This window comes from Williamsia herbipolensis, assembly GCF_000964005.1.
GTDB lineage: Bacteria > Actinomycetota > Actinomycetes > Mycobacteriales > Mycobacteriaceae > Williamsia_A > Williamsia_A herbipolensis.
Genome location: NZ_JXYP01000011.1, coordinates 115,344 through 227,113 on the forward strand (window position 1 = coordinate 115,344; position 111,770 = coordinate 227,113).

Consider the following 111,770-nt stretch of genomic DNA (forward strand, 5'->3'; position numbering starts at 1 on the left):
GGCATCATCGACGACATCAACGAGGTGCGGTGGGACATCCGTCCCTCGCCCCGACTCGGCACCGTCGAGGTCCGGGTGTGCGACGGCGTCTCGACGGTCGCCGAACTCGAGGCGCTCGTGGCACTCATCCACTGCCTCGTGGTCGACATCGACGACCGCCTCACCGCCGGTACGCTGCCGCGGGAGATGGCGCCGTGGCTGGTGCAGGAGAACAAGTGGCGCGCAGCGCGATACGGCCTCGACGCGGTCATCATCCAGGATGCCGACTGCAACGAGAGACTCGTGACCGACGACCTCGCCGACATCCTCACCCGGCTCGAACCCGTCGCGCGACGGCTCGACTGCGTCGCCGAACTCGCTTCGGTCTCGTCGATCATCGACGGCCGGGGCTCGTATCAGCGCCAGCGCGCGGTGTTCGCGCAGACCGGTGACATGCGCGACGTGGTGACCGCGGTGGTCAACGAACTCGGCCGCTGAGCCGAGTCGGTCAGACGGTCGGTCGGGTCGCCTGCTGCTCGAGGTCGCGAGCGAGCAACGCGATGTGTGCCCGCGAGATGCCCTCGGGGAGAGCCAGATCGATACCGGTGGTCTGGGTGATGCGGCGCAGTCGATAATCGACGGTGTTCGGGTGGATGTGCATCCGCCGCCCGGTGCCCTTGCGGTTGAGCCCGGTGTCGAGGTGCACCCGCAGCGTCTCGAGGAGCTCGGGGTGGTTGTCGAGCGGCTCGAGGGTCGAGGCGAGATGATCGCGCGCCGGACCGGGACGGGTGATCTGGTACTCGATGAGCAGGTCCTGCATCTCGTAGAGACCCGGCGGGCGGCGGATGGCGCGCACCAGATCCATGAGCTCATGGCTCTCCGAGGCGAGCTCGGGGATGCGGTCGGTGGTGCCGATCGAGTGCGTCGCGATGATCGGCGCCTCGGCCACGGCCGAGAGGTCCTCGAGCAGCTCACCGGTCAGCACCGGCATGTCGGTGTCGGCGGGGATCAGCACGGTGCCACCGTTGTTGCTCAGCAGCGTCAGCGCCCGGGAGTTGAAGGTGGTCGCCAGCGACGACTGGACGCGACGCAGCTTGCGGCGCGCGGCGATCTTGGTGTTCACCCGCGGGTCGAGCTCGTCGGGATGGGGCGCGATGGTCATCGACACCACCTGGTAGCTCTGCGCCACCGGCAGTCCGGTCTGGCGCGCCACCGACGACGCCGTGTGCCCCGACAGCAGCGCCGACATCAGCGTCTGCGTCGCCGACTGGTGCTGACCGGCGACGAGGCGCTGCTCCTCCACGTACGCGGTGGCGACGGTGACGGTGAACGTGTCGAGCAGCTTCATCACGAGGCGGAAACCGGAGACCAGGTCGGCGAGGTCGTCGCCGCCGGCCTTCGCGGCGATCAGGTCGAAACCGATCTTGATGCCCTCGTGGTAGGTGTGGATGATCGTGTCGAGCGGCACGCCCTCGCGGGCCCACTGCGCGGCGGCCTCGCGGAGCTGTGCGAGCTGCTCCTCGCCGGGCGGACGCTGCTCGTCGAGGATCTCGATGGCCATGCGCAGACAGGTCTGGGTGACGGCGGTGACGTCACCGTGCAGCTGCTCGCCCGGGAGCGTCCCGCACGGCGCCACGTTGTCGGCGAAGTGCCCGACCAGTTGGGTCGCCAATTTGTTGATGTCCGACAGCGACCGCGATGCGGGAAGGCCCGCCACGGTGATGGTCGGACCCGGCGCGCGATCCCCCGACGCGGCCGTGGTGTCCAGATCGGTGCTCGGTGTCGACATGATCAGTGGTACTCCCCGCTCCTTCACACGCACCCCCATAGCCACGTGCGATTCATTTCGTGAGGTGAACAGTAACGCATGTTGAGGGGCCCCGGAAGTGTGCAGCTACACAAGTTACACATCCTCACGATCTGCTACGCAGATCGGGCATTCCGAGGGGTGCGTACCGTCTGAGCACCGACGATGTCCATGCCGATCGGTACGGCCGAACCGGTCAGTCCGACGAGCCGGAGTCCGCGTCGGAACGCCGCATCAGATCGTCGCGCACCCGCTGCTCCTGATACGCGAGTCGCCCGATCCGGTGGGCGACGACCGGTGCGGTGATGAGGGCGAACAACCCCGACAGCACCAGCATCCCGAAGTCGACACTCCCGGCGAGACGGATCATCGCGGCGATCAGGATGAGCAACAGCCCGAACGTCTGCGGCTTCGTCGTCGCGTGCATACGCGTCATCGTGTCGGGGAAGCGGAGCACACCGATCGACGCGGTGAACGCCAACACCGACCCGGTCAACACCAGGATCGCCACCACCACATCCGTGATCACCGTCGGACCTCCGGACTCGTCATCGCCCTCGGACCTCCGGCGCCGCTCACCGTCGGACCTCCGGTCCGGCACTGGGCTCGCCGGTCACCGGATGCACCCGCACGACGTCGTCGCGGACGCGGAACCGAGCGATCGCCACCGACCCCACGAAGCTGAGCAACGACAGCGCGACGATGGCGGGCACCACGGTGGAGTCGAGGCTGTAGGCCGCCCAGCCGGCGAGGCTGCACATGGCCAGCGCGACCACCGTGTCGAGGGCGACGAGCCGGTCGAGGGTGTTGGGGCCCACCAACACCCGGATCATGGTGATCACCGCCGACGCCAGCAGCAGGATCGCCGCGATGATCCAGACGATCGTCATCGCCGGTCTCCCTTCGCCTCGGGCACGGAGCCCCTCGTCTCGTGCGGGTCGCTGCGGACGGGAGCCGCGCCGTGGAACTCGTCGTCGAGACCGTGGTACGGACTCGGATGCCATTCACTGTCCCGCTCGAAGGCCCGGATGAACAACCGTTCGACGGTCTCCATCTGCCGGTAGAACGCGCGCACCTTCTTCTCACTGCTCACGTCGATCAGGTGGACGTAGAGCAGGCGACGGCGATGGTCGATCTCGACGACCATCGTGCCGGGCACCAGGTTGATGTAGTCGACCGCCAGCGTCAGCACCATGTCGGACTTGATCGCCAACCGCGTCCGCAGCACCGCCGACAGCGGTGGGCGACGCGGTCGGACCGCGAGCCACGCGACCTCGGCGCTCGACACGAAGAAGTCGCGGATCAGGTAGGCCACGAGCAACACGACCGTGGCGGGGTGGATACGTCCCTCCACGGGCACCCGCGGCAGAGGTAGCAACACCAGGATCACCACCGCGACCGCGACACCGCCGAGGATGTTCGCCCACGAGATGGTGCCCCACAGGAGCACCCACACGAACGTGAGCCACCCGATGGTCCACAGGCGGACCGCGATCTCACGGCCGTCGCCACCCAGCCACGACAGCAGGTGCACCCGCGACTTCGCCCACACCACCGCCTTCGTGAGATGCCATGCGACGCTGAAGAACGACACCCGCCACGCGTGGTGCAGCCGCCCGTAGACCGGACCCTTCGTCGGGATCGGCCCCATCTCCCGCCGGGGTTCGTCCGTCATCGGGAACCTCCCAGCACGGCGTCGAGATAGAGACTGGAGTCGGTCAGCTCGGCCGCGGCATCGTTGGTGAAGTCGAAGATCGGCCCGGCCCACACGGTCAACGCGACACCGGCGACCACCATCAGCATCGTCGGGACCACCATGCCGATCGGCATGCGTCCCACGTCGGCACGATCACCGAACGCGATGTCACCCTCTTCTTCGACCAGCGCCGAGGGGCCGGTGTCGGCGAGATCGCCCTCGGGGGCGTCGGCCCGCGGACGCCAGAACGCCTTTGTCCACACCCGCGCCATCACGTACAGCGTGAGGAGGCTGGTGACGACCGACCCGGCGACGAGCAGCCACGCCAGCACACTGCCGTCCTGCGTACCCGCCTCGATCAACGCGACCTTGCCGATGAACCCCGAGAACGGCGGGATGCCGCCGAGGTTCAGCGCAGGGATGAGGAACAGCCCGGCCAGCAGCGGACTGGCGGCCAGGCCACCGAGGCGACGCAGCGACGCCGAGCCCGCCTGACGTTCGATGAGACCCACCACAAGGAACAGCGTTGTCTGCACGAGGATGTGGTGCGCGACGTAGTAGATGGCACCGGACAACCCGAAGCGTGACGACAGGGCGATGCCGAAGATCATGTAACCGATGTGGCTGACCAGCGTGAACGACAGCAGTCGTTTGATGTCGGCCTGGGCGATGGCACCGAAGATGCCGACCAGCATCGTCAACAGACCGGCCACCAGCAGCACCGTGTCCATCGAGCCGCCGGGGAACAGCAGGGTGTGCGCCCGGATGATGGCGTACACACCCACCTTCGTGAGCAACCCGGCGAACACCGCGGTCACCGGGGCCGGGGCCGTCGGGTAGGAGTCGGGCAGCCACGTCGACAGCGGGAACACCGCCGCCTTGATCCCGAACGCCACCAACAACACCGCGTACAGCGCGCCCTTCGTCCCGTCGGGGATGTCCTGCAGCCGGACCGCCATCTGCGCGAGGTTGAGCGTGCCGGTCGCCGCGTACGCGAAGCCGATACCCGCCAGGAAGATCAGCGACGACACCATCGACACCAACACGTACGACACACCCGCCCGCACGCGGTCGGCACTCGCGCCGAGGGTGAGCAGCACGAAGCTCGCCGCCAGCAACACCTCGAACGACACGTACAGGTTGAACAGGTCGCCGGCGAGGAACGCGTTGCAGACACCCGCGGTCAGCGCGAGGTAGGTGGGCAGGAAGATCGAGACCGGCTGCTCGGTGGTGCCGTCGCGGATACCCTGCCCGACGGCGTAGAGCACGACGCACAGCAGCACCACCGTCGACACCACCAGCATCAGCGCCGAGAGCTGATCGGCGACGAGCGTGATGCCCAACGGGCCGTTCGTGTAGCCCTTGCCGTCCCAACCGCCGACGTGCAGCGCGTAGGTGCCGTACTTGTCGGTGAGATACAGCAGCAGACACGAGGCGACGAAGGCCGCGCCGATCGCGGTGACGGCCACGGCACGCTGGATCCGGGGACTGCGACCCATCACCAGGGTGAGCGCCGCGCCGGCCAGGGGCAGCAGCGTCGGGATGATGGTCAGCGTCGCGAACCAGCTGGTGTCGATGGTCATCGCCGATCACCCGCTTCGGGCGAGCCGTCATCTGTCACACGCGATTCCGGCGAGCCGTCATCTGTCACACGCGATTCTGGCGAGCCGTCATCTGCCGCATCCGGCGCGATGTCCTCGGCAGCGACACCGGCCAGGTCCGGGTCGTCGGGGATGAGGTCGTCGTTGGAATCGTCGTCGGCCTCGTCCTCGGGCATCAGGTCGGCCTCGATGCGCCGACGCTTGCGCTCACGGATCTCCTCTGCCGACAACGGGGTGCCGTCGTCGTCGAACATGTCGCCGGACCGGGTGTCGACACCGGTGACGGGGTCGTCGCTGCGGTCACGGTCGGGGGCCTCCGACAGTGACTGCTTCTTCACCTTGAGATCCTCGGGGTCGTCGTCGACCTCGTCGTCGGTGTTGATCACGAACGACCGGTAGGCGAGGGCCAGCACGAAGGCGGCGATGCCCATCGTGATGACGATCGCGGTGAGCACCATGCCCTGGGCCAGCGGGTCGGCGTCGGCGGTGCGGCGATCCGACGAGCGCCCGTAGATCGGTGGGTTGCCCTCGCGTCCGGCGATCGTGATGATCAGCAGGTTCAGGCCGTTGCCGACGAGCAATAGCCCCAACAACATCCGGATGAGGCTGCGCTCGAGCAGCAGGTAGACACCGCACGCGGCGAGGAGCCCGGCAACGATGAGCAGTCCGAGGTTGATGGTCACGGGCGTGCCCCCATCCCGGTCGCATCGGCCCCGGCCGACGCGCGCGCCGCGGTGGTCGAGGTCTCCTCGATGTCGAGACGCGCGCCGAGACTGCGCAACACGTCGAGCACCAGTCCGACGACGATGAGATACACGCCGAGATCGAAGAACAGCGCGGTGACGAGCTTGATGTCGCCGAGGACGGGCAATGTGAGCTCGATCGTCGCCGACGACAGCGCCGGCGCACCGGCGAACACCGACGCCAACGCCGTACCCACCGACAGCGCCAGGCCCAGCCCGAGGATGCGACCGGCGTCGACGGGGATGGCCTCGCCGAGCTCGTATCGCCCGCCGGCGAGATAGCGCAGCACCAGCGCCATACCCATGGTGAGGCCGCCCGCGAATCCACCGCCGGGCGCGTTGTGGCCGGCGAAGAAGAAGTAGATCGAGGCGACGACCATGGTCGGGAAGATCAGCCGCGTCGTCGCCTCCAACACCATCGAGCGATGCCGCGGATCGCGGAGCTCGCTGCCTCGCAGCCAGGTGGTGCGGGCGGTGGGCATGTCGTCGACGGCGTCGGGATCGGCGCCGTGGAACCGGGCGGCGTCGGCGACGCGCGGTGCGGCACCGAACCGACGGTGACGGAACACCATCGACGCGACACCGGTCGCCGCGACCAGCAGCACCGACACCTCGCCGAGGGTGTCCCAGGCGCGGATGTCGACCAGCAGCACGTTGACCGCGTTGGCGCCGTTGCCCAACTCGTAGGCGGCCTTCGGCAGATCGTCGGCGACCGGGGTGGTGGTGCGCGCGCCCGCCGCGTAGAGACCGATCACCACCAACAGCGCACCGAACGCGAGACCGATGAGCGCCCGCAGGGGCTTGAACCCGGTGGAGTGCCGCGCCTCGGCCTCGGCGGGCAGCTTGCGCAAGACCAGCACGAAGATCACCAGGGTCAGCGTCTCGACGAGGAACTGGGTGAGCGCGAGGTCGGGGGCGCCGTAGAAGGCGAAGATCATGCCGCATCCGTACCCGGTGACGCCGACGACGAGCGCCGCGGCGAGTCGGTTGCGCAGCACCGTGGTGGCGATCGCCGCGGCGACCATGATCCCGCCGATGACCACCTGGGCGAACGAGTCGAAACCGTTGATGTCGAGGCGGTTTCGCGCGCCGATCAGCAGTGCGACGGTGGGTACCACGATGGTGGTGACCATGATGACGCCCTGGGTCAGCGGCAGCGATCCGCGCTGGGTGACGCGGGTCAGCGCCAACGACACCGTGTCGGCGCCGCGCAGTACCGCGTCGTAGATGCGGTCGGCGTTGCCCAGTGGCGGAGTGTGGAAGCCCAGGCGGCGGCGACGTCGGCGCAGCACCACGAACGTCCCGACACCACCGACGATGACGATCACAGTCAACAGCAACGGCAGCGTGAACCCGTGCCACAGCGCGAGGTGCTCGAGTTCGTGTCCGTTCGCGGGCAGCGTCCGGGCGTAGGGCTCGAACAGCGACCCGAGCGGACCCGCGACGAACCCGGCCGCGACGCCGAGCGCGGCGAGGATGCCCGCGGGAGCGATGAACGCGACCGACGGGTGATGCATGCGGGCCACCGCGGCACTGGGTTCACGGCGGACCTTGCGGCCGAACGCCCCCCAGAGGAATCGGGTGGTGTAGGCCATCGTGAGGATCGACCCGACCACGACCACCGCCGTCGACACCGAACCCTGCCAGCCGTCGAACCCGTCGACGTCCAGCAGTGAGGTGAGTGCGGCCTCCTTACCGACGAACCCGAGGGTGATCGGCAATCCCGCCATGCTCGCCGAGGCGACCGCGGCGATCACCGCCAGTGACGGCGCCGTGCTGCCCAGGCGGGCGAGTTTGCGGACGTCGCGGGTGCCGGTCGAGTGGTCGATGACGCCGACGACCATGAACAGCGACGCCTTGAACAGGGCGTGTGCGACGAGCATCGCGACGCCGGCCAGCGCGACGTTCGCGTCGCCGGTGCCGACGAGCACCATGAGGAAGCCGAGCTGCGACACCGTGCCGAACGCCAGGATCAGCTTCAGGTCGAACTCGCGCAGCGATCGCCATCCGCCCAGCACCATCGTCAGCATCCCCAGGCCGACGACCGAGATCTGCCAGGCCATGAGGTCGCCGAACCCGGGGGCGAGCCGCGCCACGAGGAAGATGCCGGCCTTCACCATCGCCGCTGCGTGCAGGTAGGCGCTGACGGGTGTGGGTGCGGCCATGGCGCCGGGCAGCCAGAAGTGGAACGGGACGATGGCGGATTTGCTGAGCGCGCCGATGAGGACCAAGACGACCGCGACGGTGACCGCCGTGCCGGTCGGGGGGTTCGCGATCACGTCGGAGAGCAGGTAGCTGCCGGCCCGCTCACCGAGGATGACGATGCCCGCGAGCATGGCCAGTCCGCCGGCGGTGGTGACCAGCAGGGCCTGGGTGGCGGCACGGCGCGACGTCGCGCGCTGGGCGTAGAAGCCGACCAGCAGGAACGACAGGACGGTCGTCGCCTCCCAGAAGATGTAGAGCACGATCATGTTGTCGCTGACCACGAGCCCGAACATCGCGCCGGTGAACGCGACCATCTGCGCGCCGAACCCCGCCACACGCCGGCGGATCCGGGGTCCCGATGGGTCGCTGTCGTTGTCGAAGTACTCCGCGCAGTAGCAGAGGACGAGTGCGCCGACGCCGAGTACGAGGATCGACATGATCGCCGAGAGGGTGTCCATCCGCAGATCGATGTCCATCTGCAACGCCGGGACCCAGCGGATCGACTCCAGGCGTGGTGAACCACCGGCGCGCGGCCACTCGACGATGACCCCGACCATCGCCGCCGCGGGGGCTGCTGCGAGCAGGTAGAAGCCACGGCGGCCGAGCCAGGAGATGATCGCGGGCGCGGCGAGAGCCGTGAGGACCAGCGCGATCAGGGTCGCGATCAACAGGCACTCCGTCGTTCGATGGGCGGGGTGTCACGCGACGGCCGATGGTGCTGCTGGGCGGTCGCGTTCTCCCATCTTACCGGCGGCGCGAGCACCGGTGCCGTTCGGGGGATGCGGCCCGCGATAGGGTTCCAGCGGCGAAGAGGACGGCCGACCGACCCGGCGGCACGTGGAGTGAAGGACGTGGTTGCAGGTGACAGGCCCGGATCATCGGAGGCGGCGGCGCGGTACGGCGGCGCGGTGGGTGGCGATGGTGATGATGCTCGTCGCGGCGGTGCTGCTGGCCGGATGCGGGTCGGGCTCGTCGTCGCAGGCGGACAGTTCCACGGCCGGCGCGCTGCAGTTGCCCGCGGACTTCCCGCGTGCCGACGTCCCGCTCATCGAGGGCGCGCTGTTGTCCGCGGGCGGCTCCGCCGGCGAGGGCTGGAACCTCACCGTGCAGGGCTCCTCGACCATCACCGCCGCACTCGACGCCGGCGTGAAGAAGCTGACCGATGCCGGGTACCGCGAGGTCCAGCGCAGCACCGACGGCGGCAACCAGGTAGTGGTGTTGACCTCGACACGGTCGTCGACCACCTACACCGTGGAGGTGGGCAGTGTCGCGGGCGCCGCGGGCGGACCGAACTCGGTGTTCTACCAGGTCTCCCGGAGCTGAGCTCGCGCGCGGCCACAGCGATCTGACAGGGGATGTGAGGTCGCCCAACAGTTCTCGTCGATAGAAACGGTCGTACCCGACGCCGTGTCGGGTATCCGATCGCGAACGCGCCGATGTGCGCGTCGCCCGACGAGAAGGTGATCTCGACGATGACCAGTCCCTCCGTTGCCCCGACCGTGCACGACGTTCCCCCGCCACCGCACCCGGCGATCGCCGCCGAGCGGCCGTCGTTCGGCGCGTCCCTGGGCAGCCGCAGCACCGAGTTCAAGAACGCCCTGATCGCCGGTGGTGTCGGCATCGCCGTGGCGTTCATGGCCGCCGGTTTCGGCCTCGGCTTCTGGGCCGGTGACTCCGGCTCGTCGACGACCGCACCCCAGCAGGGGTTCTCTCAGCAGGGACCGGGCCAGATGGGCTCGACCCAGGGTGGTTCGACCCAAGGGGGTTCGACACAGGGGGGTTCGACCCAAGGGGGTCCGACACAGGGCGGTCCGATGGGCGGCATGACCCCGGGTGGCCAGATGGGTCAGGGCCAGACAGGTTCGGGCCAGACCGGCACCGGCACCGCGGGCACGACGACGAGCTGAGACGGGTCAGCGCCGCTCGGGGCGGCGCAGGCCGAGCCGGGCCTGCGACTTCTGCGGCCGACTGCGGTCGATCGCGCGCATGGCCCGGCGTTCGGCGCGGCGCTCCTTGGGTGCCTGATCCCACGTGTGCGGACGCGACGCGATCCAGCGTTGGGTGCGCCAGGCGAACGGGATGTGGACCAGATACGCCGCGATCACCAGGAACATCAGCAGATACGGGAACGTGACGAGCAGTGCCGCACAGATCGCGACCAGGATGAGCAGGCCCACGACCGCGCGCGGCGGGATCGAGTAGGTCTTCAGCGACGCGGTCGGGATACGGCTCACCGCCAGCGCGGCGGTCAGCATCATCCAGGTCCCCACGGCGGCGAGCGAGGTCCACCAACCGGTGCCGAACTGCTGCTCGGCGGCCACCGGCAGCAGCGCGATGAGTGCGGCGGCCGGTGCGGGCACGCCGACGAAGTAGTTCTTGGTGTACTCGGGGACGTCATCGTCGTCGTCGATGATGTTGAACCGCGCCAACCGGAGCACCACCGCGCACACGAAGATCAGCGCGAGCACCCAGCCGGCGTCCTGCCCACGCAGCAGCAACAGGTACAGCGTGAGTGCCGGGGCCACACCGAAGTTGATGGCGTCGGCGAGCGAGTCGAGTTCGGCGCCGATCTTCGTGGTGGCGCCGAGCAGTCGCGCGATGCGTCCGTCGATGCCGTCGAGAAGGGCTGAGGCCGCGATCATCCCGACCGCGAGATCGACGCGGCCGTCGAGGGCGAACCGTGCCGCCGACAGGCCCGCGCAGATCGCGAGCACGGTCAGCGCCGACGGGACCAGCAGGCGGCCGCCGCCGAGATCGGGGACACGGGAGCGGTTGTGCGCCACGGACTGTCGGAGGGTGCGACGCCGACCCGTGGTGCCCCGTCCCGCCCCCCGGCGTCCGGTGGGGCGGCGCGGGGACCGCACCGACGTCCGCCGGGCGTCGATCACGTCAGGCTCGCGAGAACGGTCTCGGCGCCCACGGCTCGCTGACCGGGCAGCACCAGCGGCGTCACACCCTCGGGGAGGTAGACGTCGACACGCGAGCCGAACCGGATGAGGCCGTAGGTGGCGCCGAGGGTCAGTGTGTCGCCGGGGCGCGCCTCGCAGACGATGCGGCGCGCGATGAGCCCGGCGATCTGCACGACACCCACGTCGACGCCGAAGGCGGTGCGGATGCGCATCGACGTGCGTTCGTTGTCCGTGCTGGCCGCGGGGAGGTCGGCCGACAGGAAACGACCGGGCGTGTGGGTCACCGACACCACCTCGCCGGCGATCGGCACCCGCTGCACGTGGACGTCGAGAACGCTGAGGAAGGTCGAGACACGGGGCAGGGGACGGTCGCCGAGGCCGAGTTCGGCCGGGGGCACCGCGGTGTCGACCAGCGTGATCTCGCCGTCCGCGGGGGCGACGACCGCGCCGGTCGTCGTCGGTGGCACGCGGGCGGGGTGGCGGAAGAAGGTCGCCGACGCCAGGGCGAGCGCGGTGGCGGGGCGGCGGATCCACCGGTGTCGGCGCGCGACGAGCGCCACCGCGGCCGGCCCGGCGACGAAGGGGATGCCTGCCGGGTGCATCGGGGGGACCGTGTGGCGGATGAGTTCGACGACGTGGGCGACGCCGCTGGTGTGCTCGGTGAGAACGCCGTCGACGGGCGGCGCGGCGATGCCGTCGGTCTCGAGGAGATGCGGCTCGGGCCGATAGATCGCGTCGACCGCGTGTGTCCGGCCGGGAGTGCGGGGCCGTCTCGCCACGTCCGCTGCTCCGTCCCTCGACAGTGTGTGATGGTGCGTGCCCGTGTGCGCCGGGCCTGTGTGCCGGCGTGCGCCGGACGCGCTCAGGATAGCCGAGGGCGCCCCGGCGCCCCGCGCCCCACGGGCAGGTGCGCCGCGGGTCAGGAGTCGAGCAGGATCACCTCGACCGTGCTGCCCGCCGCGACGTCGGCGGCGTCGGCCGGGATGTCGATGAGGGCGTTCGCCGAGGCCAGGAAGCGGAGATGGTGCGACGACGGAGGCCCGATGGGCTGCACCGCCGCGGCCCCGTCGGGGTCGACGGAGACCACGCCCCGGCGGAACTGCTCTTTGCCCCGCGGAGATCGCATGTCGTCGGTGAGTCGTGCACGACGGCGGACGCGGGCGGCGGGGAGACCCATCGATGCCCGTAGCGGCGGACGCACGAAGATCTCGAACGACACCTGCGCGCTCACCGGGTTGCCCGGCAGCGTCACGATCGGCACACCCGGGGAGTCGGCGGTGTCGCGGTCCGCACGGTAGGTGCCGCACCCCTGCGGCATCCCGGGCTGCATCGCGACCTTCACGAACTCGACGCCGTGACCGGAGAGTGCGTCCTTCACCACCTCGTACGCGCCGGCGCTGACCCCTCCGGAGGTCAGGATCAGATCGACGCGCCCGGCGGGGCCGTCGCCGCGCACCATCGCGTCGAGACGCGCACGGAACTGCTCGACGTCGTCGGGGACGAAATGTACCGGCGTCGCCCGCCCACCGGCCTCGCGCACCGCCGCGCACAGCATCGCGCCGTTGCTCTCGTAGATCTGGCCGTGCTCGAGATCGACGCCGGGCGCCATCAGTTCCGAGCCCGTGGACAGCACCACGACGTGGAACGGTGCGTGCACCGGAACCTGTCCGACACCGAGGGCCGCGAGCAGTCCGACCTGGGACGCGTGCAGCACGGTCCCGGCGGTGAGAGCGGTGTCGCCGGCGGCGATGTCGGAGCCCGCACGTCGGATGCTGGTGCCCTCGGCGACCGGTGCGGCGATCGCGACCTGCTCGACGCCGCCGTCGGTGGCCTCCACCGCGACCACGGCGTCGGCACCGTCGGGCAGCGGTGCGCCGGTCATGATGCGGTGGGCCGTGTCCGGGTCGAGTCGCAGGCGATCGGTCCGCCCGGCGTAGATGTCCTCGGTCACCACCAGTCGTGTCGGGGTGTCGGCGGAGGACCCGGCGACCTCGGCGGCGCGTACGGCGTAGCCGTCCATCGCCGAGTTGTCGAAGCCGGGCAGGCTGACCGCGGCGCGCACGTCGTCGACGACCGCGCGTCCGAGGGCGTCGGCGATGGCCACCGATTCGATCGGCGTGGGGGAGAACAGGTCGGCGACGATCCGCGCGTGGTCGGCGACCGACCGCAGCGTCGCGGGGTCCTCGAGGTGCTGGTGCCCGTGCCCGTGGTGGTCGCCGGCGCCCGCGGTCACGACGGGTACGCCGCGAGGAACAGCGCCTCCGACAGCGCGGTGCGGCGGATCTCGTCGGGGTCGACGCTCTCGTCGGGAGCGTGGATGCGGCACCGGGGTTCCTCCACCCCGAGCAGCGCGATCTCGGCCTCGGGGCAGATCTCGGCGAGCACCGTGCACAGCGGGATGGAGCCGCCCTGGCCGGAGTGCGCGACCTCGGCGCCGTAGGCCGTCGCCATGGCCGCGGTGAGTGCGCGGTAACCGGGGCCGTCGGTGGAGGCGGCGAACGGCGCCCCGACCGCCTCGGGGTCGATCGTCACTCTCGCGTTCCACGGGATGGCGCGACGCAGATGGGCCTCGAGGGCGTCGCGGGCCGTCGTCGGATCGATGCCCGGTGGCACGCGCAGGTTGAGCACGGCGGATGCGGTGGGCACGATCGCCGCCGCGCAGTTCGCCGTCGACGGTGCGTCGAGGCCGATCACGGTGACCGCCGGGCGCGCCCACACCATGTCGGCCGGCGCGCCCGAGCCGATCACGTCGACGCCGTCGAGAACCGTTGCGTCGGAAGCGAAGACGTCGCGGTCGTACGGCACGCCCGACCAGGTCTGGTCGGCAGTGAGCCCGTCGATGGTGGTGTTGCCGTCGGCGTCGCGCAGGCTCGCCAGTCCGGCGATCAGCGCGGCGAGGGCGTCGGGGGCGGCACCGCCGAACTGGCCGGAGTGCACGTCGGAGGCCAGCGTGGACACGGTGACCTTGAGGTTCGCGACGCCGCGCAGGCTGGTCGTGAGTGTCGGTGCGCCGACGGCGACGTTGCCGGTGTCGGCGATGAGGATCATGTCGGCGGCGAACAGTTCAGGTCGCTCGCGGGCCAGGTGGTCGAGGCCCTCACCCCCGGCCTCCTCCGAACCCTCGATGACGACGCGGATCCCGCAGCCCAGCGCATCGAGGCCGGGGTGTGCTGCGAGTGCCCGCAGCGCGGTGAGGTGGGCGACGACATTTCCCTTGCAGTCGGCCGCGCCGCGACCGAACCATCGGCCGTCGCGGTCGGTGAGCGTGAACGGCGGTGAGTTCCAGAGACCCTCGTCGCCGGCGGGCTGGACGTCGTGGTGGCTGTAGAGCAACACCGTCGGGGACCCGTCCGGGCCGGGCCGGTGCCCGATGACCGCCGAACTGCCGTCGGAGGTCACGATCGATTCGCACGCGACACCCACCTCGGCGAACTCCGCGGTCACCCAGTCCGCGGCCCCGGCGCACGCGTCGCGGTGCGACGGTGAGCCGTGCACCGACGCATACGACACCAATTCGGCGAGATCGGAACGCGCCGCGGCCATCAGCTCATCGGTGACACCGACTGCCTCGACGTCGGCGGGGGGACGGTTCGTGGGGTGGTCGGCCATGTTTTCAGCATGCCATCCCCACGTGCTGCGACCCCCCGCGGTGACGACTAGCTTGAGAACACATGACAATCGGGCTGCTGCTGGACATCGACGGGGTACTGGTCACCTCGTGGCGTCCGCTGCCGGGCGCGGTCGACGCGCTGGCCGCGCTGCGCGAACGCGATGTCCCGCGGATGTTCCTGACCAACACGACGTCGCGATCGCGTGCCGAGATCGCGGAGGCGTTGAGCGACTGCGGGTTCGCCGTCGACCCCGAGGAGATCCTGAGCGCCGCCCGACTGACCGGTGAGTACCTGCGGGCGAACCATGCGGGCAAGCGGGCGTGGGTGCTCAACAAGGGCGCCATCGCCGCCGACCTGACCGGCGTGGAGGTGGTGACCGATCCCGACGCCGCCCCCGAGGTCGTCGTACTCGGCGGCGCGGGACCCGAGTTCACCCACGAGGCGATGTCGCGGGTCCTGGAGTTCATGATCGCCGGGGTGCCGGTGATCGCGATGCACCGCTCGATGACGTGGTCGACCGAGCAGGGTGTCCGCATCGACACCGGTGTCTACCTCGAGGGCCTCGAGAAGGCCGCCGGCACCACCATCCGGGCCATCGGCAAGCCGTCGCCGATCGGGTTCCGTGCCGCGGTGGAGATGATGGGACTCGAGCCGACCTCGGTCGTCATGGTCGGCGACGACATGCACAACGACGTCCTCGGCGCCCAGGCCTCGGCGATGATCGGGGTGCTGGTGCGCACCGGCAAGTTCCGGGCGACGGCCCTCGAGAAGTTGCAGGCCGACGAGTTCGGACCGGTGCCCGACCACGTGATCGATTCCGTCGCCGATCTGCCCGCACTGCTCGACCGGTTGGGTCGCTGACCGCCGGATCGACTCCGCAGCGCTCACGGAGAGCGAAACCCGGCGATCGACGGCGGGCGTCTCCTACGCTGTCGCGGGAACGGTGCCGACTTCCCGGCGCCGACCGCCACGAGAGGGATGGGTCAGATGAGCGGATTCAAGGACAAGTTCGACAAGGCCTTCGAGGACAAGCCGATCGACGAGCTCGCCGACGCGCCGGTGGACGCCCTGCAGGGGGTCAGCCCGCGGCACGCCGAACTCCTCAAGGAGGCGTTCAACATCACGATGGTCAAGGACCTCGGCACCAACAAGTACTTCCTGTGGGCAGGCGGTGTCGAAGCTCGCCGAGTGAGATGAGCTGACGGATCGCCTCGAGGCCGTCGCCGGCACGCGTGGCCCGGACACCGTTTCTCAGCCGCGTTCGGCGGCGGCCTTGATCTTCGCGAGGGTCTCGCGCATGCCCTCGGCGAGTTCGTCGTCGAACGGCTCGGTACCGCCCATGAACTTGCCGATGAGGAACGCCGATGCGGCGGTCGTCTTGCCGTTCTTCGCGACCCGGCGTTCGGTCAGCGTTACCCCGCGGTCGGTGGGGGTGATCTCGAATCCCCACTCGGTGCGGTTCTCGGTGATCCGGTAGGCGATCTGACGATCGGGCTCGAAGCGCGTGACGGTGGCGGTCGTCGGCCACACCAGCAGTCCGCGCTTGTTGACGTTGATGGTCTTCGCGCCGAGTCGGGTCCTCCCGCCACGCACGATCACCTTGCGGCACTGCGGACTCCACTCACCCATGCGGGCGAGGTCGGAGACGATCGACCACACCTTCTCGGGGGTGGCCTCGATGTCGGTCGAGGTCTCGATCAGCGGTGCTGCCATGGGTTGTCTCCTGGTGGTGGACGTGTCGATGCGTGAAGTGGGAGTCTATCGGCCCCGACGTTCACGCCGAGGTCTCGGCCGGGCCCATCGACACGCGGCCGGTGCCGATACCGGCGAGGGTCCCGCCGTCGACGAGCAGGTCGACACCGCTGATGAAACTCGCCTTCGTGGTGTCGAGGAGGAAGTCCGCGGCGGCGGCCACGTCCTCGGCGGTCCCGAACCGGCCGGCCGCGTTGTCGGTCACCATCGACTTGTACGCGTCGTGGGCGAACTCGGCCTCGTACTCGTCCCACCCCATCGGGGTGGCCACCACCCCGGGGCTGATCGAGTTGACCCGCGCGCCGCGATCGCCCCACCGCGGCGCCTGGGCCTGCACGCAGATCTGGTTGGCGCGCTTGGCGTATCCGTAGGTCATCGCCCGCGCGAGGTCGGCGGGGACATCGGGCATCGACAGCAGCCCGACCCCCGCGAGGTCCTCGGCCGGTGCCGTCGCGAACGTCGCGGCGGTCGCGGAGTCCACGGCGTCGCGGAAGATGTGGCCGGCGATGCTGGCGATGTAGACCCCCGCGCCGCCGGGTGCGATGACCTCGCCGAACTCGTCGAGCGAGATGGCCATCCCCACCAGGTCGACGGCCGCGATCCGCTCGGCCGAGGCCTGTGCGGGCGACAGGCCCGCCGTATGTGCGACCGCGGTCACCGGGCCCAGCCCGGCGGCGAACTCCGCGAGATCGCGCACCGACCCGCGGTCGCTGACATCGACCGCGTGGTCGCGCACGTCGTGGCCCTGGCGGCGCATGGCCGAGGCCAACGCCTGCAGACGGGCGTCGTCGTGGTCGGCGAGGACCACCGGACGACCGGACCCCAGACGACGCGCGATGGCCTCGCCCATCCCACCGACGCCGACCACCACCAACACATCACCGATCATCCGGTCAGAATAGACACCTGTCTGGACGATCGTCCGCAAATGCGGCGATCGGTGACGTCAGATCAGCGTGAGCATGTCGTGATCGGCGACAGTCTCCGACAGGGCGCGCAGGTGATCGTCGGACCCACCGAGGGTGTGGGCGATCGCGGTCAGGCGGCTCACCACGTGACCCACGGGGTACTCGGCGGTGAGGCCGATGCCGCCGTGGAGCTGGATGGTCTCCTGGCCGATGAGACGCGCCGAGTGGCAGATCTGCAGCTTCGCGCGTGATGCGGTCGCCGGGTCGACGTCGTCGTCGGCGAGACGCATCGTCGCGTAGGTGCTGATGCTGCGCGCCAGCTCGAGCTCGACGTACATGTTCGACGCGCGATGGGTGAGTGCCTGGAACGTCTTGAGCGGCACGCCGAACTGCTTGCGCGACTTCAGGTATTCGGTGGTCTGGTTCAGGGCCTGCTCCATGGCGCCGACGGCCTCGGCGCACAGGAGGGTCTGGGTGACGACCTCGGTCTTCGTGATCACCGCGGCGGCGTCCTCGACCGGCAGTGCGGTCGCGGCCGCACCGTCGAAGGTGACCCGGGCGGCGCGACGCCGGTCGTGGGTGCGCAGCGCGGTGCGGGTCACGCCTTTGGCGTCGGCGTCGACGAGGAACAGCGCGGGCGCGCCGTCGAGCGTGGCGGTGACGACGAACTTACCGGCGACGTCGCCGGCGAGCACGGGGCTCTTGGTGCCGGTCAGGGTGTAGCTGTCGCCGGAGGCGGTGGCGGTGGTCGCCAGTGCTGCGGTGGGCCACCGGTCGCCGGGCTCGTCATGGGCGTAGGCGAGCACCAGCCCGCCCTCGGCGACCGCGCCGACGATCTCGCCGCGCAGGGCGTCGTCGGTGACCGCGGCGATCGCCACACCCGGCGTCGCCATGCCGGTGATGAACGGCTCCGGGGCCAGCGACCGTCCGAATTCGCCGGCCACGACCGCGGTCTCGGCGAAACCGGCGCCCGCGCCGCCGTCGTCCTCGGTGAACGGGAGGCCGAGGATGCCGATCTCGGCGAGCGAGCTCCAGACCTTCTCGCTCCAGCCGCGGTCGGTCTCGGCGACCTCGCGGAGCTTCTCGACGTCGTAGGCGCGGCCGAGCACCTCACGCGCGGTGTCGCGCAGGAGCGACTGCTCCTCGGTGAGTTCGAAATCCATGGGGGAGTGACCCTTTCGTGGGTACAGAAAAGATGTGTGGGGTGCGGTGGACAGGTCTCTACAGACCCAGGATCCCCGAGGCGATGATGGTGCGCTGCACCTCCGACGATCCGCCGTAGATCGACACCTTGCGGGTGTTGAGGTACGTCGGCATGGCGAGGTGTGCCCACTCGGCGTCGTCGAGGGCGGGGTCGAAGACGGTCAGGGCGTCGGTACCGGCCAGGTCGGTCATGAGCTCGGTGACCTCCTGGGTGAGCTCGCTGCCGCGGAGCTTCAACACCGACGACACCGGGTTCGGCTTGCCGTCGCCGTCGGAGGCGACCACGCGCAGCTGGGTGAGTTCCAGTGCCAGCAGGGCGTTCTCGAGTTCGACGAAGCGGGCGCGGGTGAACGGGTCGTCGAGCAGGGAGCCGTTCGGGGTCGGGATCGACGCCGCGATCTCCTTGGCCCGGGCGAGACGGATCTTGTTGTACGAGACGCGGGCGATGCCACCGCGCTCGTTCGACAGCAGGAACTTCGCGTAGCTCCAGCCGGCGTTCTCCTCGCCGACGAGGTTCTCCACCGGGACGCGGACGTCGGTGAACCAGACCTCGTTGACCTCGTGGCCGCCGTCGATGAGCTGGATCGGACGCCGCTCGATACCCTCGGAGTTCATGTCGATGAGCAGGAAGCTGATGCCGGCCTGCTTCTTCGGTGCATCGGGATCGGTGCGCACCAGGCAGAAGATCCAGTCGGCGTACTGCGCCAACGTGGTCCAGGTCTTCTGGCCGTTGACGATGTAGTGGTCACCGTCGCGGACGGCCTTCGTCTTCAACGACGCGAGGTCCGAGCCGGCCTCGGGCTCGGAGAAGCCCTGGCACCACCAGATGTCGAGGTTCGCCGTCGCGGGCAGGAAGCGGTCCTTGATCTCCTGCGAACCGAACTGCGCGATGACCGGTCCGACCATCGCGGCGTTGAACGCCAACGGTTCGGGCACGGCGGCGAGGTTCATCTGGTCCTGCCAGATGTGGCGCTGCACCGGGGTCCAGTCCTTGCCGCCGTCGGCGACGGGCCAGTTCGGGACCGCGATGCCCTCCTCGTTGAGGATGCGCATCGTGGTGACGATGTCGTCGGGGAAGTTCAGATTTCCCGCAGCCGAGCGTTCGCGGATCTCTTTGGGGATCTTCGTGGTGAAGAGCGTCCGCATCTCATCGCGAAAGTCCGCTTCTTCGGGGGTGAGGGCGAGGTGCATAGCTCCTTATTACTCCCACTTCGGCCCGGGACGTCAACGCAGGTGGCCTCCATGCGGACACCGGGACACGATCGCCGCCGCCGTTATCGCTTCGTGATCTTTCGAGACCTTCTCGTGATGTCGCGGGAGCGGTCGGCGAGATGTCTTCTTGACATCGTCCGTTGTGACGGTGATCCACGACGGATTCCGCAGGACAGAGAGCAGGACCGCCATGAGTGCCGCCACCACGGAGACCTCCCGCCCCACCCGCCGGCGTTCCATCGGGGCCGGATCGGGTGTACTCCTCGTCCTGACCGTCGTGGTCATCGCCGCGCTGGTGACCTTCGTGCTGCAGAACACCGACAAGGTGAGCGTGAAGTTCCTGGCCTGGCAGCTCGATCTCGGGCTGGGGCTGGCGCTGCTCATCGGTGCGGCGGTCGGCGCCGTCCTCGCCTGGCTGATCTCGGGCTCGATCCGTGCGCGCCGAGCGCTGAAGTGATCCCGCTCCTGGCGCGGCGCTACATCTACCGCTACCTGCTGGTGGCGTTCGCGCTGCCGCTCGTCGCCCGGCTCAGCCTGTCAGCGGGCGCCCGACTCGAACGCCGCAAGGGCCGCCGCACCATCGTCTCGCGCATCCTGACCGGCGTCGGTCGCTTCTCGCGCAAGCGGGTGACCAAGGCCGTCGACAAGGGCGTCGTCACGCCCAAGGCCGCCGAGCGCGCCCGCGCCTGACGGTCCGTCGTCGGTCGGGAGTTCGCCGCGGTCGCGCAACACCACAGCGGCGATCGCGGCCGCGGCGATCAGCGACACGATGAAGATCGCGTAGCCCACCGCGGTCGCGCGCAGGCCCACGTGGCCGGTGACGACGCCGGCGATCACCGCGGGAACGCTGAACGCGGTGTAGCAGACGGCGAACACCGCCGCGAACACCTGCGCGCGCTGCGAGGGCGCACTGACGCGCGCCATCTCCGACATGATGCCCAGGAGCGTGGTGCCGAAACCGATTCCGGCGAGGATCGATCCGATCACGTACACCGGTGCCGACTCGGCCAGGACCGCCGACATCGAGATCAGCACCCCGCCGGCGAGAGCGCTGTACCCGACGACGAGCTTCATCGTGGTCGACGCGCGGGAGGCGACGGTCGACGCGAGGGCGGCGCTGCCGAAGAAGGCGCACAGGATCGCGCCACCGGTCGCGTGGTTGGCGACACCGAGGATCTGCGCGGTGATCGACGAGCCCAGCGACAGGTAGAGCCCACCGAGCGACCACGTGGCGAGCATCGCCGGGACCGCCGAGAAGAACACCGGACGCACGTCGGCAGGCACGGCGATACTCGGTGAGATCGTCCCCAGCGCATGTGAACTCGACTCGAAGCCGAGGAGCGGCGAGGTCTCGGGCAGGAACGCGATCGTGGTGAGCAGGACAGCCAGGGCGACGATCAGGACGACGTAGACGATCACCCGCGGCAGCGGCGCGTACTCCACCAGCACGCCGGCGAGCACCACGCCCGTCGCGAGCCCGAGGGGCGGGGTGGCCGTGCTGACCATCGACCCCAGATGTGGTGTCGGGGCGAGGTCGACGAGGGCGGCACTCACGGTGCCGACCAGTGCGCCGGTCGCGAGCCCCTGCAGGACCCGGGCGGCGATCAGCATCGCGACACCGTCGGCGGTCAGGAACACCACCATGCTCACGATCAGCAGGACGATGGCGCCGGCGAGGACGGGACGTCGACCGATGTGGTCGGAGATCGATCCGACGGTGAGCAGCGTTCCCACCAGCGCGAGCACGTACACCGCGAACACGATGGTCAGGGTGAAGGCCGAGAACCCGAACAGCTGCTGATAGACGGGGTAAAGCGGCGACGGCGCGGCCGAGGCCAACAGCACCACCGTCGAGGTCAGGCCGACCAGCCAGAAGGCCACCGACCGCGGGATCTGTCGCTGCATGTCGCTACTCCTCGCTTAAAGCAGTGATTGTTGCTTTTGAGAAGGTAGCACCGTGTTCCGACTTAAAGCCAGTCGATTTGCAATAATGGCAGACATGACTCCCACGCGCACCTCTGCCCGACGGCCCGGCGGCCGCAGCGCACGCGTGCAGGCCGACGTCTACGCGGCGGTCGGCGCGCTGGTCAGCGAGGGTCATCGCGACACGATGACCGTCCCGCAGGTCGCCGAACGCGCCGGGGTGAACCCCACCAGCATCTATCGCCGCTGGGGCGGGGTGGCCACGCTCCTCGAGGAGGTCGCGGTCGCCGCGCTGACCGGCGACGAGCCCATGCCCGACACAGGCGCCATCCGCGGCGATCTCGAGGCGTGGGCGGGCATCATCGTCGCCGACATCACCCGACCCGAGCGCATCGTCTACCTCCGCGCGATGGTCAGTGCCCGCCAGGGCACCCCGGGTGAGTGCCCGTGCTGGGAGACCCGAGACGAGCAGGCCGGACAGATGCTGGCCCGCGCCGCCGAACGCGGCGAGGCCGTGCCGACCGTCGCGCAGGTGCTCAACCACGTCGTGGCGCCGCTGTACCACCACGTCGTGTTCGGGCTCCACGCCGACGAGGCCTTCGCGCACTCCCTCGTCGCCGACGTCCTCGCGATGGCGCCGGCGCGCGTGCTCGCGCACTAGCCTGCGGCTCAGTCGTTCCCGCTGTCCGCGGTGACCTCGGTGATGTCGGACAGGAACCGGAGGACCACCTCGCGTTCGTCGTCGGGGAGGGCGCGGCAGACGTCGTCGATGCGGCTGATCGTCGCACTCCACGCCGCGTGCGTGGCCTGCCGCGCGGCAGGGGTCTCGACCACCGACACCCGGCGTCGGTCGACGGTGTCGCGGACCCGCCGGACGTGTCCGGCGCGTTCGAGTCGGTCCACCAGGACGGTGGCCGAGGCCGACCGGATACCGAGGTGTGCGGCCAGCTCCGCCACTCCCATCGGTCCGCGCTGTGCGAGCGCGGCGATCGCCGCCATGTCGTTGGGGTTCATCCCCATCCGGTCGGCCATGCGCCCGACCAGCTCCCGCGACGCGCCGACCATGTCGCGGACGGCCACGGTCGCGGGGTCGAGGTCCCCGTAGGAGGAGTCCCCGCCGGTCGAGGTGTCGCGGGTGGGCATGGGGGACATCCCACCATCGGGCGAGTGCATAGTCAATATGGTGATTCGACAAACTGATTGCTAGATTGTCTACATATATTCGCACTGCGAGGGAGAACGACATGACCGATCGACGAGCACACGAGGGTGACCGACCGCGAGTCCTGGTGACCGGGGGCAGTGTCGGAGGGCCGGCGCAGGCGTGGGCCCTGCAGCGGGCGGGTTTCGCGGTGACGCTCGTCGAACGGGCGCCGCGTCCCCGCGAGGCCGGACAGAACATCGACATCCGCGACGCCGGTCACGCGGTGCTGCGCGCAATGGGATCCGCGACGATGTGAAAGCGGCCTCCACCGGCGAGGTGGGTATCCGCTACCTCGATCACCGCGGCGAGCCCTACGCCGAGCTGCCCGCCCTCGAGGGAGCCGACGGGCCGACCGCCGAGCTGGAGATCCTGCGCGGGAAGCTCTCCGAGATCCTGATGGGACTCACGGAGGGAACGGTCGAGCACCGGTTCGGGACGCACGTCGTCGCGCTCGACGACCGGCCCGGGGACGGGGTCGACGTCGCGTTCGCCGACGGCACCCGCGAGCACTTCGACCTGGTCGTGGTGGCCGAGGGGCGCAACTCCACGACGCGCGACCTCGTGTTCGGCGACGAGGTGGGCACGATCAGCCGTGGCCTCTACATCGCCTACGGCACGATCGCCCGGACCGCCGCCGACGACGACTGGTGGCGCTGGATGACCGCGCGGGACAGCCGCATGGTCGGCCTCCGCCCGGACAACACGGGCACGATCCGAGCGAACCTCGGTTTCCTGGCGCCGGATCTCGGCCTCGACCGTCTCGGTCACGCCGCGCAGATGACGGTGCTGCGCAACCGTTTCGCCGACGTCGGGTGGGAGACCGACCGCATCCTCGACGGCTTCGAGGCCGCGCCGGAGGAGTTCTACATGGAACGCACCGACAAGGTGGTGATGCCGACCTACTCCCGAGGACGGGTCATCGTCGTCGGCGACGCGGCGTGGGCGGGCGGCCCCACCGGTATGGGGACGACGCTCGCGCTGGTGGGCGCCTACGTCCTCGCCGGCGAACTCGACGCGGCCCGCACCGGCGACGTGATCGACCATCGCCGCGCTTTCACCGCATACGAACGGATCATCCGCCCGTACGCGGAGTCGGTCCAGACCCCGTCGTCGGGCAACTCCCGCATGGTGATGCCGCGGACGACGCGCGGCCTGCGGGTGCTGCGAGCCGTGCACACCCTGCTCGCGCGACCCGCGGTGCGTTCGCGGGTCGAGCACCGTCTGCTCTCGCGGGCGGGCAAGGATTTCGTGTTGCCGAGTTACCCGATCTACGCCGACGCGCCGGTCACTGCCGGACGGGGTGTCGGCTGAGGATCGAGACCCGGTTGAACGCGTTGATGGCGATGGCGACCCAGATGACCGCCGAGACCTGGTCGTCGGTGAGCGTGGCGCGGGCCCGTTCGTAGTGGATCTCCGCCACGTCGTGCAGCGGCAGGGTCGTCACCGTCTCCGCCAGCAGCAGTGCCGCGCGCTCGGTCTCGTCGAACAGCTCGGTCTCGCGCCAGGCGGGCAGTGTCGCGATGCGCCCCACGGTCTCGCCGGCGGCGATCGCGCGGCGCGAGTGCAACTCCAGGCAGAACGCGCATCCGTTGATCTGCGACACCCGCAGGTTGATCAGCTCCACCAGGATGCGCGGGAGATCGGCGCCGTGTGCCGTGTCCGACACCGCGGCGGCGACCCCACCCAGTGCCCGGTACGCCTCGGGGGACTGCTTGTCGATGTAGATGTGCGGGAGGTCCATCGCGACTCCTGTAGGTGGCTCGGTGGGCGTACGCCGCAGGTGGGATCACCGGCGTATCGTTCACTCACGCATCAACATAGACGCGGCGTGAGCGAGCGGATGGGACGGCGATGAGCAATCTCGAAGAGCACCCGGTGTCTCAGGAGTGCGTGGCCGACCCGCGCGGCGGCGTCGAGGTCATCACCGCGCGCGAGGTGCCGTTGGGCGGTCCGCGCGCGATGCGTGTCCGTCGGACGCTGCCGCAGCGACAACGGTCGCTGATCGGGGCGTGGTGCTTCATCGACCACTACGGCCCCGAGGACGTGTCGACATCGGCCGGCATGGACGTGGCGCCGCACCCCCACACCGGTCTGCAGACCGTCAGCTGGTTGTTCACCGGCGAGATCGAGCACCACGACTCCGCGGGCGTCCACGCGATGGTGCGCCCCGGTGAGCTCAACCTCATGTCCGCCGGTCACGGCATCAGCCACTCCGAGGTGTCCACCCCGGACACGACGATCCTCCACGGGGCGCAGCTGTGGCTGGCACTGCCCGATGCCGTGCGCGACGACGACCACGGCTTCGACCACTTCGCCCCCGAACCGGTCACCGCCGGCGACGCGCAGATGCGGGTGTTCCTCGGCGACGTGGGGATGCGGGTCGGCGACGAGCGCGTGCGGGCGGACTCACCGGTGCGGACCGCGACCGCACTGGTCGGCGCGGAGATCGTGCTGCCCGCGCACACCACCGTGACGCTCGAGGTCGCTCCGACGCACGAACACGGCGTGTTGAGCGACCGGGGTGACATCGCCGTCGAGAACGAGTCGCTCGCGGTCGGCGAACTCGGGTTCGTCGGCGTCGGGTCGCCGACCGTCGTCGTCGCCAACCGATCCGACACGTCGGGTCGGGTACTGCTCGTCGGGGGCGAGCCGTTCACCGAGGAGATCATCATGTGGTGGAACTTCGTCGGACGCACCCACGACGAGATCGCCTCCTATCGTGCGCAGTGGGAGGCCGGCGACGTCCGATTCGGGACCGTCGAGGGATACCGTGGGCCGCACCCGCGTATCCCGGCTCCCGAGATGCCGACCACCACGCTGCGCCCGCGCGCCAACCCGGCGCCGCACGCCGGCTCCACGAGAGGCCGATGACCATGCCGACCGACAAGACCGGCGCCCGGGCCGAGATCGCCGACAACCCGGCGATGCAGCGATTCGAGATCTCCGTCGACACCGGCGACGGCACCGGCTCCGTGGTGGGCTTCGCGCTGTACCGCGACCGCACCGACGATTCCGGCCGCGCGCAGCGGGTCTTCTTCCACACCGAGGTCGACGACGCCTTCGGCGGTCGTGGACTGGGGACGTTGCTGGTCCGCGGCGCGCTGGAGGCCATGCGCGACAACGGAACCCGCGTGGTGCCGGGGTGTCCGCTGTTCGCCGCCTACCTGCGCAAGCATGACGACTTCGCCGACATCGTCGACCGCCCCACCCAGCAGATCATGGACGACCTGCGCGAGCAGACCGCCTGAGGACTCAGGCCTCGACCCGGGGCCGCACGTCCGCGAGACCGAGATGGTGTCGCAGGGTGGTGCCGGTGTAGTCCTCACGGTGCACGCCGCGTTCCTGGAGCAGCGGGACCACCTCGTCGGCGAACCGGTCGAGGCCCCCGGGGGTGAGGTGGGGGACGAGGATGAAGCCGTCGCACGCGTCGGCCTCGACGAACTCGATCATGGTGTCCGCGACGGTCTCTGCCGAGCCGATGAACGACTGCCGACCGGTCACCTCCACGATCAGCTCGCGCGTCGTGAGCTTCTTCGCCTCGGCCAACTGCCGCCATTCCGCCGCGACGTCTCGCGGATCGCGGTGGATGCGCACGCTGGCCCGCCCCTTCGCGACGGTGTTCTCGCCCGGGATGGGATCGACGGCCGGCAGCGGGCCGTCGGGATCGTGGTCGGAGAGATCCCGGTTCCACAGTTGCTCGAGGAATTTGATCGCGGTCTGACCGCTGACCTGCGCCAGGCGCACCTCGTGGGCGAGATCGGCGGCGTCGGCGTCGGTGTCACCGATCACGAACGTCGTCGCGGGCAGGATCAGCAGGTCGTCGGGCTCGCGACCGAAGCGCGCGAGCCTGCCCTTCACGTCGGCGTAGAACTGTTGCCCCGCATCGAGGGTCCCGTGCCGGGAGAAGATCGCGTCGGCGGTCTCGGCCGCGAAGTCACGGCCCTCCTCGGAATCGCCCGCCTGGAAGATGACCGGGTGTCCCTGCGGACTGCGCGGCACCGAGAACCGGCCGGTGATGTCGAACTGGCTGCTCGCGTACGAGAACGCGCCCGCGTCGGGTCGTCGGAGGAACCGGCCCGTGGCCTTGTCGGCGACGATGTCGCCGTCGTCCCACGAATCCCACAGTCGCTGTGCGGCATCGAGGAACTCGCGCGCGCGGGTGTAGCGGGCGTCCTTGGCGAGATAACCCCCGCGACGGAAGTTCTGGCCGGTGAACTCGTCCCACGACGTGACCACGTTCCACGCCGCCCGGCCGTTGGTGAGGTGATCGAGGCTCGCGAACTGCCGCGCGACCTCGACCGGCTCGTTGAACGTCGAGTTGATGGTGCCGGTGAGGCCGAGGTGGCTGGTCACCTCGGCGAGTGCGGCGAGAACGGTGAACGTGTCCGGGCGGCCCACGACGTCGAGGTCGTAGATCTGGTCGTTCTGCTCGCGCAGCCGCAACCCCTCGGCGAGGAACAGGAAGTCGAACTTGGCGCGTTCGGCGGTCCGCGCGAAGTGGACGAACGACTCGATGTCGATGTGGCTGCCGGCCGCGGGATCGCTCCACACCGTGGTGTTGTTGACGCCGGGGAAGTGCGCGGCGAGATGTACCTGACGGCGGCGATTCTTCTCGGGGGTGCTCATGCTGTCACCAGTCCTGCGTAGCGGTTGGCGGGGCGGGGGAGTCGGAGATGCCCGCGGAGGGTCTCCTCGGAGTAGTGCGTGCGGAACAGGGTGCGTCGCTGCAGTTCCGGGACCACGCCGGCCACGATCGCCTCGAGGTCCAGGGGCACGGCGCCCGGTCGCAGGCGGACACCGACCACCCCGGTCTCGGGGTCGACGAGCTCGGCGATCCGGTCGGCGACGTCGGCGGGAGTGCCGACGACCACCGCGGCGTCGTCGGTGAACTCGGTGCCGAGCCACTCGTCGAGTCGATCGCGGTGCGCCCGGGCCTGCGCGCGGGTGTCGCCGAGGAACACGGTCAGATCGGCCAGCACGCGCACGGCGTCGTCGCGGCCGGCCTCGACGCGGGCCCGGTCGATCTCGGCGACGATGCCGCGCGCGTCGGCGACGTCGGTGGGGGTCACGAACGCGAGGTCGGCCGAGCTGCCCACGAAGCGGTGCACGTCGCCGGTGTGGCTCAGCGCCGCGATGATCGGTTGGCCCTGCGGCGGTCGCGGCGTGATCGACGGTCCGCGCACCGAGAAGAACGCACCCCGGAAATCGATGTAGTGCAGCTTGTCCCGGTCGATGAAACGGCCGGTCGCGACGTCGCGGATCTCCGCGTCGTCCTCCCAGCTGTCCCACAGGCGGCGCAGGACCTCCGCGTGATCGGCGGCCTCGGCGAGCAGGTCGGGGACGGGTTCGGCGCCGGGGCGGCGTCCGAACAGCGCGGTGTCGCCCGCGTGGTGCGAGATCCGCAGGCGGACTCCCGCCCGACCGTGCGACGCGTGGTCGAGGCTCGCGATGGCCTTCGAGACGTGGAACGGCTCGGTGTGGGTGGTGACCGCCGTCGGGATCAGTCCGACGTGATCGGTCGCGAGGGCGACGCGGGCGGCGACTAGCGTCGAGTCCAGATGTCCGACCGCGAGATCCACGCGCCCGTCGGCGGTGGCGGCCGGACCCGAGGAGGAGTCCGAGAGGGAGAACGAGTCCTCGATGGTCACCAGGTCGAGCAGCCCCTGCTCGGCGAGACGCACCTGATCGATCCAGTACCGCGCGCTCACCAACTCGGTGGGGCGGGCCGAGTCGAGACGCCAGGCGGCCGGGTGTCGTCCCGCGCCACCCAGCGCGACGCCGACATGGATCGATTGCTCGGGGCTCGCGGACACGCGGACCTCACCTCCTGGTAGCGGTTGTCGTCGGGTCAACTCCAGGGTGCTGGTGACGATTCCGTTCGCGCGGAGAACAAATCACGGTGAACGCAACCGTCGCGAGATCGGCCGCGACGGCGCTCACTGGATCCATGTCTGTCTCCATCGGTGTCCTGCGTCCGTCGTGGCTGACGCGGTTGCGAGCGGTCGACCTGCTCTCGGCCGCCGCAGCGCTCAACCCCGACGCACACTCGGTGTGGCCGTCGTCGCGAGCCGCCCTGGCAACGCGGACCGACGGGGTCCCGGGAATCGACGAGCGATGACCGCCATCCCGTTGTCGGTGCTGGACCTGTCGCCGATCTCGCAGGGGGGCACCCCGGCCGACGCGCTGCGGAACTCGGTGCGCCTGGCGCAGCACGCGGAGAGCCTGGGCTACAAGCGTTTCTGGCTCGCCGAACACCACTTCGTCGCCGTGGCCAGCTCGTCGCCGCCGACGGCGATCGCGCTCGTCACCGCGGCGACCGACCGCATCCGCGTGGGGGCCGCGGCCGTTCAGATCGGGTTCCACACGCCGGTGTCGGTGGTGGAGGCGTTCGGCACCATCGACGCCCTGCACCCGGGACGCCTCGACCTCGGAATCGGGCGGTCGGGTCAGCGTCGCGCCGAGGCCACCGCGGGATCAGCGCCACCGCGTCCGCCGACCGTGACCGACGATCGGCTCGTCGACGGGGTGCTGGTGCCCCGGCCCTTCTCCGCGGCGAAACAGCTCGGGTCGCCTCGGATGGCCGCGGCGGCGACCGCTCTGCTGCCGCCACCGGCGCAGCAACCCGATTTCGCCGGGGCCGTCGACGACGTCCTCGCGCTGCTCGCCGGCACCTTCGAGGTCGGGGGCGAGCACTTCTCGGCGGTGCCCGGTGAGCACGCCGAGGTCGAGGTGTGGGTGTTCGGCAGCAGTCGGGGCCAGAGCGCCGAGGTGGCCGGCCGACGCGGTCTGCCGTTCGTCGCGAGCTACCACATCACCCCCTCGACGGCCCTCGACGCGGTCGCGGCCTACCGCGAGGCCTTCGTGCCGTCGGAGACCCTCGCCGAGCCCTACGTCGTGGTGTCGGCCGATGTCGTCGTCGCCGACGACGACGCCACCGCCCGCGAACTCGCCTCGAGCTTCGGGCCGTGGGTCCACAGCATCCGCGCCGGTGGTGGCGCCGTGCCCTATCCCGACCCCGCGGTCACCGAACCGCTCACCGAGGCCCAGCAGGCCGTCGTCGACGACCGCGTGCGCACCCAGTTCGTCGGCGACGCGCCCTCGGTCGCCGACGGTCTCCGCACCCTCGCCGCCGCCACCGGCGCCGATGAACTCGTCGTCACCAGCGTCACCCACGGCTTCGACGACCGCCTCCGCTCCCACGAGCTCCTCGCCAAGGAGTGGGGTCTGGCCTGAACATGACTGATATGTCGCTCTGAGCGGGCAGGCGTCGCATGTGGGGCGATGCCGTGCAGCAGAGAGGAACATCTCAGTCACCGCCGGTGGTCACCGCGTCGTACGAGGGTCAGGATCGCGGCTTCGGTGGCAGACCAGTCGTGGACGATCTGCCGATAACTCAGTCGCAGCGGGAGGTAGCCCAGCTCGATCAGCGTTCGATCTCGTGCCCGGTCGTTCTCGTATCGCTCGATCCCGGTGTGGTACTCGCGGCTGTCGCATTCGACGACCAGGCGATCCCCAACGAGTAGATCCACGAAACCGACGCCCGCGATGCGGGGCTGGGGGGTGACGGAGATGTTCCGCGAACGCAGCCGGAGACGCACCATCGTCTCCGTCCCCGACTGCGCGCCGCCGTCACATCGGTCGACCAGGGCACGGGTGCGTGCAGGGGCGGGTGCCAGGGCGGACGTGATCTCCTTGATGGTGGCGTGTCGGGAGTTCAGCGCCGAGTCGCACACCACGACGAGCCCTTCGGCGTCGAGGCTCCGCGCGGCGTAGGCGAGCGAGCACAGCAGATCGTCGACGGCGGCCGTCGGTGGCGGGATGGATCCGTGCACGCGGCATCCCGACGCGAGCCGGACCTTCCGATGGGCGGGCCGCATGTGCAGCTTCTTCTCGTGCTCAGGAACCCATAGTCCGTGTCGTCGAAGGGCGGAGACACACGTGAGAATCCCGCCCGCCGAGACGGCCTCGACCACCATCGGGTCGGCGTGGGGCGCGGCGAACCATCCGGGGCGTAGGCGACGGATCGTGCCGCGGCGCACGAGTCGCCGGATCTCGGGATCGCCCACATCCAGGTCCGCCAGCTGCTGCCGGGAGACGACGCCGCGCGATGCGCGGACCACCGGGTCGAGATCGGACATGACGAGCAGTGTCGGCGGCCCCGGGCGCCGAACCCCGTTCCGAGCGCGGTGACGGGCCGGTTCTGGGGACTCCCGCCGATCTGTGCACAGGCCGGTGACTGAGATGTGCCTGTTTCGTGCGCGCGATCGCTCACGTGGCGTTGGCGTGCACGAGAGCGGCACATCTCAGTCGATTCCCCGAGGGGCTTGGGCTGCGTGGATGCGGTGATCGGGCCGGATTTCACGTGGCCATGGCGGCTTTGCGGAATCGTTTCTCCCGACGTCGCGTCACCCGTCGCCGCGACCTTGCACTCGCCATGGGCGAGTGCTAAAAAGGCAGTTGGCACTCTCGAACCGGGAGTGCCAGGTCGGAACGGTGAGATCGGGTCTTCACTGACACCCCCGGTCGTCCGTCGCGGGCACCGAGTCCGGCCAACGAACTTCAGTGTCACCCCCTATCGGAGGATCACTTCGCATGGCCAAGCAAATCGCGTTCGACGAAGAGGCCCGTCGCGGCCTCGAGCGGGGTCTCAACAGCCTCGCCGACGCCGTCAAGGTGACGTTGGGACCCAAGGGTCGCAACGTCGTTCTGGAGAAGAAGTGGGGCGCCCCCACCATCACCAATGACGGTGTGTCCATCGCCAAGGAGATCGAGCTCGAGGATCCCTACGAGAAGATCGGTGCCGAGCTCGTCAAGGAGGTCGCCAAGAAGACCGACGACGTCGCAGGCGACGGCACCACCACCGCCACCGTTCTCGCCCAGGCGCTCGTGCGTGAGGGCCTGCGCAACGTCGCGGCCGGCGCCAACCCGCTGGGCCTCAAGCGCGGCATCGAGAAGGCCGTCGAGGCCGTCACCGAGTCGCTGCTGAAGTCCGCCAAGGAGATCGACACCAAGGAGCAGATCGCTGCCACCGCCGGTATCTCCGCGGGCGACCCGTCCATCGGCGAGCTCATCGCCGAGGCCATGGACAAGGTCGGCAAGGAAGGCGTCATCACGGTCGAGGAGTCCAACACCTTCGGCCTGCAGCTCGAGCTCACCGAGGGCATGCGCTTCGACAAGGGCTACATCTCGGGCTACTTCGTGACCGACGCCGATCGTCAGGAAGCGGTCCTCGAGGATCCCTACATCCTGCTGGTCTCGGGCAAGGTCTCGACCGTCAAGGACCTGCTGCCGCTGCTGGAGAAGGTCATCCAGGCCGGCAAGCCGCTGCTGATCATCGCCGAGGACATCGAGGGCGAAGCGCTCTCGACCCTGGTGGTCAACAAGATCCGTGGCACCTTCAAGTCGGTCGCCGTGAAGGCCCCCGGCTTCGGTGACCGTCGCAAGGCCATGCTGGCCGACATCGCCATCCTCACCGGTGGCGAGGTCATCAGCGAAGAGGTCGGCCTCTCGCTCGAGGGCGCGGGCATCGAGCTGCTCGGTACCGCGCGCAAGGTCGTCGTCACCAAGGACGAGACCACCATCGTCGAGGGCGCGGGCGATTCCGACGCCATCGCCGGTCGTGTCTCGCAGATCCGTGGCGAGATCGAGAACAGCGACTCCGACTACGACCGCGAGAAGCTGCAGGAGCGTCTGGCCAAGCTGGCCGGCGGCGTCGCGGTCATCAAGGCCGGCGCTGCGACCGAGGTCGAGCTCAAGGAGCGCAAGCACCGCATCGAAGATGCCGTGCGCAACGCCAAGGCCGCCGTCGAGGAGGGCATCGTCGCCGGTGGTGGCGTGGCCCTGCTGCAGTCGGAGCCGGCCATCGACGGTCTGTCGCTCGAGGGTGACGAGGCCACCGGTGCCAACATCGTGCGCGTCGCGCTCGAGGCCCCGGCCAAGCAGATCGCGTTCAACGCGGGCCTCGAGCCCGGTGTCGTCGCCGACAAGATCCGCAACAGCCCGCTGGGCACCGGCCTCAACGCCGGCACCGGCGTGTACGAGGATCTCCTCGCCGCAGGCATCAACGACCCGGTGAAGGTCACCCGCTCGGCGCTGCAGAACGCAGCCTCGATCGCGGCCCTGTTCCTCACCACCGAGGCCGTTGTCGCCGACAAGCCGGAGAAGAACCCGGCCCCGGCGATGCCGGGTGGCGACGAGATGGGCGGGATGGGATTCTGATCCCCCCCGTCTGACTCGACAGACAGTCTGACTCATCAGACACAACCGAAGGCCGGTCACCGTTCGCGGTGGCCGGCTTTCGGCGTTCCTGCGACCGTTTCGCCCCTACGCGACCGTCGCAACGGTCGCGTCAGGCGGGAACGGTCGCAGGAACGCGCTGAGTCGTCTCTGAACCCACATCACGAGGGCGCGCAGGAGAACCCCGGCGAGCAGCAGCACTGGGGTGGTGATGATGCCGAGGCCGTAGATCAGAAATCCCGACAGGAGCGAGACGAGTGCAGCGGTGACCTTGATCGTCGTCACCGATGTCGACGTCTCGTAGATCCCGAGCAGACCACCGGTCAGCAGCGACGCCGACGATGCCCCGAAACCCCCGAGCCACAGCGTCATCCCGGCCGCGTATGCCAGGTCGGCGGGAGGCCCGAAGCGGATCAGGAAGCCGAAGATCACTCCGATGAAGGCAATCAGGTGCGTCGCGTAGTACCAGCGAACGATGCGCCGCCGCCGTCGCTCGTCGATGATGCGCTCATGCCGAACTGCGTTCATGCACTCGACTACACGCTTGTCGGCGCCGAAACGGAATACGACATCGGTCACATGTGCAGTACGGCACAGAGGCGACGAATCAGCGGCTGAGGTTGTCGCGGGGCGCCGCCACCGAGAGCCCGACGTCGCGCGCCGCGTCGGCCAACCGCCGGTCGTAACAACAGAAGTCCGTCACCACACCGTCGAAGGCGTCGCGGGCCGTCGCCAGGTGGATGGCGTCGAGCGATCGCAGCAGGGGATCGGTGAACGCGGCCGCCGCTCGCCGTACGTCGTTGTCGATCTCGTGACAGGCGACGCGGTCGAGGAGTGCGAAAGCGGAACCGACGAAGGTGGATTCGCCGAACCGTCGCGCAGCTCGCACGAGCTCGATCTCGAGCAATGCCGACGACACCAATCCCTTGTCGGACGCGTTGATCCATTCGGTGAGGCTGCGCGACTCCGGCTCGCGGCGGATCAGCTTCACCGCGGCCGAGGTGTCGAGGTAGATCATCAGTAGCGTTCGTCCTCGCGCATCTCGCGCAGCAGGTCGGAGGAGTCGTCGTGCATGGGTCCGGTGGGCCCGGGCAGGGGTCCGGACTGTGTCGCCGGGACGACTTTGCCCGCGCCGATGAGATCGGTGAGCGGGTGCGGCGATGGGGGCGCGAGCACGGCGACAACGACACCGCGCTCGGTGATCTCGATCTGCTCACCGGACTTCACTCGCGCCAGCACGGCCGCAGTCTGTTGATTCAGCTCGCGCACGGGAACGGTGGTCACGAGATCAATCGTAGTACTTCTTGTACTACGAATCGATGACGCCTCCAGTAGGGCGCTACGCCTTTCGGGTCGATTCAGTGGGCGTGGCGATCGGTTGGGGCGTTCACGGAGTGCGGAGTCGCCGCACTCCCGCTGAAGTGGACGCTGTCGGCGATGCCCGAAGCCCAGATGGTGTCGCTACCAAGCATGCCGACTTCCTCCGCGACTCAGGTTTGTCGTTCATTCGTCCTACATATCCGCCTCATGCCGCGTGTTTGTCGGTGGCAGACGATTGAATGTCTCGCATCGTGTCCGTTTCAGGGGAGATGCCGTGCTGAGTCGACAAGTGTTGTCAGCGTGGGCGAAGTCCGATCGCGACTCCGATGACTGGCTGTCGTTGGTCCGGCATTCTGAGGATGCTGTGGAGGTCGCCGGCTTCCTCTGGGATGACTGGCTTCCGCCAGCAACGCAGCGGACACTGTCCGGCTCCATGTCTTACGAGCAAGGACGGACACTGGCGCAGTTCCTGGCCGGTGTTCACGACGTCGGCAAACTCAGCCCGGCGTTCGCTATGCAGGTCACCAGCCTGTGCGGACCGATGCGAGACGCCGGTCTTGTCGATTTTCCGGCGATGTCTGTTCGGCCCGGAGTGGTTCCGCACGCAGCTGTCAGTCATCTCGCACTGGAATCGTTCCTGAGGGAAGCCGGCGCCAACCGCGCGATTGCACGGTCCTATGCCTGCGTGGTTGGTGGCCACCACGGAGTCGCGCCCACCCTTGCGACAGTGGGCAGATCTGCTGTTGACGAGTACCGCTGTCATCACGGCACCGGCGAATGGGGGCGAGCGCGGGCGGAACTGATCGATCACGTTCTCGATCGGATCGAAGCGCGTGACGCTCTCGCCACAGTCTGGTCGCGCACCCCGTTGACCGTTGAGCAGCAAATCCTGTGGACCGGGTTCGTCATCATGGCCGACTGGATCGCGAGCAACACCGAGCTCTTCCCGCTGTCCGGTGAGGGGAGTGCGCAGGGACGCGGTCACACCGGGTGGGAAGCGCTCGACCTGCCTGCTCCGTGGCAGGCCAGTCCACTTGCGGATCTTGCCGACCTCCTCCGACAGCGATTCGCTCTCCCTGCCGACGCCGTTCCGAACGCCATGCAGTCGGCGGTCGTCCAGGCCGCTCATGACATGACCGAACCCGGCCTCATCGTGGTGGAGGCGACGATGGGCTCAGGCAAGACCGAAGCCGCCCTCGGCGCCGCGGAGCACTTGGCCGCGAAGTTCGGCCTCGGCGGCGTGATGATCGCCTTGCCCACCATGGCCACGTCGAACGCGATGTTCGCGCGAGTACGCACGTGGTTGACGAATCAGGCCCCGGACTCGACGCTCGCCGTCAAACTCGCCCATGGAAAAGCTCACCTGAACGAGGAGTTCCAGGCCCTCTCGTCACGGAGCCGTGTGGCGCACGTCGACATCGACGGTCCCGCGCCGGCTAGAGGTGACTGCCATGCAGAAGTGATTGCACACCAATGGTTTCGGGGTCGCAAACGGTCGATGCTGGCCGGCTTCGTTGTCGGTACCATCGACCAGCTCTTGTTCGCCGGTCTCAAGGCGAAGCACGTCGTCCTGCGCCACCTCGCGCTGGTGAACAAGGTCGTGATCATCGACGAGGTCCACGCCGCAGACGATTACATGCGGACCTACCTCCTCCAGGTTCTCGAATGGCTCGGCGCCTACCGCGTTCCCGTCATCATGCTGTCCGCCACCCTCCCTGGTGACCAGCGCTCTCAACTCGTCGAGGCGTACGAACGCGGCCGCGGCGTCAGATCGTCGGATGAAGTCGAGATCAGCGGCAACATCGGATATCCCGTCGTGACGACCGCGGCGACGCACCGCACGGTGACTCCTGTCCCCACCGAGCGCGCCTCGTCTGTTGCGGTCGAACGTATCGGTGACGAGTACGGCGAACTCATCGGCCTGCTCGAGGAGGCATTAAGTGCCGGCGGGTGCGTGGCCATCGTCCGCAACACTGTTGGCCGAGCACAGGAGTGTGCGCGTGTTCTGCGTGAGCGTTTCGGGACTGACGTCATGCTCGTGCACTCGAGATTCGTGGCGCAGCATCGAGCCGCGCTGGAGCGACACCTCGTTGACCGCCTCGGCCGCGGTGGCGATCGCCCCGAATGCCTCATCGTGGTGGCGACGCAGGTGATCGAACAGTCCCTCGACGTTGACTTCGACCTTTTCGTCACCGACCTCGCGCCCGTCGACCTGGTGTTCCAGCGCATGGGCCGCCTGCATCGACACGAGCGTGAGCGCCCGCCTGCTTTGCGTGAACCACGCGTGGTTCTCACCGGAGTTCTCGACTGGGCTGCAGCGCCCCCCGACATCGGGGCCGGTCACGCCAACATCTACGGCACATCGCTGCTGCTGCGTGCAGCGGCAGTCCTAGAAGGGCGCGCCACCCTGACGATCCCGACTGATATTCCCGTGCTCGTCCAGGCGGCCTACGCGCCGAAATGCGCTGTTCCGCAGAGGTGGGAGGCGGAGGTTGCGTTGGCAGATTCCGCCCACGGACTCCAGGTCAACAAGCAGCGAGAACGAGCGAGAACGTGGACGCTGACGAGACCGTCTTTCGAACCCGTCCTGATCGACTGGCTCGAGGCCAACGTGGCCGACGCCGACACCCCACGCGGGTACGCGCGGGTGCGCGATTCCGATGAGGGAATCGAGGTGCTCATCACTCGTCGCGTCGATGATGAGGTCTTCCTCCTGCCGCAGTGCGGCGGTGAACGCATCGAGGTGTTCACCGAGCCGACCGCAGCCCAAGCCCGTCGGATCCTTAACTCGTCCGTCCCTCTACCGCGGCAGATGTGCAGCCCGGGCCGAGCTGGTGAGCGCGCCGTCATCGACAGGACGATCGAAGAATTGGAGCAGCGGATGTATCCCGGGTGGGAGGGATCCAGCTGGCTGGCAGGCGAACTCGTCGTCGAACTGGACGAGAACAATCGAACGACTGTTGGTGATTTCGACCTGAGGTACGACGACCTCGAAGGTGTCGTCGTGACGAAAAGGGGGTAGAAGATGACGACGTTCAATCTTGTCGACGAACCATGGATCATCGTGTTCGCGCGCGACGGCAGCATCGCCGAGCGCTCCATTCGCGATGTTCTGATCGGCGCCGATGATGTGGCGTCCGTCGGGGGTGACATCCCCACGCAACAGTTCGCGGTCACCCGACTACTACTGGCCATCGTCCGCCGCGCCGTCGACTGGACCGCGGATCCGTTGCAGAGATGGTCGGAACTCTGGTCCGCAGGCGTGTTGCCGCGCAACGAGATCATTGCCTACCTCGACAGCGTGCGAGACCGCTTCGACTTGTGTGATCCCGAGCGACCCTTCTATCAGGTCCCGGACTTTCAGAACGCGAAAGGGGAAATGAAGCCGGTGACGCTCATGATCAGTGACGTGCCGGCGGGCCATTCCTACTTCACCACGCGTGCCGGGTCGGGTGCGACCCACCTGGCGCTGGCGGAGACTGCGCGGTGGGTCGTTCACACCCAGGCCTATGACACGTCGGGAATCAAGACCGGTGATCCCCGTGATCCGCGCTCGAAAGGCGGTAAGGGCTATCCGATCGGTATCGCTTGGTGTGGACAGCTGGGCGGGATCCTGGCCGAGTCAAAAAATCTGGCCCGGACGTTGCTCCTGAATATGCCGCTTCGGACATCGACCACTTCTTTGGTCGTTGACGGTGATCTTCCCTGTTGGGAGCGTGAACATCTCGGAGTATGTGCTCGTGAAGAGGCAGCCCCTTCAGGTCCGATCGACTTGCTCACCTGGCAGAGCCGCCGCATCAAGGTTGCGTTCGACGGCGACCGCGCCACCGGTGTGCTTGTCGGCAACGGCGATCCACTGGAACCGTTCGCCCAGCTACGCGCCGAACACCTCACGGGATGGCGGTTCAGCGAGCAGCAATCCAAGAAGCGTGGCGGCGAAACGTTCTACCCGCGCACTTTCGACGCTGACAGGTCGGTGTGGGAAGGGTTCGAGAACCTTTTGCTGGATGCGAACGGGGATGGCATTCGAGGCCGTACTGCCACTGTCTTCGAGTGGCTTGACCTCCTCGTCGATCAGGAGATCATCGACACGTCGCTTGTCGTGATCCCGCACGTTTTCGGAATGCGCTACGACACGCAATCGAGTGTCATCGGGGCATCGATCGACGATCGAATCGCACTGCGTGTGGCCAACTTCGGGCGTGATGGGTGTCGGCGCGTCGCCGTGGAGGCTGCAAGGGTCGCGGTACGAGTCGCTGGCGTGATCGGAACGCTGTCCCGCGACCTCACTCGGGCGGCCGGTGGCGAGGGCGATTCCGATTCAGCGTCTGCTCGAACGGAGTTCCTGTCACGTCTCGATGTTCCCTTTCGCTCGTGGCTCCTCGAGCTCGGTATCGGCGACATCGAGGAGCACCTGATCCTGTGGCACAGGCTCGTTCATCGAGCGGCCGTCACCAGCGGTACCACTCTCATCGAGAGCGCAGGGCGGCCCGCATTCGTCGGACGAACAGTCGTCGGTCGAGACCGCAAGCCCCTTTGGCTCGATGCCCCCCGCTGTGAGCAGTTCTTTCGTGCCGCCCTCAACCGCGAGGCGCCTGGCGCGTTCAATCACGAGAAAGAGAGTGCAGATGTCGGCTGAAGCGGCGCCACGCGCGCGTAGATACTCAGAGCTCGGGGATGCAGTGCGTGCAGCCGTTGCAAGTCTCCAGCGTGGATACCTTTCCGACGCCAAGGAACCGTGGGCTACCGCCGCATTGGCTCGTCTGCGACAGGCGACGAGCCGACCCCCAGGATCCGCGCCGGACGTGTGGGAGTACACGATCGGCGTCGTCCCGAAACATCTTCAGGGCCGATCTGACGAACCCTCCGCGCATGAGTGGGCAGCGCACATCGCGATGACATTCTTCGCGCTACACCAGCAGGGTCGGGTCGACGGGATGACGCGGCCCGGCGGAACTCTGGGATCGGCTGCCCGACGTCTGGTGACCGGACCGGATCTCGAGGAGTCGATCCGCCGACGCTTTCAAGCGGTGGCGCTGGCCGAGACTCGGCAGGGCGTCGTCCACCATCTGCGTGCGCTGATCGGACTCCTGCGCGCAAAGGGCGTTCCGCTCGACTACGGGCGCCTCGCTGACGATCTCGTCGACATGTTCTCGGGTCGAGGAGACCGTGTTCGCCTTCGGTGGGGGCGTGACTTCCGCCGCATCGACCAGACACCTGTCGTAACCGATCTCGACACCAAGGAGTGAGCCCAATGTTCATCGATATCCACATCCTGCAATCGGTACCGCCCAGCAACATCAATCGTGATGACACCGGGAGCCCGAAGACAGCGATCTACGGAGGCGTACGCCGCGCGCGTGTTTCGAGCCAGTCATGGAAGCGTGCGACTCGCAAGCGTTTCAACGACACGCTCGACAAGTCCGAGATCGGCTTTCGGACCAAGCGTCTGTCCGAGCTGCTGGGTGAGCGCATCCGCGAGCGTGTCGAGGGTCTCGAGCCCGAATCCGCATACGCGCTTGCATCGTCGGTGTTCAAGGCGGCCGGTAAGGGCATCAAGATGGAACCACCCAAAGTGGACAAGAAGGCCCCTGCGAAACCGGACGAGTCGAAGTACCTCGTCTTTCTCAGTGCAGCGCAGCTGGAGTCCTTGGCGGACCTGGCCGCTGCAGCACACCGCGAGGGTGCGGAACTCGACAAGAAGCGCGTGAAAGAGGTCTTCACCGCGGACAACAGCATCGACGTCGCACTATTCGGTCGGATGATCGCTGATGACGCCGAACTCAACGTCGACGCGAGCGTCCAGGTCGCCCACGCCATCAGTGTCCACGCCGTGGAGCAGGAGTTCGACTACTTCACCGCCGTCGACGATTTCGGCGAGGCTAACCAGGAGCCGGGCGCCGGGATGATCGGGACCATCGAGTTCTCGTCGTCGACTCTCTATCGCTTCGCGACCATCAATGTCGCGGGCCTCGAGAAGAATCTCGGTGACCGAGCCGCGACTGCGCGAGCCGCCGCTGCGTTCGTCGACTTCTTCGTTCGATCGATGCCGTCGGGCAAGGCCAACACGTTCGCGAACTTCACCCTCCCCGAGGTCGTCATGATCAATATCCGCGAGGATCAACCGGTCAGTCTGGTTGGTGCATTCGAGGATTCGATTGCGACAGGTGCAGAGCACGGCGGTATCCCGTCGCGCGCAGCAGCCAAGCTGGCACGCCACGATGCGGAGATCGCCGAAGCGTATGGTTCGGCGAGTGCGTGTTTCTTCACGAGCGCGGGTGTCTCCGCTGAGACGTTGGCCGGCCGGGGTGAGGCAATCGCTTTCTCGAATCTGGTTCAGCAGGTGAGCAACACTGTTTCCGCCTGGGATCCGGCCGGATGAGCACCCTGGTGGTCTGTCTCGCCGGACCGATGCAGGCGTGGGGGGCATCGTCGCGTTTCACGAAGAGGGACACGCGGCGCGAACCGACGAAGAGCGGCGTCATCGGGCTGCTGGCGGCAGCTCAGGGGGTCAGGCGAACCGACTCCATTGAGCACCTCCTCGGTCTGCGATTCGGTGTTCGCGTCGACCGGGACGGGGTTTTGATGCGGGATTTTCAGACTGCTCGCTCGCTTGACGAGAAGAAGACGATGCCCTTGTCGATCAGGTATTACCTTGCCGACGCCATCTTCGTCGCGGGTGTCGAGGGGCCTTCCGAGCTGATCGATACCCTGGCCGATGCCCTTCGGCGGCCGGTATTCCCGCTCTTTCTCGGGCGGCGATCGTGTCCGCCGAGCCGGCCGCTGCTGATGGCTGTGGCCGATGACGGCCTTGATGCAGTGCTTGCCTCGACCCCGTGGCAAGCGCCGCCGACCTACAGGCGCCGGCAAGCGCGCGAAGTCCGCCTGCGGACAATTGTCGACGGGGTCCCAGGGGTCGGCCCCACCGTTCGCGACGTACCAATCAGTTTCGATCCGCGTCGGCGCGAGTACGGCTGGCGGACAACCGAGGAATCGTTCGTGACGATGCCAAACCCAGATGGCCATGGCAACAGTATTTCTCATGATCCGATGTCGCTGCTCGGAGGTGCTTGACATGCCCCACCTCACGCGAATGCCGATCAACCGCCGTCGCCGCGGCGGAGCTAAACTGCTTGCCTCACCGCAAGCCATGCACGCCGCGGTGGCCGCCGCGTTCCCACCCGACGCACCTACAGCAGCTGGGTCCGAGCGCTTGTTGTGGCGGGTCGACAGCCCGTCCGCCGACACGCATCACCTGTACGTGGTCAGCCCCATGGAACCCGACCTCAGTCACGTCGTCGAACAGGCCGGGTGGCAGACGGGTGAGATGTGGCAGACGCGTGACTACGCGCCTGTACTCGACGCCATCCAGGCCGGGCAACGGTACCGATTCAGGCTCCGAGCGAATCCGGTGTACAGCGGACGATCGTCGCCGGACGAGCAGACATCCTTGCGTGCGCATCGCTCGGTCAAACACCAGGAATCATGGCTTGAGTCACGGGCACATGGAGGCGGGTTTCGCATCCCGGACGGGAGTCGTGACGATGCGCTTCTTCGCGTCGTCGACCGGGGAGTCATGCGTTTTGGCAAGCGGGGCGGCGCTGTCACCATCGGTCACGCCACCTTCGAGGGCGTGCTGGAGGTGGTGGATCCGGACTCGCTGCGGCACAGCCTCGTTGCGGGAATCGGGCGAGCCAAGGCCTACGGCTGCGGCCTCCTGACCCTCGCTCCGTTGGTAACTCCGCGGTCATGAATGTGCCAGGCCCGCCACCTGTCCGGCCGACCGAGCTGGTCCGTGCGTCAGAGAGAGTGTCGTTCATCTACTTGGAGAGATGCACGGTGCATCGGGATGGCAACGCATTGACGGCGACAGACGAGCACGGGGTAGTTCACATTCCCACGGCGACGATCGGTGCGTTGCTCCTTGGTCCCGGCACGCGAGTGACTCATCAGGCGATGGTCCTCATGGCGGAGTCGGGATCGTCGACAGTGTGGGTGGGCGAACAAGGCGTGCGCTACTACGCGCACGGCCGACCTCTGGGGCGGACCAGTCGCCTTCTCGACGCGCAAGCACGAGCAGTGTCCAATCGCGATCTCAGGATCGGCGTTGCGCGCGCGATGTATTCGATGCGCTTCCCTGATGAGGACACCAGCGGATTCACGATGCAGCAGTTACGCGGGAAGGAAGGTGCCCGCGTGCGGAAGATCTACCGTGAGCATGCGCAGCGCACAGGAGTCGAGTGGACTCGACGCGACTACGACCCGAACGATTTCGCTGCGGGTGACGACGTGAACCGTGCTCTGTCCGCGGCGACGACATGCCTCTACGGAGCCGCACACGCGATGATCGTCGCTCTGGGCTGTTCGCCTGGGCTCGGTTTCGTCCACACAGGGCACGACCGCTCCTTCGTCTACGACATCGCCGACTTGTACAAGGCCGAGATCGCGATCCCCGTTGCCTTCGACGTGGCGTCCGAGGAAGTCGAGGACATTCCCGCGGTTGTCCGCCGCCGAGTGAGGGACGTCATCTATCAGTCCAAGCTGTTGCCGCGGTGCGCTGAAGACATCAAAGCGCTGCTCTTACCAGGGTCGGACGACCTCGACACTTACGAAGCCGACGTCGTGTATCTCTGGGACGACCGCGGTCCTGCAATTGCGAGCGGTCAAAGCCATTCCACCCAAGAGGATTTCGAGGTGCCATGGTAGTTCTCATCGTCACCGCGTGCCCAGCTGGCCTGCGTGGCCACCTGACCCGGTGGCTGCTCGAGATCAGTCCCGGCGTCTTTGTCGGGGTGTTGTCCAGGCGCGTCCGCGATCTGCTGTGGGAGCGGGTGGAAGAGCTCGTCAAAGACGGCCGCGCGATCATGGTGTCGAGCGCGCGCAATGAGCAGCGATTGGATTTTCGAGTACATCGATACGACTGGGAGCCCGTGGATGTCGACGGAGTTCGGGTTGTACGGCGGCCTCACACAGGCGAGGCTCTTGCTTCGGCTGCAAAGCCCCGTGCCGGCCGAAGTAAGGCGAGCCGGTACCGCGCGGCGCGTCGTACCCGGCGAGGTGAGAATTCGAGAGAGTCCGATTGATTTCGGAGATGATGAGCAGCGAAGGGCCAGCTCAACAAGTGTGCTCCCCGCGAACGCGGGGATGAGCCCTACCCTGAACTCGCATGAGGTTGATCAGGATCGTGCTCCCCGCGAACGCGGGGATGAGCCTTGACACACCGCGTCGGCGCATGGTTTTTGATCGTGCTCCCCGCGAACGCGGGGATGAGCCCGAGCCGGCAATTGAGTCCGCAGCTATTCCGCGGTGCTCCCCGCGAACGCGGGGATGAGCCCAGCTCGCACACGCATGGCGTGACGGACCTGACGTGCTCCCCGCGAACGCGGGGATGAGCCCACGATCCGGCAACGGGGTGCGCTGCACGGTACGTGCTCCCCGCGAACGCGGGGATGAGCCCGTCGCGGCCGGAGCACCCGACAAGCGGGCAATGTGCTCCCCGCGAACGCGGGGATGAGCCCCCCTACTACGCGCGATGGGTTCAGGCGCTGAAGTGCTCCCCGCGAACGCGGGGATGAGCCCGGATTCCGGCATCAGACCTCCCGCACATCCGCGTGCTCCCCGCGAACGCGGGGATGAGCCCTTGACGCCCGTAAGCGATCCGTCCTGAATCTTGTGCTCCCCGCGAACGCGGGGATGAGCCCGGGCGTGAGGTCAACCGCTGCTGTCGTCGTCAGTGCTCCCCGCGAACGCGGGGATGAGCCCTGGGTTCTCGATCCTGGTTTCAACGGTGATCCGTGCTCCCCGCGAACGCGGGGATGAGCCCGCATCCAGTCGTACGCCGGCTTCGCACGAGACGTGCTCCCCGCGAACGCGGGGATGAGCCCGGTGAACAGGTATCCGCTATGGGCGTGAATAAGTGCTCCCCGCGAACGCGGGGATGAGCCCCGTTCGTCAACGACGACTGCCCAGGACGACACGTGCTCCCCGCGAACGCGGGGATGAGCCCCACGCCAGGATCGTTCCCTGAAGGAACGGCATGTGCTCCCCGCGAACGCGGGGATGAGCCCCGAAACATCCAAATCGGCCCTCGCGTCGCTGGGTGCTCCCCGCGAACGCGGGGATGAGCCCGGCCAGTGGGGACGCAAGTTCGACCCTGTCGGGTGCTCCCCGCGAACGCGGGGATGAGCCCGACACCAACACCGCGTCGAGCTTCGAGTCAGTGTGCTCCCCGCGAACGCGGGGATGAGCCCAGACGCGAGGCGTCGATGTAGGTGGCGCGGTACGTGCTCCCCGCGAACGCGGGGATGAGCCCGACTCGACAGGAGACTGATCCATGGGACAGACGTGCTCCCCGCGAACGCGGGGATGAGCCCACACGGTGGCGCTCGCAACCGCTCCGGGCCGCGTGCTCCCCGCGAACGCGGGGATGAGCCCAAACATCCCGAAAAGTTGGCGCCCGTGCGGCAGTGCTCCCCGCGAACGCGGGGATGAGCCACTGGCCGTTCGCGAAGAAGCGCCTCACCGAGATCGTGCTCCCCGCGAACGCGGGGATGAGCCCGTCTACACCGTGCGTCTGGCGGACAACAGCGAGTGCTCCCCGCGAACGCGGGGATGAGCCCAACTCGACGTCGACGCCGGACTCGCTGATCGTGTGCTCCCCGCGAACGCGGGGATGAGCCCGGGGAGGGGACGCGCCCGACTTCCCGGAACGGTGCTCCCCGCGAACGCGGGGATGAGCCCAGCCCCCACGCGGACACCACATTGGGTGCCGTGTGCTCCCCGCGAACGCGGGGATGAGCCCGCCGCGGTGTTCAACCACATCGGGAAGCCGAAGTGCTCCCCGCGAACGCGGGGATGAGCCCTCATCACGCAAGGACGGACAGATGCCCGCCGGGTGCTCCCCGCGAACGCGGGGATGAGCCCCCGCCGCCTGGAGGGCTGCACTCCTCCAGGCGGTGCTCCCCGCGAACGCGGGGATGAGCCCTCCCAGCATCTCGGTGGCGTCCTTGAGCTCGTGTGCTCCCCGCGAACGCGGGGATGAGCCCACGGCCCCCTACGACGGTGGAGTGGAGTACTGGTGCTCCCCGCGAACGCGGGGATGAGCCCAGGCTGATCATCGTGTACATCAGTGCCCTACCGTGCTCCCCGCGAACGCGGGGATGAGCCCTCGACCTGGCCCTCCACCTTCCCGGTGCCTGGGTGCTCCCCGCGAACGCGGGGATGAGCCCCAAGTATCAGGAGGCGGAGGACGCCAAGAAGTGTGCTCCCCGCGAACGCGGGGATGAGCCCGCGGACTCCGGGTCGTCGTCGAGGAGCATTTCGTGCTCCCGCGAACGCGGGGATGAGCCCCGCTAGGAGGTCCGTTATGCCCGCTGACGTGGGTGCTCCCCGCGAACGCGGGGATGAGCCCCATACGAAGATTGCCGCTCAGATGCTGAGTGCGTGCTCCCCGCGAACGCGGGGATGAGCCCCGGCACGGCCCACGTGCTGTCGCCACGCAGGAGTGCTCCCCTCGAACGCGGGGATGAGCCCTGCGGGTTGATGCTTTGCAGCATCAAGCGCATGTGCTCCCCGCGAACGCGGGGATGAGCCCGAAATACCACCGATTACTCGCGCATCCGTAAGGTGCTCCCCGCGAACGCGGGGATGAGCCCGGACCAGCGGGACAACCCCGGCGCCGTGCGGCGTGCTCCCCGCGAACGCGGGGATGAGCCCCAATTCCTGTTGGCCTGCAACGGTGATTCGTGGTGCTCCCCGCGAACGCGGGGATGAGCCCCGCTGGTGCGGGCCGTTGTCGCCGAGCACGAAGTGCTCCCCGCGAACGCGGGGATGAGCCCGAATCGGAGGAGTGACCGCATGAGCAAGGTAAGTGCTCCCCGCGAACGCGGGGATGAGCCCCGGACCGAAGCGACGCGTCTGTCTCAGTACGGGTGCTCCCCGCGAACGCGGGGATGAGCCCATAGGTCTGCTCCGGGGTGGAGAGGGCGCGCGGTGGTCCCCGCGAACGCGGGGATGAGCCCGGTCCGCTTGCACTTCATGGCGATCGGGCCGCGTGCTCCCCGCGAACGCGGGGATGAGCCCAAGGGGATCGACCTGATCCTCGAGACGATCATGTGCTCCCCGCGAACGCGGGGATGAGCCCCGGCGCGAAGTAGGAATACAGCAACGGTCCGTGTGCTCCCCGCGAACGCGGGATGAGCCCCCACTCGGCGTGGGCGGCGGGTACAGCCTCAAGTGCTCCCCGCGAACGCGGGGATGAGCCCCACGCCGCGGGCTCGGTGAGGTTGTTTATCAAGGGCTCCCCGCGAACGCGGGGATGAGCCCACGGAGAGGTGAATGCTGGTGAATGCTGCGATGTGCTCCCCGCGAACGCGGGGATGAGCCCCGGCTGTCCCTGTAGGCCCGACCTGCGATGCGGTGCTCCCCGCGAACGCGGGGATGAGCCCCCGGCACACCTCGAGTTGGGCACGCACGCCGAGTGCTCCCCGCGAACGCGGGGATAAGCCCTAGGCCCGGTTGAGGGTAGCGGCGGGGTCAGAGTGCTCCCCGCGAACGCGGGGATGAGCCCAAGTCGAGCATGGCGACGGCGCAGTTGACGATGTGCTCCCAGCGAACGCGGGGATGACCCCCGACCGACGACTGGGGCTGGTCGTCCGACCGCGTGCTCCCCGCGATCGCGGGGGTGAGCCCGGCTCGCAGCACGGGTTCTACGTGCACGGCGCGTGCTCCCCGCGAACGCGGGAATAGGCCCAGGGCGCCGATCCCGAACGACCCGTAGGTGACGTGCTCCCCGCGAACACGGGGATGAGCCCACCCAGGCCGCCTACCGCCAGGACCTATGGGCGTGCTCCCCGCGAACGCGGGGATGAGCCCGCGACCTTCGACAACGCCGAGGCCGCGCAATGGTGATCCCCGCGAACGCGGGGATGAGCCCTCGACGACGGTGGGGAAGGAGTTTCCAACCGAGTGCTCCCCGCGAACGCGGGGGATGAGCCCCATCGACCACACGCTTGAGTCGTCCAGGTTGAGTGCTCCCCGCGAACGCGGGGATGAGCCCCGACTACGGTGCGGTTCATGCGATCAGACGACGTGCTCCCCGCGAACGCGGGGATGAGCCCTACAGCTACACAGTGCAGGCGCTTGATGCTGCGTGCTCCCCGCGAACGCGGGGATGAGCCGGAGGTCAGCGGCCGGTACACCCAGCTGGCCAAGTGCTCCCCGCGAACGCGGGGATGAGCCCTCAAGCTCAAGCACCCCATCGGATCGAAGGTGGTGCTCCCCGCGAACGCGGGGATGAGCCCACGCTGATCGGCACGGCCTTCTCGAGAGATGAGTGCTCCCCGCGAACGCGGGGATGAGCCCGGCGAGTCGCTGACCGACGTCGTGCGTCGTGCGTGATCCCTGCGAACGCGGGGATGCGCCCGAGTTCTTCGGGCAGGCGACCAACGGCGGTGCGTGTTCGCCGCGAACGCGGGGATAAGCGCCCGGTCACGGCGCTGCTGCGATCCTCAACGGGTCCTCCCCGAGCACGCGGGCATGAGCCCGGGGCTGACGGACATCCGCCTGTCCAGCTGACCGTCCCGGGAATTTAGCTGTCAGCCGCGCACTGCGTATGTCTTCGTTTGATCTCGACGACTACTTGGCGGCACGTGCCCCGCTGGGTTCCTCGTCCACCGGAGGCCGCAGGTTCGCCCTGCCCGACCGCGGGCTGCAGGTGATGAGCTCCGACGACACCGTCATCGTTGCCCGCCGACGCGCGTGCCCACGGGCCGCAACGCCACCGTCCGGCTCGGCGACGTCCAGGTGGAGCTGGTGCAGTGGGACGAGACCTGAGGTCTCAGGCCGCGCGTGCAGCCGCCGGCGCGGTGATCCCGCGACGGTCGAGGATCGGGCGGACGCCCTCGGCGAAGTGATAGGCCTCCTCGAGATGCGGATAACCCGAGAGGATGAACTCGGTGAACCCGGCGTCGTGGTACTCGCCGATGAGGTTCGCGACCTCCTCGTGTGACCCGACGAGCGCGGTGCCCGCCCCGCCACGGACGAGGCCGACGCCCGCCCACAGGTTCGGGTAGATCTCGAGGGAATCGGTGCGACCGCCGTGCAGTGCGGCCATCCGGCGCTGACCCTCCGACTGCGACGACGAGTGCAGCTGATGGGCATTGGCGATCTGGTCGGCCGGGAGCTCGTCGAGCAGCTTCTGTGCGACCGCCCAGGCCTCGGCCGAGGTGTCGCGGCTGATGGTGTGCAGCCGGATCCCGTATCGGAGGCGCCGTCCCTCGGCGTCGGCCAGGGCACGCACGCGGTCGATCTTCGCCTTCGCGTCCGCCGGTGGTTCACCCCACGTGAGGTAGGTCTGCACGCGGCGCGCTGCGACGGCCAGGGCCGGATCCGACGATCCGCCGAACCAGAACTCCGGCACCGGGTCCGGTGCCCGCGACACCCTCGCGTCGGCGACGCGGTAGAACTCGCCGGAATGATCGACCGACTCCTGCGTCCAGATGCGGTGTACGAGGTCGAGGAACTCGTCGGTGCGTGCGTAGCGGCGGTCGTGATCGACCCAGTCGCCGAAGCGGCGCTGCTCGGCGTCGTCGCCGCCGGTCACGATGTTCAGCAGCAACCGACCCTCCGACATCCGCTGCAGGGTCGCCGCCTGCTGGGCGGCGAGCGTCGGTGGCGTCAACCCGGGCCGGAACGCGACGAGGAACTTGAGCCGACGGGTCGCCTGCAGCAGGGCCGCGGTGGTCAACCATGCGTCCTCACACCACGTTCCGGTCGGGGTGAGGACACCCTCGTAGTCGAGACGGTCGGCGGCCTGGGCCACCTCGGTGAGGTAGCGCAGGCTCGGCGGCCGGAAACCGGCGGGCTCCACCCGATGCGACGACGCGTGCGACGCACCGACGATCGAGCGTCCGTCGCCGGCGGTGGGCAGGAACCAGAAGACACGTGCGCTCATCGTGTGGCCGCCTTCACGGTGGCGTCGAAACGGGTGTCGACGAAGTCGGAGAACGGCTTGCCGGCCGGGATCTGCTTCGCCGCGACGAAGGCGTCGTACAGCTTCTGCTCGGAATCGATCACCGTCTGATCGAGGGGGATGGCCGGCCGCAGGCTGCGTCGTTGCGCCTGCTCGCCGGCGACGGGGTCGATCTTCACCGCTGCCGAGTACTTCGCCGACCACTCCTCGGGGTTGGCCTGCGCCCACGCGGACGCCTTGGCCAGTCGGGACACGAGATCGGCCAGTGCGGTGTTCTTCGCCGGGTCGTCGAGGGCCTGCTGCGAGGCGATGCCGAAGCCGTAGCCGTTGGCGACACCCTGCGCGGTGGTCAGGGTCCGCGCGCCGGTCTGCTGCTGCGCGAGGGCGGTGAACGGATCCCAGATGGCCCACGCATCGACCTGGCCCGCGGTGAACGCGGTCAGCGCGTCAGCCGGTTGGAGGGGGACGAGCGTGACGTCGGCGGGGGTCAAGCCGGCCTTCGTCAGCTGGAGCAGCAGGTGCCCGTGGGCCGAACTGCCCTTGCCGAAGGCGATCCGCTTGCCGCGCAGATCGGCGACGCTGCGCGCGGTCGAGGTCTTCGGCACCAGGATCTGATCTCCGCTCGCGTCGTTGGTGTACGCGCTCACGACCTTGATGCGGGCGTTCGCGGCGGCGCCGAAGATGGGCGGGGTGTTGCCCGTGACGGCGAAATCGATGCGCCCCGCGGTCGCCGCCTCCACCTGCGGTGGACCGGAGGTGAAGGTGGAGAACGACACCCGGTACGGGGTGCCGGTCAGCTGCCCTGACGCCTCCAGCAGGGCCTGGGTACCGCCCTTCTGATCACCGACGTCCAGGGTGACCGAGGACAGTCGACTCGCGTCGACGGTCGACGGCGCGGCGGCCGACACGGTGTCGGATTCGCGCGAGACGCATCCGGCGAGCGCGGTGGCGCCGACGACGAGGGTCAGCAGCGACGCCGCGACACGGCGCGATCGGGGACGAGAAGCGAACAGCATGAGTGCCTTTCCGGTGGTACAGAACAGATCAGTGCACGCCGAGGGCGTCGAGAAGGTGCGCCCGCAGCGCCGAGAAGCCGGGGGTCCCGCGGTCGCGGGGGCGGGGGAGGTCGACCTCGACGCGATCGGCGATCGCGCCGTCGTCGAGCACGAGAACCCGGTCGGCCAGTGCCACCGCCTCGTCGACGTCGTGCGTGACCAGCAGGACCCCGAGGTCGTGTCGTCGCCACAGGTCGAGGAGCAGCGACTGCATCGACAGCCGGGTGAGGGCGTCGAGGGCGCCGAAAGGTTCGTCGAGCAGCAGGAGTTCGGGTTCGCCCACCAGTGCGCGGGCCAGGGCGGCCCGCTGCGCCTGCCCGCCGGAGAGCGTGGCGGGCCAGGCGTCGAACTTGTCGTCGAGGCCGACCTCGACGAGCGTGGCCTCGGCGGCGCGCAGGGCCGGGGCCCCGGTGACCCGCGAGGGGTTGAGTCCGTAGGAGACGTTGTCGACCACGCTGCGCCACGGGAACAAGCGGGGTTCCTGAAACGCGACAGCCGGGCGACCCGCGACGTGGGTGTCGCCGGTGTGGTCGTCGGACAGGCCGGCGAGGACACGCAGGATGGTGGACTTACCGGATCCCGAACGCCCCACGAGCACAACGATCTCGCCCCGGGCGACGGTGAGATCCACCCCGCGCAGGACCTGATGATCGCCGTACCACTTGTCGACGCCGCGCAGCGATGCGACGGCGGTGTCGGTGGCCGTCACCGGTCGCCCTGGTAACGCAGTGCGCGGGCCTCGAGGATGCGCACGATGCCGTCGGTGATGATGCCGAGCAACGCGTAGACGACGAGTCCGAAGATGATGGTGTCGATCCGCAGGAAATCACGGGCCTGATTGATGATGAAACCGAGCCCTGCGTCGGAGTTGACCTGTTCGGCGACGATCAGCGTCAGCCACGCGATGGCCAGCGACTGTCGGAACCCGACGAGCAGCTGGGGGGCGATGCTGGGCAGGATGACCCGCGAGAAGCGTTGGCGCCATGAGAATCCGAGCACCGTGGCCGTCTCGAGATGGCGGCGGTCGATCTGGCGGATCGCAGACGATGTGTTGAGGTAGAGCGGGAACGCGACACCGAGCGCGACGAGCAGGATCTTCGGGGTCTCGCCGATGCCGAACCAGATGATGAACAGTGGGATCAGGCCCAGGTGGGGCAGTGCCCGCAGCATCTGCAGGGGCGGGTCGACGGTCGCCTCGGCGACCCGGGACAGTCCGACGACGGCGCCGAGCGCGACACCGATCAGGCCGCCCAGCACGAGACCCTCGACCACCCGTGTGCCCGACACCACCAGCGCATCGGCCAGTTCGCCGTTGCGCACGAGTTCGGCTCCGGCGTCGGCGATCAGCGACGGCGCGGGCAGGATCCGTTCGGGGATGATCCGCAGCGCGCTGCCGATCTGCCAGAGGACGAGCAGACGGCGACAGCACACGGATGACGGTCCAGCGGTGTCGTCGCCACCGGGATGACGGCACCCGGCTCGTCTCGGGAGGCGCGACGTGCGCGGCGGTGGTGGGTGCCACCGGCGTCTCGATGCGCGCGTACGAAGTGACCATCGGCGAGGTCCTCTGCTGGAGTCGTGACCGACACCGATCGGTGCCGTGGACCCGACGGTCACAAACATTCGGACATCGAGCGACGGTTCCCGTCAGCCTGGGTCGATCTGCTGCCGAGACTTGCCACCCGTCGGGTCGGGTCGCTAGGGAATGCGTCGCGCCCATGGGCGCCGATCACGACGCCTGTGCTCCCACGGCGCCGACGACCGCGGAATCCCGGCTCGCACGTCGTGGTTGAGACCGGTATGAGCAACCCCATCGCCGTCGAGATCTGGTCGGACATCGCGTGCCCGTGGTGCTACATCGGCAAACGCCGGTTCGAGGCCGGACTCGCCGCGTTCGAGGGGCGGGACGACGTGACGGTGACCTACCGGAGTTACGAGCTCGCGCCCGACACACCGACCGACTTCGACGGCTCCGAGGTCGATTTCCTGGTCGGGCACAAGGGGATGTCGTCCGCGCAGGTCGAGCAGATGCTCGACGAGATGACGCAGCTCGCGGCGGTCGAGGGACTGGCGTACGACTTCGACGCGCTGCACCACACCAACACCCGACTCGCCCATCGCACACTGCATCTCGCACGGACCGTGGGACGCCAACGCGAGTTGGCCGAGCGGTTGTTCGCGGCGTACTTCACCGAGGGGCGCCACCTGGGCCGCCCTGAGGAGCTCGCCGATCTCGCCGCGGAGGTCGGTCTCGACCGCGCGTCGGTGCTCGAGGCGCTGGCCGGCGACGACTTCGTCGACGAGGTCGACGCCGACATCGCGCAGGCGCGCGCCCACGGCATCGCCGGTGTCCCGTTCTTCGTCCTCGACGGCCGCTACGGCATCTCCGGCGCCCAGCCCGCCCCGGCGTTCACCTCCGCGCTCGAGCAGGTCGTCGCCGACCGGCGGGATCAGCCCACGCGCGCCTGACCCCGTCCGAGGGTGAGGTGGTGCGTTCTCCGCGTGTTCATCTCGATGTAGTTGGCGAGGCTAAAGTTCGCGACCATGCGTCTGACCCGCCTCACCCCGCCCCTCGTCCTGGCGCTCGTGACCGCCCTCGCCGCCGCCGCGATCGCCGCGGCCTCGCCTTCCCCGCCCTCGCCCGCCCCGACCTCGACCGGGACGACCATCGGCGCGATCCAGGGACCGGGGTTCACCTCGCCGCTGGTCGGGCAGAAGGTCTCCGGGGTACCCGGGGTGGTGGCGGCGATCCGGACCGGATCCCCCCGCGGCTTCTGGATGCAGTCGGCCACACCCGACCGTGATGATCGTGCTCGTGACCGCTCGACCTCCGACGGCATCTTCGTGTTCACCGGGTCGGCCGCGCCGACCGTGAGGCCGGGCGACGCGGTCACCGCCGCGGCGACCGTGACCGAGTACCGCGCGGCGGCGAACGTCACCGACCTCAGCGTCACCGAGCTGACGTCGCCGACGGTGACGGTGGTGTCATCGGGCAACGCGCTCCCCGCCCCGGTGGTCATCTCGCCGACCGCGGTCCCGTCGCGCTTCGCGCCCCCGGTGTCGGGCGACATCGAGCAGATCCGCCGCGCGGTGCCCACCCGATCGGCCCAGGAGTTCTGGGAATCGCACGAGGGCGAGCGCGTGTCGGTGCCGGCGCCACGGATCATCGCCCCGAGCAACACCTACGGCGACGTCTACATCACCTCGAAGCCGAACGCGGACCGGACGATCCACGGTGGCGCGCTGCTGTCGAGCTATGACCTGCCCACCGGTCGGGTCAAGGTCACCGCCCTCGACGGCGCGAAGCCCCGGATGAACGTGGGTGACCGGTTCGCGGGCCCCGTCGTCGGCCCGGTGGACTGGTCGAGCTTCGGCGGTTTCGTGATCGACGTGCCGAGCCTTCCCGCGGTCGTCTCCGGCGGACTGACCCCGACGGTGGCGTCGAAGCCCGACGCCGCCGACCTGTCGGTGGCGACCTACAACGTCGAGAACCTCGCCCCGCGCGACCCGCAGAGCAAGTACTCCGCGCTCGCCCGCGGCATCGTCACCAATCTCGCGAGCCCCGACGTGGTGGCCGTCGAAGAGGTGCAGGACAACTCGGGCGCCACCGACGACGGCACCACCGCCGCGAACACCACGATCTCGACCCTCGTGGACGCGATCGCCGCCGCGGGCGGTCCGCGATACGACCACCGCGACGTCGACCCGACCAACGACGCCGACGGTGGCCAGCCGGGCGGCAACATCCGAACGGTGTTCCTGTTCAACCCGTCTCGCGTAGCGTTCGTCGACCGCGGTACGGCGACGGCCACCACCGCGACGACCCCGCAGCGTAGTGCGAGCGGGGGTGCCGAGCTCGCGGTGTCACCGGGCCGGATTGCTCCGACCGACCCGGCGTGGGCGAACAGTCGCAAACCCCTTGTCGGGCAGTTCGTGTTCCGGGGTCGCACGGTGTTCGTGGTGGGAAACCATTTCGCCTCCAAGGGCGGTGACCAGTCGGCCGACGGCCGGTTCCAGCCGCCCGCACGCAGTTCCGAGACCCAGCGACTCGCCCAGGCGCGCGTCGAGAACGCATGGATCCGGAGCCTCCAGGCGATCGACCGGCGCGCCTCGATCGTGATCGCCGGGGACCTGAACGACTACCAGTTCAGTCCCGCCGTCCGCACCCTCACCGGGGGCGGGACGGGTCTCGTCGACCTGATCGGCACCCTGCCGCGCGAGCAGCAGTACACCTACGTCTACTCCGGGGTGTCGCAGGTGCTCGACCACATCATCGTCAGCGCCGACCTGCGCGCCCGGGCGCGGTACGAGGTCATCCACCTCAACGCGGAGTTCGCCGGCCAGACCTCCGACCACGATCCGCAGGTGGTGCACGTCCGCCCGTAGCGTGCGGAGGGCGGCAGAGCGACACCGTCGCCCGTAGCGTGCGGAGGGCGGCAGAGCGACACCGTCGCCCGTAGCGTGCGGAGGGCGGCCCCGCGACACCGCCGTCCGTAGGATCGGGTGATGGTCACCGCGTTGCTGATAGCCGACGTCCAGAACGATTTCACCGAGGGCGGCGCGCTCGGTGTGACGGGCGGAGCCGCGGTCGCTCGCCGGGTCACCGAGTACCTCGCAGGTGAGGCCGATTACGACTTCGTGGTCGCTTCACGCGACTGGCACGACTCCGACAACGACAACGGTGGCCACTTCGCGACCGCGGAGGCCCCCGACTTCGAGAACACATGGCCGGTGCACTGCGTGGCGGGGACCGAGGGTGCTCAGTACCACCCGGATTTCGTCGCCGACGCCGTCGACATCCACGTCCGCAAGGGCCAGGGGATCCCGGCGTACTCGATGTTCGAGGGATCCACCGACGACGGCTCCGCACTGGTGAACGTGTTGCGGGCGTGGGGCGTCACCGATGTCGACGTGGCGGGTATCGCCACGGACTACTGCGTGCGCGCCTCGGCCCTCGACGCCGTTGCGGCCGGGTTCCGTGTCCGCCTGCTGACCGATCTGATCGCGGGGATCTCGCCGGAGACGTCCGCGGCGGCGATCGACGAGATGGCCGATTTCGGCGTGACCGTGGTCTGAGGCGCGTTCACCGCACCGTCGCGACCACGAAGATCCGTCGGAACGGGAAGAACGTGCTGCCGTCGGCGCGGCGTGGGTACGCCGTCGACAGCTGCGGGGCCAGGTCGGCGCGGAACGCCTCCCAGGCGTCGTCGTCGAGGGCCGACCGGACCGGCGTCAATGCGGTGCCGGTGACCCAGTCGAGCACCGGGTTGTCACCGGTGAGCTGTTGGGCGTAGGTGGTCTCCCAGGCGTCGACGACGCAGCCGGCGTCGGTGAGCAGCGATGCGTAGCCGGTCGGGTCGTCGACGGTGTCGCCGCCGCGGAAGTCGATCTGCGACAGCGCATCCCGCCAGCGCGGTGAGGTCGCGACGGACCGGATGATGCGATGGGACGGGAACTCGAAGTTGCCCGGGACCTGAAAGGCCAGCTGCGCCCCGGGGTGCAGCGCTCGGGCCCAGCTGCGAAGCAGATCGCGGTGTTCGGGAACCCACTGCAGGGTCGCGTTGGAGATGATGACGTCGGTGTCGGGTGCGGGCCGCCAGTCACGGACATCCTGCAGATGCGCGTCGATGCCGCGCTCGCGTGCGGCGGCCACCATCTCCGGTGAGTTGTCGGTCGCCTCGATGACGGCATCCGGCCACCGCGCCGCGAGTCCCGCGGTGAGATTGCCGGGGCCACAACCGAGATCGACGATGCGACGCGGTCGCTCGGCGTCGATGCGCGCCAGGAGTTCTCCGTAGGGACGTCCCCGGTGATCGGCGAAAGCGAGGTAGTGCTCCGGGTTCCACATGTCAGCCTCCCGTCAAAACAGTACGCTCGTACTGTGAGTCAAACAGTACGCCCATACTGTTTGGCTGGGCAAGGGTCTCCCGGTCGGGTCGGTGACGTCCGGGGCGTCGACGCCGCTCTGGGATCTCACCTGTCGCGGGACGAGCGCCGTTGATCAGTGAGGGAGCGCGGTGATCGACGCGTGGGCGCGGGAGTCGCCGCCGACCGAGAGCCAGATGAGGATCCCGCCGGCGGTGGGTGCGGTCGTGATGCGCACGTCCTCGCCGAAGGTGATCGGCTTGTTGTACTCGATCACCAGGCGGTAGGGGTTGCTCAGCAGGTCGGGGTGATCGGGGAACACCTCGCGCAGCGCCTGGAGGTACACCGAGTTGTTCACGTGGTCGAGCCGATCGGTGTCGGCGTGGCGCAGCACGAACCGCTGATCGGACTCGTTCGCCAGCGGGGTGTTCAGCCACGCCTTCCAGCGCAGACGGTGGTTGTCGGTGGTGGTGGCCAGCATGTCGAAGAACGTGTCCTCGAGGCGGCCCGGCGACTGGGTCTCCATGTTCATGTTGATCCAGAAGCCCTCGGTCTCGATGAGGCCGCCGTTGTCGCTCGTGACGCGCACGCGCATGTTGCACCAGCGCGGCGAGATGCCCGAGCACCAGCGCGACAGGTGGACCTCGTCGGGCCAGGTGATCGGGCGGATCACGTCGATGACGGTGCGGCGCACGATCCAGAACTTGTGGGTCTCGAAGGCGCCGGCGTCGACGAGGTGCTGCGCCCCGGCCTCCTGCAGGTATCGGGCGATGCCGTCGACGCTGAGTCCCTCGAACTGGTCGATGTCGGCGCTCGACAGCGGCCACCCGGTATTGAAGACGTACCCCTCGGTGGGGCGATCGGTCAGTGGGGTTGCCACGAGCGGCTCGGTCGTCGACATCAGGCGGCCAGCGCGGTGATCGACGCGTGCGAACGGGATTCACCGTCGACCGACAACCACAGGAGCAGTCCGTCGTCGATGGGCGCGGTCGTCAAATGGACCTCCTGGCCGTACATGATCGGCTTGTTGAACTCGACCACGAGGCGGTGGGGTGCGGTGACGAGTTCGGCGACCTCGGGGGCGACCTCCGCCACGGCCTGCCAGTAGATCGCGTTCGTGACGTGCCCGAAACGGTCGGTGTCGCTGCGGCGGATCTGGAAGGTGCGTGTCGACTCGGTGGGGAGTGGTTCGGTCAGCATGGGTTTCCAGCGTAGGCGGGTGTTGTCGGTGGTCGTCGACAGGCGTGAGATCACGTAGTCGCTCATCCGGCCGATGCCCTCGGTCTCGATGTTGATGTTCAGCCAGAACCCGACGGTCTCGACCCGCCCTCCGTGGTCGCCGACGATCTGCACCCGCATGTCGCACCACCGTGACGACAACCCCGAACACCAGCGCGACACGGTCACCGTGTTCGGCCAGCTGATCGGTTCGATCATGTCGATCACGGTGCGTCGGGCGATCCAGAACTCGTGGTCGCCGAGCGCGTTGCCGTCGGCGAGGTGCAGGGCGCCGGCCTCCTGTAGGTAGCGGGCGGCCGAGTCGTAGCCCAGGATCTCGTTCTCGTTCATGTCGCTGGTGCGCACCGGCCACTGCGTGGTGAACACGTATCCCTCCGACGGGAGGGGGTCGAGGGTCAGGGCGGACAGCGCAGCGCTGGGCGACGACATGGGCGGATACCCCCGGATCGGAAGACGTGTGGACCTCGGGTGCGAACGTACCGCGCGGGCGGTCGCCGCGACGGCGGGAACGCCCCGCAGATCACGCCGTCGGTGCTGGTGGTCGTCGCGACCAGCACGATGGTGTTCCTGTGACGGCTGGGGTGGCGCGGGAGTAGATTCACCAGTCATGTCTGGGTTGGGTGCGGCGGTGCGCGGATGACGCCGGTCTATCGCGCCGCACTGGGCTCGGAGTTCACCAAGCTGCACCCGAACATCCAGTGGCGGTACGGCGTCGATTCGACGTCGGGCGTCGCGCAGGTGACGAGCGGGATCGTCGAGTCGGTGTTCTGCACGTCCAAGCTGACGCCCCCGGTGCTGCGCTTCTTCCGTAAACGCAACGTGATGCCGACGACCACGAGCCGCCTCGTGCCGTTCTTCATGGACAACTACTGCTACGTCGACGAGCGCGGTCGCGAATCGCTCGCCGTCATCCGACGGTTCGCGTACTCCAACGGCGAGCAGCGGTTGCACTCGCTTCTCGTGAACGGGTCCTCGGGCCTGGTCGACTACTTCGGCGACGGGCCCGATCTGTTGATCCCGCTGAACCCCCGCGTCGGTCCGGGTGGGTCGCTGATTCTGGAGAGCGAGCCGATGCGGATGCTCAGCCGCGGACTGCGGATGGGCATGCGCGGGCTGTTCGCGACGTCGATGCGGTACGTCGAGGAGTGGGACGACGACGAGCAGCGATTCCGGCTCGACGCGACGGTCCGCAACGTGACCCTCGGCGAGATCATGCACTTCCGTGGATGGTTCACCGCGAGTGATCGCCCGTGCACGATTCACGACATTCCCGACGAGGCCTGGCCGCTGCGCCTCGAGGAGACGGAATAGGCGATGGCCGACGGTGGTGATCGGCCACGCGGTCGTGGTCCGGTCGGGTACCTTCGCTGCCATGGCAGTCAGCGGTAACACCGAATTCGATGTCGACGTCGCACCGTCGGTGATCATGGAGATCCTGCTCGATGTGGAGGCGCTGCCCGAGTGGTCGGGCCCGCACAAGAGCGCCGAGATCCTCGAGGAGCACTCCGACGGCAGCCCCAAGCGGGTGAAGGTCGCGGTCACGATGGCCGGCATCACCGACAACGAGGTCCTCGACTACACCTGGACCGAGAACAGCTGCACGTGGGAACTGGTCGAGAGCGACCAATTGTCCTCGCAGAAGGGCACCTACACGGTCACCGAGAAAGACGGTGGGTCGCATGTGGCGTTCGAACTCGAGGCGGATCTCAAGATCAAGATGCCCGGTCTCATCGTGAAGCAGGCCCAGAAGAAGGCCGTCGAGACGGCGAAGAAGGGTCTCACCGCCGAGGCGAAGCGTCGCAGTTCCTGACGGGCGAAGCGTTGCAGTTCCTGACGGGCGGTCTCGCGCGGAGTTCGTGACCTGATCGATGCACGGCGCTGCCGGTGCGCACGGCGTGTCGGCGAGTACGGTTGGCGCGTGCGAGTCGGTGGCCGCCGGGATCGCGAGTTTCGAGAAGATCAGTTGAGGTTCAGCATGTTTCGGGTTGGTTCACGGATGGCAGTGCGCACGGTTGCAGCAGGATTCGTCGGCGCGTGCGCCGTGGGCACGATGTCGCTCGTCGGCACCGGGGGCGCCTCGGCGGCGCCGCTGGTGTGCGACGCGGCCAACAACGGTCAGGTGAATCGTGTTGTCGGCGCCGGTAGTTGTGGTGCACGCGCCCAGGGCGTGGCGACGGCGCACGCCGAGGATCGCTCCGGTGCGGGCACCGCGGTGGCCTCGTCGCTCACCTACGGTCGCGCGAACGCGCTCAACACGGCGCCCGGTTCGACTGCTCTGGCCGGTGCGCGCAGCGGCGGCACGAGTTACTCGTTCAGCGTCGGACCCGGCGGTCTCTCGGTCGCCCAGGCCCGTACCGGCGGCACGTCGGTCTCCGTGGCCGGAATCGGTGGCGCGGCGTACTCCGGCGAGGGTGGCGTCCGATGCAGCGGCGGCGCGGCGGCGGCCTACGACAGCACCACCGGCACCTTCTGCTTCGGGACGGGTCGCACGTACTTCACCAACGTGCGCTGACACAGCCTCGCGGCGACGCCCGCCGTTCACCTTCATGTCACGTTGCGGTCCGACCGCCGTTCTAATCTCGGCGGGTGACCGAACTGCGCGACGCCGTCGACCTGAGCACGTCCATCGGACGTGAGGAGCTGGCCCATGTGGTCGACCTCGCGGACACGTCGGGTTTCACCGTCGACGACTCCGACGACGACGATCCCCGCCTGATCCTGCGTAGCGACCACTCCGTCGTCGACACCTGGCGGGAGGGGTACCCGTACGACGAGCGGATGACGCGCGGCGACTACGAACTCGAGAAGCGGCTGCTGCAGATCGAGCTGCTCAAGCTGCAGAACTGGGCGAAGGACACCGGCGCCCGGGTGGTCATCCTGTTCGAGGGCCGCGACGCCGCGGGTAAGGGCGGCACCATCAAGCGCTTCATGGAGCACCTGAACCCGCGCGGCGCCCGGGTGGTCGCGTTGGAGAAGCCGTCCGAGCGCGAGTCGACGCAGTGGTACTTCCAGCGCTACGTGTCGCACCTGCCGGCCGCCGGCGAGATCGTGCTGTTCGACCGCTCCTGGTACAACCGCACCGGCGTCGAGCGGGTGATGGGTTTCGCGACCGACGCCCAGCACGCTCGGTTCGTCCGACAGGTCCCGCTGTTCGAGAAGATGCTCATCGACGACGGCGTCCACCTCGTGAAGTTCTGGTTCTCGGTGACCGCGCTCGAGCAGCGCACCCGGTTCGCGATCCGGCAGGTCGACCCGGTGCGGCAGTGGAAGCTGTCGCCGATGGATCTCGCCTCGCTCGACAAGTGGGACGACTACACCGCGGCCAAGGAGGAGATGTTCTCCCACACCGACACCGATCACGCGCCGTGGACCGTGGTGAAGAGCAACGACAAGAAGCGCGCCCGCGTGAACGCCATGCGCCACGTGCTGAACCTCTTCGACTACTCCGGGAAGGATGCCGAGGTCGTCGGCACCCCCGACCCGCTGATCGTGGGACGCGCGCGCGACCTGCTGGGGGAGTAGCGGCACCCGCTGGGGCGGGATCGGTAGCGTGGGGCGCGTGCGGACTTTTGGTGCGGGACTGGCGACCCTGATCGCGATCAGCGCGATGGTGGGGGCGTTGCCGTCGTTGTGGGTGCACTATCGCGTGGTCGACCGGGAGGGGTTCACGTCGTTCGTGTCGCCGATGGCGCACGATCGGCAGATCCAGGATCTGATGGCCGACGAGATCGCCGCGCAGATCTCCGATCAGACCGGTGGGACGCTCAGCGCCACGCTGGTGCGCCCCGCGACCGGGGCCTACACACGTAGTGATCAGTTCGTCGCCGACTTCGCTGATGTGCTGGGCCAGCAGCATGATTGGCTGTTCACCGAGCCCACCACCGATGCCGAACGCAACGGCGTCCTCACCCTCGATCTCACCGAGATGGTGAACCGCGCGATCCGGGACTTCGGCATCAGCGGTGTACGCGTCACCCAGCCCGTCGAGATCCCGCTGAGCGAGTCGCGCCGCAGCGGCCTCGAGGCCGGTCGGTACGCGACAGCGGGGGACCAGGTCACGCGCATCGCCTTCGTCGCCGCGGGCATCGCGGCGGTGTTCGCGCTGCTCGCGCTGATCCTGGCCCGTCGGCGCGGGTTCACCCTCGCTGCGCTCGGTGTGGGTGCGGTGATCGCCGGTGCGGTCAGCTGGGTGCTCGGCGTGTTCGCCCGGGGTCGCGCGGACGACGAGGTCGCCGGCGCCCAGAGTTCGGCCAAACAGATAGCGCGCATCGTCATCGACTCCTCCATCGACGACCTGCACCACACCTCCCTGATCGTCGGTGGCGTCGGCGTCGCCGCGATCGCCGTCGGCATCCTGGTCTCCCTCACCCTCGAGCGCTCCCGCCGCTGACCAGGTCCAGCCGGTTACGCCGACCGTGTCGATTGTGCTGACTGTGCGACGCAAGCCAAAGTTGCTGACTGTGTGGAAACGGTCGTCGACTGTCCTGGCGGTACTGACTGTGTGGAAACGGTCGTCGAGTGTGCTGACAGCTCACCGCACGCCGAGAACGAGACAACGCACACTCGGCGTCCGGCTTCCGCACCGTCAGCGGCAGTAGAACGCAACCCCGCACCCGAAATGCGATCACGTGCAACAACATTCACGATAATCAACCTCCCATCCCTCGAACACGCGTGCTAGAATAGACGTACAATCACACCTGGGGAGGAGCGTCACCGTGAACGAACTCGTAGCGGATTACGCTGCCCTGGAGCAGATCTTGGACAAGATCGCTGCATCCGACTCCACAGCGTGCGACGAGGAGACCGTCGCCGAATTGGCGATCCGCCACGAACACGCCATCCGCCGAATGGAATCCATCGGCAATCAGCGCATCCTCGAGGTCTCCGATCGCGACGCCCACCGGACCGTGGGATGCGTGACCGTCACCGAGTTCCTCCAGACCAAGCTGCGCATCACCCACCCCAAAAAGCGCCTCGACATGGTCCGATCGCTCGAACCCATGCGCGCGATGACCGGCGAGAAACTGCCACCGGTATGCCCGAACAGCGCCCGCGAGTTGGCGGCCGGAACCATCGGAGCCGACCATGTCCACGCAATCCTCGACGTGTTGAAGAAGATCCCGTCAGCGGTCGGTGCCGAACAGCGGGCGTTCGCCGAACAGACTCTCGCCGAGTTCGCGACGACGTTGACGCCGAAAGAGATCGGCGCCGCCGGTGTGCGGATCCTGGCGCATCTCGACCCCGACGGGCAACTGACCGACGACCGTGATCGCGCCAGGAATCGGAAACTGAACCTCGGGTGCCAGGACTCGCAGTTGATGTCGAAGCTGACAGCGACGCTCGATCCGATCACGCGTGCTCTGTTTGATGTGGTGTTGGCGAAGTGGGCTGCGCCCGGCATGAACAACCCCGACGACGACCAGTCACCCGAAGGTGACCATGAGGACGCGAACCCCGAGCTGCTGAAGGAAGCAGCCGACCGCGACTGCCGCTCGCAGAGTCAGCGGAACCACGACGCATTCAAAGCTTTACTCGATGCCGCGGTCAACGGCGGCCTCCTCGGTGGGTCGCACCGGGGGTTGCCGCCACAGATCATCGTGTCCATCACCGACGCACAACTCCGTGAGCATGCTGGTGTCGCACGCACCGCGACCGGCAGTGACCTCCCGATCAGCGACGTGATCAAACTGGCCACCGACGCACAGCCCCACCTCGCCGTGTTCGACGATGTCACAGGCGAACCGTTGTTCTTCGGCCGCGGTCGGCGTCTCGCGTCGCAGGCGCAGCGGTTGATGGCCTTCGCCCAGTACAAGGGCTGCAGCAAGGACGACTGCACGACACCGTTCGCGCACACCGAAATGCACCACGCGGAGACCGATTGGGCCGACGGCGGACACACCGACTCGCCACACATGGCTCCCGCGTGCGGACGCCACAACCGGGCCGTCGGTGCTGAACCCCACCAGTGGGCGACGGAGAAGATCACCGACGGCCCCGACCGCGGCCGCTATGGCTGGCGTCGTAACACCGACCCACCGGAGACGCTTCGCGCCAATCAATTGCACCGGATCGACGAACTTTTCGAGCGATACCGGAACCTGCCTGATGATGTCCCGGCGCCGAAACGGTGCTTCGACATCACCTGGCCCGGGGTTCTGATGTACCCGGCTGCTTAGTGGGTGGTCGCGTTCAACTGCCGCTGACTGTGCGGAAAGCCTTCGTCGAGTGTGCGTTGTTCTTCTCGCCGGTCACTGAGCGCTGTCAGCACACTCGACTCGACTTTCCACACACTCAGCCGTACCACTCGACTTGGCTTTCCACACACTCAGCCCTGCGTGCTGCGGGAACCGACCGTCTGCCGGAGGAACTCGTAGGCCAGAGCCGACTTGAAGGCCGACTGTTTGTTGTCGGCCGCGCCGCCGTGGCCGCCCTCGATGTTCTCGTAGTACCTCACGCGATGGCCCAGTTCCTCCATGCGCGCGGTGAACTTGCGGGCGTGACCCGGGTGCACACGATCGTCGCGGGTGGAGGTCGTCATCAGCAGGTCGGGATACCGCGCACCGGCGACGATCCGCTGGTACGGCGAGTAGGTCGACAGGAACTCCCACTCCGCGGGGTCGTCGGGGTTGCCGTACTCGGCCACCCACGACGCGCCCGCGAGCAGCAGGTGGTAGCGCTTCATGTCGAGCAGCGGTACCTGACACACGATGGCGCCGAACAACTCCGGGTATCTCGTCACCATCACACCCATCAGCAGTCCGCCGTTCGACCCGCCCTGTGCGGCCAAGCGATCCGGTGAGGTGAGCCCGCGTGTGACGAGGTCCTTCGCCACCGACGAGAAGTCCTCGAACACCAGGTGACGGCCGGCCTTGAGTGCCTGGGTGTGCCACGACGGGCCGTACTCGCCGCCGCCGCGGATGTTCGCGATGACGTAGATCCCGCCCCGCGTGATCCAGCTCCGCGCGGAGATCGCCGCATAGCCCGGCGTCATCGAGTTCTCGAATCCGCCGTAGCCGTAGAGCAGCGTCGGCCCGTCGGTGACGTCGTCGCGCTTCACCACGAAGTACGGCACCGACGTGCCGTCGTCGGAAGTCGCGAAATGCTGCGTCGCGGAGATGCCGTCGGCGTCGAAATGGGCCGGACTCTGCTTGAGCGGAGCCACACCGTCGACGGTGGTGCCGTGCAGCAGGGTCGGCGGAGTGGTGAAGCTGCTCGCCGACAGGAAGATCTCGTCACCGACGTCGGGATCGGTGTCGAGGACGGAGATCGTCGCCAGCGCCGGCAACCCCGCGAGGTCGGCGCGCGCCCAGTCGCCGAGCGTCAACAGATGGACCTCGGTCTGCACGTCGTGCAGCGTCACGAGCACCAGGTGCGACGCGGTCGCCCGCACATCCTGGAGGCTGGTGTGCGCGTCGGGGGCGAACAACACCCGCCCCGACGACTCCTCGCCGGCGAGGAACCGCGGGTAGTCGAAGACCACGAGAGTGCCTGCCGGATGGGTGGTCTCGCCCGTCGTCCAGTCCGAACGGGTCAGCACGAACAGCCAGTCGTGCCGGATCACGGTGTGGGCGTCGTCGGGCACGGCGATCTCGATCAGCTCGCCGTCGCGCACCTCATAGGTGACCTGATGGAAGAAGTCGACGGCCCGCACCAGGAAGTCGCGCTCCCAGCCGGGTGTCGCGTCGTGGCTGATCTGCACCGCGACATCCGAGCGTTCCCCGGCGAACACCGTCTGCGCCTCGGCCAGCGGTGTCCCGCGGGTCCAGCGCTTGGCGATACGGGGGTACCCCGACTCGGTCAGCGACGACACGCCGTCGGCGTCGGGGCCGAAATCGGTTCCCACGAAGATGGTGTCGCGGTCGATCCACCCGACGTCGGACTTCTCCTCGGGCAGCGCGAACCCGCGCTCGGGCCCATCGGGATCGACCCAGGTGCGTGACACGAGGTCGAACTCGCGGACGACGGCGGCATCGGCGCCGCCGCGCGACAACGACACCAACGCGCGCTCGTGATCGGGTCGCAGGACGGCCGCGCCCTGCCACACCCAGTTCTCGTCCTCGGCCGCGGCGACGGCGTCGAGATCGATCAGCACGTCCCAGTCGGGGCGGTCGGTGCGATACGACTCGAGCGTGGTGCGACGCCACAGCCCACGGGTGTTGGTGGCGTCGCGCCAGTAGTTGTAGAGGTGCTCACCGCGCCTGCGCACGTAGGGGATGCGGTCGTCGGTGTCGAGGATCTCCAGCGCCGAGGCCTGGAGCTCGGCGAAACGCTCGCCACCGGTGAGTTCGTCGAGCGTGGGCTGGTTGTGTTCGCGCACCCACGCCAGCGACTGTTCGCCGGTGACCTCCTCGAGCCAGAGGTACGGATCGTCGGGGTTGCTCGCCGTGTCGGTCACCCACCCGATTGTGTCAGGCGCCCGATCAGCGGAACCGATCGCGCAGCGTGGCATCGGTCTCCCACCACAGGGCGGGCGGTGCGTCGGCATCGGCGCGATCACCGGCGTCGTCACCCGCGGGCACCGACGTCGCCGACGGAGGACGCCCCGCATCGATCTGCGCGTCGATCTCGGCGTCGATCTCCAGGGCTCGGCGGGTCTGCTCGGTGCGGAACCGACTCATCAGGGTCAGCAGGAACGGCAGGCCCACCACGTCGCCGAGGACCCACAGGATGCCCGCTCCGATGATCTGATCGGTGCGCAGCGACGGACCCCATGTGCGGTCGAGGGCGGCGTACCAGCCGTGCGCGATGTCGCCTCCCTGCCAGATGACGACCCCGAGCAGGCCGTCGCCGATCGTCTCGACCAGCGTGATCAGCAGCGACAGGGCCTGGGGGAACCGGCGCGGCACCGGGTCGACCTGCAACCGCGACCAGAAGTATCCGAAGCCGATCACCACGAACAGCAGGCGGGTGACGATGTCGAGGGCCGTACCGCGCAGCACCGCGGAGTACCAGCCGGTGAGGTAGAACAGCCACGGCGTGATCAGCACCGCGGCCGAGGTGACCGCCGGATAGGTCAGCACCCGCGCGCCCCTCGATGCCATCGCCGCGTCGAACCGCCGCCTGCCGCGCGGCCCCAGAGCATCGCGCGCGACCGTGAGCGGCATCCCCGCGGCCAGCCCGAACGGCACGATCAGCAGCAGGATCACCACCTGCAGCGCGCGCACCCAGAACAGCACATCGGCGTACGCCCCGACGAAACTCGCCGTCGAGACCACCCACACGCCGACACCCATCACGGTGAACACCGCGCCCCGACCCGCCGACACCGTCGACCGCCGCCACGCCCACCAGTACGCGGCAAGCACGACAAGGCAGACACCGAGCGTGACGACATCGAGATGACCTGTGGTCAGGGCGGATTCGACGGTCAGCGGACGGTGGACGACAGACATCGTCGGAGTATGTTCCCGGGCGCGGCCGGCCCACAACCTCGGCGACCGAAGCGCGGAGAATGTCGGCTCCTCGACCGGGCCCTTGCGCCGTGCGCGAACTTGTGCCGGTCGGCCTGCGTGGGCCGATGCAGGCAACGTAGGCTGGCGCCCGTGGCTGAACACTTTGACACAGTTGTCCTCGGCGCAGGTCCGGGAGGGTACGTCGCCGCGATCCGGTGCGCCCAGCTCGGGCAGAAAGTCGCCGTCATCGAAGAGAAGTACTGGGGCGGTGTGTGCCTCAACGTCGGGTGCATCCCGTCGAAGGCGTTGCTGCGCAACGCCGAGCTCGCCCACATCTTCCATTCACAGGCGAAGACCTTCGGCATCTCCGGTGAGGTGACCTTCGATTTCGGCGCGGCCTACGACCGCAGCCGCAAGGTCTCCGAGGGGATCGTCAAGGGCGTCCACTTCCTGATGAAGAAGAACAAGATCACCGAGATCGACGGCTACGGGGTGTTCACCGGCCCGAAGGCGATCACGGTGGGCGACGATCGCGAGGTCACGTTCGACAACGTCATCATCGACACCGGCTCCTACGTCAAGCTGCTGCCCGGTGTGGAACTGTCCGACAACGTCGTGACCTACGAGTCGCAGATCCTCACCCGCGAGCTCCCGGAGTCGATCGCGATCGTCGGTGCCGGCGCCATCGGCATGGAGTTCGGCTACGTGCTGGCCAACTACGGCGTCGACGTGACCATCATCGAGTTCCTCGACCGCGTGCTGCCCAACGAGGACAAGGACTCCTCGAAGGAGCTGGCCAAGCAGTACAAGAAGCTCGGCGTGAAGATCCTGACCTCGACCAAGGTGAACAAGGTCGACGATCAGGGGTCGAAGGTCGTCGTCAGCTACACCGACGCCAAGGGCAACGACAGCGACCTCACGGTCGACAAGGTGATGATGTCGGTCGGGTTCGCGCCGCGGGTCGAGGGCTTCGGCCTCGACAAGACCGGTGTCGAGCTGACCGAGCGCGGTGCCATCGCGATCGACGAGTACATGCGCACCAATGTCGACGGCATCTACGCGATCGGTGACGTCACCGCCAAGCTGATGCTCGCGCACGTCGCCGAGGCGCAGGGCGTGGTCGCCGCCGAGACCATCTCCGGCGCCGAGACGATGCCGCTGGGCGATTACCGGATGATGCCGCGCGCGACGTTCTGTCAGCCGCAGGTCGCCTCGTTCGGTCTCACCGAGGAGCAGGCCAAGGACGAGGGCTACGACGTGAAGGTCACCACCTTCCCGTTCACCGCCAACGGCAAGGCGCAGGGACTCGGCGAGCCCGCGGGCTTCGTCAAGCTCATCACCGACACCACCCACGACGAGCTCATCGGTGGACACCTGGTGGGCGACAACGTGTCCGAGATGCTCCCCGAGCTGACCCTGGCCCAGAAGTGGGATCTCACCGCGCACGAACTCGCGCGCAACGTGCACACGCACCCCACCCTGTCGGAGGCTATGCAGGAGACGTTCCACGGCGCCGTCGGGCACATGATCAACCTGTAGATCGTCACCCTCGGTGGACGGTGAGCTGACCAGGGAGTGGGAACCGCCCTGGCCGCTCGACATCCGCCGCACCCTCGCGCTGCACCGTCGTGGAAGTGGCGACCCGTCGTTCCGCTTCGCGCCCGACGGCTCGGTCTGGAAGACCAGCCACACCCCCGACGGTCCCGGCACGATGGCCATCACCCGACGCTCGGGTGTGGTGACCGGGCACGGCTGGGGCCCGGGGGCGGCGTGGCTGCTCGAGCACCTGCCGTCGCTGCTCGGTGCGGAGGATGATCCGTCGGCGCTGATCGCTCGCGACGCGGTTGTCGCCGTCCTCCAGCGGCAGGCGGAGCACGCGGGCGTACGGCTGGGGCGCACCGACCGCGTGTGGGAGGCGCTGGTGCCGGCCATCCTCGAGCAGAAGGTGCTCGGGCGTGAGGCGTGGCGTGCCTGGCGATACCTGGTGCGGCGCTTCGGTGAACCGGCACCCGGCCCCGCCGACGGACCGTCGGCGGACATGAGAGTGCCACCCCCGCAGCGGGACTGGGCCGACATCCCCAGCTGGGAATGGCATCGCAGCGGGATCGAACCGGTGCGCATGCGCACCATCCGCGGCGCCACGGCCCTGGACGTCGAACGTCACCACACCAAGCTCACGCTGCTGCGCGGCGTGGGTCGGTGGACCGAATCGGAGGTGCGGTGCCGCGCGCTGGGCGATCCCGATGTGGTGCCCGTGGGCGACTACCACGTGTGCAAGACCGTGGGCCAGACCCTCATCGGAGAACCGGTCGACGACGAGGGGATGCTCGAACTGCTCGAACCCTATGCCGGACAGCGCTATCGCGTCGTGCGCCTCATCGAGCTGTACGGCACCCGCCCGGAACGGCGCGGCCCTCGCATGTCGGTGCGGGACTACCGGTCGTTCTGACGCGGCCGGTCAGGCTCACTCGAATCCGGAGGACACCGGCGGTTCCCGGACGTCGTCGCCCGCGCTGCGGAGCCGACGCAGCGAGAACGACTCCGTCGACGGGTCCCAGGCGCGGGTGATCGGGAGTCGGGCGGTGTTGAGCACGGCCTGGGCGACGACGATGACCGTGGTGAGGCGGGCCAGGCCGCGTTTGCCGTGCAGACGATAGGTGCGCGGGATACACAGGGCGTACCGCAGGAAATCGCGCGGGCCCGACAGGAGCCGACGCCCCGACACCCCCGCCGCCATCCCGGGGACGAGGGCGACGACCCAGCCCGCGGCCTTCAGGTTCAGGCTCAGATCGAGGTCCTCGTAGACGTCGCGTCGGTAGGAGACAGCGTCTTTGACCGTGTCCCACGCAGCTGTCCGCAACGCGGTGTTCGCTCCGCTGACCTGCACTATCGAGACTGGTGCACCGTCTACCGACGCACGGGCGGCGCGGTCGTCGTGGTCACGGGCGCGTTTGCGGTACCAGCCCTGGTGTGGCAGGTCGTAGATCACCGCGGGGCCGGTACCCGCGCCGACCTCGGGGTGTCGTGCGAACATCGTCTCGATCGCATCGGCCCAGCCCGGCGACACGCGGGTGTCGGCGTCGATGCCCGCGATGACGTCCCCGGTCGCGGCGTTGAAGCCCGCGTATCGCGCGTGCGACAGACCCGGCACCGGTTCGGCCAGCAGCCGGATGGCCGGATGGTCGCGCGCCATCTCGGTGACGATCTGCGCGGTCGCGTCGGTGCTGTTGTTGTCGACCACGATGATCTCGCCGACCGCCGGCCCCTGATCGAGGACGCAGCCGATGCAGTGCGCGATCGTGCGCTCTTCGTCGAGGGCGGGTATCACCACGGATATCGCCATGACTCAGACGGTACGTCCGCGCGACGCAGGAACCCGGGAGGTCAGTGCGCCGCGCCCGCCGCGTCGAAGGCCAGGATCGCCGACTGGGTCTGGGCGATGGAACGCGGACGGCTGAGGTCGAGCCCGATGGCCTCGGACACCTTCGTCATGCGGTTGTCGACGGTGTTCGGGTGGATCGACAGACGTCGCGCCGTCTCGCGTCGGTTCAGTCCGCAGGACATGTGGATCCGCAACGTCTCGAGCAGCTGCGCGTTGTCCTCCAGCGGGCGGATCATCGCCGCGAGCCGGTCGCGGGCGGGCCCGGGGCGGGTGACCTGGTACTCGATGACGAGATCGGCGAGGCCGTACAAGCCCGGGGGCTTGCCGATCGCGCGCGCGAGTTCGAGCAGTTCGTCGGCCTCGGCCGCGAGGCGCGGGACCTCGGTGGGGCCACCGACGACCGACGTGCACGTCACGTCGGCGCCCATCGCCCCGCGCAGCGCCTCGACCGTGTCGGTGTCGACGGCGTCGTCGGGTCGGTACAGCGGGACGATCACCGTGCCGCCGCGCGCCCCGAGTAGGCACAGTGCCCGATCACCGAGGACGTCGGCGACCACCGTGCGCAGGCGTCGCCACGTGGGGGCATCGGCGTCGGCGACGAGGGCCAGCACCTGGTAGCGCTCGGCGGGCGCGACACCGAACTCCGCGGACTGGTGGACGTGCATCCGCCCGGCCAGCACCTCGGTGACGAACGATTCGCGCGGCGAGTCGGTGGGCGGCGTGAGTTCGTGGTCGGCCTCGGCGACGAACGCCCTGGTCACGATGGAGATCACGCGTCCGCGGATGTCGATGAGCAGCGACAGGGCACGAAGCGTCTGCGCGCGGTCGACACCGTCGTCGGAGGCTGCGTCCGGGGAGGGGGCGCCGTCCGGCTCGGTCACGGCGCGCACGACGGTGTCGAAGGCGCTGCCGACGACCGACAGGATCGCCGACAGGTCGATGCCGTCACGCGTCCACATGGCGACCGCGGAGGCGATCGTCTGCGCGATGTCGTCGTCGGCGACCGCGGGCTCGAACTCCTCGGCATCGGCGACGGCGGCCATCGCCGCGGCCGCGATAGCGGACTCGAGGTGACCCGGGGTGTGGGCGGGGGCAGGCGTGCGACGCGAACCGACCAACGTCATCGCGGCGCAGGAGATGCGGACACCCAGGTGCTTGATGTCGGCGTCGATCCCGGTGGCACCGTTGCGGCCGCGCAACAGTTCTCGCACCGCGAAGCCGATCGCGGCCAGCGGACGTGCGTCGGGCCGCGCGAACGCGGTCGTCGTGGGTGTGTGTGCGTACATGTGGCTGCCCCTCCCGCATCAGTGCCCTCCCCGGCACGGGGACACGCTAACGCAGGACAGGTCGGCTCATGGCCGAATCGTCACATCGATTGTTGACACGTTCACATGTCAGATGGCTTGCGGGCGGTCACGAACTGGCCCTGGCCGGTGATCGTCTGCTCGATGTCGGTGAGGCCCGCCGCGGCGAGGCGGTCGGTGATCTCGTCGCGGTCGAAGATGCGGAACCCGGTCGCGCGGTTGAGCAGGCCGGTCCCGGGGACCGAGGTCAGACGCGTCCGCACGGTCGTGAACACGACGACCTCGCCGCCGGGCGCGACCACCCGCGCGAGCTCGTCGATCACGGCCATCGGGTCGGTGATCAGGTAGAGCGCGGCGAGGCAGGCGACGGTGTCGAAGGTGTTGTCGAAGAACGGCAGTGCGTGGGCGTCACCACGGACGTACGCCACCTGCGGACCGGTGTTGTCGAGTACGGCACGACCGAGCATCGGGGCCGAGAAGTCGAGCCCGACGGCGAGGCCCGCGCGGTCGAGGCCGGTGCCGAAACGCCGCGTGTAGTTGCCCGGGCCGCAGGCCACGTCGAGGATCATCCGGTCACCGGGACGGCTCAGCCGTGCGGTGAGCTGCTTGTCGAAGGCGGCGGTGGAGGTGCCGCCCAGGCTGAACAGACGCGTGAACACCGGTCGCCACGCGCGTTCGTACACCTCGGCGAACACCGGGTTCTGCATCATCCGCAGGCTCAGCGACTGGGCCGTCTCGGGTGGGGGCAGCACGTCGAGGTAGCCCGAGGACTCGTCGCGCACGGGCACCGTCAGCAGCGCGCGGACCCGGTCGGCGGCCGAACCGATCGGCCGAGGTGTCATCGGTCGCGCTCGATGCGCAGGGTCCCGATCGTGGTGGCCAACGAGTCGTACTGGTTGACCAGCATGACCAGGCCGATCTGCTGTTTCGGCGTGAGGTGTCCCCGCAGCGCGTCCCAGTTGTGGTCGGAGATGTCGCGGTCGCCCACCAGTTCGTCGACGGCGGTGAGGATCGCGCGTTCGCGTTCGCCGAAGCCCGCGTCGGGACCCTCCATGATCCGTTCGGCCAGCGCGCGGTCGATGCCGGCACGCTTGCCCATGCGCAGATGGTGGTCGAGTTCGTAGGCGCACTGCCGGAGGTGGGCGGTGCGGATGATGACCATCTCGGTCTCCTTGCGCGACAGCGGCCCGAACGGCATGAGGCGACCGGAGTAGTGCAGCCATCCCCGGAACAGTCCGCCGGTGCGGCCGAGGGTGGAGAAGATGTGCATGTCGCTCACCCCCTGGGTGCGCGCCGCGGCGCGGCAGAACACCCAGTTGAACGGACCGAGTTGACGGAGATTGCCCGGGGCCACGCGAGGTTGGGTCACGCGTCCGAGGTTAGAGGGTCAGTCGATGAGATAGGGCGAGATGGTGCTGCGGTGCTCGTCGATCTGCAGGGTCGCGCCGAGTGCCGGGAATGCGCGCTGTGCGCAGTTCACGCGTTCGCACACCCGACAGCCCGCGCCGATCGGTGTCACCTGGGCCTGCGGACCGATCTCGAGCCCGTCGGAGTACACGAGCCGACCCGCATGGCGCAGTTCGCATCCCAGTCCGATGGCGAAGGTCTTGCCGGGCTGGCCGTAGCGCGCGGCGCGTCGCTCCACCGTGCGGGCAACCCAGAGGTAGGTGCGGCCGTCGGGCATCTGGGCGATCTGCGTGAGGATCTTGCCGGGGGAGGCGAAGGTCTCGTAGACGTTCCACAGCGGGCACGTGCCTCCGCTGGAGGAGAAGTGGAAACCCGTCGCCGACTGCCGTTTGGACATGTTGCCCGCGCGGTCGACCCGCACGAACGAGAACGGGATGCCGCGCAGGTTCGGCCGCTGCAGCGTCGACAGCCGGTGACAGATCGTCTCGTAGGACACCTGGTAGAACGCCGACAGTCGCTCGATGTCGTAGCGGAAATCCTCTGCTGCGCCGTGGAACTGGGAGTAGGGGAGCACAGCGGCGGCCGCGAAGTAGTTGGCCAGCCCCAGTCGGGCGAGGCTGCGGGCCTCGTCGTTGGTGAAGTTGCCCTCGTCGGCCAGCTTGTCGAGCAGGTCGCCGTACTCGAGGTAGGCCAGTTCGGCGGCGAGCTTGAACGTGCGCTGGCCACCGGAGAGGTGGCGGGAGATCTCGAGCCGTCGGGTGCGGGGGTCGAGGCGGTGCATGAGGGTGTCGCCCATGTCGACCCGCCGGACGATCTCGACGCCGTGCACCGTCTCGAGGCGGTTGTGGATCTCGCGGCGGACGTCGCCGGAGTGCATGCGCATCCGGGTGGCCATGTCCTCGGCCGCGACATCGAGCTCGTGCAGGTAGTTGTGGCGTTGGTAGAAGTAGTCGCGCACCTCCTCGTGGGGTGCGGTGATCGACCCGCGCATGCTGCCGTCGACGCGGTCGTCGGTGGCGGCGGCGAGTTGATCGGTGGCGATCCGGTAGCGCCGGTGCAGGTTCACCATCGCGCGGGCGAGATCGGGATGCGATCGCACCATCTCCGCGACGTCGGCGGTGTCGGTGTCGGCATCGAGATCGGGGTCGCCGAGCACCTCACGCATCTCGGCGATCAGCCGCACGTTGTCCTGCGAGCTGAAGAACTCCGCGTCGACGCCGAACACCTCGGTGATGCGGGCCAGCACCGAGTCGGTCAGCGGGCGGACGTCGTGCTCGATCTGGTTCAGATACGACGGCGAGATCGACAGTGTCCCGGCGAGCGCCACCTGCGACAGTCCGCGTTGCGACCGCAGCGCGCGTAGTCGGGACCCCACGAAGGTCTTGCCCCCGCGGTCGGTGTCGCCGCTCCGGTCCGGATCGCGGCCGGCAGTGGATGTGATCATGGTCACCACCTTCCTCTCGTCGCGGCGACGACCGCCGACGGCGGCGTGCGCAGCCCGCCGTGTCGATCGGACCGGTCGTGCGACAAAAACGCAGTACGGGCGTACTTTTTGCCCCGGGCGCCCGGCGGACTTCGCAGATCCATCTTCGCAGAGTTTGCAAATCTGTCACCTGTTGTGGCTCAGATTGGCACATCCAAGGTGTGGACCAGCACGTTTGGTGTGTGGCACCCTCGGTGCAGGCGGCGCCCTCGGGCGGCTCACCGGTTGCGAATCCGATCGGCGCAGAGCTGCACGAATCGCCGGGTACTCACACAGTCCCGGTGCCCCCGAACGGCGCACGGCGCCACCGGACAAGACCAAGTAGACGAAGTCGATGAAAGTGAAGTGGGCATGAGCAACACCGGAAAGCCGAGGACCACCGCGGAGATCCAGCAGGATTGGGACACCAATCCCCGCTGGAAGGGCATCACCCGCGAGTACACCGCCGAGCAGGTTTCCGAGCTCCAGGGCTCGGTCGTCGAGCAGAACACCCTCGCCAAGCGTGGCGCCGAGATCCTCTGGGACGGCGTGAACGGCGTCAACGGCGACGAGTACATCAACGCGCTCGGTGCACTCACCGGCAACATGGCCGTGCAGCAGGTGCGCGCCGGCCTCAAGGCCATCTACCTCTCGGGTTGGCAGGTCGCCGGTGACGCGAACCTGTCGGGCCACACCTACCCCGACCAGTCGCTCTACCCGGCCAACTCGGTGCCGTCGGTGGTCCGCCGCATCAACAACGCGATGCTGCGCGCCGACGAGATCGCCAAGGTCGAGGGCGACAACGCCGTCGACAACTGGGTCGTCCCGATCGTCGCCGACGGTGAGGCCGGCTTCGGTGGCGCGCTCAACGTCTACGAGCTGCAGAAGGCCATGATCGCCGCGGGTGCCGCCGGCACCCACTGGGAGGATCAGCTCGCCTCGGAGAAGAAGTGCGGCCACCTCGGTGGCAAGGTGCTCATCCCCACCCAGCAGCACATCCGCACGCTGACCTCGGCGCGCCTCGCGGCCGACGTCTCCGACACCCCGACCGTCGTCATCGCGCGTACCGACGCCGAGGCCGCCACCCTCATCACCTCCGATGTGGACGACCGTGACAAGCCGTTCCTCGACGGCAGCCGCACGGCCGAGGGCTTCTACGGCGTGAAGAAGGGCATCGAGCCCTGCATCGCCCGTGCGAAGGCCTACGCCCCGTACTCCGACCTCATCTGGATGGAGACCGGCAAGCCCGACCTGGAGCTCGCGAAGAAGTTCGCCGAGGCCGTCAAGGCCGACTTCCCCGACCAGCTGCTGGCCTACAACTGCAGCCCGTCGTTCAACTGGAAGCAGCACCTCGACGACGAGACCATCGCCAAGTTCCAGAACGAGCTCGGCGCCATGGGCTTCAAGTTCCAGTTCATCACCCTGGCCGGCTTCCACGCCCTCAACTACTCGATGTTCGATCTGGCCCACGGCTACGCCCGCAACCAGATGACCGCCTACGTCGAGCTGCAGGAGCGCGAGTTCGCCGCCGAGGAGCGCGGTTACACCGCCACCAAGCACCAGCGTGAGGTCGGTGCCGGTTACTTCGACCGCATCGCCACCACCGTCGACCCCAACACGTCGACCGCTGCGCTGAAGGGCTCCACCGAAGAGGGCCAGTTCCACTGAGCTAGCCCGCCACTCCGGAACTTCTCGCGACCAGTCAGGCGGCCCGCAGCGTCAGCTGCGGGCCGTCTGTCTTTCTGGTGATCAAGTTCAACCGTCCCCGAGCAGAGTTACCCCCATCTCGCCAATTCTCGTGTTGCGCGGGTCAACCACAGGAGTCACGGTGAGTGAGCCAGTGTCGCGGATCGGTGTCATCGGTTCGGGTCAGATGGGGGCCGGTATCGCCGAGGTGTGCGCCCGCGCCGGCACCGACGTCCTCGTGCACGACACCACCCGCGACCGCGTCGTCGGCGGTCGCACGCGCATCCTCGAATCCCTCGACCGCGGCGTGAGCAGCGGTGCGCTGACCGAACGCGAGCGCGAACAGGCCTGCGGCCGGCTGCGATTCACCACCGATCTCGACGAGTTCGCCGATCGTCAGATGGTGTGCGAGGCCGTCGTGGAGGACGAGTCGGTGAAGTCGGCGCTGTTCACCGCGCTCGACGCGATCGTCACCGACCCCGACGCCGTGCTCGCCTCGACGACCTCGTCGATCCCCATCACACGACTGGGCGCGGCGACCACCGACGGCCACCGTGTGATCGGCCTGCACTTCTTCCACCCCGTGTCGGTGCTGCCGCTGGTGGAGCTCGTCACCACCTCGAGCACGGCCGACGTGATCGCAGCGCGAGCCGAGCTGTTCGCCTCGGATGTGTTGGGCAAGCAGGTCATCCGTTCCGAGGACCGCTCCGGCTTCGTGGTCAACGCGCTGCTCGTCCCGTACCTCCTCTCGGCGATCCGCATGGTGGAGAACGGGCTCGTGACGGCCGAGGACGTGGACCGGGCGATGATGCTCGGCTGCGCGCACCCGATGGGCCCGATCAAACTGGCCGACCTCGTGGGCCTCGACACCGTGAAGGCCATCGCCGACACCCTCTTCGCCGAGTACGCCGAACCGCTCTACGCGCCGCCACCGCTGCTGCTGAGCATGGTCGACGCCGGCCGCCTCGGCCAGAAGTCCGGACGCGGCTTCTACCGCTACCCCGCAACCGCACAGGCGTAGCAGTTCGTCCCGCTGAGCGGGACGAACTGCTACCGATGCCCTGCTTGCAGCCGACTCACAGGGTGCGTCCAGGCTCGACGACGGTGTCGCGGCCAGGGTGGACGACATGATGATGCGACGGATGGTCGACATCCTGCGCTCGGCGCTGGTGTCGGTGACCTGGCTGGCGTTGCTGCTGGTGACCACGGTGCTGCAGCGGACCGCCGCCCCGGAGCGGGTCGCGGCGTGGCTGGCCGCGTCGTCGACCGACATCTCCCACCTGGTGTCCGATCCGGTCGCGGTGCTCCTCTCCAGCCTGACGTGGCTCGACGGCGCCTACTGGCTGCCCTACGCCGTGATGTTCGCGGTCGTCGTGATCGCGATGGAACGCCGACTGGGCGTCCGACGCTGGGCCGCACTGGGTCTCGCCGGACACATCGTCGGCACCGGCGTGAGTCAGGGCGCGCTGTGGGTGGCGATCGCGGTCGGCGCGACGTCCTCGTCGCAGATGTCGATGCGCGACATCGGGGTCAGCTACGCGATCTTCGCGTTCGTCGGCGGCGCGGCGCAGTTCGTCGAACCGCAGTGGCGACGGGCGTTCGCGACGACCGTCGTGGCGCTGGCGGGGGTCACCCTCGTCGTCGACCCCTCGGTGACGACGCTCGGGCACCTCGTGGCGATCACCACCGGGCTGCTGCTCGGTCCGGTGATCGTCGGTCCGCAGGTGGTCGGTCCGGGTGGTGCGGGCGCTCAGGTCTGCGCGAGCCGCTTCTTCTCGTGCTCGACGTCGAAATCGGGGGCGGGCCACTCGAGGTCGAGGCGCTCGAGGGCCTCGATCATCAGCTCCGTGACAGCAAGGCGCGCATACCATTTACGGTCGGCGGGCACGATGTGCCAGGGCGCGGTGTCGACATCGGTCTCGTCGAACACCACCTGATACGCCTCCTGGTACGCCGGCCAGTACTGGCGTTCGTCGATGTCGCCGGGGTTGTACTTCCAGTACTTGTCGGGCCGGTCGAGGCGCTCGGCCAGCCGCTCGCGCTGGGCGTCGGTCGAGATGTGCAGCATCACCTTGACGACGGTGGTGCCGGCCGCGACGAGGTCGGCCTCGAAGTCGTTGATGATCGCGTAGCGGGTGGACCACTCGGATTCCGGGACGAGATCGTGCACACGGACGGCCAGCACGTCCTCGTAGTGCGAGCGGTCGAACACGCCGATCCGGCCCGCCGCAGGCAGTTTGGCGCGGATCCGCCAGAGGAAATCGTGGGCGAGTTCCTCATCGGTGGGCTTGCCGAACGACGCGTGCGACACCCCCTGCGGGTCGACCATGCCCATGACGTGTTTGACGATGCCGCCCTTGCCCGCGGTGTCCATCCCCTGAAGCACCAACAGGATCGATCGCGGGTCGCCGCTGCGTCCGTGCGCGTAGAGCCGCTCCTGCAGCCCGGCGAGAAGCGCGCCACGGGCTTTCAGCGCCGCCTTGCCCGCGGATTTGTCGCCGTCGAACCCCGGCGTCGAGCGCTGGTCGATGCCGCTCAGCGGTCCCTGCGCGCGGGCGCGCAGGAGGGTGGGCGCCGAGGCGATGGCGGGATGGCCCGAGCCGGACTCGTCAGAAGGGGACACGGGGTCAACCTACCGGCCCGAACAGTCCGCCACCGCCGAATGCCGCACGGTGCGAGTCGGGTACGACGCCGTCGTCGTTGGCCAGCCCGTACTCGCGGCCGAGCTCGGCGGTCACCAGCGTCGCACCACTGCGCGCCGACAGGTCGGGGTCGCGGGCGAGGGCGTCGACGACACGGCCGACGAACGTGGGGTCCTCGGCGCGCTCGAGAGAGAACCCGGCGAAGTCGTTGACACCCAACGACATCAGCAGCTCGGTGCGGACCAGTCCCGGCCACAGGCTCACCGCGCTGACGCCGGTCCCGGTCAACTCGTGCGCCATGTCGGAGGTCATCTTGTCCAGACCGGTCTTGCTCATCCCGTAGAGCACCGAGTGCAGGTGCCCGCGCGACCCGAACGACGAGATACTCGCGATGAGACCCGAACCGGCGTCGACCATGCGCCGCGCCGCGTGCACCGAGGCGACATAGTGCGCACGGAGTCCGACCCCGATCAGGGTGTCCCAGTCGGAGATCGGGCGTTCGAAGAACTTCTCGGAGAAACCGCCGAAGCCACGCGGCGCCGCCCAGACGTTGTTGATCAACAGGTCGAGACGCCCGTGGTCACCGTCGATGCGCTCGAACAGTTCTGCCACCGCGTCGTCGTCGGTGTGGTCGCAGCTGATCGCCTGTGCCGTCCCGCCGGCCGCGGTGATCTCGGCGGCCACACGACCGAGCCGGTCGTCGGGTCCGACACCGCCGCGGGCGGTGAGACACACCGTCCACCCCGCCTCGCCGAGAGCCCGCGCGACACCACGACCCACGCCGCGGCTCGCGCCGGTCACCAGTGCGACCGGCGGCGTCACCGGTCGACGTCGTCGGGGAGCTGCGCGAACGGTGGCGCGCTCACCCCGCGCACCACGTGCCCGCCGAAGGCGTCCTCCGCCGAGAGCGTGCCCTCGCCGGCGCCGTGCGGCGTGCTGATGCGTACCTCGGTGCCCTCGGCGACCGGCGGATCGGCAGGATCCGACACCGCCGCCAGTCCGCGGATCCGTCCCTGCCACTGGTAGCGACCGGCGATGGGATCGAAGTGGCCGATCAGTTGGACGTTCGTCTCCACCGGGCGCCGTCCGCCCACGGTGATCGTCGCCGGACCGGTGTAGCCACCCGCGTCGTCATCATGGCCGTCTGCGGGTTCGTGATCGCTCATGGCGTCACTGTAGGGAGTCAGGTCGCGGTCGTCGACGGTGCGACGCCGAACTCCGGCAGCGGGTGCTCCCGGGAGTTGAACACCGCCGCCGACCCGCCGACCTCGGCGATGCCGACGAACGATGTCCACACCAGCATCGTGAGGTGGTCGATGAGCTGTTCCTGGCTCAGGGTGCGCTCGACCATCCACCAGTGGGTGGCGAGCTGCACGCCGCCGACGAGGGCGTACGCCCAGGTTTCGAAGCCGGAGGTGTCGAGACCTCGGTGGCTGAGCCGCTCGTTCATCGCGAACGCGACGACCTGCGCGATCAGCTTCTCCGAATCGGCGAGAACCGTGGGGCTGGAGAACTTCGAGCTGGTCACGAAGGTGTAGATCTGGGTCTCGTCGGCGATGGTCTGCACGTAGATGGAGATCACCGCGCGCGTCATCGTGAACTCGTCGACGTCGTCGATCAGCGCCTCGGTGAGCCGCGGCAGCAGGGTCACCTCGATGAACCGCACCATCGCGGCGGTGTTCAGATCGTTCTTGTCGGTGAAGTACCGGTAGAGGACGGTCTTCGAGACGCCGATGTGCGAGGCGATCTCGTACTTGCCGATGTCGGCGCCGAGGGCGCGCACTGCGGTGAGGGTGCCGTCGACGAGCTCGGCGCGCCGCTCCTCCTTGTGCTGCTGCCACCGCTGCTTGCGACCGTCGGGCTTGCCGTCGGGGATGTCGTCGGCGGCGCCCCGCAGCGCGGCCTCGAGCCCTTTCGTCGCGTTCGCGGCGGCCACGACGGCGGCACGGGCCGCCGCGGCGGTGGTCTGGCGAGCGGGCATACGCCCACAGTATCCCCGCCGGTGGGCGCCGGATCACCGCAGCTCGTCCGGCGCGGGCGCGGGAGTCGGAATCGGGTAAGACTGGTCAGGTGAATTCGATGTCGACGGCGCAGCGCACCGATCCCGCGCCTGCCCCCAGCGCCGCCCCCACCGGTATGTCCGGCTTCGACGCCGCCGACGCCGACCGCAAGCGCGCCCTGCGCAAGATGAAAGTGGTCGCGACCGGGCTGCTGGTCTTCGCCGCCGGTGTGTACCTGCTGACCCGCTGGATCGAGAGCCGCGACGGCGCCGACGCCGCCGGCTGGGTCGCCTACGTGCGCGCGGCCTCGGAGGCGGGCATGGTGGGCGCGCTCGCCGACTGGTTCGCCGTCACCGCACTGTTCCGCCAGCCACTGGGCCTGCCCATCCCACACACCGCCCTGATCCGCCGCAAGAAGGACCAGATCGGCGACCAGCTCGGCGGATTCGTCGAGCAGAACTTCATGACGCCCTCGGTGATCGAGGGACAGGTCGAGAAGATCCATCTGCCGCAGCGGGTCTCGCGATGGCTGGCCGATCCGCGCAACTCCGATCGCATCAGCGAGGAGGCGTCACGCGCCATCGGACTGGCGGGGGAGATGCTGGCCGACGAGGACGTCGAACAGTTCATCGTCGCGGGGATGCGGTGGATGGCCGAACCGCAGTGGGGACCGCCCGCCGGTCGCGTGCTCGAGCAGCTGATCGAGGAGAACAGGCTCGCGCCGATCATCGCGATGCTGTGCGACCGCGCGCACGACTGGGCGCTCGACAGCCAGGGCCTCATCGATCGGGTGATCGACAAGGACGGCCCCGCCTGGGCGCCGAAGTTCCTCAACGCCGTTGTCGGTGAACGGATCCACCGCGAACTCGTCGACTTCACCAACAAGGTCCGCTCCGATCCCGACCACGAGGTGCGGCGGGCGATGAACCAGTTCCTGGAGAACTTCGCCCAGGATCTGCAGCACGACAAGGCCACCATCGAGCGGCTCGAGGAGATCAAGGCCGAGTTCATTGGTCGCGACGAGGTGGCCGGTGCGGCGTCGTCGGCGTGGAAGGCCGCGAAAGCCGTTCTCGAACAGGCGCTCGACGATCCCGACAGCACGTTGCGCGCGACGCTCGCCGACGCGGTCATCAAGGTCGCCACGCGCGTCAGCAACGACGAGGCGTTGCAGGCCAAGATGAACTTCTGGACCGTGCGGGTCGCACGCCACGTCGCGGCCAATTACGCGACCGAGATCGTCTCGGTGATCACCGAGACCGTGCGCGGGTGGGACGCCGAGGAAACCAGCCGCAAGATCGAGCTCCAGGTGGGTCGCGATCTGCAGTTCATCCGCATCAACGGCACTGTCGTCGGCTCGCTCGCCGGCCTCGCGATCTACTCGATCTCGGTGCTGCTCTTCGGCTGACGCCCCCGGCACACCCTCTCTCCGTGTGGTATCGGCCACTATCGGGGCCAAAAATTAGCTGAGTGCTTGCATTTGCTAGCACTCGGTGCGAATACTGGTTTACGGAGACTCAAGGAGGTACCGATGAACTCTGAATCGGTCGATCCACCGGAGAACACAACGCCTCTCGTGGATGCCGAGGACGCAGCGACTCGAGCAGTCGAGAACGTTGTGAACGCCGCACAGGACATCGGTGCGTTCATCAGGTCTCAGCGGGTTGCTGCGGAAGTCTCGGTTCGGCAGTTGGCCGAACGGGCCGGAGTCAGCAATCCGTATCTGAGCCAGATCGAACGAGGACTGCGCAAACCGTCGGCAGATGTGTTGGCGCAGATCGCGAAAGGTCTGCGTGTGTCGGCGGAAGTGCTGTACGTCCGCGCAGGCATTCTCGAAGAACGTGCGGCCAGCCCGGTACGCGACGCGCTGCTGGCCGACTCACAGATCAGCGAGCGACAGAAACAGATGTTGCTCGAGATCTACGAGTCGTTCCGCAAGGAGAACGGCGTCCCAGCCGCTCCGTAGTCCCAGTTGCTCGACAGTCGCGTCGGTTCACCATCGCATCACCCATGAAGGAGACACCAATGAGCAAGAACGACAAGCTTTTCTCGACCCCGATCTACGCCGCGGTCGGCGTGGGCGACCTTGCCCTCCAGCAGGTGAACGAGGTCCTCACCCAGCTCCGTGAGCGCACCGAGGCCGCCACCGAGACCGCCCAGGCGCGCATCGAGGAGACCCGCGAGCGCCTCACCGAGACCCGCGAGCGCATCAACGCACTCCCCGAGGAGGTGCCTGCCGGTATCGACGACCTGCGCACCCGTTTCACCCCCGAAGAGCTCCGCAAGGTCGCCGAGGCCTACATCGAGGTCGCGACCGGCATCTACAACTCGCTCGCCGAGCGCGGCGAGGAGACCGTCGAGCGTCTGCGCACCCAGCCCGAGTTCCAGGAGAACGTCTCGAAGGCCGAGAAGGTCTACAACGACGCCGTCGACCTGACCGAGGACGCCCTGGGCACCATCTCCTCGCAGACCCGGGCCGTGGGTGAGCGCGCCGCGAAGCTCGCCAACCTCGCCTCGGGCAAGGCCGCCGGTGCCGCCGGCACCGTCGAGGCCAAGGCGCGTGGCCGCAAGGACTCGCCCGCCAAGGTCCTCGAGGAGCTGAAGGAGCCGGCCGCGAAGCCCGCCGCCAAGAAGGCCCCGGCCAAGAAGGCCCCCGCGAAGAAGGCCCCGGCCAAGAAGGCCCCCGCGAAGAAGGCTCCCGCCAAGAAGGCCGCCTCGAAGTAAGGCCCTCCACCGCCAGACCCGGACGCCCCCGACGGACCACGGTTCGTCGGGGGCGTCCGTGCGTTCGCGGGCCGCGACCGGTGTCGGTGATGCCCGGATAGGATCGGGGCCATGAGCATCCTCGCCTACGGACAGAGCCTCATCGTCCTGATCCTCACGATCGTCGGCGGAGCCGCCGCGATCGTCGCACTCGTCCACGCCGCGATCCAGCGTCCCGACGCCTTCCCGGCCGTCGATCGGCAGTCGAAGGTGATCTGGGTCGGCATCCTGGTGCTCGCGAGCCTGTTCATCTGGTTCTTCGGGCTGCTGGGTCTGTTCGGCATCATCGGCATCGTCGCGGTGCTGGTCTACCTCGTCGACGTCCGGCCCCGCGTCGACGCGATCCAGAACAAGCGCTGGTTCCGCAAGGTCTGATCCCGTCCGGCGCCCGTTGGTGCCATCGCGTGGCGTGACAATATTCGTTGTCTCAATACCTTGACAACGGTAGGTGTCATATCGCATCGTTGATTGACAAGGACTTTGTCGTCAACCGAGGGCAGAACCGCCTTCGACAGGAGCCCACGATGACCATCGCAGCCGAGCCCCTCACCCGATTCGATCGCGTGCAGGACCGCCAGGACACCGCGCGGAGACTCTTGGCCTCGTCGGCGCGGAAGTCCTACGACCCGCTGATCGAGGTCGACTGGGACGCCCCGATCGACCACGAGAGCTTCTACGGCATGACCCCCGAGTGGTGCAGCCTCTACGGCACCGAGATGTGGGATCAGATGACCGAGGCCCAGCGCATCACGCTCACCGAGCACGAGGCCGCGAGCATCAGCGCGACCGGAATCTGGTTCGAGATCATCCTCATGCAGATGCTCATCCGCGACGCCTACAAGCAGGATCCGGCGTCGCCGCACTTCCAGTTCGCGCTCACCGAGATCGCCGACGAGTGCCGGCACTCGACGATGTTCGCCAAGGCCGCCGAGCACTTCGGCATCCCGAACTACGAGCGCCCGAAGTGGATCAACTTCCTGTCGCGCCCGTTCAAGGCGCTGGCGTCGGGATCGCTGGCCTTCGGTGGGACCCTGGCCGCCGAGGAGATCCTCGACATGATGCAGCGGGACTTCATGAAGGACCCGCGCGTGCAGCCGGTCACCCGCACCGTCAGCAAGATCCACGTGCTCGAAGAGGCCCGCCACATCCGCTTCGCCCGCGAGGAGACGGTGCGCATCGCGGCCGACATGAGCCCGATCCGCCGCCACCTGACGCGCCTCATGCTCGCGATCACCGTCTACATGGTGGTGTTCTGCCTCGTGAACCCGAAGGTCTACGAGGCTGCAGGCCTCGACAAGAAGGCCGCGAAGAAGGCCGCCCGCACCAACACCTACTACAACGACCGAAAGCGCAACGGATGCGCCAAGACGGTGTCGTTCCTCGACGAGTGCGGTCTCATCGGCGGACCCGGGAAGTACCTGCTGCGCCGCGGCGCGATCATCTAGCACGACCGACGAGGTACGGGAACACTGCGCGGATAGACTCGCCGCGTGGCTGAATACCGGATCAACGAGCTCGCCGAGGTGTCGGGTGTCAGCGTGCGCAACATCCGGGTCTACCAGGATCGCGGGTTGTTGCCGTCGCCGAAGATCAAGGGGCGCACAGGGTGGTACTCGCAGGAGCACCTCGTCCGGTTGAACCTGATCTCGCGACTGCTCGAACGCGGCTACACCTTCGCGACGATCAGCGAGCTGCTGCAGGCGGCGCACTACGGGATGAAGGTGGAGCACGTGCTCCACGGCACCCCGAAGTCGGGCCGGTGGCGCACCTTCAAACGCGCGGCCACCATCACGCTGACCGAACTGCGCCGGACACTCGGTGCCGACGAACGCACGATCGCGATGAGTCAGAAGCTGGGTCTGCTCGCCAAGGAGGGGGCGCAGTACGCGATCAAGAGCCCCGAGCTGCTCGAGGGTGCCGAGGTGCTGGTGAAGGCCGGCATCGACCTGGAGTCGTTGCTCCGCAAGTGGGAACGCGTCCAGAACGACATCGACGACATCGCCGACAACTTCGTCGCGATCATCACCGACAAGTACTTCGGCGACGACGGCCGCCTGCTCGACATGGAGGAGACCGACGTCGCCAAGGTCGCCCATCTGATCGGTGCGGTCCGCCCGATGGCCCACGAGATCGTGGAGTCCGCGTTCCGGCGCTCACTCGACGTGAAGATCTCGCAGGCACTCGGCGAGGCCTCGGAGATCTTCGACAACGACCGCGGTCTGGACACCGATCCGCTCAGCGGGTCCGCCTGAGCGCCACCCCCAGCCCGACCGATGGCCGTTCGGGCACGCATCGGAGAGGTTCACACACATGACGAGGACGCATCGGCCGATACGCGAGGTGGCCCGATCGCATCGAGTGCTCACCGGGTCCGCCATCGCCGGCGGTGTCGCGGTCGGTGGGGCCGGGCTCGCGGTGGGGACCATCCTGGGCGCTCTGGTGCGCACCGCCCTGACCGGGCCCGCGCCGATCGACGACGGCCCCGACGCGCTGCTCGCCGAACCGGCCATGACGCCCGAGCGCATCGACGTCCGCGCCTCCGACGGTAACCCGATCAACGTGCTCGCCTACGGTCCGCCCGACGGCGACCTGCTCGTGATGGCCCACGGATGGACCTGCAACACGCGGCACTGGTACGCCCAGATCAACGCCTTCGCCGCCGACCACCGCGTGGTGGTCTACGACCAACGCGGCCACGGCAAGACCCCGCTCGGTCGCACCAAGCTCAGCACCGCGTTGCTCGGGTCGGACCTCGAAGCGGTGCTGCGCGCGGTGGTCCCCGACGGGCGTCGTGCGCTGATCGCCGGGCACAGCATGGGCGGGATGTCGGTGCTGGCGTGGGCGAAACACCACCCGGCGAGCGTCGACCGTTTCGCGCGCGTCGTGGTGCTGACCTCCACCGCCGCGGTCGAGGTGGTGCAGAACCTCGCGGTGGTGCCCGAAGGCCTGCCGCGGTTCACGCGCCCGTTCGAGCACGCCGTCGGCCGGCTCGTCGCCACCACGCCCGCGCCGCTGCCGCACACCACTGCCTCACCCAAGGTCGCGCAGTACATCGCGCTCAACACCCAGGCGAAGCTCTCGCACGTCGAGTTCTGCGACCACATGATCAGCGAGTGCCCGGCCCGTGCGCGTGCGCGCTGGGGTTCGGCGCTGCTCGACCTCGACGTCTGGCAGGGCGTCATCAACCTCACGGTGCCGACCGCGGTGGTCGTGGGCACCGACGACCGCCTCACCCCGCGCAAGCACTCCGACGCCATCGCGTCCACGCTCAAGGCCGCCGGGCATCTGCAGGAGTACCTGGTGCTCGACCACACCGGGCACATGAGCAACATCGAGGAACACGACCGCTACAACGACCTGCTCACCGAACTGCTCACCGCGACCCGCGACCGCGTCGCGTACACCCCCTGACCGGTCAGGCGTCGGCGAAGCCGTCGAGTACCGCGCGTGATCCCGACAGGCCGAGGCGGGTGGCGCCGGCGGCGATGAGCTCGGCGGCGAACTCCGCGGTGCGGATGCCGCCCGAGGCCTTGATGCCGACCGATGCCGGTACCGCGGCCCGCATCAGCTCGACGGCCGCCACGCTCGCGCCGCCGCTGGGGTGGAAGCCGGTCGACGTCTTCACCAGCGAGGCACCTCCCTGCGCCGCTCGTCGCGACACCTCCGTGACCGCGTCGGGTCCGGCGAACTCGAGCAGGGCCGCCGACTCGATGATCACCTTGAGCACGGCGTCGGGTCCGATGGCCTCGCGGACGGTGAGCACGTCGGCGAACACCTCGTCGTAGAGCCCGGCGACCGCTGCGCCGACGTCGATCACCATGTCGATCTCGTCGGCGCCGGTGTCGATGGCGAGTCGCGCCTCCGACGCCTTGACGAGCGAATGATGTTTGCCCGAGGGGAATCCCGCCACCACACAGGTGCGCTGCGACCCGGTGTCGATGGGCAGCATCGACGGTGACAGGCACACCGCGAGTACCCCGAGATCGGCGGCCTCGGCGACACAGGCCAGTGCGTCGTCGCGTGATGCCTCGGGCTTGAGCAGGGTGTGGTCGACCATCGCGGCCACGCGTCGTCGGGTGATGGTTCCGGTCGAGGCAGAAGTCATGTCGTCGAGCGTGGCACACCGACGACGGGTGCGGTCACCCGAATGGGGCGGAACGGGGGACGTGCACGATCGATGGCGTCATCTACCCGATCGACGCGGTCATCTGCCTGATCGACGCGGTCATCTGCCCGATCGACGGCGGACGTCGGTGAGCAGCACGTGCACGCCGACGAGGAGGACTGCCATGACACCGGCCGCTGCGCCGCCGGCGATGAACCAGTGGTGCAGGGGGTAGGTGTAGGCGGATCGGCCGTCGCCGATGGCGGTCGAGGCGAACAGCGTCACCGCGAAGACGGCGACCGCCGCCCAGACGACACCGGCGTAGCTGACCAGCGTCAAAGCCAACGGATTGCGGGCGATCGGGCTGTGCGCTGCCTTCGTACGTCCTCGCATGGTGGATGCCACCTCACATCGGTCGATCGGTCGGTTCGCCCATCGTACCGCCCTGAACTGAGCCGCCGCTGTGGACTTCGCAGAGATTCTCAGGTTCGTCATCGGTTCAGAAATGCTCGCGCGCGGACTCCTGTTCGAGCAGCTCGTCGAGGTCTTTCAGACGGTTCATCGTCGCCACCGACCGCGCCGTGCGATTGTTCTTGCGCAGCATCTCCTCGTGACGATGGGTGAACGCCCAGTAGCCCGCGGTGAAGGGGCAGGCGTCGTCGCCGACACGCTTTTTCGGGTTGAACGCACAGGGCTTGCAATGGTCGGACATCTTGTCGATGTAGGCCCCACCGGAGGTGTAGGGCTTCGTCGCCATCAGCCCGCCGTCGGCGTGTTGGCTCATCCCGATCACGTTGACCGGCATCACCCAGTCGAACCCGTCGATGAAGTTGGCGCGGAACCACTCGGAGAGCTCGGCCGGGTCGTATCCGCGTTGCAGCGCATGGCTTCCCAGCAGCATCAGGCGCGGGATGTGGTGCACCCACCCGCGATCGCGCACACCGCGCAACGCCTCCGACAGGCACCGCGCGGTGACCGCGTCGGCGTCGAGGTCGCGGAACCAGTCCGGCAGCGGCACGTGGGCGTCGAGGCCGTTGTTCTCCATGTACTCGGGCCCGTAGTGCCAGTAGAGGTGCCAGATGAACTCGCGCCACCCGATGATCTGCCGGATGAACCCCTCACCGGCGGAGATGTCGACCGACCCGTCCCGGACCGCGGCCTCGGCCGCGTGCACAACATCCAGCGGATCTAGCAGCGACAGGTTCAGCGGCACCGACAACAGCGAGTGCGACATGGGCCAGTCGGCGTCCATCATGGCGTCCTCCCACCGACCGAACGTCGCCAGACGCTGGTCGATGAAGGTGCGCAGGGCCTCGTCGGCCTCGTCGGAGGTGACCGCGAACAGGCGTGGCCCGTCGACGCCGGTGAACGCGACACCGTCGGCGACCATGGCGTCGAGATCGGCGCGGACCTCCTCGTCGATCTGGTCCTCGGTGGGCCACCACGGCGGGTCGACACCGAGGGTGTCGCGCTTGGGGGGTGAGTCGCGATTGTCGTGGTCGTAGTTCCAGCTGCCGCCCGACGGCTTGTCACCGTCCATGAGGATGTCGAACCGCACCCGCTGGTCGCGGTAGAAGTTCTCCATGCGGAAATTCTTCCCGTCGCCGGCCCACTCGCCGAACTCCTTGCGCGACAACGCGAACGACGGGTTGGGGAGAATCTCCGAGACCAGCCCCTCCTCGGCGAGGCGGGCGACGAACGCCGACGCGGCGTGCGACGTCGGCTCGTGCACCACGACCGGCCGCCCGAGCTCGACGAGCGCGTCGCGATACCCCGACGCCTGCCAGAACTGCGCGCGGTCACCGAGGTCGGCCGCCAGATGCCGGATCCCGGAGAGGACGAGGTGCGCCTTCTGTCGGTGCCCGCCACGGCGCGCGATGGCCGCCGACGACTCGACGAGGACGACCTCGCGGTCGGCGTGCTGCGACGACGAGTGGATGTGACGGCCGAGCTGATCGCCGAAGAGCCACAGCGGATCCGGGCTCACAGGATGGTGCACGCGTCGTTGGTCGAGCTCTGTTGCGCCGGTGTCGACCCGAGGGTGTCCTGATTCAGCGGGACGTCGGTGCCGGTGACCCGGAAATCGACCCCGGTGGAGGTGACCGACAGCTGCTGGAAGTCGAGCTGGTTGAACAGCGGCGGGAACAGCGACTTCGACACGCCGTCGACGAGGGTCTGGGCGAATCCCGACGGCACGCCGAACACCAGCGCGCTGGCCTTGACGACCTGGAACTCGATCTTGCCGCCGGTGACGGTCGGCTTGAGCTCCACGCTCACCGGGATCGGGAAGATCGCGACCGTGAGCGTCGCGTCGAGCGACATGGTGCCGGTCGACTGGTTGCCGGTGACGCTGTTCAACGTGAAACCACCGAACAGTCCGGACAGACCGCTCTGCGTGGAATCGGCGCCGCCGGTGTTCTGATCGGCCGGATTCTGATCGGTTGCGGTCTGGGCCGACTGCTTGCTCAGTTCGACGATGCGCGAGAACGGCACCGATCCGTTGGCCGACAACGAGCCCAGCGTGGACCCGTCCGACCGCGCGATGATGTCGTCGGCGCGGCCGTGCAGTTCGATGGCGGATCCGTTGTCCCCGCCGGCGTCGATCTGGACATACGGCACCTTCTTGGTGGCGTACTGCAGCAGCATCGGCTTCTTGCTCAACGACACCGACGCCGACGAGCCGGTGACGTCGCTGAACGACTTCTCCAGGCAGTCCTTGGTGGCGTTGCGCAGGTACAGCTCGCTCCCCACCCCGGCGATCACCAGGACGAGCACCACCACGAGCGCACTGATCGTCACGATCACGCCGGTGCGCCGCTTCGGTCGGGTCGGCGTGGGTGCCGGCTCGGCGGCCGCCACCTGCTGTGTCTGTGGCTCGGCGTCGAAGGGGCGTGTCTGCGAATACGCCTGCCCACCGACCGGGAACTGCTCGGTCGGCGGTGTGGGGCCGGGCTGCTGCGGACTGTTGTCGGGTCGCTCGGGCTCATTCATCACCTCCGATTCTGCCTGCCGATTGTGAGGCGATCGTGAGAGTTCCCGCAAAAAACGGTGGCGGTCGGTGACCGACGGACGTCGGCGGTCGGGTGGGGGCTGCCGATCAGGCGGTCACGACACCCGCGCGGGCGGGTGCCAGACGTCGGTTCGCCAGCACGCCGATCGCCGACCGCGCCGCATCGACGCGCTCGAGGTCGACGTCGTGGACGCCCAGGTGCTCGTGTTCGCCGTACTCGGCCACCAGCTCGCCGAAGGGGTCGACCAGTACCGAGTTACCGATCCCGGTGGGGGCCGACGACTCCGCCACGGCGGGATCGTCGGGGATGGCCTGCCCGACCGCGGCGACGACGGTGGAGCTGTCGAGCGCGCGGGCCTGGGCCAACACCCGCCACTGACGCCGCTTGCCTGGCCCCGCACCCCACGAGGCGGGAACCACGATGAGCTCGGCGCCGTCGTCGGCGAGTGCGGTGAACAGTTCGGGGAAGCGGATGTCGTAGCAGGTCGCGAGGCCGACGGTGTGCCCGGCGACGGAGATGGTGGTCGGTGCCGAGCCGGCGGCGACGGTGTCGGACTCGCGGAACCCGTAGGCGTCGTAGAGGTGGATCTTGTCGTACGAGGTCGCCGATCCGTCGGGGCCGGCGACGAGCAATGTGTTCCGCACCCGGGCGCGCCCGTTCGCGGCGTCGGCGGGGGTGAACATGCCGACGACGACGGTGGTGGCCGCCTCGGCGGCGATCGCGCACACCGATGTGGCCCACGGCCCGTCGAGTGGTTCGGCGACCGGGGCGAGCGGCACCCCGAAACGACACATCGTGGCCTCGGGGAACACCACCAACTCGGCGCTCGATTCCACGGCCTGCCGGGTGCGGGCGGCGACGATGTCGAGATTGGCGTGCGGATCGGTGCCGGTCGACACCTGGGCCATCGCGATACGCATGGAGGACACGGTACGGCGCTGTCGCCGACGATGGGACGGCTAGCGGCTCGGTGCGACGAACGACCACGGCACGGTGAGGGTGTTGTCGCGCAGGCGGCGTCGCGGTATCTCGCACGGCACGCCGCTCGCCGCGAGCGCCCGCCGGGCGTGTGACCACCGCACCCGCGGACCGTAGGGGGCATACGGCGCGGCGACGTCCCAACACCGGTCGGCCGCGGTGAGCAGGTCGTGGATCGGGCTCCCGGGACGGTTGTGGTGGATCAGCGCCTTGGGCAGGCGGGCCGCGATCGCCGAGGGGTGGTCGGTGTGTCGCGGCGCCCACGACAGCGTCAGCGAGCGCGGGCCGTCGGCGTCGAGGAGGATCCAGGCGCAGCGTCGGCCGATCTCGTCACACGTGCCCTCCACGATGAGCCCGCTCGGTGCGAGCGCATCTTGCATCCGGCGCCAGTGGCCGACGACCTGGTCCTCGTCGTACTGCCGCAGCACGTTGTAGGCCCGCACCAGATGTGGTCGCAGACCGGCGAGTTCGAAACCGCCGCGGGCGAATCGGACACCGTCGTGGTCGGCGACCACCCGGCCGGGGTCGATCTCGAGGCCCACGAGCGAGAGGTCGGCGACGACGTGACGCAGGCGTCGGTACATCTCGACGGCGGTGTCGGGGCGGTCGCCGTAACCGAGATCGACGGCGAGGGGATGCTCGGCGGCACGCAGCACGTCGACGATCTCGGGACGTGAGGCCATCCACCGGTCGACCCGGCGGAGGCGGTTGATGTTGGTGGTGCCGCGGGTGATGACCCCGTCGGGGTGGTGCCGCGACGGCTCAGCCGTTGGCCTTGATCCAGTCCGCGGTGAACTCCGCCTCGCCGCGGAACAGGTCGACCAGGTTGACCAGGATGAGCTGCTCGAGCTTGCCGTTGACGAACGGGACGTAGACCTTGACCTCGGTCGTGCGCCGCAGCGTGCAGCCCGATTCGGTGGGAAAGAGCTCCTGCACACCGGTGAGGCTCCCGGGGCCGGCCGGGATGCCCGCGCTGTAGGTGCCCTCGGTCTTCTCCGGGTGGAACGGTCCGAGGAACTCCTTGCGCGTGATGATCATGTCCTTCTTGATCACCGCGTTGGCGATGGCGGGGAGGTCGGATTTCGGCAGCGTCTGCACCAGCACGATGTCGATGCCGTTCTCGTCGACCACGAACTTCTCGACATCGGACTGGGGGGTCAGCTTCCGGAACTCCACCATCTGGGCATCCCAGAAGTCCCGGCTCGACAGAGCCGAATAGACCTTCTCGGTGGGGTGCTCGTAGCGGGCTGAGTAGCTGAGACGTCGCGCCATGGGGTTACCGTACCCGCCGCCTGGTCACGGGTGCTCGTCGTGCCAGGCAATCGTGAAATCGCGCTCGGCCTCGAACAGCGTGCGCATGTTCTCGGCGATCATCTTCTCGATCTTCCCGCCGATCAAGGGGATTCGAACGGTCACCTCACCGGCGAACGCGATGGAGCACTTCTCGGAACCGGTGGCCTCGATGGTGCCCGAGGTGGTGGCCGGTGCGCCGTTGACTGTCGCGTCGAAGGTGCCGGCCGACCGGTCGTCGGAGGTGAACTCGATCGACACCGTCCGGTGGATGGCGAGGTCGCCGGGGATCATCGAGGTGACCGCCGAGGGCAGCTTGTCGGCGGGGATCTTCTGGATGAGCGCGATCTTCGCCCCGGTGTCGGTGATGTCGGCCGATTCGAGCTCGCCCGGCGCCTTGTCCGAACCCACCGCCAGGGTCGACCAGTACTCGGGGTCGGAGATGGCCTTCCGATAGGCCGCCATGCCGAACGGGAACTCGATGGTGTGCTGCAGCTTCGTCGCCATGACCTGCAGACGTTACCGTTGGCCCGTGGGATCCCGTGACGCGAACGACCTCGACGCCGGCGGCGGTGTGTCGTTGGCCGACCTGACCACCCTGCGCCTGGGCGGTCGTGCACGTGGCCTCGTCCGGGCCACCGACGTCGACGAGCTCATCGCCGCCCTGGACCGTCTCGACCGTGCGGGCGAGCCGGTGCTCATCGTCGGCGGCGGGTCGAATCTCGTTGTCTCCGACGACGGTTTCCCCGGGACCGTGGTGCAGATGGCGCAGGACGGCATCCGGGTCGGCGAGGTCGACCCGGCGCGCGACACCGTCGTGGTCGTCGCCGGTGCGGGGGTCGACTGGGACCGTCTGGTCGCCGACACCGTGTCCCGTGATCTCGGTGGCCTCGAATGTCTGTCGGGCATCCCGGGTGCGACCGGTGCCACGCCCGTGCAGAACGTCGGTGCCTATGGTGTCGAGATCGCCGACGTCCTCGACGAGGTGCAGGTCCTCGACCGTGCGACCGGTGCCGTCGAGTGGGTGTCGCCGGCGTCGCTGCAGCTCGGCTACCGGACCAGCGCGCTGAAACACCGGTCGGACCGGGTGGTCACGGCGGTGGCGTTCGCGCTGACCCACGACGGTCTGAGCGCTCCGATCCGCTATCGCGAGCTCGCCGGCGTCCTGGGGGTGGAGCCGGGCGCGCGCGTGCCCGTCGGTGAGGCCCGTGAGGCGGTCCTGCAGCTGCGCCGCGGCAAGGGCATGGTGCTCGACGCCGACGACCACGACACCTGGAGCGCGGGGTCGTTCTTCACCAATCCCGTTGTCGGTGAGCATGATCTGCCTCACATCCTCGAACGGATCGTCGCCCGGGTCGGGGACGTCCCGATCCCGCGCTATCCGGCGCAGGACGGCGTGAAGTTGTCGGCCGGCTGGCTCATCGAGAGGGCCGGGTTCGGTCGCGGCCATCCGTCGGCGGATGCGCCGGCGCGCCTGTCGACCAAGCACACCCTGGCGCTGACCAACCGCGGCGCCGCCCGGACCGAGGACCTGTTGGCGCTCGCGCGCGAGGTGCGCGACGGTGTGGCCGCGGCCTTCGGGGTGGTCCTCGAGCCCGAACCGGTGCTCGTGGGATGCCGTCTGTAGGCCCTGCGACACCCGGTGTGACCGGATGGACGTTCTCCGCGTCGTCCGGAGCACTCCCCGCCTGCAGGTATCGTCGGTGTACATGACCGTTTCTCGTGGCCATTCCCCGATGACCAGGCGGACGGCGCTCGGCGCGATCGCCATCGGCGCCGTCGGCGTCACCGCCGCAGCCTGCAGCACCGGCTCGTCCGGCGACACCGCGTCCGGAGCCGCCGCGTCGAAGAGCGCGGAGCCCTCGGCCGGCATCACCTTCTCCCCGGCGCTCGACGCGAACGCCAACCCCAGCCCCACCGCGGCGTTCTCGGTGAAGGTGAGCAAGGGCCAGCTCAACCCCGACGTGAAGCTGACCAACTCGCGCGGCACCGTGGTGACCGGCGCGCTGTCGGAGGACCGCACGACCTACACGATCGGTGAGCCCCTCGGCTACGGCAACACCTACACCTGGTCGGGTACGGCGATCGGCGACGACCGCAAGACCGTGCCGATCCAGGGCACCTTCACGACGTTGACCCCGCAGGAGCAGGCCAATGTCGTCATCAACATCGCCGACGGCCAGGAGGTCGGCATCGCCGCACCCCTGATCCTCAAGTTCGACTCCACCGTCACCGACAAGAAGGCCGTCGAGAAGGCGCTGACCGTCACGACCACACCCGAGACCGAGGGCAGCTGGGCCTGGCTGCCCGAGGACAACGGTTCGCGGGCGCACTGGCGCAGCAAGGAGTACTTCGCGCCGGGCACCAAGGTGTCGATGGTCGGCAAGCTCTACGGCCTCGACCACGGCGACGGCGTCTACGGCGCCGCCGACGTCACCAGCGACTTCGTCATCGGTCGCTCCCAGATCGTGAAGGCCGACGCCACGTCGTTCAAGATCGACGTGATGCGCGGCAGCGATGTGCTGATGACCCTGCCCTGCAGCTACGGCAGCGGTGACCTCGACCGCAACGTCACTCGCTCGGGCATCCACGTGGTGAGCGAGAAGCACGAGGACTTCTACATGTCGAACCCGGCGGCCGGGTACTTCAACGTGCGCGAGCGTTTCGCCGTCCGCATCTCCAACAACGGCGAGTTCATCCACGCCAACCCCGAGACCACCGGTGTGCAGGGCTCGTCGAACGTCACCAACGGCTGCATCAACCTGTCCCTCGACAACGCGCAGCAGTACTTCAACGTCGCGATCTACGGCGACCCCGTCGAGGTCACCAACACGCGGATCCCGCTGTCGGAGGCCGACGGCGACATCTACGACTGGACGTTCAGCTGGGACGACTGGAAGTCGATGTCGGCGCTCAAGGGCGAGGTCACCAGCTCCTCGGCGCCGGCCACGCCGTCGAACGCGCCGCAGCTGTCGGGGATCTCGACCACCCCGCCGACCCCGGCACGCCAGGGGCCGACAGGCTGATCCGGGTCCTATCCGGTCTTGACGTTGCGGCGGGCGCTGGCCTGGTCGCGCGGCTTGAGCACGATCTGATCCAGGTTCACGTGCGGCGGCCGTGACGCCACGAAGCCGACGACCTCGGCGACATCGCCCGCGGTCAACGGGGTCAGGCCGTCGTAGACCGCCGCGGCCTTCTCGGCGTCGCCGTCGAAACGCACCAGCGAGAACTCCGTCTCCACCATGCCGGGCAGGATCTCGGTGAGCCGCACGGGCTTCCCGATCAACTCTGGACGCAGCGTGCGGTGCAGCACGGCCTGTGCGTGCTTGGCCGAGGTGTAGCCCGAGCCGTTGTCGTAGGTCTCGATCGCCGCGATCGAGGTGATCGTGACGATCAGGCCGTCACCGGAGTCGACGAGCGCGGGCAACAGCGCCTTCGTCATCCGCAGCGTGCCGAGCACGTTGGTCTCCCACATCCATCGCCACTGTTCGAGATCGGCGTCGGCCACCGTCGCCAGGCCCTGCGCGCCGCCGGCGTTGTTCACCAGGACGTCGACGCGGTCGAGCTGAGCGCAGAAGTCGGTCACCGAGGCGTCGTCGGTCACGTCGAGCGCGATCGCCCGGCCGCCGATCTCCTGCGCGAGGGTCTGCAACCGATCGAGCCGCCGCGCACCGACGACGACCTCATACCCCTGTGCGGCAAGCGTTCTCGCGGTGGCCTCGCCGATCCCGGAGCTCGCTCCGGTGACGACGGCGACGCGGCGGGATGACGAGGGGGTGGCGGGAGTGGTCATGGCACGAGTTTACGGTGGCGCCGCGGGCGGCTTAGGCTGAGCCCGGCGCCGTGCAGAATCAGTCGGGGACCGCCATCGCATGTCCGAACACACTGCAGGGTAGGGGCAACCGACCATGGGCACGATCAAACGCGACGTCTCGTCGATGATGGACATCTGGGTGGGGGCCGCCACCGAGCTCGAGGTGCAGGTCACCGTGGCGAAACTGCCCGGGATGGACCTCGTGGAGACCCTGACGGTGTCGGTGAACGGGAACTCGGTCACCCCGGAGGAGATCGTCGGCGAGTGCGGTACCCGCATCCATCGCTTCGCGGTCGACCACGGCAACGTGCTCGTGCAGTACTCGGCGTCGGTGAACACCCCGGCCGATCCGCTCACCGAACAGGTGGGGGAGCGGTCGATCTACCTGAGGCCCAGCCGGTACGCCGAGGCCGACAAGTTCTTCGGTTACGTCACAGCGGAATTCGATCTCAGCAAGCCGCCGATCGAGCTGCTGTTCGAGGTGTCGAAGTTCGTCGCCGACCGCCTCAACTACATTCCGGGCGCCAGCGATCCCATCGACGGCGCCGAGGACACCCTGCTCGCCAACGCCGGGGTCTGCCGCGACTTCGCCCACCTCGTGGTGGCATTGCTGCGCGCGCTGAACATCCCGGCCCGCCTCGTCGCGGTGTACGCGCCCGGCTGCGTGCCGATGGACTTCCACGCCGTCGCCGAGGCCCTCATAGACGGCACCTGGCTCGTGGTCGACGCGACCGGCCTCGCGCCGCGTCAGGCCCTGGTGCGGATCGCCACCGGTCGCGACGCCGCCGACACCGCGTTCCTCGACAACCACTCCGGCAACATCACGCTCAACAACTACGAGGTCATCGCCACCGTCGCAGGCGAACTCCCCGTCGACAACGGCTCCGACCACATCAGCATCGGCTGATCGCGCCTCGCCCCGCCTCGAACTGACGAACCCGCCTCGTGCACGAGGCGGGTTCGTTGGTTCGCGGCGGTTGCGTGCCGTTGGTGCGGGGCTCAGCCGGCGAGCAGGGCCGCGCAGCGGAGGAGACCGATGTGGCTGTAGGCCTGCGGGTGGTTGCCCAGTGAGCGCTCGGCGACCGGGTCGTACTCCTCGGACAGCAACCCGGTGGGGCCGGCGGCTTTCACGAGTTGGTCGAAGAGCGCCTCGGCGTCGGTGCGTCGACCGATGAGCAGGTAGGCCTCCACCAGCCACGCCGCGCACAGGTGGAACCCGCCCTCGCCGCCGGGCAGACCGTCGTCGTGGTGATAGCGGTACACCGTTGCACCACTGCGCAACTCGGCCTCGGTGGCCTCGACGGTCTGGGTGAAGCGCGGATCGGCGGGATCGATCATCCCGGCCAACCCGATGTGCAGGGTGGCGGCGTCGAGGTCGGTGCCCTCGTACGCCGCGGTGAACGACCGCACCTCGGCGTTCCAGCCCTGATCGATGACCTGCCCGGCGATCACGTCACGCAGCACCGACCACCCCGGCTCCACCTCGCGACCGAACCGTTCGCCGATCTTCAGCGCACGATCGACGGTCATCCAACACATCACCTTCGAGTACACGTGGTGACGCGGGTTGCCGCGGATCTCCCAGATGCCGTGATCGGGCTCGAACCAGCGGCGCTCGACCGCCCACACCATGTTCGCGACCAGGTCCCAGTCGGCGTCGGTGAGCGGTGTGGCGTCATCGGTGGCCGCGCGGGCGTCGGCGAGGTGGCCGATGAGTTCGACGATCGGGCCGAACACGTCGAGCTGCACCTGCTGGTTGGCGGCGTTGCCGACGCGGACCGGTCGCGAGCCGGCGTATCCGGGGAGCGAGTCGATGATGGCCTCGGGCGGCAGACCGCCACCGGCGAGCGTGTACAGCGGGTGCAGCCACTCGGGGCCGTTCACGGTGCCGAGCACGCGGTACAGCCAGGTGAGGTAGCCCTCGGCCTCGGCGTGCGACCCCACCGACACCAGCGCCGACGCGGTCAGCGCGGCGTCACGCAGCCAGCAGTAGCGGTAGTCCCAGTTGCGGACACCGCCGATCTCCTCGGGCAGCGACGTGGTCGCCGCGGCCATGATCGACCCGGTGTCGGCGTGGACCAGTCCCTTGAGGGTGAGCGCCGACCGCTTCATGAGGTCGGGCTTGATGACGGGCAGGGCCAGACCGGCCGACCAGTCGCTCCAATAGCTCTGGGCGAGCTCGCGACGCTGGGTCTCGGTCCGTTCCTCCTCGCCGATGTAATCGGTGCCGCAGCGCAATTCGAGCACCACGGGGCCGTTCGAGGCGTCGACGACGGCGGTCGCGCGCTGGTAGAAGCGCTCGGTGTCGATGCGCCAGGTGACGCCCGGTGCGCGCAGGACGATCGGCTCGTTCGAGCCGTAGACGCGCAACCCGTCCTCGACGGCCTCGATCTGCACGCTGGCCTGACCGAACTCCGGTCGTGGCGCGAACTCGACCATCGCCGGCACCGACCCGGTGATGACGCGGACGAGGTCGGTCCTGCCCGGCGCGACGTCGTGCGGCAGGTAGTCGACGACCTCGAGTCCGGCCCAGCGGGTGGCGATGGTCATGGTGCCGTCGACGTAGCGCTGGCTCTGCGGCAGTGGTGCGCGACGGTCGCCGTCGACGTGGGGACGGACGCCGAACTCGCCGGCGTCGACGGTGCCGAGCAGGCTCGCGAACACCGCCGCCGAATCGGGTTCGGGGTGACACATCCAGCACACCTTGGCATCCGGCGTCATCAAGGCGACGGTGCGCGGCGAGGCCAGCATGGACAACCGTTCGATGGGGGCGGCGTTCTCGCCACGCAGCCAGGCGCGACGCTCCTCGTAGAGGAACGCCAACGCCAGCGCGACCTGATCGGTGTCGGTCACGCGGTAGGTGGCGAGGGTGTCGCCGTCGCCGACCTTGACGCCGAAATCGGGTCCGTGGAGGCGACGGAAGGCCTTCTCGTCGGTGACGTCGTCGCCGAAGAAGATCGCCGCGCCGGCCCCGGCCTGATGGCGCAGGATGTCGAGCGCCTGCCCCTTGTCGGTGCGGATCACGGCGAGCTCGATCACCGACTTGCCCTCGGTGACCTGCACACCGTCCCAGGTCGCCGGTCCCACCCGCACGCGGTGCAGGGCCGAGTCGGAGTCGGTGTCGGAGGCGTTGCGCACGTGCAGGGCGGTGCTGGCGGGTTTGGTCTCCACCGTCACGCCCTCGTAGTCGACCGCGATGGCCCGCAGCTCGGTGACGACGGTGTCGAGGAGTTCGGTTGCCGCGGCACTGATCTCGTGTACGAAGCCGATGTCGAACTCGCTGCCGTGGCTGCCCACGAGGTGGACCTCGGCGGGCAACCGCGACAGGGTCGCGAGGTCACGCAGCGCGCGGCCGGAGATGACCGCCGCGGTGGTGGAGTCGAGGTCGGCGATGGCCCGCATCGCGCGGACCGAGTCGGGGTTGGGCCGCGCGTCCTCGGGGCGGGACACGATCGGCGCCATGCAACCGTCGTAGTCCGAGGCGACGAGCAGACGCGGGGTGCGCGCGATGTCCTTCAACGCGCGGCGCAGCTCCGGGGACAGATCTTGGGCACTCACTCGGTGAGTCTAGAACCCCCGGGCGAGGGGGCTCCAATCGAGAAACCCCGACGTGTGCCGCGCGGCGGCGACGCGGTCACTGACCGTTGTCGTCGTCGGCGCCGTCCTCGACCAGATCGACACCGCGGTTGCCGCTCGGCGTGGTCTCGCTGGTGTTGGCGAGCACCCCGAGAAAGCTCTGGGCCCAGCGGCTCACGTCGTGGGCCAGCACCTGCCTGCGCAGCGAGCGCATGCGTTTGCGTCCGTCCTCGGGGGCCTGCTCGACGGCGGCGACGATGGCGTCCTTCACCCCGTCGAGGTCGTACGGGTTGGCCTGGTAGGCCGACCGGAGTTCGGCCGCGGCACCGGTGAACTCGCTGAGCACCAGCGCGCCACCGAGATCGCTGCGGCACGCGACGTACTCCTTCGCGACGAGGTTCATCCCGTCGCGCAGCGGCGTCACCAGCATGACGTCTGCGGCGACGAAGAACGCGATCAGCTCGTCGCGCTCGACCGGTCGGTGCAGGTACTGCACGACCTGGTGGGCGACCTCGCCGTACATGCCGTTGATGTTGCCCACGAGCTGCTCGATGCCCGCACGCATCTGGATGTAGCTGTCGACGCGTTCGCGGCTGGGCGTCGCCAGCTGGATCATCACCATGTCCTGCGGATCGATCCGTTTCTCGGCGAGCAGCTCGCTCAGCGCCTGCAACCGGACGTCGATGCCCTTGGTGTAGTCGAGGCGGTCGACGCCGAGCATGATCGTCGACGGGTTGCCCAACTCCTCCCGGATGCGTGCGGCGCGGTCACGGATCTTCTTCGACCGCGAGGTCTGGTCGAGCGCACCGGAATCGATGGAGATCGGGAACGCACCCACCCGGACGTTGCGGAAACCGACCTGCACCACGCCGAATTTCGACCGGACACCGACCGACCCCTTCGACGTGGCCTGACCGGCCAGCCGTCGGGCGAGGTACAGGAAGTTCTGCGCGCCACCGGGGAGGTGGAAACCGATGAGATCGGCGCCGAGCAGACCCTCGACGATCTCGGTGCGCCACGGGAGCTGCATGAACAGCTCGACCGGGGGGAAGGGGATGTGGAGGAAGAAGCCGATCTTCAGATCGGGCCGCAGCATCCGCAGCATCTTCGGCACCAGCTGCAGCTGGTAGTCCTGCACCCACACCATCGCGCCCTCGGACGCCGCGTCGGAGGCGGCCTCGGCGAAACGGCGGTTCACCTCGACGTAGGTGTTCCACCACTCGCGGTGGTACTCGGGCTTGACCAGCACGTCGTGATAGAGCGGCCAGAGGGTCGCGTTGGAGAAACCCTCGTAGTACTCGTTGATCTCGGTCGCCGAGAGCGGCACGGCACGCAGCTGCAGACCGTCGACCACGGGGTGCTCGCTGGAGTCGGGGACACCCGACCATCCGACCCAGGCCCCGGTCTGTGACCGCAGGATGGGTTCGAGCGCGGTCACCAGGCCGCCGGGGCTCCGCTTCCAGCGGACGCTGCCGTCGGGCAGGGTCTCCTTGTCGACCGGGAGACGATTGGCCACCACGACGAAATCGGCGGCATGGAAATCGGTGTCGACGCGATCAGGGACGAGCCCCTCGGGATCGGTGACGTTGGTCGGCACGCTCAGACGACGTCGGGGCTGATCCCGAGCATGGACAGCAGCATCCGGCACTCGTCGGCATCGGTGGCGTAGGCGGCGACCACGCGTCGTGCGGACTTGGCGGTCTCGGCGGCGACCGTCGCGATGTCGTCCTCGGCAATCTCGGCGGTGTCGCTGGTCTTGGCAGGCATGACGATCAGTTTACCCCGCGTCATCATCGGCCCTGACCTCGGCCTTTGGTCGCCGTCCGGCTCGGGCCTGTGGTCGCCGTCCGGCTCGGGCCTGTGGTCGCCGCTCGGCCCGGTCGTTCTGCTCATCGGTCGGCCCGGGCGGTGAGGTCGTCGGCGGTGATCCGCGCGAACGACCCCGAGTCGGCGCGCAGCGCACGCATCGGTTCGGTGACGGCGACGTCGTCGGGCACGGGTGGCGGGTCGTCGGCGTCGCGGGTGAACCGCTTCGGGCGCAACGCCGACCGCGCAGTCAGCAGAGCCCGCGTGGGACGGGTCGGGATGCGGGGTCGACGCAGCGTACGGGCGAGGAACTCGCCCAGCGTGACGCCGGCGGCGAGCGCCGCCCCGATGCCCAACGCCGAGGCGAGGGCGGTGAAACCGTCGAGCGTCTGCACGTTGAGGAACCCGTAGAGCCCGCGGTATACCGCGAGACCGGGGAGCAGCGGCGTGATGCCGGCGACCGCGACGACCAGCGGCGGCGTCAACGCCCGGCGGGCGAGGAGACCACCCACGAAACCGACGGTGACCGCGGCCAGACCGCCGGCGATGACGGCGCCGATGTCGATGAGTGCCGCCGCGGCCGACACCATCGCCCCGATGAGACCGCCGGCGAAGGCCACCGTGAGCGCCCGTGTCTCGGCGTAGCTGCCGAGGGCGAACGCGGCAGCCGCGACACCGCCACCGATGATCTGCGCGGGTGCGTCGGTGAGTCCCAGGGTGGTGGTGCTGGTGATGGTCGGCAGGTAGGTGCCGGTGCCCTCGAGCAGGCGCAGCGCGACGCTGACGCCGGAGATGATGCCGCCGGTGAGGATCAGCAGTTCGAAGAACCGTGCGACCCCGGTGATGGGTGCGCCGGTGATCGCATCCTGCACCGAACCCACCAACGACAACCCCGACAGCAGCACGATCACCCCCGCCGCGATGACCAGCGACGGGGAGATCGCGACCCCCAGTGCCTCCTGATAGCGGAACACCAGAGCCGCCGGGATCACCGCGATGAAGCCGCCGGCCACCTGCTGGAAGAACTGCGGTGTGCCCCACCGGTTGAGGACGCGGTTCATGCGGTCGATGAACGCCGTGGTGAGGAACGCGACGACGGCGACGAGCCACCCGCCACCGAGGGTCACCGACAGTGCCGCGGCCATCGTCGACCACGCCAGCGTCGCGATCCAGCGCGCATAGGGATGCGGTGACGAGATGATGTCGTCGATCACCTCGTGGGCCTCGCCCGGCGTCACCGCGAGACTGCGGATCTTGCGGATCAGTCGGTCGACCTGCGCGAGGCGCGTGAAGTCGAGGGAGCGGTAGTGCACGGTGCGCATCGCGGTGACCGGGGGCATCGACGATCCGCGCCGTGCGCTCACCATGATCGTGTTGTAGGTCACGTCGACATCGGCGCGCTCGACGCCGAACATGCCTGCCACGAAACGGATCTGGGTCTGGGTGTCGATGGCGCCGGTGCCCGAGTCGAGGAGCACCGAGCCGACCTTGATCGCCAGATCGAGGACCTCGGTGACCGCGGCGTCGTCGGTGAGGTCGACGGGCTGGCGCGGCGACAGCGGCGAGGTCAGCGGCTCGATCGTGTCGATCGTCGCGCGACGGGAGCCGGCCAGGGGGCGCAGCATCCTGCGGATATACTCGGCCACGCTGTATTCGCCTCCTTAGCTCAGTGGTAGAGCACTCGCCTTGTAAGCGAAAGGTCGTCGGTTCAATCCCGACAGGGGGCTCCACCGCGGGCGATCGCCACACCGCGCATCGCCACCGCAGACTACCCACGCACGGCGGCGCGAACACCCCCGGAAACCGCTCGTGTCCGACGTCCCTGGGCACAGCGTTCGCGCCCCGGTTGCCGCGCCCGGTCGGGGCGACGACGATGACGTGATGCGCGAGGTCCTCGATGAACTGTGCGCCGCCGCCGCTCGGGGTCCGGTCGCGCTCGCGCGGATCATCGCCGCCCACGGATCCTCGCCCCGGCCGGTCGGTTCGGCAATGGTCCTCACCTCCGACGGCACGATCGTCGGCTCGGTCTCCGCCGGCTGCGTGGAGGCCGCGGTGCTCGCCGCCGCGCGCGACGTCCTCGCGACCGGCGCCGCCGTCGTCGAGCGGTACGGCCCCGATGCGACCGATGCGCTCGGACTGGAGGTCGGGCTCACCTGCGGCGGCGAGATCGAGGTGCTCGTCGAGCGGGTCGACGACGCCTCGGTCCTCGGCGACCTCGCGGGCCGTCTCGCGGCGGGCGAGGCCTGCGCGCTGCTGACCACCGTCGGGACCGACACCCGGCGCACGCTCATGCCGGCCGCCGGATCGACCGAAACCACGTGGGATCGGGTCGATGCCGACGCCCGGGCCATGGTCGCCGCGGGGTCGTCGGGAGTGGTCGGCGGGGAGGTCGCCGGCGACCGCACGCCGGTGTTCGTGCACGTCTTCGGCACCCGGCCGCGCATGGTGGTGGCCGGCGCCAACGACTTCGTGCGCGCACTGGCCGAGGTCGCCTGTCTGCTCGGGTACCGCGTGACCGTGGTCGATGCGCGGGCCACCTTCGCCGTCGCCCACCGATTCCCCGCAGCGCACGAGGTGGTGGTCGACCGCCCCGATCGCTATCTGCGCGCCGAGTACGAGGCAGGGCGACTCGATCACCGCACCGTGGTGTGCGTGATGACCCACGACGACGCGTTCGACGTCCCGGCGATCGCGGCGGCGCTCACCCTCGACCATTTCGCCTTCGTGGGGGCGCTCGGCTCGCGCCGCACCCACACCGAACGCTTCGCCCGACTCGTCGACGCCGGCGTGCCGGCGACCGACCTGGCGCGTCTGCACAGTCCCGTCGGCCTGGACCTCGGGGCGCACACCGTGCACGAGACCGCGGTGTCCATCGCGGCCGCGATCGTCGCCGCCCGCAGCGGCGGATCGGGCCGTCCGCTGGCCGAGCTGGACGGGCCGATACACCGCTGACCTGCGCGTTCAGGACGTGTGTCGACCGTCACACCCGTGGCCGAGTGCAAACCTCGGAGCCCGCCCGACTCCACTCCTGACACCGCGACACCCCGTTGCGGCACCGAGAAGAGGAGTCATCATGGGAATCGTCGACAAGGCCAAGAACGCCGCCGAAGATGCGATCGGCAAGGCCAAGGAGGTCGTCGGTGACGTCACCGACAACAAGGATCTCGAGGCCGAGGGCAAGAAGGACCAGGGTTCGGCCGGCGTGAAGAAGGTCGGCGAGAACATCAAGGACAAGCTCTCCTGATCTGTTCGTGACCGATCAGTCAGTGCATGACAGCCCCACGGTGGGCCGCCCCCGGATCGGCGGCGACCCACCGGGTCGGGTTGTGAGCGCACACCGCGTACCACCCTGACCACCACCACTTTTCCCACCGAGAGAAGGCAACGCCATGACCGCCACCACCACCCGCACCCCGTCGACCACCACCGAGCGCCCCGCCCGTCGCGGATTCGGCGCCGCATCGAAGATGCTGCTCGCCGTCGCGACCGTCCTCGTCGCCGCGCTCGTCGTGTTCGTCCTGCAGAACACGGTGCACACCACCATCTCGTTCGTCGCGTGGGACTTCGACCTCGGTGTCGGTGTGGCGCTGCTCGGTTCGGCCGTCGTCGGTGCCGTGGTGGCACTGACCGTCAGTGGAGCGATTCGCGCCCGTCGCGCGCTGCGCTGACCGAACCCTCTCGATCAGCCCGAAACCCCGGCCAGGACATGGTGTCCCGCCGGGGTTTCGGCGTTCTCAGGGTCAGCCGTCCGCCGGTGACGGGTCGTCGCGTTCGGCGTTCACCAACTCCTTCGTGCGGAGCAGGCGCAGGGTCGTGACGAGGACGATCCCGCCGATGATGTTGAACGCGGTGGTGTACCAGAACCAGTTCAGCCAGTCGACGTAGGTGACGCCGCCGCCGGTCGTGATGGCGCCGAAGATGATGAGCGAGTCCAGCACCGAGTGGAACAGCTGGAGGCCGGCGAGGAGGAACGCCGCCCCGACCGCCGCGACGATCTTCGCCACGTCGGAGGTGGTGCCCTGCTGCATGCGGGTGAGCAGCGTCATCGTGGCCCCGCCGAGCACGGCGAGACAGATCGACTGCAGCGACAGCGGCGCGTCGACGAAATGATGGGCCGACTCGGCGAGAACGGTGTCCCATTCCGGGAAGGCCCGGGTGACGATCCACATCATCACCCAGCCGCCGACCAGGTTCGCCAGCAGCGTGCCGACCCACAACCGCGCGAGCTGCAGCACCGACCCGTTGCGGGTGACGACCGCGGCCACCGGCATGAGGAAGTCCTCGGTGAACAGTTCGCTGTGCGCGAGGAAGATCGCGATCAGTCCGATCGAGAACGCCAACCCCGCCAGCAGGTGGTCGCCCGTCTCGTGGAGCACCGCGAGCATCGCCATGATGCCCAGCGACACCTCGATGCCACCGAAGAACCCGGTGATCACCACGGTGCGGACGGTGCGGTGCAGGCGTTCGGCGCCCTCGGTCACCACGGTGACGAAGCTGTCCTCGAGTTCGCTCTCGAGCGGTCCGTCGTTGCGGCCGATCTCGCGTCGTTCGTCCTCGCGACGTCGTTTCGGGCTGCGCTGTTCGTCGTGTCCGGCCATCGTCGGTCCTGACGTCGGTGGGTGGGGTCGCGAAGGCGACACACCCCGACGGCTACAGGCGATCCGCCGACCCTACGCCGGGCCACGAGACCGACATCGTGGGGAGGCGGTCGGCGTCAGCCGAGTGTGAAGGGATCGCGGGTACCGCCGGTGAGCTCGATGTACACCGACTTGGTCTCGAGATACTCCTCCACCGCGCCCGAACCGTTCTCGCGCCCGATGCCGGAGAGGCCGTAGCCGCCGAAAGGCATGTTCGGGGCGACGACGCGGTAGGCGTTCACCCAGACCGTCCCGGCCTTGATCGCGGCGACCATGCGGTGTGCGCGGTGGACGTCCTTGGTCCACACCGCACCCGCCAGCCCGTACGGGGTGTCGTTGGCCAGGCGGACGGCCTCGGCCTCGTCGCGGAACGTGTACGCGGTCAGAACCGGCCCGAAGACCTCTTCGCGGGCGATGGTCGCGTCGTGCTCGGCGACCACGACGGTCGGTCGCACGAAGAGTCCACCGAGGTCGGCGTTCGGCTCGCCGCCGGTGGCGATGGTCCAGCCCTCGTCGCGGGCGCCCTGCAGGTAGCCGAGCACCTTCTCGTACTGCGGGCGGTTGGCGACGGGCCCCATCTCGGTGTCGGCCTCGGTGGGGTCGCCCTGCAGGATCGTCTCGGCGCGCGCGACGACCTTGGCGACGAGCTCGTCGCGCACCGACTCGTGGACGATGAGACGCGAACCGGCCATGCAGGTCTGGCCGGTCGCCGCGAACACCCCGGCCACGAGGCCGTTCGCGGCGGCATCGAGATCGGCGTCGGCGAACACGACCTGGGGTGACTTGCCGCCGAGCTCCAGCGTGACGCGGTTGATGTTCGCGACCGCGGCCGCCGCGACCTTCGCGCCGGTGGCGGTGGAGCCGGTGAACGCGACCTTGTCGATGCCGGTGTGCGACGCCAGCGCCTCGCCCGTCGAGCGGTCCCACCCGGTGACGACGTTGAGGACGCCCGCGGGCAGCCCCGCCTCGTGCAGCACCTCCGCGAAGGCGACGGTGGACGCGGGCGCGTGCTCCGACGGCTTCACCACGCACGTGCAGCCGGCGGCCAGCAGCGGCGCGAGTTTGAACGTCAGAAGGAGCAGCGGGCTGTTCCAAGGTGTGATCGCCCCGACCACACCGACCGGTTCGCGCAACGTGTAGCCCATGTACGTCTGCGGGGCGAGCTGCGGCACGGTACGACCCTCGAGCTTGTCGGCGAGCCCCGAGAAGTACGAGTACCAGGCGCCGAGGCCGGTCAACTGCCCGCGCATCTCACGCAGCAGCTTGCCGGAGTCGTTGACCTCCAGCACGGCGAGCCGTTCGGCGTTGTCGGTGATCGCGTCGGCCAACCGGCGCATCACCTTCGCCCGTCCGAAGCCGCCCAGCTCACGCCATTCGCCGTCGAACGCGGCCCGCGACGAGGCGACCGCACGGTCGACGTCCTCGGGACCGCCGTCGGCGATGGTGGCCCACGGCGCACCCGCGTAGGGGTTCTGCGACTCGAAGGTGCGCCCGGAGAGGGCGTCGACCTGCCGCCCGTCGATGAACATCCCGAAGTGCTGGAGGTCGGTGGCGGTGTCCGGCGAGATCGTCATCCCTGAGACGCTACGAGCGCGTTCGCGCCGGCTCTATCCGCTCGCTGCCCGGCGACGTCCGCATCCCGCAGGCTCAGCGGTGCAGGGTGACGCTCGGCAGCTCCCCGAACTGCTCGCGATACTGCTGTGCGAAGCGGCTCTGATGGAAGAAGCCCCACCGCATGGCGACGTCGGTGACGCGGATGCGCTGCGCGTCGGCGTGCAGGAGGTCCGAGCGCACGCGGCCCAACCGGATGCGGCGCACGTAGGCCATCGGTGTCTCGCCGAGCTGCTCGGCGAACGCGGCGTGCAGCGTGCGGACACTCACACAGGCGATGCGCGCCAACGATTCCGGCGTCAGCTCGCTGTCGGCGTGGTCCTCGATGTGTCGGATGACCGGCGCGAGTCGCCCCAGACGCGCCGAGTCCTCGCGGCCGGTCAGCGCGTCGGTGTACTGATGCCGCCCGGCCTGTAGCAGCGACGTGAGCACGTAGGACTCCAGATGACGGCGGGCCAGCGGCTGATCGCGCACGCCGCCGGGACGTTCGAGCTCGACCGCCAGGAACTGCACCGACCGCAGCAGGCTCTGCCCCGCGGGGGTCGTGAGGTCGAGACCGAAGTCGAAGTCGACGACGTCGGTGACGGGCCGACCGAGCAGATCGGACAGATGCGATTCCAGTGCGCCGCGCGAGATCTTGAGGATCAGCTGCTCGGCGTCGGGTGACCACCGCACGGTGTTGGCCTGCTCGGGGTCGAGCACGAGTCCACGGACGCCGGCGGGGGTGTGTTCGGTGCGGCCGTCGCGACGCCGGGCCCAGGTCTCGCCGGTCATCTGCAGGTTCACGTGGTACCACTGCGCGGCGGCGGGCATCCGCAGTTCGGTCTCGGCCTGGTAGGTGAGGTAGCCGAGTGTGAGGACCTGATCGCTGACCGCGTTGAGGCGCATGTCGAGTGCCTCGGACTCACCCACGAGGTCGTGTGGCAGATACACGCGCGTGACGGCGTCGCGCGCGTCCTCGAGACTGCGCGTGGCCATGATCTGGTCCCCACCGAGGTACTCCCGTTGCATTCCGCCCCTCCGACGATCAGTGACCCTGATCACGCTACCGGGGCGGCGCGATGCGCCGTCGGGCGTTCGCCCAGACGGTCAGCCGCTGCCCAGTTCGGAACGAAGCCAGTCGTTGTCGGCGCCGAGGTCGGGGCCCGGATGGGTGAGGGGCAGCGAGGTGTCGCCGAGGAGCGGGACGATCCCCGGGAACGCGACGGTGCGTTCCTCACCGTCGATCTCGACGCGCATCTCCTGCACCATCGCGCGGGCCCGGTACTGCTCATCGGCGATGATGTCGTCGGCGCGGTAGATGGGCCCCGCGGGCACGCCCGCGTCGTCGAGAAGCCGCAATACCTCCGCGCGCGGCAGGGTGCGCGTCCAGCTCGCGATCGCGTCGTCGAGGTCGTCGCGACGGGCCCACCGGCCCGCGTTCCCTGCGAGATCCGGGTCCTCGGCGAGGTCGTCGCGCCCGATGGTGCGCATGAAGCGCACGAAGATCGAGTCGCCGTTGCCCGCGATGACCACCGACACGTCGTCGGCGCAGAGGTAGGCGTTCGACGGCGCGATGCCCTCCATCCGGCCGCCGGTGCGCTCGCGGAGCACATCGAAGGCGGAGAAATCGGGGACCAGCGACTCCATCATCGAGAACACCGCCTCGTGCAGCGCGACGTCGACGTGGCGGTCGCGCGGGGTGACCGGATCGGCGTCGGCTGCGCGCCGCCGTTCACGATCGAACAGCGACATGACGACGCCGAACGCCGCGTAGAGCCCGGCGATCGAGTCGCCGATCGACACGCCGACGCGTACCGGCGGTCGGTCGGGGTCGCCGACGAGTTCACGCATCCCGCCGAAACCCTCTGCGACTGCCGCGAACCCGGGTCGCTGGGACATCGGTCCGGTCTGGCCGAACGCCGACACCCGTGCGACGACGAGCTCGGGATTGGCCTCGGCGAGGACCTCGCGCGTGAGACCCCAGCGGTCGAGTGTCCCGGGCCGGAAGTTCTCGAGGAGCGCGTCGGAGGTGCGCAGCAGCGCGAGGACGGTGTCGCGACCCTCGTCGGTCCGGAGGTCGATCTCCACCGAGCGTTTGCCGCGGTTGATGGTGCGGTAGAGCAGCGACGTGTCCCCTGCGTAGAGCCGCCAGGTGCGCAGTTCGTCGCCGGTGCGCGGTCGCTCGACCTTGATCACCTCGGCACCGAAGTCGGCGAGCAGCCGACCGGCCGTCGGCGCGGCGATGTAGTTGCCCAGCTCGACCACCCGCAGACCGGCCAGTGGGCGCAGGGGATCGAGAGGGGGAGGATCGCGATGTGGGGGATCGGTCGGGTGCACACCATCGAGGGTGCCGAAGGCGGATCGGGGTCCTGTAGCCGTCGGCTGCAGTGTCCTGACCGATCTCCGCAGACTCCGCGCGCGGCTCTGGTGTGCCCGGTCGCACCCGGGGCAGTGTGCTGGCATGGATTACGCCGAGGCCCAGGCCGCCTTCTTCACACCGCGCGAGGGGGAGGTGCGTGAACTCGGCTTCACCAGCCCCGCGCGCACCCTGCGTGACGCGCTCGAACCCGTCGCGACCGTCTGCTTCTGGAGCGAACCGGCCTACGACGCCTACGCGGCAGTGGGTCTCGACTTCCTCCAGGGGTACGTCTACAGCCGCGCCTGTGTGTTGGGCGACGCCGAACCGCCGGTCGCCGCGGCCGCGTTCGGTGTGTTCGAACCGGGGTTGATCAGCGGTGTGCTCGCCGACGCCCGCGGCGTCGCCGACCTCGCGCAGATCCGTGCCGCCAAGGAGTCGGGGGCGATCACGGCGCTGCGCGAGGTGCTCGGTGACGACGCCGACGCGCCGGAGGTGGCCGAGGTCGCCGCGATCATGCGGCGGGGCTGCGACGCCGCCGATCCGACCGGGCGCGCGCTGCACGCCGGACTCACCGCGCTGGCGTGGCCGAGCGATCCGGTGGGTCAGGTGTGGCACGCGGCGACGATCCTGCGGGAACATCGTGGCGACGGCCATCTCGCAGCCCTGGTGGCCGCCGGTCTCGACGGTGTCGCCGCCAACCACCTCACCGAGCTGTGGGTCGGATGGGACCCGCTGGCCTACACCGCGTCGCGCGCATGGTCCGACGAGGCCATGGCCGGAGCGGGCGACCGGCTCACGGCCCGCGGCTGGCTCGCCGAGGGGCGACTCACCGAGGCGGGCGAGCAGGCGCGTCTCGCCCTCGAGGAGGCCACCGACCGCTCGGTGGAATCCGCGGTGACGGCCATCGGCGACGACCTCGACCGTGTGGTCACCCTGCTCGAACCGTGGGGGGAGCGACTCGTCGCCCGCGGCTGGTTCCCGCCCGACCCCTACAAGCGCGCGGCCGGCTGAGTCGGGCGGGACCGGCGATCAGGGGTTGACGATCACCTTGATCGCGCCGTCCTGCTTCGAGGCGGCGACACCGAACGCCTCGGCCACGTCGTCGAGCGAGAACCGGTGGGTCA

108 protein-coding genes, 1 tRNA gene, 2 pseudogenes and 2 CRISPR repeat arrays (2 of these 113 cut by a window edge) are annotated in these 111,770 nt (G+C 68.7%); of the genes and pseudogenes, 51 read left to right on the forward strand and 60 right to left on the reverse strand.

The annotated features are described in order from the left end of the window. A protein-coding gene (locus tag TU34_RS04585; protein WP_045821811.1) for a glutamate--cysteine ligase crosses the window boundary here: on the forward strand, positions 1-477 show its end. Its footprint begins 651 nt before the window's first position; 477 of the gene's 1,128 nt are visible here — the last part of the coding sequence; its start codon lies beyond the left edge, outside the window; it ends in the stop codon at positions 475-477. 10 nt (positions 478-487) lie between these two features. Here TU34_RS04585 and TU34_RS04590 read toward each other — a convergent pair whose 3' ends face one another. From TU34_RS04590 to TU34_RS04620, 7 genes are all read right to left on the reverse strand, one after another. Next, positions 488-1,768 carry a PucR family transcriptional regulator gene (locus tag TU34_RS04590; protein ID WP_082079879.1) on the reverse strand — a complete coding sequence of 427 codons (1,281 nt, stop codon included), beginning with the start codon at positions 1,766-1,768 and terminating at the stop codon, positions 488-490. A gap of 214 nt (positions 1,769-1,982) precedes the next feature. Next, positions 1,983-2,315: a monovalent cation/H(+) antiporter subunit G gene (mnhG, locus tag TU34_RS04595; RefSeq protein ID WP_045821813.1), complete on the reverse strand. Its 333-nt coding sequence runs from the start codon at positions 2,313-2,315 to the stop codon at positions 1,983-1,985. Positions 2,316-2,361: 46 nt separating this feature from the next. Then, positions 2,362-2,676 carry a monovalent cation/H+ antiporter complex subunit F gene (locus TU34_RS04600; protein WP_045821673.1) on the reverse strand — a complete coding sequence of 105 codons (315 nt, stop codon included), beginning with the start codon at positions 2,674-2,676 and terminating at the stop codon, positions 2,362-2,364. After that, positions 2,673-3,461, reverse strand: coding sequence for a Na+/H+ antiporter subunit E (locus TU34_RS04605; RefSeq protein ID WP_045821674.1), 789 nt, complete (start codon positions 3,459-3,461; stop codon positions 2,673-2,675). The genes TU34_RS04600 and TU34_RS04605 overlap by 4 nt, the downstream gene beginning before the upstream one ends. Then, the gene (locus TU34_RS04610; protein WP_045821675.1) at positions 3,458-5,065 is read right to left on the reverse strand and encodes a Na+/H+ antiporter subunit D; all 1,608 of its coding nucleotides are present in this window, start codon (positions 5,063-5,065) and stop codon (positions 3,458-3,460) included. Before TU34_RS04610 ends, TU34_RS04605 begins: the two co-directional genes overlap by 4 nt. Then, entirely contained in the window at positions 5,062-5,766 is a 705-nt protein-coding gene (locus tag TU34_RS04615; RefSeq protein WP_045821676.1) for a Na(+)/H(+) antiporter subunit C, read from the reverse strand. Before TU34_RS04615 ends, TU34_RS04610 begins: the two co-directional genes overlap by 4 nt. Beyond that, positions 5,763-8,699, reverse strand: coding sequence for a Na+/H+ antiporter subunit A (locus TU34_RS04620; RefSeq protein WP_045821677.1), 2,937 nt, complete (start codon positions 8,697-8,699; stop codon positions 5,763-5,765). The genes TU34_RS04615 and TU34_RS04620 overlap by 4 nt, the downstream gene beginning before the upstream one ends. A gap of 193 nt (positions 8,700-8,892) precedes the next feature. Between TU34_RS04620 and TU34_RS04625 the strand changes: the two genes are divergently transcribed. After that, the gene (locus TU34_RS04625) at positions 8,893-9,354 is read left to right on the forward strand and encodes a hypothetical protein (protein ID WP_045821678.1); all 462 of its coding nucleotides are present in this window, start codon (positions 8,893-8,895) and stop codon (positions 9,352-9,354) included. Positions 9,355-9,503: 149 nt separating this feature from the next. Then, a complete protein-coding gene (locus TU34_RS22250) occupies positions 9,504-9,938 on the forward strand; it encodes a hypothetical protein (protein WP_150116396.1) in 435 nt (144 codons plus the stop codon). A gap of 6 nt (positions 9,939-9,944) precedes the next feature. On the opposite strand, the gene TU34_RS04635 is transcribed toward TU34_RS22250, so the two are convergent. The 4 genes from TU34_RS04635 to TU34_RS04650 all read right to left on the reverse strand — a co-directional run bounded on the left by TU34_RS04635 (position 9,945) and on the right by TU34_RS04650 (position 14,549). Next, positions 9,945-10,919 (reverse strand): CDP-alcohol phosphatidyltransferase family protein, encoded by a 975-nt coding sequence (locus TU34_RS04635; protein ID WP_082079849.1) that lies wholly within the window; start codon positions 10,917-10,919, stop codon positions 9,945-9,947. Further along, the gene (locus TU34_RS04640) at positions 10,916-11,719 is read right to left on the reverse strand and encodes a phosphatidylserine decarboxylase (protein ID WP_420835157.1); all 804 of its coding nucleotides are present in this window, start codon (positions 11,717-11,719) and stop codon (positions 10,916-10,918) included. The genes TU34_RS04635 and TU34_RS04640 overlap by 4 nt, the downstream gene beginning before the upstream one ends. A 140-nt stretch (positions 11,720-11,859) precedes the next feature. Then, a complete protein-coding gene (moeA, locus tag TU34_RS04645) occupies positions 11,860-13,110 on the reverse strand; it encodes a molybdopterin molybdotransferase MoeA (RefSeq protein WP_045821817.1) in 1,251 nt (416 codons plus the stop codon). A 59-nt stretch (positions 13,111-13,169) separates the two neighbouring features. Further along, on the reverse strand, positions 13,170-14,549 hold the full coding sequence (locus TU34_RS04650; protein ID WP_045821679.1) for a dipeptidase: 1,380 nt from the start codon (positions 14,547-14,549) through the stop codon (positions 13,170-13,172). Positions 14,550-14,611: 62 nt separating this feature from the next. Here TU34_RS04650 and TU34_RS04655 point away from each other — a divergent pair, with 62 nt between their 5' ends. Both TU34_RS04655 and TU34_RS04660 read left to right on the forward strand, forming a co-directional pair. After that, positions 14,612-15,412, forward strand: coding sequence for an HAD-IIA family hydrolase (locus TU34_RS04655; protein WP_045821680.1), 801 nt, complete (start codon positions 14,612-14,614; stop codon positions 15,410-15,412). A 126-nt stretch (positions 15,413-15,538) separates the two neighbouring features. Continuing rightward, positions 15,539-15,748, forward strand: a complete 210-nt coding sequence (locus TU34_RS04660) for a hypothetical protein (protein ID WP_150116397.1) — start codon at positions 15,539-15,541, stop codon at positions 15,746-15,748. Between the two features lie 54 nt (positions 15,749-15,802). Here the strand turns inward: TU34_RS04660 and TU34_RS04665 are convergent, their stop codons facing one another. The 4 genes from TU34_RS04665 to TU34_RS04680 all read right to left on the reverse strand — a co-directional run bounded on the left by TU34_RS04665 (position 15,803) and on the right by TU34_RS04680 (position 19,605). Further along, positions 15,803-16,264 (reverse strand): SRPBCC family protein, encoded by a 462-nt coding sequence (locus TU34_RS04665; RefSeq protein WP_045821681.1) that lies wholly within the window; start codon positions 16,262-16,264, stop codon positions 15,803-15,805. 61 nt (positions 16,265-16,325) lie between these two features. Continuing rightward, positions 16,326-17,192, reverse strand: coding sequence for an SDR family oxidoreductase (locus TU34_RS04670; protein WP_045821682.1), 867 nt, complete (start codon positions 17,190-17,192; stop codon positions 16,326-16,328). A gap of 57 nt (positions 17,193-17,249) precedes the next feature. Further along, entirely contained in the window at positions 17,250-18,374 is a 1,125-nt protein-coding gene (locus tag TU34_RS04675) for an acyl-CoA dehydrogenase family protein (protein WP_045821683.1), read from the reverse strand. 58 nt (positions 18,375-18,432) lie between these two features. Beyond that, positions 18,433-19,605 (reverse strand): acyl-CoA dehydrogenase family protein, encoded by a 1,173-nt coding sequence (locus TU34_RS04680; RefSeq protein ID WP_045821684.1) that lies wholly within the window; start codon positions 19,603-19,605, stop codon positions 18,433-18,435. Positions 19,606-19,816: 211 nt separating this feature from the next. On the opposite strand from TU34_RS04680, the gene TU34_RS04685 reads away from it, so the two are divergent. Next, positions 19,817-20,083 carry a lipopolysaccharide assembly protein LapA domain-containing protein gene (locus TU34_RS04685; RefSeq protein WP_045821685.1) on the forward strand — a complete coding sequence of 89 codons (267 nt, stop codon included), beginning with the start codon at positions 19,817-19,819 and terminating at the stop codon, positions 20,081-20,083. 80 nt (positions 20,084-20,163) lie between these two features. Here TU34_RS04685 and TU34_RS04690 read toward each other — a convergent pair whose 3' ends face one another. Continuing rightward, the gene (locus TU34_RS04690; protein WP_065973494.1) at positions 20,164-21,531 is read right to left on the reverse strand and encodes an MFS transporter; all 1,368 of its coding nucleotides are present in this window, start codon (positions 21,529-21,531) and stop codon (positions 20,164-20,166) included. A 94-nt stretch (positions 21,532-21,625) separates the two neighbouring features. On the opposite strand from TU34_RS04690, the gene TU34_RS04695 reads away from it, so the two are divergent. Further along, on the forward strand, positions 21,626-22,210 hold the full coding sequence (locus TU34_RS04695; RefSeq protein WP_238981167.1) for a TetR/AcrR family transcriptional regulator: 585 nt from the start codon (positions 21,626-21,628) through the stop codon (positions 22,208-22,210). A gap of 8 nt (positions 22,211-22,218) precedes the next feature. On the opposite strand, the gene TU34_RS04700 is transcribed toward TU34_RS04695, so the two are convergent. Further along, positions 22,219-22,722 carry a MarR family winged helix-turn-helix transcriptional regulator gene (locus TU34_RS04700; RefSeq protein ID WP_082079852.1) on the reverse strand — a complete coding sequence of 168 codons (504 nt, stop codon included), beginning with the start codon at positions 22,720-22,722 and terminating at the stop codon, positions 22,219-22,221. Positions 22,723-22,793: 71 nt separating this feature from the next. On the opposite strand from TU34_RS04700, the gene TU34_RS22895 reads away from it, so the two are divergent. Both TU34_RS22895 and TU34_RS04705 read left to right on the forward strand, forming a co-directional pair. Continuing rightward, positions 22,794-23,009 (forward strand): hypothetical protein, encoded by a 216-nt coding sequence (locus TU34_RS22895; protein ID WP_052688737.1) that lies wholly within the window; start codon positions 22,794-22,796, stop codon positions 23,007-23,009. Then, positions 23,006-24,064, forward strand: coding sequence for an FAD-dependent monooxygenase (locus TU34_RS04705; protein WP_052688738.1), 1,059 nt, complete (start codon positions 23,006-23,008; stop codon positions 24,062-24,064). Before TU34_RS22895 ends, TU34_RS04705 begins: the two co-directional genes overlap by 4 nt. On the opposite strand, the gene TU34_RS04710 is transcribed toward TU34_RS04705, so the two are convergent. Then, positions 24,039-24,494: a carboxymuconolactone decarboxylase family protein gene (locus TU34_RS04710; RefSeq protein WP_045821687.1), complete on the reverse strand. Its 456-nt coding sequence runs from the start codon at positions 24,492-24,494 to the stop codon at positions 24,039-24,041. The two genes, TU34_RS04705 and TU34_RS04710, sit on opposite strands and share 26 nt — an antisense overlap. Positions 24,495-24,604: 110 nt before the next feature. Between TU34_RS04710 and TU34_RS04715 the strand changes: the two genes are divergently transcribed. Together TU34_RS04715 and TU34_RS24045 are read left to right on the forward strand one after the other, a co-directional pair. Next, positions 24,605-25,624 (forward strand): pirin family protein, encoded by a 1,020-nt coding sequence (locus TU34_RS04715; RefSeq protein WP_045821688.1) that lies wholly within the window; start codon positions 24,605-24,607, stop codon positions 25,622-25,624. Then, positions 25,621-26,001 carry a GNAT family N-acetyltransferase gene (locus TU34_RS24045; protein WP_052688739.1) on the forward strand — a complete coding sequence of 127 codons (381 nt, stop codon included), beginning with the start codon at positions 25,621-25,623 and terminating at the stop codon, positions 25,999-26,001. The genes TU34_RS04715 and TU34_RS24045 overlap by 4 nt, the downstream gene beginning before the upstream one ends. Before the next feature lie 4 nt (positions 26,002-26,005). Here TU34_RS24045 and TU34_RS04725 read toward each other — a convergent pair whose 3' ends face one another. Continuing rightward, positions 26,006-27,379: an NtaA/DmoA family FMN-dependent monooxygenase gene (locus TU34_RS04725; protein ID WP_045821690.1), complete on the reverse strand. Its 1,374-nt coding sequence runs from the start codon at positions 27,377-27,379 to the stop codon at positions 26,006-26,008. Further along, positions 27,376-28,566: an LLM class flavin-dependent oxidoreductase gene (locus TU34_RS04730; RefSeq protein ID WP_045821691.1), complete on the reverse strand. Its 1,191-nt coding sequence runs from the start codon at positions 28,564-28,566 to the stop codon at positions 27,376-27,378. The genes TU34_RS04725 and TU34_RS04730 overlap by 4 nt, the downstream gene beginning before the upstream one ends. 134 nt (positions 28,567-28,700) lie before the next feature. Here TU34_RS04730 and TU34_RS23875 point away from each other — a divergent pair, with 134 nt between their 5' ends. Together TU34_RS23875 and TU34_RS04740 are read left to right on the forward strand one after the other, a co-directional pair. Next, the gene (locus tag TU34_RS23875) at positions 28,701-28,871 is read left to right on the forward strand and encodes a hypothetical protein (RefSeq protein ID WP_160298506.1); all 171 of its coding nucleotides are present in this window, start codon (positions 28,701-28,703) and stop codon (positions 28,869-28,871) included. After that, a complete protein-coding gene (locus TU34_RS04740; protein ID WP_045821693.1) occupies positions 28,868-29,986 on the forward strand; it encodes an LLM class flavin-dependent oxidoreductase in 1,119 nt (372 codons plus the stop codon). The genes TU34_RS23875 and TU34_RS04740 overlap by 4 nt, the downstream gene beginning before the upstream one ends. A 77-nt stretch (positions 29,987-30,063) precedes the next feature. Here TU34_RS04740 and TU34_RS04745 read toward each other — a convergent pair whose 3' ends face one another. Beyond that, positions 30,064-30,891 (reverse strand): type IV toxin-antitoxin system AbiEi family antitoxin domain-containing protein, encoded by an 828-nt coding sequence (locus TU34_RS04745; protein WP_045821694.1) that lies wholly within the window; start codon positions 30,889-30,891, stop codon positions 30,064-30,066. Positions 30,892-31,345: 454 nt separating this feature from the next. Between TU34_RS04745 and groL the strand changes: the two genes are divergently transcribed. Beyond that, complete coding sequence (gene groL / locus TU34_RS04750; RefSeq protein ID WP_045821695.1) at positions 31,346-32,971, forward strand: chaperonin GroEL; 1,626 nt, start codon at positions 31,346-31,348, stop codon at positions 32,969-32,971. A gap of 105 nt (positions 32,972-33,076) precedes the next feature. Here groL and TU34_RS04755 read toward each other — a convergent pair whose 3' ends face one another. The 3 genes from TU34_RS04755 to TU34_RS04765 all read right to left on the reverse strand — a co-directional run bounded on the left by TU34_RS04755 (position 33,077) and on the right by TU34_RS04765 (position 34,273). Further along, complete coding sequence (locus TU34_RS04755) at positions 33,077-33,517, reverse strand: hypothetical protein (RefSeq protein ID WP_150116398.1); 441 nt, start codon at positions 33,515-33,517, stop codon at positions 33,077-33,079. Between the two features lie 79 nt (positions 33,518-33,596). Next, complete coding sequence (locus TU34_RS04760; protein WP_045821697.1) at positions 33,597-34,007, reverse strand: type II toxin-antitoxin system VapC family toxin; 411 nt, start codon at positions 34,005-34,007, stop codon at positions 33,597-33,599. Next, on the reverse strand, positions 34,007-34,273 hold the full coding sequence (locus tag TU34_RS04765; RefSeq protein ID WP_162486042.1) for a type II toxin-antitoxin system Phd/YefM family antitoxin: 267 nt from the start codon (positions 34,271-34,273) through the stop codon (positions 34,007-34,009). Before TU34_RS04765 ends, TU34_RS04760 begins: the two co-directional genes overlap by 1 nt. A 325-nt stretch (positions 34,274-34,598) precedes the next feature. Between TU34_RS04765 and TU34_RS04770 the strand changes: the two genes are divergently transcribed. From TU34_RS04770 to cas2e, 8 genes are read left to right on the forward strand one after another with little or no spacing between them, the layout of a single operon-like run. Further along, entirely contained in the window at positions 34,599-37,331 is a 2,733-nt protein-coding gene (locus TU34_RS04770) for a CRISPR-associated helicase/endonuclease Cas3 (protein ID WP_052688740.1), read from the forward strand. A 3-nt stretch (positions 37,332-37,334) separates the two neighbouring features. Then, positions 37,335-38,948 carry a type I-E CRISPR-associated protein Cse1/CasA gene (gene casA, locus TU34_RS04775; protein WP_045821699.1) on the forward strand — a complete coding sequence of 538 codons (1,614 nt, stop codon included), beginning with the start codon at positions 37,335-37,337 and terminating at the stop codon, positions 38,946-38,948. Next, the gene (gene casB / locus TU34_RS04780) at positions 38,938-39,558 is read left to right on the forward strand and encodes a type I-E CRISPR-associated protein Cse2/CasB (RefSeq protein ID WP_045821821.1); all 621 of its coding nucleotides are present in this window, start codon (positions 38,938-38,940) and stop codon (positions 39,556-39,558) included. Before casA ends, casB begins: the two co-directional genes overlap by 11 nt. A 5-nt stretch (positions 39,559-39,563) precedes the next feature. Further along, positions 39,564-40,691 carry a type I-E CRISPR-associated protein Cas7/Cse4/CasC gene (cas7e, locus tag TU34_RS04785; RefSeq protein ID WP_052688742.1) on the forward strand — a complete coding sequence of 376 codons (1,128 nt, stop codon included), beginning with the start codon at positions 39,564-39,566 and terminating at the stop codon, positions 40,689-40,691. Next, complete coding sequence (gene cas5e, locus TU34_RS04790) at positions 40,688-41,383, forward strand: type I-E CRISPR-associated protein Cas5/CasD (protein WP_045821701.1); 696 nt, start codon at positions 40,688-40,690, stop codon at positions 41,381-41,383. The genes cas7e and cas5e overlap by 4 nt, the downstream gene beginning before the upstream one ends. Position 41,384: 1 nt before the next feature. After that, positions 41,385-42,062 (forward strand): type I-E CRISPR-associated protein Cas6/Cse3/CasE, encoded by a 678-nt coding sequence (gene cas6e, locus TU34_RS04795; protein ID WP_045821702.1) that lies wholly within the window; start codon positions 41,385-41,387, stop codon positions 42,060-42,062. Further along, entirely contained in the window at positions 42,059-43,015 is a 957-nt protein-coding gene (gene cas1e, locus TU34_RS04800; RefSeq protein WP_045821703.1) for a type I-E CRISPR-associated endonuclease Cas1e, read from the forward strand. Before cas6e ends, cas1e begins: the two co-directional genes overlap by 4 nt. Further along, a complete protein-coding gene (gene cas2e / locus TU34_RS04805) occupies positions 43,009-43,392 on the forward strand; it encodes a type I-E CRISPR-associated endoribonuclease Cas2e (RefSeq protein WP_045821704.1) in 384 nt (127 codons plus the stop codon). Before cas1e ends, cas2e begins: the two co-directional genes overlap by 7 nt. Positions 43,393-43,432: 40 nt before the next feature. After that, positions 43,433-45,599: a CRISPR direct-repeat array (repeat unit 29 nt; unit sequence GTGCTCCCCGCGAACGCGGGGATGAGCCC). A 91-nt stretch (positions 45,600-45,690) separates the two neighbouring features. Continuing rightward, positions 45,691-46,452: direct repeats of the CRISPR family, unit length 29 nt; unit sequence GTGCTCCCCGCGAACGCGGGGATGAGCCC. Between the two features lie 1,694 nt (positions 46,453-48,146). Here the strand turns inward: cas2e and TU34_RS04810 are convergent. From TU34_RS04810 to TU34_RS04825, 4 genes and pseudogenes are all read right to left on the reverse strand, one after another. After that, positions 48,147-49,262, reverse strand: coding sequence for an LLM class flavin-dependent oxidoreductase (locus TU34_RS04810; RefSeq protein ID WP_045821705.1), 1,116 nt, complete (start codon positions 49,260-49,262; stop codon positions 48,147-48,149). After that, complete coding sequence (locus tag TU34_RS04815) at positions 49,259-50,296, reverse strand: ABC transporter substrate-binding protein (protein ID WP_045821706.1); 1,038 nt, start codon at positions 50,294-50,296, stop codon at positions 49,259-49,261. Before TU34_RS04815 ends, TU34_RS04810 begins: the two co-directional genes overlap by 4 nt. Before the next feature lie 28 nt (positions 50,297-50,324). Further along, the gene (locus TU34_RS04820; protein ID WP_045821707.1) at positions 50,325-51,044 is read right to left on the reverse strand and encodes an ABC transporter ATP-binding protein; all 720 of its coding nucleotides are present in this window, start codon (positions 51,042-51,044) and stop codon (positions 50,325-50,327) included. Beyond that, positions 51,041-51,890: pseudogene (locus TU34_RS04825) on the reverse strand (ABC transporter permease). The gene TU34_RS04820 and the pseudogene TU34_RS04825 overlap by 4 nt, the downstream one beginning before the upstream one ends. 245 nt (positions 51,891-52,135) lie before the next feature. Between TU34_RS04825 and TU34_RS04830 the strand changes: the two are divergent. From TU34_RS04830 to TU34_RS04840, 3 genes are all read left to right on the forward strand, one after another. Next, positions 52,136-52,804: a DsbA family oxidoreductase gene (locus TU34_RS04830; RefSeq protein WP_045821823.1), complete on the forward strand. Its 669-nt coding sequence runs from the start codon at positions 52,136-52,138 to the stop codon at positions 52,802-52,804. 75 nt (positions 52,805-52,879) lie between these two features. Further along, positions 52,880-54,721 (forward strand): endonuclease/exonuclease/phosphatase family protein, encoded by a 1,842-nt coding sequence (locus tag TU34_RS04835; protein ID WP_045821708.1) that lies wholly within the window; start codon positions 52,880-52,882, stop codon positions 54,719-54,721. 120 nt (positions 54,722-54,841) lie between these two features. Continuing rightward, positions 54,842-55,411: an isochorismatase family protein gene (locus TU34_RS04840; RefSeq protein WP_045821709.1), complete on the forward strand. Its 570-nt coding sequence runs from the start codon at positions 54,842-54,844 to the stop codon at positions 55,409-55,411. A 7-nt stretch (positions 55,412-55,418) separates the two neighbouring features. Here TU34_RS04840 and TU34_RS04845 read toward each other — a convergent pair whose 3' ends face one another. The 3 genes from TU34_RS04845 to TU34_RS04855 form a co-directional block, all read right to left on the reverse strand. After that, positions 55,419-56,183 carry a trans-aconitate 2-methyltransferase gene (locus tag TU34_RS04845; RefSeq protein WP_045821710.1) on the reverse strand — a complete coding sequence of 255 codons (765 nt, stop codon included), beginning with the start codon at positions 56,181-56,183 and terminating at the stop codon, positions 55,419-55,421. Between the two features lie 153 nt (positions 56,184-56,336). Further along, on the reverse strand, positions 56,337-57,080 hold the full coding sequence (locus TU34_RS04850; RefSeq protein WP_238981168.1) for an acyl-[acyl-carrier-protein] thioesterase: 744 nt from the start codon (positions 57,078-57,080) through the stop codon (positions 56,337-56,339). Positions 57,081-57,100: 20 nt separating this feature from the next. After that, the gene (locus TU34_RS04855) at positions 57,101-57,868 is read right to left on the reverse strand and encodes an acyl-[acyl-carrier-protein] thioesterase (RefSeq protein ID WP_045821712.1); all 768 of its coding nucleotides are present in this window, start codon (positions 57,866-57,868) and stop codon (positions 57,101-57,103) included. 207 nt (positions 57,869-58,075) lie between these two features. On the opposite strand from TU34_RS04855, the gene TU34_RS04860 reads away from it, so the two are divergent. From TU34_RS04860 to TU34_RS04885, 6 genes are all read left to right on the forward strand, one after another. Continuing rightward, the gene (locus tag TU34_RS04860) at positions 58,076-58,750 is read left to right on the forward strand and encodes a DUF4166 domain-containing protein (protein WP_045821713.1); all 675 of its coding nucleotides are present in this window, start codon (positions 58,076-58,078) and stop codon (positions 58,748-58,750) included. A 61-nt stretch (positions 58,751-58,811) separates the two neighbouring features. Then, positions 58,812-59,249 (forward strand): SRPBCC family protein, encoded by a 438-nt coding sequence (locus TU34_RS04865; protein ID WP_045821824.1) that lies wholly within the window; start codon positions 58,812-58,814, stop codon positions 59,247-59,249. 186 nt (positions 59,250-59,435) lie between these two features. Continuing rightward, the gene (locus TU34_RS04870) at positions 59,436-59,951 is read left to right on the forward strand and encodes a DUF6764 family protein (protein ID WP_045821714.1); all 516 of its coding nucleotides are present in this window, start codon (positions 59,436-59,438) and stop codon (positions 59,949-59,951) included. A gap of 74 nt (positions 59,952-60,025) precedes the next feature. Continuing rightward, positions 60,026-60,961 (forward strand): polyphosphate kinase 2, encoded by a 936-nt coding sequence (ppk2, locus tag TU34_RS04875; RefSeq protein WP_045821715.1) that lies wholly within the window; start codon positions 60,026-60,028, stop codon positions 60,959-60,961. Positions 60,962-60,998: 37 nt separating this feature from the next. After that, positions 60,999-61,829 carry a hypothetical protein gene (locus TU34_RS04880; RefSeq protein ID WP_045821716.1) on the forward strand — a complete coding sequence of 277 codons (831 nt, stop codon included), beginning with the start codon at positions 60,999-61,001 and terminating at the stop codon, positions 61,827-61,829. Between the two features lie 328 nt (positions 61,830-62,157). Further along, entirely contained in the window at positions 62,158-63,618 is a 1,461-nt protein-coding gene (locus TU34_RS04885) for an HNH endonuclease signature motif containing protein (protein ID WP_052688743.1), read from the forward strand. A 149-nt stretch (positions 63,619-63,767) separates the two neighbouring features. Here the strand turns inward: TU34_RS04885 and TU34_RS04890 are convergent, their stop codons facing one another. Next, entirely contained in the window at positions 63,768-65,891 is a 2,124-nt protein-coding gene (locus tag TU34_RS04890) for a prolyl oligopeptidase family serine peptidase (protein WP_082079856.1), read from the reverse strand. Then, entirely contained in the window at positions 65,863-66,834 is a 972-nt protein-coding gene (locus TU34_RS04895; RefSeq protein ID WP_045821719.1) for a cytochrome c oxidase assembly protein, read from the reverse strand. Before TU34_RS04895 ends, TU34_RS04890 begins: the two co-directional genes overlap by 29 nt. Positions 66,835-66,984: 150 nt before the next feature. Here TU34_RS04895 and lpdA point away from each other — a divergent pair, with 150 nt between their 5' ends. Both lpdA and TU34_RS04905 read left to right on the forward strand, forming a co-directional pair. Beyond that, entirely contained in the window at positions 66,985-68,373 is a 1,389-nt protein-coding gene (gene lpdA, locus TU34_RS04900) for a dihydrolipoyl dehydrogenase (RefSeq protein ID WP_045821720.1), read from the forward strand. A gap of 13 nt (positions 68,374-68,386) precedes the next feature. Next, positions 68,387-69,283, forward strand: a complete 897-nt coding sequence (locus TU34_RS04905) for a DNA-3-methyladenine glycosylase family protein (protein ID WP_045821721.1) — start codon at positions 68,387-68,389, stop codon at positions 69,281-69,283. A 15-nt stretch (positions 69,284-69,298) separates the two neighbouring features. Here TU34_RS04905 and TU34_RS04910 read toward each other — a convergent pair whose 3' ends face one another. The 5 genes from TU34_RS04910 to ramB all read right to left on the reverse strand — a co-directional run bounded on the left by TU34_RS04910 (position 69,299) and on the right by ramB (position 74,371). Then, positions 69,299-70,177 (reverse strand): glycosyltransferase family 2 protein, encoded by an 879-nt coding sequence (locus TU34_RS04910; protein ID WP_045821722.1) that lies wholly within the window; start codon positions 70,175-70,177, stop codon positions 69,299-69,301. 41 nt (positions 70,178-70,218) lie between these two features. Beyond that, a complete protein-coding gene (locus tag TU34_RS04915; protein WP_045821723.1) occupies positions 70,219-71,502 on the reverse strand; it encodes a PucR family transcriptional regulator in 1,284 nt (427 codons plus the stop codon). Between the two features lie 101 nt (positions 71,503-71,603). Continuing rightward, positions 71,604-72,362, reverse strand: a complete 759-nt coding sequence (locus TU34_RS04920; RefSeq protein ID WP_082079857.1) for a class I SAM-dependent methyltransferase — start codon at positions 72,360-72,362, stop codon at positions 71,604-71,606. Further along, the gene (locus TU34_RS04925) at positions 72,359-72,889 is read right to left on the reverse strand and encodes a carboxymuconolactone decarboxylase family protein (protein ID WP_045821724.1); all 531 of its coding nucleotides are present in this window, start codon (positions 72,887-72,889) and stop codon (positions 72,359-72,361) included. Before TU34_RS04925 ends, TU34_RS04920 begins: the two co-directional genes overlap by 4 nt. An 18-nt stretch (positions 72,890-72,907) precedes the next feature. Further along, entirely contained in the window at positions 72,908-74,371 is a 1,464-nt protein-coding gene (ramB, locus tag TU34_RS04930; protein ID WP_045821826.1) for an acetate metabolism transcriptional regulator RamB, read from the reverse strand. A gap of 390 nt (positions 74,372-74,761) precedes the next feature. Between ramB and aceA the strand changes: the two genes are divergently transcribed. The 3 genes and pseudogenes from aceA to TU34_RS24545 all read left to right on the forward strand — a co-directional run. Continuing rightward, positions 74,762-76,057: an isocitrate lyase gene (gene aceA / locus TU34_RS04935; protein ID WP_045821725.1), complete on the forward strand. Its 1,296-nt coding sequence runs from the start codon at positions 74,762-74,764 to the stop codon at positions 76,055-76,057. A gap of 160 nt (positions 76,058-76,217) precedes the next feature. Continuing rightward, the gene (locus TU34_RS04940; RefSeq protein WP_082079859.1) at positions 76,218-77,096 is read left to right on the forward strand and encodes a 3-hydroxybutyryl-CoA dehydrogenase; all 879 of its coding nucleotides are present in this window, start codon (positions 76,218-76,220) and stop codon (positions 77,094-77,096) included. 121 nt (positions 77,097-77,217) lie between these two features. Further along, positions 77,218-77,781 (forward strand): annotated as a pseudogene (locus TU34_RS24545) (rhomboid-like protein); the annotation flags it as partial. A 44-nt stretch (positions 77,782-77,825) separates the two neighbouring features. Here TU34_RS24545 and TU34_RS04945 read toward each other — a convergent pair. From TU34_RS04945 to TU34_RS04960, 4 genes are read right to left on the reverse strand one after another with little or no spacing between them, the layout of a single operon-like run. Then, positions 77,826-78,698: a polyphosphate kinase 2 family protein gene (locus tag TU34_RS04945; RefSeq protein WP_052688745.1), complete on the reverse strand. Its 873-nt coding sequence runs from the start codon at positions 78,696-78,698 to the stop codon at positions 77,826-77,828. Positions 78,699-78,702: 4 nt separating this feature from the next. Continuing rightward, complete coding sequence (locus TU34_RS04950; protein ID WP_045821726.1) at positions 78,703-79,539, reverse strand: SDR family NAD(P)-dependent oxidoreductase; 837 nt, start codon at positions 79,537-79,539, stop codon at positions 78,703-78,705. Beyond that, the gene (locus tag TU34_RS04955) at positions 79,536-79,883 is read right to left on the reverse strand and encodes a DUF4873 domain-containing protein (RefSeq protein WP_045821727.1); all 348 of its coding nucleotides are present in this window, start codon (positions 79,881-79,883) and stop codon (positions 79,536-79,538) included. The genes TU34_RS04950 and TU34_RS04955 overlap by 4 nt, the downstream gene beginning before the upstream one ends. A gap of 17 nt (positions 79,884-79,900) precedes the next feature. Next, positions 79,901-80,698, reverse strand: coding sequence for a TetR/AcrR family transcriptional regulator (locus TU34_RS04960; protein ID WP_065973497.1), 798 nt, complete (start codon positions 80,696-80,698; stop codon positions 79,901-79,903). Between the two features lie 98 nt (positions 80,699-80,796). Between TU34_RS04960 and TU34_RS04965 the strand changes: the two genes are divergently transcribed. From TU34_RS04965 to TU34_RS04995, 7 genes are all read left to right on the forward strand, one after another. Continuing rightward, a complete protein-coding gene (locus TU34_RS04965; protein WP_045821830.1) occupies positions 80,797-82,122 on the forward strand; it encodes a DUF445 domain-containing protein in 1,326 nt (441 codons plus the stop codon). Positions 82,123-82,245: 123 nt separating this feature from the next. Beyond that, on the forward strand, positions 82,246-82,680 hold the full coding sequence (locus TU34_RS04970) for a helix-turn-helix domain-containing protein (RefSeq protein WP_045821728.1): 435 nt from the start codon (positions 82,246-82,248) through the stop codon (positions 82,678-82,680). A gap of 59 nt (positions 82,681-82,739) precedes the next feature. Next, on the forward strand, positions 82,740-83,438 hold the full coding sequence (locus TU34_RS04975; RefSeq protein WP_045821729.1) for a hypothetical protein: 699 nt from the start codon (positions 82,740-82,742) through the stop codon (positions 83,436-83,438). A 111-nt stretch (positions 83,439-83,549) separates the two neighbouring features. Continuing rightward, positions 83,550-83,852: a DUF2516 family protein gene (locus TU34_RS04980; RefSeq protein ID WP_045821730.1), complete on the forward strand. Its 303-nt coding sequence runs from the start codon at positions 83,550-83,552 to the stop codon at positions 83,850-83,852. A 149-nt stretch (positions 83,853-84,001) separates the two neighbouring features. After that, on the forward strand, positions 84,002-84,922 hold the full coding sequence (locus tag TU34_RS04985) for an AurF N-oxygenase family protein (protein ID WP_045821731.1): 921 nt from the start codon (positions 84,002-84,004) through the stop codon (positions 84,920-84,922). A 45-nt stretch (positions 84,923-84,967) separates the two neighbouring features. Then, a complete protein-coding gene (locus TU34_RS04990; protein ID WP_045821732.1) occupies positions 84,968-85,729 on the forward strand; it encodes a MerR family transcriptional regulator in 762 nt (253 codons plus the stop codon). Between the two features lie 58 nt (positions 85,730-85,787). Further along, positions 85,788-86,888 carry an alpha/beta fold hydrolase gene (locus TU34_RS04995; protein ID WP_052688746.1) on the forward strand — a complete coding sequence of 367 codons (1,101 nt, stop codon included), beginning with the start codon at positions 85,788-85,790 and terminating at the stop codon, positions 86,886-86,888. A gap of 4 nt (positions 86,889-86,892) precedes the next feature. Here the strand turns inward: TU34_RS04995 and deoC are convergent, their stop codons facing one another. The 8 genes from deoC to TU34_RS05035 all read right to left on the reverse strand — a co-directional run bounded on the left by deoC (position 86,893) and on the right by TU34_RS05035 (position 93,368). Next, on the reverse strand, positions 86,893-87,582 hold the full coding sequence (deoC, locus tag TU34_RS05000) for a deoxyribose-phosphate aldolase (protein ID WP_045821734.1): 690 nt from the start codon (positions 87,580-87,582) through the stop codon (positions 86,893-86,895). A gap of 120 nt (positions 87,583-87,702) precedes the next feature. After that, positions 87,703-87,975 carry a hypothetical protein gene (locus TU34_RS05005; RefSeq protein ID WP_045821735.1) on the reverse strand — a complete coding sequence of 91 codons (273 nt, stop codon included), beginning with the start codon at positions 87,973-87,975 and terminating at the stop codon, positions 87,703-87,705. A 106-nt stretch (positions 87,976-88,081) separates the two neighbouring features. Further along, positions 88,082-89,581: a cryptochrome/photolyase family protein gene (locus tag TU34_RS05010; RefSeq protein WP_045821736.1), complete on the reverse strand. Its 1,500-nt coding sequence runs from the start codon at positions 89,579-89,581 to the stop codon at positions 88,082-88,084. Beyond that, entirely contained in the window at positions 89,566-90,573 is a 1,008-nt protein-coding gene (locus TU34_RS05015) for an LmeA family phospholipid-binding protein (protein WP_052688747.1), read from the reverse strand. The genes TU34_RS05010 and TU34_RS05015 overlap by 16 nt, the downstream gene beginning before the upstream one ends. 106 nt (positions 90,574-90,679) lie before the next feature. Continuing rightward, a complete protein-coding gene (locus tag TU34_RS05020; protein WP_045821737.1) occupies positions 90,680-91,513 on the reverse strand; it encodes a carbon-nitrogen hydrolase family protein in 834 nt (277 codons plus the stop codon). Positions 91,514-91,552: 39 nt separating this feature from the next. Further along, positions 91,553-92,254, reverse strand: a complete 702-nt coding sequence (locus TU34_RS05025; protein WP_045821738.1) for a hypothetical protein — start codon at positions 92,252-92,254, stop codon at positions 91,553-91,555. Positions 92,255-92,333: 79 nt separating this feature from the next. Next, positions 92,334-92,843 carry a DUF2505 domain-containing protein gene (locus tag TU34_RS05030; RefSeq protein WP_045821739.1) on the reverse strand — a complete coding sequence of 170 codons (510 nt, stop codon included), beginning with the start codon at positions 92,841-92,843 and terminating at the stop codon, positions 92,334-92,336. 24 nt (positions 92,844-92,867) lie between these two features. After that, positions 92,868-93,368: a DUF2505 domain-containing protein gene (locus tag TU34_RS05035; protein WP_045821740.1), complete on the reverse strand. Its 501-nt coding sequence runs from the start codon at positions 93,366-93,368 to the stop codon at positions 92,868-92,870. A 25-nt stretch (positions 93,369-93,393) separates the two neighbouring features. Here TU34_RS05035 and TU34_RS05040 point away from each other — a divergent pair, with 25 nt between their 5' ends. Further along, complete coding sequence (locus TU34_RS05040; RefSeq protein ID WP_045821741.1) at positions 93,394-94,488, forward strand: UDP-N-acetylmuramate dehydrogenase; 1,095 nt, start codon at positions 93,394-93,396, stop codon at positions 94,486-94,488. Positions 94,489-94,570: 82 nt separating this feature from the next. Further along, complete coding sequence (locus TU34_RS05045) at positions 94,571-95,887, forward strand: L,D-transpeptidase (protein ID WP_045821832.1); 1,317 nt, start codon at positions 94,571-94,573, stop codon at positions 95,885-95,887. 8 nt (positions 95,888-95,895) lie between these two features. Here TU34_RS05045 and TU34_RS05050 read toward each other — a convergent pair whose 3' ends face one another. Next, entirely contained in the window at positions 95,896-96,654 is a 759-nt protein-coding gene (locus TU34_RS05050) for an SDR family oxidoreductase (protein WP_045821742.1), read from the reverse strand. A 115-nt stretch (positions 96,655-96,769) separates the two neighbouring features. Between TU34_RS05050 and TU34_RS05055 the strand changes: the two genes are divergently transcribed. Further along, complete coding sequence (locus TU34_RS05055) at positions 96,770-97,582, forward strand: transglutaminase-like domain-containing protein (RefSeq protein ID WP_065973499.1); 813 nt, start codon at positions 96,770-96,772, stop codon at positions 97,580-97,582. Positions 97,583-97,674: 92 nt separating this feature from the next. Here the strand turns inward: TU34_RS05055 and otsB are convergent, their stop codons facing one another. From otsB to TU34_RS05075, 4 genes are all read right to left on the reverse strand, one after another. Next, positions 97,675-100,233: a trehalose-phosphatase gene (gene otsB / locus TU34_RS05060; protein ID WP_045821743.1), complete on the reverse strand. Its 2,559-nt coding sequence runs from the start codon at positions 100,231-100,233 to the stop codon at positions 97,675-97,677. A 76-nt stretch (positions 100,234-100,309) separates the two neighbouring features. Next, a complete protein-coding gene (locus TU34_RS05065; RefSeq protein WP_045821834.1) occupies positions 100,310-101,770 on the reverse strand; it encodes an alpha,alpha-trehalose-phosphate synthase (UDP-forming) in 1,461 nt (486 codons plus the stop codon). 80 nt (positions 101,771-101,850) lie between these two features. Then, positions 101,851-102,018, reverse strand: coding sequence for a hypothetical protein (locus TU34_RS23880; protein ID WP_160298507.1), 168 nt, complete (start codon positions 102,016-102,018; stop codon positions 101,851-101,853). A 122-nt stretch (positions 102,019-102,140) separates the two neighbouring features. Continuing rightward, positions 102,141-103,703: a threonine/serine exporter family protein gene (locus tag TU34_RS05075; protein ID WP_082079867.1), complete on the reverse strand. Its 1,563-nt coding sequence runs from the start codon at positions 103,701-103,703 to the stop codon at positions 102,141-102,143. 9 nt (positions 103,704-103,712) lie between these two features. Between TU34_RS05075 and TU34_RS05080 the strand changes: the two genes are divergently transcribed. From TU34_RS05080 to TU34_RS05095, 4 genes are all read left to right on the forward strand, one after another. Beyond that, a tRNA-Thr gene (locus TU34_RS05080) sits at positions 103,713-103,787 on the forward strand. A 151-nt stretch (positions 103,788-103,938) separates the two neighbouring features. Next, positions 103,939-105,009, forward strand: a complete 1,071-nt coding sequence (locus tag TU34_RS05085) for an XdhC family protein (protein ID WP_045821836.1) — start codon at positions 103,939-103,941, stop codon at positions 105,007-105,009. Between the two features lie 121 nt (positions 105,010-105,130). Then, on the forward strand, positions 105,131-105,301 hold the full coding sequence (locus TU34_RS05090; protein ID WP_045821745.1) for a CsbD family protein: 171 nt from the start codon (positions 105,131-105,133) through the stop codon (positions 105,299-105,301). 145 nt (positions 105,302-105,446) lie between these two features. Continuing rightward, on the forward strand, positions 105,447-105,725 hold the full coding sequence (locus TU34_RS05095; RefSeq protein ID WP_045821746.1) for a LapA family protein: 279 nt from the start codon (positions 105,447-105,449) through the stop codon (positions 105,723-105,725). 72 nt (positions 105,726-105,797) lie between these two features. Here TU34_RS05095 and TU34_RS05100 read toward each other — a convergent pair whose 3' ends face one another. From TU34_RS05100 to TU34_RS05115, 4 genes are all read right to left on the reverse strand, one after another. After that, complete coding sequence (locus TU34_RS05100; protein ID WP_045821747.1) at positions 105,798-106,655, reverse strand: formate/nitrite transporter family protein; 858 nt, start codon at positions 106,653-106,655, stop codon at positions 105,798-105,800. Between the two features lie 116 nt (positions 106,656-106,771). Beyond that, entirely contained in the window at positions 106,772-108,268 is a 1,497-nt protein-coding gene (locus tag TU34_RS05105; RefSeq protein ID WP_045821748.1) for an aldehyde dehydrogenase, read from the reverse strand. A gap of 73 nt (positions 108,269-108,341) precedes the next feature. Further along, positions 108,342-109,283 carry an AraC family transcriptional regulator gene (locus tag TU34_RS05110; protein ID WP_203225416.1) on the reverse strand — a complete coding sequence of 314 codons (942 nt, stop codon included), beginning with the start codon at positions 109,281-109,283 and terminating at the stop codon, positions 108,342-108,344. Positions 109,284-109,394: 111 nt separating this feature from the next. Beyond that, positions 109,395-110,624, reverse strand: a complete 1,230-nt coding sequence (locus tag TU34_RS05115; RefSeq protein ID WP_045821750.1) for a CaiB/BaiF CoA transferase family protein — start codon at positions 110,622-110,624, stop codon at positions 109,395-109,397. A gap of 124 nt (positions 110,625-110,748) precedes the next feature. Here TU34_RS05115 and TU34_RS05120 point away from each other — a divergent pair, with 124 nt between their 5' ends. Further along, a complete protein-coding gene (locus tag TU34_RS05120) occupies positions 110,749-111,657 on the forward strand; it encodes an SCO6745 family protein (RefSeq protein WP_052688748.1) in 909 nt (302 codons plus the stop codon). An 18-nt stretch (positions 111,658-111,675) separates the two neighbouring features. Here the strand turns inward: TU34_RS05120 and TU34_RS05125 are convergent, their stop codons facing one another. Continuing rightward, positions 111,676-111,770 carry the end of a zinc-dependent alcohol dehydrogenase gene (locus TU34_RS05125; protein WP_045821751.1) on the reverse strand. 925 nt of this gene lie beyond the right edge of the window, so only the last 95 of its 1,020 coding nucleotides appear in the window; its start codon lies beyond the right edge, outside the window; the stop codon is at positions 111,676-111,678.

What these genes read in the sequence shown, in the direction of transcription:
- TU34_RS04590 (WP_082079879.1), bottom strand. Translation starts at nt 1,768, where the DNA reads ATGTCGACACCGAGCACCGATCTGGACACCACGGCCGCGTCGGGGGAT.
- TU34_RS04600 (WP_045821673.1), bottom strand. Translation starts at nt 2,676, where the DNA reads ATGACGATCGTCTGGATCATCGCGGCGATCCTGCTGCTGGCGTCGGCG.
- TU34_RS04605 (WP_045821674.1), bottom strand. Translation starts at nt 3,461, where the DNA reads ATGACGGACGAACCCCGGCGGGAGATGGGGCCGATCCCGACGAAGGGT.
- TU34_RS04610 (WP_045821675.1), bottom strand. Translation starts at nt 5,065, where the DNA reads ATGACCATCGACACCAGCTGGTTCGCGACGCTGACCATCATCCCGACG.
- TU34_RS22250 (WP_150116396.1), top strand. Translation starts at nt 9,504, where the DNA reads ATGACCAGTCCCTCCGTTGCCCCGACCGTGCACGACGTTCCCCCGCCA.
- TU34_RS04650 (WP_045821679.1), bottom strand. Translation starts at nt 14,549, where the DNA reads ATGGCCGACCACCCCACGAACCGTCCCCCCGCCGACGTCGAGGCAGTC.
- TU34_RS04655 (WP_045821680.1), top strand. Translation starts at nt 14,612, where the DNA reads ATGACAATCGGGCTGCTGCTGGACATCGACGGGGTACTGGTCACCTCG.
- TU34_RS04660 (WP_150116397.1), top strand. Translation starts at nt 15,539, where the DNA reads ATGAGCGGATTCAAGGACAAGTTCGACAAGGCCTTCGAGGACAAGCCG.
- TU34_RS04665 (WP_045821681.1), bottom strand. Translation starts at nt 16,264, where the DNA reads ATGGCAGCACCGCTGATCGAGACCTCGACCGACATCGAGGCCACCCCC.
- TU34_RS04670 (WP_045821682.1), bottom strand. Translation starts at nt 17,192, where the DNA reads ATGATCGGTGATGTGTTGGTGGTGGTCGGCGTCGGTGGGATGGGCGAG.
- TU34_RS04675 (WP_045821683.1), bottom strand. Translation starts at nt 18,374, where the DNA reads ATGGATTTCGAACTCACCGAGGAGCAGTCGCTCCTGCGCGACACCGCG.
- TU34_RS04680 (WP_045821684.1), bottom strand. Translation starts at nt 19,605, where the DNA reads ATGCACCTCGCCCTCACCCCCGAAGAAGCGGACTTTCGCGATGAGATG.
- TU34_RS04685 (WP_045821685.1), top strand. Translation starts at nt 19,817, where the DNA reads ATGAGTGCCGCCACCACGGAGACCTCCCGCCCCACCCGCCGGCGTTCC.
- TU34_RS04690 (WP_065973494.1), bottom strand. Translation starts at nt 21,531, where the DNA reads ATGCAGCGACAGATCCCGCGGTCGGTGGCCTTCTGGCTGGTCGGCCTG.
- TU34_RS04695 (WP_238981167.1), top strand. Translation starts at nt 21,626, where the DNA reads ATGACTCCCACGCGCACCTCTGCCCGACGGCCCGGCGGCCGCAGCGCA.
- TU34_RS04700 (WP_082079852.1), bottom strand. Translation starts at nt 22,722, where the DNA reads ATGCACTCGCCCGATGGTGGGATGTCCCCCATGCCCACCCGCGACACC.
- TU34_RS22895 (WP_052688737.1), top strand. Translation starts at nt 22,794, where the DNA reads ATGACCGATCGACGAGCACACGAGGGTGACCGACCGCGAGTCCTGGTG.
- TU34_RS04710 (WP_045821687.1), bottom strand. Translation starts at nt 24,494, where the DNA reads ATGGACCTCCCGCACATCTACATCGACAAGCAGTCCCCCGAGGCGTAC.
- TU34_RS04715 (WP_045821688.1), top strand. Translation starts at nt 24,605, where the DNA reads ATGAGCAATCTCGAAGAGCACCCGGTGTCTCAGGAGTGCGTGGCCGAC.
- TU34_RS24045 (WP_052688739.1), top strand. Translation starts at nt 25,621, where the DNA reads ATGACCATGCCGACCGACAAGACCGGCGCCCGGGCCGAGATCGCCGAC.
- TU34_RS04725 (WP_045821690.1), bottom strand. Translation starts at nt 27,379, where the DNA reads ATGAGCACCCCCGAGAAGAATCGCCGCCGTCAGGTACATCTCGCCGCG.
- TU34_RS23875 (WP_160298506.1), top strand. Translation starts at nt 28,701, where the DNA reads ATGTCTGTCTCCATCGGTGTCCTGCGTCCGTCGTGGCTGACGCGGTTG.
- TU34_RS04740 (WP_045821693.1), top strand. Translation starts at nt 28,868, where the DNA reads ATGACCGCCATCCCGTTGTCGGTGCTGGACCTGTCGCCGATCTCGCAG.
- TU34_RS04745 (WP_045821694.1), bottom strand. Translation starts at nt 30,891, where the DNA reads ATGTCCGATCTCGACCCGGTGGTCCGCGCATCGCGCGGCGTCGTCTCC.
- groL (WP_045821695.1), top strand. Translation starts at nt 31,346, where the DNA reads ATGGCCAAGCAAATCGCGTTCGACGAAGAGGCCCGTCGCGGCCTCGAG.
- TU34_RS04755 (WP_150116398.1), bottom strand. Translation starts at nt 33,517, where the DNA reads ATGAACGCAGTTCGGCATGAGCGCATCATCGACGAGCGACGGCGGCGG.
- TU34_RS04760 (WP_045821697.1), bottom strand. Translation starts at nt 34,007, where the DNA reads ATGATCTACCTCGACACCTCGGCCGCGGTGAAGCTGATCCGCCGCGAG.
- casA (WP_045821699.1), top strand. Translation starts at nt 37,335, where the DNA reads ATGACGACGTTCAATCTTGTCGACGAACCATGGATCATCGTGTTCGCG.
- casB (WP_045821821.1), top strand. Translation starts at nt 38,938, where the DNA reads ATGTCGGCTGAAGCGGCGCCACGCGCGCGTAGATACTCAGAGCTCGGG.
- cas7e (WP_052688742.1), top strand. Translation starts at nt 39,564, where the DNA reads ATGTTCATCGATATCCACATCCTGCAATCGGTACCGCCCAGCAACATC.
- cas5e (WP_045821701.1), top strand. Translation starts at nt 40,688, where the DNA reads ATGAGCACCCTGGTGGTCTGTCTCGCCGGACCGATGCAGGCGTGGGGG.
- cas6e (WP_045821702.1), top strand. Translation starts at nt 41,385, where the DNA reads ATGCCCCACCTCACGCGAATGCCGATCAACCGCCGTCGCCGCGGCGGA.
- cas1e (WP_045821703.1), top strand. Translation starts at nt 42,059, where the DNA reads ATGAATGTGCCAGGCCCGCCACCTGTCCGGCCGACCGAGCTGGTCCGT.
- cas2e (WP_045821704.1), top strand. Translation starts at nt 43,009, where the DNA reads ATGGTAGTTCTCATCGTCACCGCGTGCCCAGCTGGCCTGCGTGGCCAC.
- TU34_RS04810 (WP_045821705.1), bottom strand. Translation starts at nt 49,262, where the DNA reads ATGAGCGCACGTGTCTTCTGGTTCCTGCCCACCGCCGGCGACGGACGC.
- TU34_RS04815 (WP_045821706.1), bottom strand. Translation starts at nt 50,296, where the DNA reads ATGCTGTTCGCTTCTCGTCCCCGATCGCGCCGTGTCGCGGCGTCGCTG.
- TU34_RS04830 (WP_045821823.1), top strand. Translation starts at nt 52,136, where the DNA reads ATGAGCAACCCCATCGCCGTCGAGATCTGGTCGGACATCGCGTGCCCG.
- TU34_RS04835 (WP_045821708.1), top strand. Translation starts at nt 52,880, where the DNA reads ATGCGTCTGACCCGCCTCACCCCGCCCCTCGTCCTGGCGCTCGTGACC.
- TU34_RS04840 (WP_045821709.1), top strand. Translation starts at nt 54,842, where the DNA reads ATGGTCACCGCGTTGCTGATAGCCGACGTCCAGAACGATTTCACCGAG.
- TU34_RS04845 (WP_045821710.1), bottom strand. Translation starts at nt 56,183, where the DNA reads ATGTGGAACCCGGAGCACTACCTCGCTTTCGCCGATCACCGGGGACGT.
- TU34_RS04855 (WP_045821712.1), bottom strand. Translation starts at nt 57,868, where the DNA reads ATGTCGTCGCCCAGCGCTGCGCTGTCCGCCCTGACCCTCGACCCCCTC.
- TU34_RS04860 (WP_045821713.1), top strand. Translation starts at nt 58,076, where the DNA reads ATGACGCCGGTCTATCGCGCCGCACTGGGCTCGGAGTTCACCAAGCTG.
- TU34_RS04865 (WP_045821824.1), top strand. Translation starts at nt 58,812, where the DNA reads ATGGCAGTCAGCGGTAACACCGAATTCGATGTCGACGTCGCACCGTCG.
- TU34_RS04870 (WP_045821714.1), top strand. Translation starts at nt 59,436, where the DNA reads ATGGCAGTGCGCACGGTTGCAGCAGGATTCGTCGGCGCGTGCGCCGTG.
- TU34_RS04890 (WP_082079856.1), bottom strand. Translation starts at nt 65,891, where the DNA reads ATGCCACGCTGCGCGATCGGTTCCGCTGATCGGGCGCCTGACACAATC.
- TU34_RS04895 (WP_045821719.1), bottom strand. Translation starts at nt 66,834, where the DNA reads ATGTCTGTCGTCCACCGTCCGCTGACCGTCGAATCCGCCCTGACCACA.
- TU34_RS04910 (WP_045821722.1), bottom strand. Translation starts at nt 70,177, where the DNA reads ATGGCGATATCCGTGGTGATACCCGCCCTCGACGAAGAGCGCACGATC.
- TU34_RS04915 (WP_045821723.1), bottom strand. Translation starts at nt 71,502, where the DNA reads ATGTACGCACACACACCCACGACGACCGCGTTCGCGCGGCCCGACGCA.
- TU34_RS04920 (WP_082079857.1), bottom strand. Translation starts at nt 72,362, where the DNA reads ATGACACCTCGGCCGATCGGTTCGGCCGCCGACCGGGTCCGCGCGCTG.
- ramB (WP_045821826.1), bottom strand. Translation starts at nt 74,371, where the DNA reads ATGATCACATCCACTGCCGGCCGCGATCCGGACCGGAGCGGCGACACC.
- aceA (WP_045821725.1), top strand. Translation starts at nt 74,762, where the DNA reads ATGAGCAACACCGGAAAGCCGAGGACCACCGCGGAGATCCAGCAGGAT.
- TU34_RS04955 (WP_045821727.1), bottom strand. Translation starts at nt 79,883, where the DNA reads ATGAGCGATCACGAACCCGCAGACGGCCATGATGACGACGCGGGTGGC.
- TU34_RS04960 (WP_065973497.1), bottom strand. Translation starts at nt 80,698, where the DNA reads ATGCCCGCTCGCCAGACCACCGCCGCGGCGGCCCGTGCCGCCGTCGTG.
- TU34_RS04965 (WP_045821830.1), top strand. Translation starts at nt 80,797, where the DNA reads ATGTCGACGGCGCAGCGCACCGATCCCGCGCCTGCCCCCAGCGCCGCC.
- TU34_RS04970 (WP_045821728.1), top strand. Translation starts at nt 82,246, where the DNA reads ATGAACTCTGAATCGGTCGATCCACCGGAGAACACAACGCCTCTCGTG.
- TU34_RS04975 (WP_045821729.1), top strand. Translation starts at nt 82,740, where the DNA reads ATGAGCAAGAACGACAAGCTTTTCTCGACCCCGATCTACGCCGCGGTC.
- TU34_RS04980 (WP_045821730.1), top strand. Translation starts at nt 83,550, where the DNA reads ATGAGCATCCTCGCCTACGGACAGAGCCTCATCGTCCTGATCCTCACG.
- TU34_RS04985 (WP_045821731.1), top strand. Translation starts at nt 84,002, where the DNA reads ATGACCATCGCAGCCGAGCCCCTCACCCGATTCGATCGCGTGCAGGAC.
- TU34_RS04995 (WP_052688746.1), top strand. Translation starts at nt 85,788, where the DNA reads ATGACGAGGACGCATCGGCCGATACGCGAGGTGGCCCGATCGCATCGA.
- deoC (WP_045821734.1), bottom strand. Translation starts at nt 87,582, where the DNA reads ATGACTTCTGCCTCGACCGGAACCATCACCCGACGACGCGTGGCCGCG.
- TU34_RS05005 (WP_045821735.1), bottom strand. Translation starts at nt 87,975, where the DNA reads ATGCGAGGACGTACGAAGGCAGCGCACAGCCCGATCGCCCGCAATCCG.
- TU34_RS05015 (WP_052688747.1), bottom strand. Translation starts at nt 90,573, where the DNA reads ATGAATGAGCCCGAGCGACCCGACAACAGTCCGCAGCAGCCCGGCCCC.
- TU34_RS05020 (WP_045821737.1), bottom strand. Translation starts at nt 91,513, where the DNA reads ATGCGTATCGCGATGGCCCAGGTGTCGACCGGCACCGATCCGCACGCC.
- TU34_RS05025 (WP_045821738.1), bottom strand. Translation starts at nt 92,254, where the DNA reads ATGGCCTCACGTCCCGAGATCGTCGACGTGCTGCGTGCCGCCGAGCAT.
- TU34_RS05030 (WP_045821739.1), bottom strand. Translation starts at nt 92,843, where the DNA reads ATGGCGCGACGTCTCAGCTACTCAGCCCGCTACGAGCACCCCACCGAG.
- TU34_RS05035 (WP_045821740.1), bottom strand. Translation starts at nt 93,368, where the DNA reads ATGGCGACGAAGCTGCAGCACACCATCGAGTTCCCGTTCGGCATGGCG.
- TU34_RS05045 (WP_045821832.1), top strand. Translation starts at nt 94,571, where the DNA reads ATGACCGTTTCTCGTGGCCATTCCCCGATGACCAGGCGGACGGCGCTC.
- TU34_RS05050 (WP_045821742.1), bottom strand. Translation starts at nt 96,654, where the DNA reads ATGACCACTCCCGCCACCCCCTCGTCATCCCGCCGCGTCGCCGTCGTC.
- TU34_RS05055 (WP_065973499.1), top strand. Translation starts at nt 96,770, where the DNA reads ATGGGCACGATCAAACGCGACGTCTCGTCGATGATGGACATCTGGGTG.
- TU34_RS23880 (WP_160298507.1), bottom strand. Translation starts at nt 102,018, where the DNA reads ATGCCTGCCAAGACCAGCGACACCGCCGAGATTGCCGAGGACGACATC.
- TU34_RS05085 (WP_045821836.1), top strand. Translation starts at nt 103,939, where the DNA reads ATGCGCGAGGTCCTCGATGAACTGTGCGCCGCCGCCGCTCGGGGTCCG.
- TU34_RS05090 (WP_045821745.1), top strand. Translation starts at nt 105,131, where the DNA reads ATGGGAATCGTCGACAAGGCCAAGAACGCCGCCGAAGATGCGATCGGC.
- TU34_RS05095 (WP_045821746.1), top strand. Translation starts at nt 105,447, where the DNA reads ATGACCGCCACCACCACCCGCACCCCGTCGACCACCACCGAGCGCCCC.
- TU34_RS05100 (WP_045821747.1), bottom strand. Translation starts at nt 106,655, where the DNA reads ATGGCCGGACACGACGAACAGCGCAGCCCGAAACGACGTCGCGAGGAC.
- TU34_RS05105 (WP_045821748.1), bottom strand. Translation starts at nt 108,268, where the DNA reads ATGACGATCTCGCCGGACACCGCCACCGACCTCCAGCACTTCGGGATG.
- TU34_RS05110 (WP_203225416.1), bottom strand. Translation starts at nt 109,283, where the DNA reads ATGGCCACGCGCAGTCTCGAGGACGCGCGCGACGCCGTCACGCGCGTG.
- TU34_RS05120 (WP_052688748.1), top strand. Translation starts at nt 110,749, where the DNA reads ATGGATTACGCCGAGGCCCAGGCCGCCTTCTTCACACCGCGCGAGGGG.